Annotated in this window: 123 protein-coding genes (1 of these 123 only partly in view); 101 read left to right on the forward strand and 22 right to left on the reverse strand. The window is 24.1% G+C overall.

All coding sequences use genetic code 11. The features are described 5' to 3' along the window. From ACTG46_RS19765 to ACTG46_RS19795, 7 genes are all read right to left on the reverse strand, one after another. Positions 1-93: the beginning of a hypothetical protein gene (locus tag ACTG46_RS19765; RefSeq protein WP_479924146.1), read on the reverse strand. 630 nt of this gene lie to the left of the window's left edge; only the first 93 of its 723 coding nucleotides appear in the window; it begins with the start codon at positions 91-93; its stop codon lies beyond the left edge, outside the window. Positions 94-402: 309 nt separating this feature from the next. Then, positions 403-1,356, reverse strand: a complete 954-nt coding sequence (locus tag ACTG46_RS19770) for a DUF5677 domain-containing protein (RefSeq protein ID WP_479924147.1) — start codon at positions 1,354-1,356, stop codon at positions 403-405. A 174-nt stretch (positions 1,357-1,530) separates the two neighbouring features. Beyond that, entirely contained in the window at positions 1,531-1,764 is a 234-nt protein-coding gene (locus tag ACTG46_RS19775; protein ID WP_479924148.1) for a hypothetical protein, read from the reverse strand. Positions 1,765-1,850: 86 nt separating this feature from the next. Next, positions 1,851-2,417: a hypothetical protein gene (locus ACTG46_RS19780; RefSeq protein WP_479924149.1), complete on the reverse strand. Its 567-nt coding sequence runs from the start codon at positions 2,415-2,417 to the stop codon at positions 1,851-1,853. Further along, complete coding sequence (locus tag ACTG46_RS19785) at positions 2,410-3,201, reverse strand: HipA domain-containing protein (RefSeq protein WP_479924150.1); 792 nt, start codon at positions 3,199-3,201, stop codon at positions 2,410-2,412. The genes ACTG46_RS19780 and ACTG46_RS19785 overlap by 8 nt, the downstream gene beginning before the upstream one ends. Before the next feature lie 131 nt (positions 3,202-3,332). After that, positions 3,333-3,644 carry a hypothetical protein gene (locus ACTG46_RS19790; RefSeq protein WP_479924151.1) on the reverse strand — a complete coding sequence of 104 codons (312 nt, stop codon included), beginning with the start codon at positions 3,642-3,644 and terminating at the stop codon, positions 3,333-3,335. Between the two features lie 25 nt (positions 3,645-3,669). Next, a complete protein-coding gene (locus ACTG46_RS19795; protein ID WP_479924152.1) occupies positions 3,670-4,911 on the reverse strand; it encodes a hypothetical protein in 1,242 nt (413 codons plus the stop codon). A 223-nt stretch (positions 4,912-5,134) separates the two neighbouring features. Between ACTG46_RS19795 and ACTG46_RS19800 the strand changes: the two genes are divergently transcribed. Both ACTG46_RS19800 and ACTG46_RS19805 read left to right on the forward strand, forming a co-directional pair. Beyond that, positions 5,135-5,743 carry an integrase gene (locus ACTG46_RS19800; protein ID WP_479924153.1) on the forward strand — a complete coding sequence of 203 codons (609 nt, stop codon included), beginning with the start codon at positions 5,135-5,137 and terminating at the stop codon, positions 5,741-5,743. A 272-nt stretch (positions 5,744-6,015) separates the two neighbouring features. After that, positions 6,016-6,408, forward strand: coding sequence for a hypothetical protein (locus ACTG46_RS19805; RefSeq protein WP_479924154.1), 393 nt, complete (start codon positions 6,016-6,018; stop codon positions 6,406-6,408). Between the two features lie 286 nt (positions 6,409-6,694). Here the strand turns inward: ACTG46_RS19805 and ACTG46_RS19810 are convergent, their stop codons facing one another. Both ACTG46_RS19810 and ACTG46_RS19815 read right to left on the reverse strand, forming a co-directional pair. Continuing rightward, positions 6,695-6,997 carry a hypothetical protein gene (locus tag ACTG46_RS19810; protein ID WP_479924155.1) on the reverse strand — a complete coding sequence of 101 codons (303 nt, stop codon included), beginning with the start codon at positions 6,995-6,997 and terminating at the stop codon, positions 6,695-6,697. Between the two features lie 63 nt (positions 6,998-7,060). Beyond that, complete coding sequence (locus ACTG46_RS19815; protein WP_479924156.1) at positions 7,061-7,642, reverse strand: hypothetical protein; 582 nt, start codon at positions 7,640-7,642, stop codon at positions 7,061-7,063. A 588-nt stretch (positions 7,643-8,230) separates the two neighbouring features. On the opposite strand from ACTG46_RS19815, the gene ACTG46_RS19820 reads away from it, so the two are divergent. Beyond that, on the forward strand, positions 8,231-8,998 hold the full coding sequence (locus ACTG46_RS19820) for a bZIP transcription factor (RefSeq protein ID WP_479924157.1): 768 nt from the start codon (positions 8,231-8,233) through the stop codon (positions 8,996-8,998). A gap of 148 nt (positions 8,999-9,146) precedes the next feature. Here the strand turns inward: ACTG46_RS19820 and tnpA are convergent, their stop codons facing one another. Beyond that, positions 9,147-9,548 (reverse strand): IS200/IS605 family transposase, encoded by a 402-nt coding sequence (tnpA, locus tag ACTG46_RS19825; RefSeq protein ID WP_479924158.1) that lies wholly within the window; start codon positions 9,546-9,548, stop codon positions 9,147-9,149. Next, entirely contained in the window at positions 9,535-10,740 is a 1,206-nt protein-coding gene (gene iscB, locus ACTG46_RS19830; RefSeq protein ID WP_479924282.1) for an RNA-guided endonuclease IscB, read from the reverse strand. Before iscB ends, tnpA begins: the two co-directional genes overlap by 14 nt. Before the next feature lie 599 nt (positions 10,741-11,339). Here iscB and ACTG46_RS19835 point away from each other — a divergent pair. The 8 genes from ACTG46_RS19835 to ACTG46_RS19870 all read left to right on the forward strand — a co-directional run bounded on the left by ACTG46_RS19835 (position 11,340) and on the right by ACTG46_RS19870 (position 16,144). After that, a complete protein-coding gene (locus ACTG46_RS19835) occupies positions 11,340-11,885 on the forward strand; it encodes an RNA polymerase sigma factor (RefSeq protein ID WP_479924159.1) in 546 nt (181 codons plus the stop codon). Next, positions 11,878-12,576 (forward strand): DUF4367 domain-containing protein, encoded by a 699-nt coding sequence (locus ACTG46_RS19840; RefSeq protein WP_479924160.1) that lies wholly within the window; start codon positions 11,878-11,880, stop codon positions 12,574-12,576. Before ACTG46_RS19835 ends, ACTG46_RS19840 begins: the two co-directional genes overlap by 8 nt. Before the next feature lie 66 nt (positions 12,577-12,642). Further along, entirely contained in the window at positions 12,643-13,080 is a 438-nt protein-coding gene (locus tag ACTG46_RS19845) for a hypothetical protein (protein ID WP_021386741.1), read from the forward strand. 98 nt (positions 13,081-13,178) lie between these two features. Then, positions 13,179-13,736 (forward strand): hypothetical protein, encoded by a 558-nt coding sequence (locus ACTG46_RS19850; RefSeq protein ID WP_407813377.1) that lies wholly within the window; start codon positions 13,179-13,181, stop codon positions 13,734-13,736. 24 nt (positions 13,737-13,760) lie between these two features. After that, positions 13,761-13,949, forward strand: a complete 189-nt coding sequence (locus ACTG46_RS19855; protein WP_021386739.1) for a hypothetical protein — start codon at positions 13,761-13,763, stop codon at positions 13,947-13,949. Between the two features lie 274 nt (positions 13,950-14,223). Next, positions 14,224-14,418, forward strand: a complete 195-nt coding sequence (locus tag ACTG46_RS19860; protein WP_479924161.1) for a helix-turn-helix domain-containing protein — start codon at positions 14,224-14,226, stop codon at positions 14,416-14,418. 157 nt (positions 14,419-14,575) lie between these two features. Continuing rightward, complete coding sequence (locus ACTG46_RS19865; protein ID WP_479924162.1) at positions 14,576-15,217, forward strand: LPD29 domain-containing protein; 642 nt, start codon at positions 14,576-14,578, stop codon at positions 15,215-15,217. Between the two features lie 723 nt (positions 15,218-15,940). Further along, on the forward strand, positions 15,941-16,144 hold the full coding sequence (locus tag ACTG46_RS19870) for a hypothetical protein (protein ID WP_479924163.1): 204 nt from the start codon (positions 15,941-15,943) through the stop codon (positions 16,142-16,144). 170 nt (positions 16,145-16,314) lie between these two features. On the opposite strand, the gene ACTG46_RS19875 is transcribed toward ACTG46_RS19870, so the two are convergent. The 3 genes from ACTG46_RS19875 to ACTG46_RS19885 all read right to left on the reverse strand — a co-directional run bounded on the left by ACTG46_RS19875 (position 16,315) and on the right by ACTG46_RS19885 (position 17,772). Continuing rightward, positions 16,315-16,845, reverse strand: coding sequence for a hypothetical protein (locus ACTG46_RS19875; protein ID WP_479924164.1), 531 nt, complete (start codon positions 16,843-16,845; stop codon positions 16,315-16,317). 270 nt (positions 16,846-17,115) lie between these two features. Then, the gene (locus ACTG46_RS19880) at positions 17,116-17,469 is read right to left on the reverse strand and encodes a single-stranded DNA-binding protein (protein WP_479924165.1); all 354 of its coding nucleotides are present in this window, start codon (positions 17,467-17,469) and stop codon (positions 17,116-17,118) included. 51 nt (positions 17,470-17,520) lie between these two features. Beyond that, positions 17,521-17,772: a hypothetical protein gene (locus tag ACTG46_RS19885; protein ID WP_479924166.1), complete on the reverse strand. Its 252-nt coding sequence runs from the start codon at positions 17,770-17,772 to the stop codon at positions 17,521-17,523. Positions 17,773-17,898: 126 nt separating this feature from the next. Between ACTG46_RS19885 and ACTG46_RS19890 the strand changes: the two genes are divergently transcribed. Next, the gene (locus ACTG46_RS19890; RefSeq protein WP_479924167.1) at positions 17,899-18,435 is read left to right on the forward strand and encodes a hypothetical protein; all 537 of its coding nucleotides are present in this window, start codon (positions 17,899-17,901) and stop codon (positions 18,433-18,435) included. A 119-nt stretch (positions 18,436-18,554) separates the two neighbouring features. Here ACTG46_RS19890 and ACTG46_RS19895 read toward each other — a convergent pair whose 3' ends face one another. After that, entirely contained in the window at positions 18,555-18,851 is a 297-nt protein-coding gene (locus ACTG46_RS19895) for a hypothetical protein (RefSeq protein ID WP_479924168.1), read from the reverse strand. 233 nt (positions 18,852-19,084) lie between these two features. Here ACTG46_RS19895 and ACTG46_RS19900 point away from each other — a divergent pair, with 233 nt between their 5' ends. Both ACTG46_RS19900 and ACTG46_RS19905 read left to right on the forward strand, forming a co-directional pair. Continuing rightward, positions 19,085-19,903, forward strand: a complete 819-nt coding sequence (locus ACTG46_RS19900; RefSeq protein ID WP_479924169.1) for a nucleotidyl transferase AbiEii/AbiGii toxin family protein — start codon at positions 19,085-19,087, stop codon at positions 19,901-19,903. Continuing rightward, a complete protein-coding gene (locus ACTG46_RS19905) occupies positions 19,885-20,316 on the forward strand; it encodes a hypothetical protein (RefSeq protein WP_479924170.1) in 432 nt (143 codons plus the stop codon). The genes ACTG46_RS19900 and ACTG46_RS19905 overlap by 19 nt, the downstream gene beginning before the upstream one ends. A gap of 331 nt (positions 20,317-20,647) precedes the next feature. On the opposite strand, the gene ACTG46_RS19910 is transcribed toward ACTG46_RS19905, so the two are convergent. Then, on the reverse strand, positions 20,648-21,055 hold the full coding sequence (locus tag ACTG46_RS19910; protein WP_479924171.1) for an ASCH domain-containing protein: 408 nt from the start codon (positions 21,053-21,055) through the stop codon (positions 20,648-20,650). A gap of 121 nt (positions 21,056-21,176) precedes the next feature. On the opposite strand from ACTG46_RS19910, the gene ACTG46_RS19915 reads away from it, so the two are divergent. Together ACTG46_RS19915 and ACTG46_RS19920 are read left to right on the forward strand one after the other, a co-directional pair. Continuing rightward, complete coding sequence (locus ACTG46_RS19915; protein ID WP_479924172.1) at positions 21,177-21,821, forward strand: phiTE_072 family protein; 645 nt, start codon at positions 21,177-21,179, stop codon at positions 21,819-21,821. A 588-nt stretch (positions 21,822-22,409) separates the two neighbouring features. Beyond that, on the forward strand, positions 22,410-22,883 hold the full coding sequence (locus ACTG46_RS19920; protein WP_479924173.1) for a hypothetical protein: 474 nt from the start codon (positions 22,410-22,412) through the stop codon (positions 22,881-22,883). Positions 22,884-23,017: 134 nt separating this feature from the next. Here the strand turns inward: ACTG46_RS19920 and ACTG46_RS19925 are convergent, their stop codons facing one another. Continuing rightward, positions 23,018-25,687 carry a transglycosylase domain-containing protein gene (locus tag ACTG46_RS19925; protein ID WP_479924174.1) on the reverse strand — a complete coding sequence of 890 codons (2,670 nt, stop codon included), beginning with the start codon at positions 25,685-25,687 and terminating at the stop codon, positions 23,018-23,020. Between the two features lie 240 nt (positions 25,688-25,927). Beyond that, positions 25,928-26,323: a hypothetical protein gene (locus ACTG46_RS19930; protein WP_479924175.1), complete on the reverse strand. Its 396-nt coding sequence runs from the start codon at positions 26,321-26,323 to the stop codon at positions 25,928-25,930. Positions 26,324-26,687: 364 nt separating this feature from the next. On the opposite strand from ACTG46_RS19930, the gene ACTG46_RS19935 reads away from it, so the two are divergent. The 5 genes from ACTG46_RS19935 to ACTG46_RS19955 all read left to right on the forward strand — a co-directional run bounded on the left by ACTG46_RS19935 (position 26,688) and on the right by ACTG46_RS19955 (position 29,563). Continuing rightward, complete coding sequence (locus tag ACTG46_RS19935) at positions 26,688-26,888, forward strand: helix-turn-helix domain-containing protein (RefSeq protein ID WP_479924176.1); 201 nt, start codon at positions 26,688-26,690, stop codon at positions 26,886-26,888. A gap of 135 nt (positions 26,889-27,023) precedes the next feature. Beyond that, positions 27,024-27,569 carry an antirestriction protein ArdA gene (locus tag ACTG46_RS19940; protein ID WP_479924177.1) on the forward strand — a complete coding sequence of 182 codons (546 nt, stop codon included), beginning with the start codon at positions 27,024-27,026 and terminating at the stop codon, positions 27,567-27,569. 102 nt (positions 27,570-27,671) lie between these two features. After that, complete coding sequence (locus ACTG46_RS19945; protein WP_479924178.1) at positions 27,672-27,848, forward strand: hypothetical protein; 177 nt, start codon at positions 27,672-27,674, stop codon at positions 27,846-27,848. Positions 27,849-28,018: 170 nt separating this feature from the next. Then, positions 28,019-28,702: an LPD29 domain-containing protein gene (locus tag ACTG46_RS19950; protein WP_479924179.1), complete on the forward strand. Its 684-nt coding sequence runs from the start codon at positions 28,019-28,021 to the stop codon at positions 28,700-28,702. A gap of 18 nt (positions 28,703-28,720) precedes the next feature. After that, positions 28,721-29,563 (forward strand): exodeoxyribonuclease X C-terminal domain-containing protein, encoded by an 843-nt coding sequence (locus ACTG46_RS19955; protein WP_479924180.1) that lies wholly within the window; start codon positions 28,721-28,723, stop codon positions 29,561-29,563. 142 nt (positions 29,564-29,705) lie between these two features. Here ACTG46_RS19955 and ACTG46_RS19960 read toward each other — a convergent pair whose 3' ends face one another. Continuing rightward, complete coding sequence (locus tag ACTG46_RS19960) at positions 29,706-29,909, reverse strand: hypothetical protein (protein WP_479924181.1); 204 nt, start codon at positions 29,907-29,909, stop codon at positions 29,706-29,708. A gap of 178 nt (positions 29,910-30,087) precedes the next feature. Between ACTG46_RS19960 and ACTG46_RS19965 the strand changes: the two genes are divergently transcribed. The 6 genes from ACTG46_RS19965 to ACTG46_RS19990 all read left to right on the forward strand — a co-directional run bounded on the left by ACTG46_RS19965 (position 30,088) and on the right by ACTG46_RS19990 (position 33,405). Beyond that, positions 30,088-30,729: a hypothetical protein gene (locus ACTG46_RS19965; protein ID WP_479924182.1), complete on the forward strand. Its 642-nt coding sequence runs from the start codon at positions 30,088-30,090 to the stop codon at positions 30,727-30,729. 252 nt (positions 30,730-30,981) lie between these two features. Continuing rightward, positions 30,982-31,263, forward strand: coding sequence for a hypothetical protein (locus ACTG46_RS19970; RefSeq protein WP_479924183.1), 282 nt, complete (start codon positions 30,982-30,984; stop codon positions 31,261-31,263). A gap of 22 nt (positions 31,264-31,285) precedes the next feature. Further along, positions 31,286-32,191, forward strand: coding sequence for a hypothetical protein (locus tag ACTG46_RS19975; protein WP_479924184.1), 906 nt, complete (start codon positions 31,286-31,288; stop codon positions 32,189-32,191). Positions 32,192-32,217: 26 nt separating this feature from the next. After that, positions 32,218-32,616, forward strand: a complete 399-nt coding sequence (locus tag ACTG46_RS19980; RefSeq protein WP_479924185.1) for a hypothetical protein — start codon at positions 32,218-32,220, stop codon at positions 32,614-32,616. A gap of 30 nt (positions 32,617-32,646) precedes the next feature. Beyond that, positions 32,647-33,105: a hypothetical protein gene (locus ACTG46_RS19985; RefSeq protein ID WP_479924186.1), complete on the forward strand. Its 459-nt coding sequence runs from the start codon at positions 32,647-32,649 to the stop codon at positions 33,103-33,105. Positions 33,106-33,174: 69 nt separating this feature from the next. Continuing rightward, a complete protein-coding gene (locus ACTG46_RS19990; protein WP_479924187.1) occupies positions 33,175-33,405 on the forward strand; it encodes a hypothetical protein in 231 nt (76 codons plus the stop codon). A gap of 72 nt (positions 33,406-33,477) precedes the next feature. On the opposite strand, the gene ACTG46_RS19995 is transcribed toward ACTG46_RS19990, so the two are convergent. Then, positions 33,478-34,146 carry a hypothetical protein gene (locus tag ACTG46_RS19995; RefSeq protein WP_479924188.1) on the reverse strand — a complete coding sequence of 223 codons (669 nt, stop codon included), beginning with the start codon at positions 34,144-34,146 and terminating at the stop codon, positions 33,478-33,480. 179 nt (positions 34,147-34,325) lie between these two features. Here ACTG46_RS19995 and ACTG46_RS20000 point away from each other — a divergent pair, with 179 nt between their 5' ends. The 5 genes from ACTG46_RS20000 to ACTG46_RS20020 are packed head-to-tail and all read left to right on the forward strand — an operon-like array spanning position 34,326 to position 38,567. Next, on the forward strand, positions 34,326-35,588 hold the full coding sequence (locus tag ACTG46_RS20000) for a DUF3440 domain-containing protein (protein ID WP_479924189.1): 1,263 nt from the start codon (positions 34,326-34,328) through the stop codon (positions 35,586-35,588). 4 nt (positions 35,589-35,592) lie between these two features. Then, positions 35,593-36,003, forward strand: coding sequence for a hypothetical protein (locus ACTG46_RS20005; protein WP_479924190.1), 411 nt, complete (start codon positions 35,593-35,595; stop codon positions 36,001-36,003). After that, positions 35,993-36,646 (forward strand): IbrB-like domain-containing protein, encoded by a 654-nt coding sequence (locus ACTG46_RS20010; RefSeq protein ID WP_479924191.1) that lies wholly within the window; start codon positions 35,993-35,995, stop codon positions 36,644-36,646. Before ACTG46_RS20005 ends, ACTG46_RS20010 begins: the two co-directional genes overlap by 11 nt. Then, a complete protein-coding gene (locus ACTG46_RS20015; RefSeq protein WP_479924192.1) occupies positions 36,647-37,153 on the forward strand; it encodes a hypothetical protein in 507 nt (168 codons plus the stop codon). It begins immediately after the preceding gene. Next, complete coding sequence (locus ACTG46_RS20020) at positions 37,137-38,567, forward strand: DEAD/DEAH box helicase (RefSeq protein ID WP_479924193.1); 1,431 nt, start codon at positions 37,137-37,139, stop codon at positions 38,565-38,567. The genes ACTG46_RS20015 and ACTG46_RS20020 overlap by 17 nt, the downstream gene beginning before the upstream one ends. Positions 38,568-38,630: 63 nt before the next feature. On the opposite strand, the gene ACTG46_RS20025 is transcribed toward ACTG46_RS20020, so the two are convergent. Further along, positions 38,631-39,200, reverse strand: a complete 570-nt coding sequence (locus ACTG46_RS20025) for a hypothetical protein (RefSeq protein ID WP_479924194.1) — start codon at positions 39,198-39,200, stop codon at positions 38,631-38,633. Between the two features lie 230 nt (positions 39,201-39,430). Here ACTG46_RS20025 and ACTG46_RS20030 point away from each other — a divergent pair, with 230 nt between their 5' ends. From ACTG46_RS20030 to ACTG46_RS20305, 56 genes are all read left to right on the forward strand, one after another. Next, on the forward strand, positions 39,431-39,733 hold the full coding sequence (locus ACTG46_RS20030) for a hypothetical protein (RefSeq protein WP_479924195.1): 303 nt from the start codon (positions 39,431-39,433) through the stop codon (positions 39,731-39,733). Positions 39,734-39,773: 40 nt separating this feature from the next. Next, on the forward strand, positions 39,774-41,078 hold the full coding sequence (locus ACTG46_RS20035; RefSeq protein WP_479924196.1) for a hypothetical protein: 1,305 nt from the start codon (positions 39,774-39,776) through the stop codon (positions 41,076-41,078). Between the two features lie 10 nt (positions 41,079-41,088). Then, a complete protein-coding gene (locus tag ACTG46_RS20040; protein WP_479924197.1) occupies positions 41,089-41,490 on the forward strand; it encodes a hypothetical protein in 402 nt (133 codons plus the stop codon). A 477-nt stretch (positions 41,491-41,967) separates the two neighbouring features. Further along, entirely contained in the window at positions 41,968-42,171 is a 204-nt protein-coding gene (locus ACTG46_RS20045) for a hypothetical protein (protein ID WP_479924198.1), read from the forward strand. A gap of 67 nt (positions 42,172-42,238) precedes the next feature. Then, positions 42,239-43,462: a hypothetical protein gene (locus ACTG46_RS20050; RefSeq protein ID WP_479924199.1), complete on the forward strand. Its 1,224-nt coding sequence runs from the start codon at positions 42,239-42,241 to the stop codon at positions 43,460-43,462. A 1-nt stretch (position 43,463) separates the two neighbouring features. After that, positions 43,464-43,988, forward strand: coding sequence for a hypothetical protein (locus ACTG46_RS20055; RefSeq protein ID WP_479924200.1), 525 nt, complete (start codon positions 43,464-43,466; stop codon positions 43,986-43,988). 11 nt (positions 43,989-43,999) lie between these two features. Further along, on the forward strand, positions 44,000-44,545 hold the full coding sequence (locus ACTG46_RS20060) for a hypothetical protein (protein ID WP_479924201.1): 546 nt from the start codon (positions 44,000-44,002) through the stop codon (positions 44,543-44,545). A 233-nt stretch (positions 44,546-44,778) separates the two neighbouring features. Then, positions 44,779-45,519, forward strand: coding sequence for a hypothetical protein (locus tag ACTG46_RS20065; RefSeq protein WP_479924202.1), 741 nt, complete (start codon positions 44,779-44,781; stop codon positions 45,517-45,519). A 304-nt stretch (positions 45,520-45,823) separates the two neighbouring features. Beyond that, positions 45,824-46,255 carry a hypothetical protein gene (locus ACTG46_RS20070; protein WP_479924203.1) on the forward strand — a complete coding sequence of 144 codons (432 nt, stop codon included), beginning with the start codon at positions 45,824-45,826 and terminating at the stop codon, positions 46,253-46,255. Positions 46,256-46,318: 63 nt separating this feature from the next. Then, complete coding sequence (locus ACTG46_RS20075) at positions 46,319-47,365, forward strand: LCP family protein (RefSeq protein ID WP_479924204.1); 1,047 nt, start codon at positions 46,319-46,321, stop codon at positions 47,363-47,365. 239 nt (positions 47,366-47,604) lie between these two features. Beyond that, the gene (locus tag ACTG46_RS20080; protein ID WP_479924205.1) at positions 47,605-48,399 is read left to right on the forward strand and encodes a hypothetical protein; all 795 of its coding nucleotides are present in this window, start codon (positions 47,605-47,607) and stop codon (positions 48,397-48,399) included. A gap of 17 nt (positions 48,400-48,416) precedes the next feature. Beyond that, a complete protein-coding gene (locus ACTG46_RS20085) occupies positions 48,417-48,686 on the forward strand; it encodes a hypothetical protein (RefSeq protein WP_479924206.1) in 270 nt (89 codons plus the stop codon). Between the two features lie 20 nt (positions 48,687-48,706). Continuing rightward, positions 48,707-48,958 (forward strand): hypothetical protein, encoded by a 252-nt coding sequence (locus tag ACTG46_RS20090; protein ID WP_479924207.1) that lies wholly within the window; start codon positions 48,707-48,709, stop codon positions 48,956-48,958. Between the two features lie 164 nt (positions 48,959-49,122). Further along, positions 49,123-49,707, forward strand: a complete 585-nt coding sequence (locus tag ACTG46_RS20095) for a metal-dependent hydrolase (protein ID WP_479924208.1) — start codon at positions 49,123-49,125, stop codon at positions 49,705-49,707. 118 nt (positions 49,708-49,825) lie between these two features. Continuing rightward, positions 49,826-50,731, forward strand: coding sequence for a hypothetical protein (locus ACTG46_RS20100; protein WP_479924209.1), 906 nt, complete (start codon positions 49,826-49,828; stop codon positions 50,729-50,731). Between the two features lie 76 nt (positions 50,732-50,807). Beyond that, on the forward strand, positions 50,808-54,857 hold the full coding sequence (locus ACTG46_RS20105; RefSeq protein ID WP_479924210.1) for a C40 family peptidase: 4,050 nt from the start codon (positions 50,808-50,810) through the stop codon (positions 54,855-54,857). Between the two features lies 1 nt (position 54,858). Next, on the forward strand, positions 54,859-59,901 hold the full coding sequence (locus tag ACTG46_RS20110; RefSeq protein ID WP_479924211.1) for a hypothetical protein: 5,043 nt from the start codon (positions 54,859-54,861) through the stop codon (positions 59,899-59,901). Between the two features lie 125 nt (positions 59,902-60,026). Continuing rightward, on the forward strand, positions 60,027-62,114 hold the full coding sequence (locus ACTG46_RS20115) for a hypothetical protein (RefSeq protein ID WP_479924212.1): 2,088 nt from the start codon (positions 60,027-60,029) through the stop codon (positions 62,112-62,114). Between the two features lie 27 nt (positions 62,115-62,141). After that, the gene (locus ACTG46_RS20120; RefSeq protein ID WP_479924213.1) at positions 62,142-62,870 is read left to right on the forward strand and encodes a hypothetical protein; all 729 of its coding nucleotides are present in this window, start codon (positions 62,142-62,144) and stop codon (positions 62,868-62,870) included. Beyond that, positions 62,870-63,415: a hypothetical protein gene (locus ACTG46_RS20125; RefSeq protein ID WP_479924214.1), complete on the forward strand. Its 546-nt coding sequence runs from the start codon at positions 62,870-62,872 to the stop codon at positions 63,413-63,415. Before ACTG46_RS20120 ends, ACTG46_RS20125 begins: the two co-directional genes overlap by 1 nt. Next, positions 63,384-63,857, forward strand: a complete 474-nt coding sequence (locus tag ACTG46_RS20130; RefSeq protein WP_479924215.1) for a hypothetical protein — start codon at positions 63,384-63,386, stop codon at positions 63,855-63,857. Before ACTG46_RS20125 ends, ACTG46_RS20130 begins: the two co-directional genes overlap by 32 nt. 154 nt (positions 63,858-64,011) lie before the next feature. Next, positions 64,012-64,596, forward strand: coding sequence for a hypothetical protein (locus tag ACTG46_RS20135; RefSeq protein WP_479924216.1), 585 nt, complete (start codon positions 64,012-64,014; stop codon positions 64,594-64,596). Between the two features lie 59 nt (positions 64,597-64,655). Then, positions 64,656-65,099, forward strand: a complete 444-nt coding sequence (locus ACTG46_RS20140; RefSeq protein ID WP_479924217.1) for a hypothetical protein — start codon at positions 64,656-64,658, stop codon at positions 65,097-65,099. 95 nt (positions 65,100-65,194) lie between these two features. Beyond that, complete coding sequence (locus ACTG46_RS20145; protein WP_479924218.1) at positions 65,195-65,683, forward strand: hypothetical protein; 489 nt, start codon at positions 65,195-65,197, stop codon at positions 65,681-65,683. 14 nt (positions 65,684-65,697) lie between these two features. Beyond that, positions 65,698-66,855, forward strand: a complete 1,158-nt coding sequence (locus ACTG46_RS20150) for a hypothetical protein (RefSeq protein ID WP_479924219.1) — start codon at positions 65,698-65,700, stop codon at positions 66,853-66,855. 68 nt (positions 66,856-66,923) lie between these two features. Then, complete coding sequence (locus tag ACTG46_RS20155; protein ID WP_479924220.1) at positions 66,924-69,008, forward strand: hypothetical protein; 2,085 nt, start codon at positions 66,924-66,926, stop codon at positions 69,006-69,008. A gap of 35 nt (positions 69,009-69,043) precedes the next feature. Continuing rightward, entirely contained in the window at positions 69,044-70,249 is a 1,206-nt protein-coding gene (locus tag ACTG46_RS20160) for a hypothetical protein (RefSeq protein ID WP_479924221.1), read from the forward strand. Positions 70,250-70,271: 22 nt separating this feature from the next. Then, positions 70,272-72,338: a hypothetical protein gene (locus ACTG46_RS20165; protein WP_479924222.1), complete on the forward strand. Its 2,067-nt coding sequence runs from the start codon at positions 70,272-70,274 to the stop codon at positions 72,336-72,338. Between the two features lie 165 nt (positions 72,339-72,503). After that, entirely contained in the window at positions 72,504-74,534 is a 2,031-nt protein-coding gene (locus ACTG46_RS20170) for an FtsK/SpoIIIE domain-containing protein (protein ID WP_479924223.1), read from the forward strand. A gap of 40 nt (positions 74,535-74,574) precedes the next feature. Further along, positions 74,575-76,278 (forward strand): hypothetical protein, encoded by a 1,704-nt coding sequence (locus ACTG46_RS20175; RefSeq protein WP_479924224.1) that lies wholly within the window; start codon positions 74,575-74,577, stop codon positions 76,276-76,278. A gap of 335 nt (positions 76,279-76,613) precedes the next feature. Continuing rightward, a complete protein-coding gene (locus ACTG46_RS20180; RefSeq protein WP_479924225.1) occupies positions 76,614-77,024 on the forward strand; it encodes a hypothetical protein in 411 nt (136 codons plus the stop codon). Positions 77,025-77,446: 422 nt separating this feature from the next. Then, entirely contained in the window at positions 77,447-78,325 is an 879-nt protein-coding gene (locus ACTG46_RS20185; protein WP_479924226.1) for a hypothetical protein, read from the forward strand. Positions 78,326-78,348: 23 nt separating this feature from the next. Further along, positions 78,349-79,110 carry a hypothetical protein gene (locus tag ACTG46_RS20190; RefSeq protein ID WP_479924227.1) on the forward strand — a complete coding sequence of 254 codons (762 nt, stop codon included), beginning with the start codon at positions 78,349-78,351 and terminating at the stop codon, positions 79,108-79,110. Between the two features lie 254 nt (positions 79,111-79,364). After that, positions 79,365-80,357 carry a ComEC/Rec2 family competence protein gene (locus tag ACTG46_RS20195; protein ID WP_479924228.1) on the forward strand — a complete coding sequence of 331 codons (993 nt, stop codon included), beginning with the start codon at positions 79,365-79,367 and terminating at the stop codon, positions 80,355-80,357. A 19-nt stretch (positions 80,358-80,376) separates the two neighbouring features. Then, positions 80,377-81,066 (forward strand): hypothetical protein, encoded by a 690-nt coding sequence (locus tag ACTG46_RS20200; RefSeq protein WP_479924229.1) that lies wholly within the window; start codon positions 80,377-80,379, stop codon positions 81,064-81,066. A gap of 46 nt (positions 81,067-81,112) precedes the next feature. Further along, complete coding sequence (locus tag ACTG46_RS20205; protein ID WP_479924230.1) at positions 81,113-81,520, forward strand: hypothetical protein; 408 nt, start codon at positions 81,113-81,115, stop codon at positions 81,518-81,520. Positions 81,521-81,626: 106 nt separating this feature from the next. Continuing rightward, positions 81,627-82,694 carry a hypothetical protein gene (locus ACTG46_RS20210; protein WP_479924231.1) on the forward strand — a complete coding sequence of 356 codons (1,068 nt, stop codon included), beginning with the start codon at positions 81,627-81,629 and terminating at the stop codon, positions 82,692-82,694. Positions 82,695-82,789: 95 nt separating this feature from the next. After that, positions 82,790-83,599 (forward strand): hypothetical protein, encoded by an 810-nt coding sequence (locus ACTG46_RS20215; RefSeq protein WP_479924232.1) that lies wholly within the window; start codon positions 82,790-82,792, stop codon positions 83,597-83,599. 345 nt (positions 83,600-83,944) lie between these two features. Further along, positions 83,945-84,847 (forward strand): hypothetical protein, encoded by a 903-nt coding sequence (locus ACTG46_RS20220; protein WP_479924233.1) that lies wholly within the window; start codon positions 83,945-83,947, stop codon positions 84,845-84,847. A 26-nt stretch (positions 84,848-84,873) separates the two neighbouring features. Then, positions 84,874-85,707 carry a hypothetical protein gene (locus tag ACTG46_RS20225; RefSeq protein WP_479924234.1) on the forward strand — a complete coding sequence of 278 codons (834 nt, stop codon included), beginning with the start codon at positions 84,874-84,876 and terminating at the stop codon, positions 85,705-85,707. 92 nt (positions 85,708-85,799) lie between these two features. Continuing rightward, positions 85,800-86,795, forward strand: coding sequence for a hypothetical protein (locus ACTG46_RS20230; protein ID WP_479924235.1), 996 nt, complete (start codon positions 85,800-85,802; stop codon positions 86,793-86,795). 13 nt (positions 86,796-86,808) lie between these two features. Further along, complete coding sequence (locus tag ACTG46_RS20235; protein WP_479924236.1) at positions 86,809-87,294, forward strand: hypothetical protein; 486 nt, start codon at positions 86,809-86,811, stop codon at positions 87,292-87,294. A gap of 545 nt (positions 87,295-87,839) precedes the next feature. Beyond that, on the forward strand, positions 87,840-88,460 hold the full coding sequence (locus ACTG46_RS20240) for a hypothetical protein (RefSeq protein WP_479924237.1): 621 nt from the start codon (positions 87,840-87,842) through the stop codon (positions 88,458-88,460). 561 nt (positions 88,461-89,021) lie between these two features. Continuing rightward, positions 89,022-89,720 carry a class B sortase gene (locus ACTG46_RS20245; RefSeq protein WP_479924238.1) on the forward strand — a complete coding sequence of 233 codons (699 nt, stop codon included), beginning with the start codon at positions 89,022-89,024 and terminating at the stop codon, positions 89,718-89,720. Between the two features lie 156 nt (positions 89,721-89,876). Continuing rightward, complete coding sequence (locus tag ACTG46_RS20250; RefSeq protein WP_479924239.1) at positions 89,877-90,851, forward strand: zincin-like metallopeptidase domain-containing protein; 975 nt, start codon at positions 89,877-89,879, stop codon at positions 90,849-90,851. 229 nt (positions 90,852-91,080) lie between these two features. Further along, complete coding sequence (locus ACTG46_RS20255; RefSeq protein ID WP_479924240.1) at positions 91,081-91,647, forward strand: hypothetical protein; 567 nt, start codon at positions 91,081-91,083, stop codon at positions 91,645-91,647. Positions 91,648-91,949: 302 nt separating this feature from the next. Continuing rightward, entirely contained in the window at positions 91,950-92,387 is a 438-nt protein-coding gene (locus tag ACTG46_RS20260) for a hypothetical protein (protein WP_479924241.1), read from the forward strand. A 38-nt stretch (positions 92,388-92,425) separates the two neighbouring features. Beyond that, the gene (locus ACTG46_RS20265) at positions 92,426-92,779 is read left to right on the forward strand and encodes a hypothetical protein (RefSeq protein WP_479924242.1); all 354 of its coding nucleotides are present in this window, start codon (positions 92,426-92,428) and stop codon (positions 92,777-92,779) included. Between the two features lie 108 nt (positions 92,780-92,887). Beyond that, positions 92,888-93,856, forward strand: a complete 969-nt coding sequence (locus ACTG46_RS20270) for a peptidylprolyl isomerase (RefSeq protein WP_479924243.1) — start codon at positions 92,888-92,890, stop codon at positions 93,854-93,856. Positions 93,857-94,011: 155 nt separating this feature from the next. Further along, entirely contained in the window at positions 94,012-95,373 is a 1,362-nt protein-coding gene (locus tag ACTG46_RS20275; RefSeq protein ID WP_479924244.1) for a hypothetical protein, read from the forward strand. 13 nt (positions 95,374-95,386) lie between these two features. Then, positions 95,387-98,680: a hypothetical protein gene (locus ACTG46_RS20280; protein ID WP_479924245.1), complete on the forward strand. Its 3,294-nt coding sequence runs from the start codon at positions 95,387-95,389 to the stop codon at positions 98,678-98,680. A 55-nt stretch (positions 98,681-98,735) separates the two neighbouring features. After that, positions 98,736-99,782, forward strand: a complete 1,047-nt coding sequence (locus ACTG46_RS20285; protein ID WP_479924246.1) for a C40 family peptidase — start codon at positions 98,736-98,738, stop codon at positions 99,780-99,782. A 693-nt stretch (positions 99,783-100,475) separates the two neighbouring features. Beyond that, positions 100,476-101,201, forward strand: coding sequence for a hypothetical protein (locus ACTG46_RS20290; RefSeq protein WP_479924247.1), 726 nt, complete (start codon positions 100,476-100,478; stop codon positions 101,199-101,201). 1 nt (position 101,202) lies between these two features. Beyond that, complete coding sequence (locus ACTG46_RS20295; protein WP_479924248.1) at positions 101,203-102,426, forward strand: hypothetical protein; 1,224 nt, start codon at positions 101,203-101,205, stop codon at positions 102,424-102,426. A 195-nt stretch (positions 102,427-102,621) separates the two neighbouring features. Beyond that, the gene (locus tag ACTG46_RS20300; RefSeq protein ID WP_479924249.1) at positions 102,622-103,677 is read left to right on the forward strand and encodes an SPFH domain-containing protein; all 1,056 of its coding nucleotides are present in this window, start codon (positions 102,622-102,624) and stop codon (positions 103,675-103,677) included. Between the two features lie 31 nt (positions 103,678-103,708). Next, positions 103,709-104,407 (forward strand): hypothetical protein, encoded by a 699-nt coding sequence (locus ACTG46_RS20305; protein WP_479924250.1) that lies wholly within the window; start codon positions 103,709-103,711, stop codon positions 104,405-104,407. Between the two features lie 95 nt (positions 104,408-104,502). Here ACTG46_RS20305 and ACTG46_RS20310 read toward each other — a convergent pair whose 3' ends face one another. Continuing rightward, entirely contained in the window at positions 104,503-104,712 is a 210-nt protein-coding gene (locus tag ACTG46_RS20310) for a hypothetical protein (protein ID WP_479924251.1), read from the reverse strand. A 463-nt stretch (positions 104,713-105,175) separates the two neighbouring features. Between ACTG46_RS20310 and ACTG46_RS20315 the strand changes: the two genes are divergently transcribed. The 13 genes from ACTG46_RS20315 (at position 105,176) to ACTG46_RS20375 (ending at position 113,923) form a co-directional block, all read left to right on the forward strand. Then, positions 105,176-105,718: a hypothetical protein gene (locus tag ACTG46_RS20315; RefSeq protein WP_479924252.1), complete on the forward strand. Its 543-nt coding sequence runs from the start codon at positions 105,176-105,178 to the stop codon at positions 105,716-105,718. Between the two features lie 62 nt (positions 105,719-105,780). Then, positions 105,781-106,041 (forward strand): hypothetical protein, encoded by a 261-nt coding sequence (locus ACTG46_RS20320; protein WP_479924253.1) that lies wholly within the window; start codon positions 105,781-105,783, stop codon positions 106,039-106,041. A gap of 19 nt (positions 106,042-106,060) precedes the next feature. Beyond that, entirely contained in the window at positions 106,061-107,068 is a 1,008-nt protein-coding gene (locus ACTG46_RS20325) for a DUF1002 domain-containing protein (RefSeq protein WP_479924254.1), read from the forward strand. 118 nt (positions 107,069-107,186) lie between these two features. Continuing rightward, positions 107,187-107,423 (forward strand): S26 family signal peptidase, encoded by a 237-nt coding sequence (locus tag ACTG46_RS20330; protein WP_479924255.1) that lies wholly within the window; start codon positions 107,187-107,189, stop codon positions 107,421-107,423. After that, positions 107,396-107,701, forward strand: coding sequence for a signal peptidase I (lepB, locus tag ACTG46_RS20335; RefSeq protein WP_479924283.1), 306 nt, complete (start codon positions 107,396-107,398; stop codon positions 107,699-107,701). The genes ACTG46_RS20330 and lepB (ACTG46_RS20335) overlap by 28 nt, the downstream gene beginning before the upstream one ends. A gap of 163 nt (positions 107,702-107,864) precedes the next feature. Further along, positions 107,865-108,509 (forward strand): 3D domain-containing protein, encoded by a 645-nt coding sequence (locus ACTG46_RS20340; RefSeq protein ID WP_479924256.1) that lies wholly within the window; start codon positions 107,865-107,867, stop codon positions 108,507-108,509. A gap of 11 nt (positions 108,510-108,520) precedes the next feature. After that, positions 108,521-109,051, forward strand: coding sequence for a 3D domain-containing protein (locus tag ACTG46_RS20345; RefSeq protein WP_479924257.1), 531 nt, complete (start codon positions 108,521-108,523; stop codon positions 109,049-109,051). A 17-nt stretch (positions 109,052-109,068) separates the two neighbouring features. Continuing rightward, entirely contained in the window at positions 109,069-110,247 is a 1,179-nt protein-coding gene (locus ACTG46_RS20350; protein WP_479924258.1) for an ATP-dependent metallopeptidase FtsH/Yme1/Tma family protein, read from the forward strand. A gap of 18 nt (positions 110,248-110,265) precedes the next feature. After that, positions 110,266-111,048, forward strand: coding sequence for a hypothetical protein (locus tag ACTG46_RS20355; RefSeq protein ID WP_479924259.1), 783 nt, complete (start codon positions 110,266-110,268; stop codon positions 111,046-111,048). Positions 111,049-111,113: 65 nt separating this feature from the next. Continuing rightward, positions 111,114-111,872, forward strand: a complete 759-nt coding sequence (locus tag ACTG46_RS20360; protein WP_479924260.1) for a hypothetical protein — start codon at positions 111,114-111,116, stop codon at positions 111,870-111,872. A 17-nt stretch (positions 111,873-111,889) separates the two neighbouring features. Further along, positions 111,890-112,636 (forward strand): hypothetical protein, encoded by a 747-nt coding sequence (locus ACTG46_RS20365; RefSeq protein ID WP_479924261.1) that lies wholly within the window; start codon positions 111,890-111,892, stop codon positions 112,634-112,636. Positions 112,637-112,642: 6 nt separating this feature from the next. Further along, a complete protein-coding gene (gene lepB, locus ACTG46_RS20370) occupies positions 112,643-113,176 on the forward strand; it encodes a signal peptidase I (RefSeq protein ID WP_479924262.1) in 534 nt (177 codons plus the stop codon). 105 nt (positions 113,177-113,281) lie between these two features. After that, the gene (locus ACTG46_RS20375) at positions 113,282-113,923 is read left to right on the forward strand and encodes a hypothetical protein (RefSeq protein ID WP_479924263.1); all 642 of its coding nucleotides are present in this window, start codon (positions 113,282-113,284) and stop codon (positions 113,921-113,923) included. Positions 113,924-115,343: the final 1,420 nt, after the last annotated feature.

The raw sequence follows: 115,343 nt of genomic DNA on the forward strand, positions 1-115,343 counted from the left end.
ATCTGAATGATATGTGTCCAACTTTTTAATTGTAGATAGATGTAACTGTGTTCCTAATAAAACTATATGGATACTTATACAGTCTTCCTTCATGTAACCACTTGTCCTTTCTTAAAAATATAATAATAATTATCTTCTTACATGTATACAATATAGTAGATTTTGGGATTTGTAAATATGATACTTTTATCATACTTTATTCATCAGATATAATAGGCTGAATTTTTTCAGGACCTTTATATATTGTTGAAAAAAAGAATATGAGCTACTTGTATGAGGATGTATCTTAATTGAATAAACAAAACAAATTAATTTAAAAAATCAATTAAACAACTATTTGGGAAATAGTAATACTTTTATCATACCCTGTTCACCATATATAAACATAAGGATTTCAGCTTTTTATTTCAATATAATAATCTTACTCCACTTCTTGGATATATCAGACTCTTTTTCTTTTATTCCTCTGTACCATATAGCAAGATTTTCAAAGTCTTCATCAGTTAAAAAATATTTACATATATTTATATAACAACTGGTCATTAAGCTCCGTATAAGCTCAATCTTCATTATAACATCTTGGGGATTTTTAGGAACTTTAGGATTTTGTACAAATGGTTTATTATTAACAGATTTAAGAGCTTCCATAGATGCTAATCCATGTAATTTTTTTGACCATTCACTGTACAAAATTAAATAATATTTTTCCATATTTAATAACTTGCTTAATCCTCTTAAATTGGAAGCAGTACTATGTATTTGATACCATTTAGGCTCTAAATCACGAAGATGTCGTTTACGTCTTTTTAAGTTAATTGCATCTTTTTTTCTAGTTCTATCTTCATCAACAGATTTATACTCAGGATATTTTTCAAATACACTTCTTAGATTTTCAGCAAGTGAGTTCAATTTCTCAGGAGTAAAAATATTATATATATCTTCTCCTATTATTTCTCTGAAATTTTCATATTCTGCATTATCTGTATTAAATTTTTCATATAGAGTAATTTTTTCATGTATATTAGTGACTTCATAAGATAAAGCTCTTTTTTCTAATAACTCTTCATCTAAGAATATATAATCTAGACTTAAGGAAAGCTCAAACATATTTCTGAATAACATATCAGATATATTTATAGATGAACCTTTAAATAGTGACTGAATACCATCTACTGTTTCTAATAAATCTCTAAATAAAAATAGTATTACAGCATCAGATTTTTTATTATCCTTATCTGTATTCATTAGATTGAATAAGTATTGTCCATACACGCAAATTTCATTTATATGTGATACAGTTATTTCAATTAGATTCTTGTATCTTGGGTCTTCTATCTCTTTCATAAATAAGTCCATTTTAATATCCTCCAAATAAGTTAGCATTTAAGTATAATTATATACTAATTTATATAGACAAACGTAATATTAGTGATATTAGAAATAATACCAATGATAAAAGAAGTAGAGGTATATCAATTGATATACCTCTACTTCTTTTATCATTGGTATTAAATTATATTTTAAATATTCTTAACGTGTTAAATCGGTTTTAGCATAAAATACAGTTTTCATAGAGCCTTTGCCTAATTTTATATATTCTGTATCTTTGTGTAAATAAATATTAGCTCTTTTAACTTCACCATTTTTTTCATATGTCACAGTCTTATTAGTTCTTCTTATAATCTTTATTATCTGTGGGATATTAATATCAGCAACTAAAATTGTGGCATAAATTCTTTCAGCTTCAAATTTAAATATATCCATTTCATCATATCTCCTCACATTGAATTTTAAAAAAGTTGTACAACTTAATTATACATATATATAAACATAATGTGAGGTTGCTGCTTTTAATAAAAGTTTATATATTTTCTTTTTTCAAGATAATTAGGATATTTTTCTATAGGAAAAGGAGCTTTATATTTAGGTTCTTTTCCATTTAATGCACAATATCTTATATTAAAGTCTTTATAATCAAGACTATTATCTTTTGTAATCCAAAAATAATCCTCTATACTCATTGCTAGGTTTTTTCTACAGATATCCCATTCATTATAATGATTGAGTTTCAATTCTTTCAAAATAGAATTAACTTCAGGTCTACATTCTTGGATAGTTCTCTCACTTATCCAAATCCTTATAAATTCATCCCACATATCATCAGTTATATCTTCAATATTTTTTAATCTTGTTATAGGGAAAGGCTCTATCCCTTTATAATTTTTGTTGGGCTTAAATATAAATTTATCTTTTATAAAATTATAGATAATAGTCCCTGTAGTTTCATTTTTATATTTTAAAAAATAAGAATCACAAGGAGAAGAAGGTCTTATAATTTTACGTGGAGAAGCTTTTTTATATCTTATTTTTTTATTATCATTATTATTAGGTTCTATCATCATATCTAAATTATTCATATAAAACACCTCTTTCTATTAAATATTCTATCCTCAGTTTCAATAAATATTTAATACAATTGATTCTATGTGGTTTTAATAAATCCCTATAGCTGTCAACAATTTTCAATAGTTCAGATAAATTAACTTTTAAATGAATGTCAGATACTAATTTTATTTGCTCATAATGTGAATTTTTAAAAGGTTTACAGTCATCAACTAGCTCTAAGTCTTCAGGTGAATCTAATTGTAGTTCTTCATCACTTTTATCACCATAAAGTGAAAACCCGTGGTCAAACAGTGGAGCGAAAGTTAAATTTTTAGACTCATCTTCCAACATCCCAAAATTTCTAAGGTGTCTATCTATATTATTTATTATAAAATCTACTATTATCATAGTATCTAGTTCTCTTTTATTTACATTAAGCTCTTTAATTAAATAAGTGTATAAGTCAAGGTCGCTATTGCCAACAAATTCTCTCATAGTAATATACCTGGAGTCTTTTGCGAAATCATAAGAATAACATACATCAAAAATTTTATCATCTTTTTCTAATTTAGTGTAGTAATACTCTACATGGTTTATATCTAAAGTATCTAGTATATCTGATACTAAAGCTTCTGTAATTGGTTGTATATTACTATATGTATTTCTATATCTAACACCAGTTTTTATATAAATTAATTGATTATTAAGTGTTGCAGTCCATTTGTATAACATACCTTTTGAAGATAAGTTTGCTCCAAATGTTCCATAGATATTAAATTTTTTATTCTCAAGATTTAACAGTGTATATTTTTCCATTAAAATAACCCTTTCTGGTACTACAATTATTTATCTTATTTTAACATAGAATTGAGTATGATTGTTTTCTAAAATTAATAAAAGAGCCAACCTTAATTTAAAATCTTAGAATGACTCCTTTATTCTATTCTTTAATCTTCATTATGAATTTCTTTATAGAGAATACTAAAATTTTTATCACAATCAGAATTTGGACATATTAAATATTCAATAATAGTATCTCCTTCAGTCTCTAGGTCAAGTTCTAATTCTTCACCACAGTAAGGGCATTCACTTGGATATTTTTCTTCTGCATAATCATCATCTTCAAAAGAGCTATTTAGGCATATTGTAACATGTTCTTGATAGCAGCTTGGACATAATTCTTTTGAACAGTTTGTATTAGGGCAACTATCAATTTCATCAGCGTGGAAATATCTCCCACATAAATCGCATTTTATCATTTTAACATCTTCCTCTCTTAGTTTTTTATTTAATATTTTTATATATAAGTTTTGCTTCTTTTAATAATCCTTCCATATCCTCATAGTCTAAGATTTTAAATTCATTATCAAATTTTTTAAACTTTTCTATGCTATCTTTCATATTTGGAGTTAATTTTTTTGAATTATTTTCTATAATAAATATCTTTTCTACTGTGGAAAATAATTCATTAAGGAGATTAATCTTCTTAAAAATATGCTCATAAATTTCAACATTATTATTTGCTGATTCTACAGTCTCATATTCATCTAAATTATAATATTCTGGGAATGATTCTTCTATCTCCTTTGTATATTTTTGTATTTCTTCTTTTTTATATCCATTGATAAGATAAAGTGAATATGGTATTAAAATCTTATATATAATGTCTAAATCAATTAATTCTTCAAGTAATGTATTCTTATCTTCATCTGTTAATTTGAAAAATATTTCAATATATTTTTTTCTATTTTTTATATCTGGAATTTTCATTAGAAATCGGTATAATTTAAAAACATAATTTCTATTATCATTTAAATAATCATAGCTATCTTTTTCTATTTGATTAACTATCTCTTTGATTAATTCGAATGAAGTTCTTCTCTCAAGTTGATAAAGTTTGATATTTTTTAATTTATCATTTGAATTAAATGTGTAATTTCTTGCAGATTTTACATACTTTGTAAGTTTATCAAAGTTTAATTTATTAGGTGTTTTTATACGAAATGACTTTAAAAAATCAGTATCATAATTTTTTAATAAAAATTCAAATTCATTGATTTGATATTGTGATATATCATGACATTTTTTCTTATTCTTATATTTTTTAAAATCATGTTCTTCATTATAAATATGGTTATTTATATTTAGCTCATTCCAACGTCTTTGCAAAGTTTTGTATTCTGGAATTCCAAGTTCACTTTTTCTATCCTCACTAAGATTTTTATAATATTCATTTAATGTAATACATTTCTCATCTTTTTCTAAACATAAATATCCTAACAGATGAAACTTTGTGAACTCTTTTATACCTTCTTGTTTTATATAAACTCTATCGATTATAAAATAGCCATCAAAGCTAGGATTAATAAATTTATATTTATTTTCAAAAAGATTTGCAACTTCCATATATGCAAAGTTAATTATTTTGTCTATATCTAAGTCAGATTCATCACTAATTTCAGTCCTATTCCTTAGACCACAAACTTCTACCATTTTACTAGTTCTTGAATCATTATACATAAACATACTCTTCAATCTCCCTCATCAATTTATTTAGCTACCTGAACTAATCATATAATTTTTAGAGAATAAATTAAAGGACATTTTAATTGGTTAAAAATTTCGCAAAGTGATGATATTACTATAATTTATAATTGGATAAAGGTAATATCATAAAATAGATAGAACTTATATCTTATGTGGTGAATAAAGTATGACAGTAAAATTTATAAAGTAGAGGAGGAAATTTATGCTTTGGGATGATTTGAAAAGCAAAGATATAAAATATATTATAGACTATGTTAATAAACTGCTATCTAATGGAGATAGCTTAACGAAAATTTCAGTAGAGCTTAAAACATCTGAAAGTAGTATTAGAAAATTTTTAACTTCAAGGGGATATAAAAGAATCAATGATAAGTTTGTATATACTGGTGAAAAAAGTATGACAAATAAAAAAGATAAATTGAAATATTTTGAAAAAAATAATTTAATTATAGATAGTGACAATGTTCATAATTTAGTATCTAGTAAACAATTTCAAGACAATATGATGGGATTAATAAAAGATTATGGAAAAATACAAAAAGTTTTACAATGGTTCTCTCAGGACTATGAAAAAATACAAAGTATGTTAAATTGGTTTTCTGAAAAAAATATTGATGAAATTATAGAAGTAGAAGAGAAGTGCACTATAAAGATAGATTTACCTTCCAAAAAAACTGTTAGAAAAACATTTAGGTTGAATGAAGAAGCTAGAGATGCTTTTGATACATTTTGTGAACAGAATCATGAATATCAAAAGACTGATTTGTTAAGTATGGCATTATTTGAATATATAGAAAAATATAGAAAATAAGGTGGAAAATATGAGCCATTTAAATAAGCTCTAATAAGGCTAGAGATAATTAATAATATATTTAATCATTCAAGAAGATAAAAAGCATTAGAAGTCTATATAAAGCTTTATTATAATTTAATCATATATTTATAGATTTTTAGTATAATATAGCTATTTATCGACTTTTCAAATGCAAAAAATATATATATTTATTTATTATAAAATATAAAAATATACTTTAAAAGTATATTTTTTTATTTTATAATAAATATATACAAGGAGTTGATAAAATGAGTTTGATTATAGATTTAAAAGGTATTATTGCAAAAAGAGGAATCTCATTTAAAGCATTAAATAAAAAATTAAATGGAGAAGAGAGTAAATATGTTAGTTTTTATCAAAAAATAAAATTAGGATACATTAAATTTACTGATGTTATAGATATAGCTAAATTTTTAGACTTTACTATCATATGTAAGACAAAATCTGATGAGATTGACATATCTTCTATAAAGATAGTTGACAGTATGTTGACATATGAAGAATTATTAGATGCATTAGACCTTGTTTTTGGAAGTGATTATCAAATCATTTGGCAAGATAATAGAGTTACAGGTAAGAATGTAGAAGAGTTGAAAGAAATAACTAAAGCTGAGATAAGAGAAAAAAATATTTTATATTAACTAATTTACGTTATCTATAGAAAGTAGTATACTAATAATAAAATAATTTTAAAATAAAATTCAAAATAGAGAGAAGAGAAATATTATAAAAAAGGTACCAAAATTGTACGCTCTATTTATTTAAAAGGCTCAGGTGTCATTGACAAAGAGCCTTTTAAGCTTTATATAAATATTAAAAAGACAAATGAGTTAATATAGAAAGTTACTTATTTGTCTTTTTTTATATTATTAATATTTATTATCATTATAATAAATATAATAAGCTTCATTATGTAGATTAATATATTTATTCATATTTTATGTTATAAACTTCATTCCAGTTAAATGTCCTTAAAAAGCTATTTTCAGTATGAGATAATGTAACTATATGAGTTGCATTTTTATAGCTATAGTATAAAATTGTAGTCCCATCAATTTGATTCTTTTTATATCCTTCATATTTTGATTCATAAGGAACTTCATTTTCAACAAGATTTAAAGCACATTTAGTTGTTATAATTTTATTCTCAGTAGATTTATCTAATGAGGAGAAACCTAGTATTGGAAAAATAACTATACATATAATAATGCAAAATTTTAATAGTTTCATAATTATCCCATTATCACAAATCTATAAACAAACTTATTTGTATTGTTTTTTCATAGATTTACTTTAACAGTTTTCACCTCCTGTATTTTTATTTATGTTAACATTAGTTATCTCTATTAATGAATTTAAAACATTTTCAACATCTTCTTGTATAATTAAAAATTTAATAGTTATAATAAGATTTCTTTCCTTTGACTTATAAATTCTTTTTCCCTCCAAATGTATATTTAAGCTATCAACAAAAATATCTAAATTACCTTTGAAATATTTATTGTATAGCTCTGGAACATAATTGTTAAAATTTGAAGTTAGTAGTTTTTCTCCACACAATTTTCTAATATCCCTTTTAAAATCTTCTAGATTAGAATTATATTCTTCAATTATATAATTAGCTGTAGTAAAACAAAAATCAGAGATACTTTCTAAATCAAATCTTTCCATTTTCATTTTATTTATAACATTTTCTATACATACTTCACTATCATAGTTTTTACTTTCTTCATTGTATTCTTCTTTAGATAGTATACAAAGTTTCAATTCTCCACTTTCTATGCAAATAACACATTTTATGTCCTTATAGTCTTTTACAGTTGTCAATATATCCTCTGCATACTTTCTTGCTATAACTTTAGTTATATTTTCCATAAAAAATCCCCCAATCCTTTTTTCTTTTTTAAATTAATTATATTATAAAATATAAAAATATATAAGTAAAGTATAAAAGTATATTTTTTAATATATTTTTATATTATAAAATATACTTTTATATTAAAAAACATAAAATGATATACTTAGACTATAATAATTCAAGAGAACTTAAAATATATTTTTACTTGGTGAACAAGTTCTATTTCTGATAGTGTTTTAAATGATTTAAAGTCAAAGGGATTAGTTGTAGATAGAATTTCGATATAACTGATAGATATAAAGGTCTAGTAGATGCTAGTAGTATCTCTGCTCCTGCTACTTAAAGCATGTGTGGTTATGCTGGTACTATCAGATACTTATAAATATCTCTTAAGCTATTTATATTGGGTGCTTGTGTTTGAATATTTTAATTAGTAAATATCTTTTTTAATTTTTAGATTTAAACTCTTATAAATAAAAGTTCTTGAAGTTTTTAACTTTTTTTGTTGTAAAGAGAAGCTTGTACAACTTATAATTAATTTAGGGCGAACTATCCGTGTAGTATGTAGAATATACAAATTAAAATTTGAAAGGATACAATAAAATATGGTAGCTTTTTATACATGGTTTTTAAATAAAGATGAACATGAACTACAACTTAAAATTGCGTATATAAAATCATTCTTTTATATGATGATAATTATATTGTCAGTTTGCAATTTTTTCTGGAGTAATACATTTTCAATGGTAAAAGTCATTTTAGGCGATACAATTCTTAGATATATCTCATTATTTTTGTCAGTTGGATTACGTTTTTTCACAGTGCTTAGTGCAATAGCATTTATTTTATTTGTAATTTCAGCGCTTTTATATGAAATTCCTTATAATTATATGAAACCTGGTACATATTCTTATTTCAGAATATTAATACATGGTTCGTTTAGCAGGCTTAAAGATAGTCTTGAAAGCATAACAATATTTTTAATAGCTGCATATATATTCTCCTATGATGTTTTTATACAATATAAAAGTATATATAGTGAATCGCTTTGGCAAATGTTCTTGTTGGTAATGTCGGCCGTCTTTATTATGTTTTCCATGCCAGAAATGACTAATCGTTTTTTTACATTAAGGTCCTGGATAAATTCTTTAAATAAGGAAGAAAAGCTTCTTCCACCAAAACATGGGGACACAAATGATGAGTTTCCTCCATTAAGAAATGGGAATACAAACTTAAATAGTGAGCTTCTTTTACTAAAAACTATGAATCAAAAACTAGAGAAAGAAATTCTTTTTCTAGAAGCTGAGAATAATAGATTAAGAGAAAAAGATTTGAGCTTAAAAGAGCAGGGGGCTACTGAAAAATATATATAAAATAGTTAACAAATATCGTACAACAAATAAGTTAAAGACCCCTTAGCATATAAATTATACTAAGAGGTCTTTAACTTATTTATTTTTGTCACTTTTTTTATAAGTCAAGGCGTAAAACCACTATACCTTTAGGTTGGTGGATGTAAGCCTACCCCTGATTATGTATATATCTTTCAATAGTTTCCTTAGAAATATTCCCTATACTACAAGCAAAATATCCATCTGACCAAAAAGTCTTTTCCTTCCAGAAATATTTGTTAAGGTATAATTGATTATTGTTAATTCTCCAAATTCTATAAGTTGAAATTTGCTTGAACCATCTTACTATCTCCAATATAGAAACTATTGGTCTATATTTAACTAATAAATGCACATGATTTTTATCAACTTCCATTTCAACTATGATTAAATCTTTTTCTTTTGCTATGTTACTAAGAATATGTTTAATTTCATCACCAAATTTAATTAACAAGTTTTTTCTGTATTTACATACAAATATCAAATGTATTAATAACAAATACTTAGAATGATTTCTACTAACATAATCCATAGCTCCAATTTAATCCCTTCTTAAAGATATATGGTTTAATTAATTTTACGCTTGGTACTTTTTTGATTTCTTTTAAAGCTATGTATTTACCCTCATTCTGACTACCTTTAACTGTATAAACTTTCCCATCATATTTAATTATGTCATTAGGTTGATATAATGATTTCTGTTTTCTTATTCTTCTTTGTCCATTAGATACTTTTTGACCTCTGAACACCCTAAGATTTTTAGAATTTAAATTCTTGTTTCTAGTTCTTCTTCCACAATTAAGTTCACTTGCAGAAACTTTTTCACCAGTTCTACTGTCTATATATTTCGCATCATAGAATTTTTCAAGACTTCTATTATTTAATCTTGATTGTTCAACTTTAAATATTTCTGAATTTCTAACTTGATTAACACCTTTAGCTATAGCAAAAGCATCATTAAAATGACTTTTCTCTATACCATGTTCAATTCTATGATTTTTAGTCAAATAACCATAAGTTGCCCTAATGTTAGTATATTTTTCTTTCAACTGCTCCAATAAATACCATCTTATCATTGACATAAATGTAGCATCTTTAAAACCTCTAACTTTTTTACCGTTTTCACACCAATCATATAGAAATTTCCCTTTTTTATGATTGGGAGATGTATGACACTTATTGCATAAAGTTATTAAATTGCTAGGAGCATCAGAACCTCCTTCACTCTTGTACTTAATATGATGTATTTCTAATATCTGTTCTTTACTCTTATTTTTACAATTAGGATTTTGACATTTATGTCTGTCTCTATGAAGTACATATTCTCTAACATTCCAGAAACCCATTTGTTCTCCCTGCTGATATTCTACACCAGATATATCAGGGTTCTTGATTTTTTGTATATCAAAGTTAGCAACCTCTAATACTATATTTCTGATAGGCAATATAGTATTAAGATAATCTATAAATTTAACATGAGTATTCAATTTATGTTGTAAACTTGGTGCTAACCATCCTTGTTTTATTTTTCTATTATTCCATCTAGGTTTTCTATATCTTAACCTTTGTCTCCTAATTCTTCTATACTGATTTTTTTCTAATAATCTATCTTTCATACCTTGAAGCAATTTTATTTCTCCAACTATTAATTCTTTACTATCTGCTATAGCTGAAAATCCTATATTTAAATATCCACTATCTATCCCTAATGTTATAGAATCTATTTATTCTAATAATTTTTTTTAAAAAATATATATGTCTAAAAAATGGAGTTTCATTTGTTATATAGTTAAATAGAATAATATTTCAGCATTAATTACAGGCGTTGGAGGAGCTGTAATCGGAGTTATAGCAGGTTCTATAGTTTTAGGCTATGGTATCAGACCCAAAAGGTGTAATGACATATAAAATAAGAACTATAAAGGTAACTATAGGAGTTGCAGGAGAAATTGAAGAATATTATTGCCAATCAGCAGTTTATCAATAGAAATAAACAGAAATGAGTTGATATCTATGAATATTGGAATATTGTTATCAAGCATAGTTCTAGCCTTTTCAGTAGTTTTTATAGCAAAAACGATAAAGAAGAGATGGTTAAAAGTTATAATAATTATTTCGCTAATAGCTATAGCCACTTTGATAACATATTTTACTAATGGATACCTATAAGATTATAAGAAAAAAAGAACTAGATAATCTAGTTCTTTTTTTCTTATAATTCTATAGGATAATAGTTTAAATTTAAGTTTAATACACATATTCCTTTGAAAATCTTGTATAATTATTCTATTAAAGTAAAATCATTTACAGGAGGCTGCTAATTATGTTAATGTATTTGGCTATTATAGATTCAGAAAAAGATAAAAGTAAATTTGAAGAAATCTATATTAGATATAAGAAGTTGATGTTTTATGTGGCAAATCAAATTTTGAAAGATGAGTCTTTATCTGAAGATGCTGTACATAATTCATTTCTAAAAATAATAGATAATTTAAGTAAAATAGATGATGTTAAGAGTATAAAAACAAAAGGATTTGTTGTTATTATAGTAAAGAGAACTTCTATAAATATCTATAATAGAAGAAAAAGAGAAGAAATACGTGATATTAATGATGAAAATTATAAATTCAATTCCTTAGATTTATCAATTGAAAATCTAGGAGAGTATATCAATTTAGTAGAAGCTTTAAAGAAGCTTCCTCAGATAGATTTACAAATAATGTTATTAAAATATAGTCATGGTTTTTCTAATAAAGAAATTTCAAAGATACTGAATATAAAAGAAGTTAATTTATACAAAAGAAATAAAAGAGCTTTAGAAAAATTAAAAAAACTTTTAGATGAAATGGAGGTGTCAGTAAATGAATAAGAATAAATTAGATATAGAAGAACTATTGTATTCTAAACTTCCTGAAATAGAAGAAAAAATATTGAATGAGCTACCTGGAGATGAAGATATTAATCATATATTTTCGCCTGAGTTTGAAACTAAAATGAATAAACTTATTAAAAAAAATAAAAAAAGGAATGAAAATACATATTATAAACACTTTAAAAAAATTGTGATTATCCTTTTAATAGTTTTAACAGGAATAATTACTATAACAACTGTAAATACTGAAGCTTTCCCAGAAAATCTAATGAGAATAATAAAAAAAATCTATAAAGAGTTTACTGATTATAATTTTATTAATCCTAATGTGGAGAAAACGTATTCCCATAAAGAGCCTAAGTACATTCCTTTTGGATATAAAGAAGTTGAGAGAGTTAAGGAAGAAGATTATCTTGTCATAACATATAAAGATAATTTAGATGATTACATAATTTATCAAACAATGCCGATGGATAGAGACATTGTATCATTAAATACTGAAGGAGCTACAATAGAAAATATTGAAATTAATAATTATTATGCTCAATATGTTGAAAAGGGTAATACACAACAATTATTATGGGATGATAAAAATAATATATACATATTATCTAAGGGACTCCAAACAAAAAAAATAACAAAAAAAGATAAGATGGAATTTATTAAAATTGCAGAAAATATTAAATAAAATTTTGCCAAACATACAGGTTATTATTTGCTATATACATGTCCAAACATTTAAGGAGGTTAATTGATGAAAGTAAAAAAAATAATTTCAATATTTTTGTATATTTCGATAATTATAATACCATTGAATCTTATTAGCTTTGCAGAAGAACTTAATTTAGTAGATATTATCTACATTGAAGAATGTCAGAAAAGTATAATACCAATCTCAGTGTATATATTAAATTGTAGTTGTAGAATCTCAGCTTCTAATGGCCCTGTAAAAATAAATGCATCTGTAGTGGGTAAATCGAGTGTAAATAAAACATCTATTATAACAAAATTACAAGAATTAAAATCTGGGTGTTGGGTAGATTTAAAAACATCTTCAAAGAAAACAGGAGGAAAAACTTGTTCTGTTACAAATTCTTACTCTGTAACAAAAGGACATACATATAGAGGTGTTGCAATCATTACAGCTGGGAATGAATCTAAAATATTAATAAGTACATCTCAGAAATACTAGTATTTAAATTAATTCTAGAAAAATTTATAAATAAATGTCTAAAAATCAAATCCTTATTTGTTATATAGTTAAATAGAATAAAAAGGATGGTGTTTTATATGAAAACAAAAAAAATGAATAAGGTGTTAGCTACTACAATGATAACAACAATGTGTATTACTCCTTTTGCAAGTATTGCAAATGCGATGGGACCTGTAAATCAAGAACCTACATATATTAACACTCAAAATGAAAAAGACAATATAGCAATAGGAACTGAATATACTGTAACAAATAAAGACATGGCTGATTATTTAAAGGCTGGTGGAGTGTCAGAGAATTTATTGAAAGAAGCTGGATTTTATAGTTTAGCAAGATATAAAGAAGGAGTAAATAAAGTAGTAAAAGTAAAAGGTGGATGGGATATTTATCTTTCTCGTGAGACTCTAGATGCTATGAGATTAGGAGGTTCAGGTGTTTCTGGAAGTGTAATAACTAGATTACTTCGTGGTTTAGCATCTAAAAATGAAATTGGGATTATAGCATCAGTTATATTAAGTGCTTTGGTAGGTTCTCCAAAAGGAGGAATGATTTTCAAAATGAGACTAAAAAAAGTTACAATAGGGGTTGCTGGAGAAATAGAAGAGTACTATTGTGCATCAAAAGTATATCAATAAAATAAATAGAAATGAGTGAATTAAATGAATCATACATTTTTGAAAGAAACTTTAGTAATTTCAATTTCTTTAATAATACTTTCTGAATATGTTATTTTTGACAAATTGAAAATATCTAAAACATGGATAAAAGTAATATTAAGCATTATAATGGCAGCAATATGGATTAAAATATCACTTATTACAAATGAGTATGAATTTTTATTTAAATAAATTAAAAATAATTAAGGATAGAACTATTTTTTACAGGAATTGAGACTATTAAGAATAAATATTCTTAGTGTTATGATTTTGGCTTGATTAGATGTTATATAAGGTAAAGAGGATACTTAAAATCTTTATTTTGAGATATCCTCTTTCTTATAATTCCATTTGATGATACTTTAAATTTGAGTAAATATAACAAAAAAATATACTTGAATATCTTTTATATAAAGATTAAATATGATATCATATATTTTATACTAGTATTATTAGGAGGTGGAATATGGATTTAACTGGACTTAAAGGATTAAGGCTTGAACATGGATATACGCAACAACAATTAGCTACTCACATGGGTATGAGTCAGACCACTTATAGCGATAAAGAGAAAGGTAAAACTCCTTTTACAGTACCAGAGCTTGAAAAATTATGTAAGTTTTTAGGTAACGAAGTATTAGAACTATTGGACTTGCAATAAATTCTAAAAAGACTGATACTTTACCGAAATATTGGTTGCAAAATATCGGTAAAACATGTTATTATAAATATATCAAGTAGCAACAAACAAAATATTTTACCGAAATATTGGGCGTTAAATATCGTTTAAAATAAAAATACATTAGGGAGGCAATAACATGAAATATTTAAATAATATAAAGTCATTGAAGGACTTAAAAAATAAATTTAAGGAATTGGCCAAAATACATCATCCAGATAGAGGTGGAGATGGAGAAATAATGAAGCAAATTAACAATGAATATGATTATTTATTTCCACAATGGAAAAAGATATCAAAAGTTACAACAACAGAGACTGCAAATAGTACAAGACGTGAGTTTTATACTGCATATGGTTGGAAGGGAGAAAACTATAGTGATTCTCTATCAGTTAAAGATATAGCAAAAATTATTCGACAATATGTAAAAAAAATATATCCAACATGTAAATTTAGTATTACAGCTACTTCAACTGGTACATGTTCAACTATAAATGTAAGTTTGATGGAAGCTCCTTGTAATATATTTAATAGAGGTTTTGAACAAGGTTATACTCAAGTTAATAATTACAATATATCATTTGATGAAAGTCTAAATTCTGTTGGTAAAAGCATTTTTAATGATTTGTATAATCTATTAAAAAGTTACAACTATGATGATAGTGATGGAATGATAGATTATTTTCGTACTAAATTTTTCATGGAGATTAATATTGGTAAATGGAACAAACCTTTTAAGATAGTTAAAAAGACAAGTAAAATAAAAAAGAGTATTAAATAAGAAATTTGAATCATCACCCAAACTACAACTTGGGTGATTTTTAATTGTTTATAATGACTTTTAAATACATTGTTCCAAACATATCTATTTTAGAGACTACAAAGCAATATTAAAAATAGTTGACTAGTATAAGAGTAAAAGATATAATAATAGTTATAAAAGATGTTATCATTCTTACGATATAAAGAAATCACTAAGTGTACTAGCTTAGTGATTTTTTTTTAATAAATAGAAAAGTAAAAGCTTTTTTAAGTAGAATGTGAGTTAGAATATGTACCATTACTTATTGGTTTTATAGGATATGAAATTGTAATAAATAGACTTTTATTATATGAACTATAGTTATTAATTTCCAAAGCTTTATTATATAATTATAGAAGCAAGAAGATTAAAACTATATTTTTAAGAGTGGAGTTCATACTAAAGATAAAAACCAACTTCCTAAAAGGAAGGAGGTGAAAGTATGAATGAGTTTTTACTTAGTGTTTTGGCAAGTTTAATTGCTAGTGTAATAATTTACTTAATTAGTAGATTAAACAAAAAAGTACTAATGATTGACATTAGTACTTTATAACTACTTTTACATATATTAATAACAATTTTTGAGTATCACTAACACCATTATTATTGTTGTAATATCCTAAAGGTGAGTAGCTTGTAGGATATTACAAGTTAGTTAAATTGCTTAAATTATACTTATAAATATACAGAAGGAGACTAAAAATGAGTAATTCAAAAGAGAAAGAGCTTATAGAACTAGAACTAGAATTAGCAGAAGAGCTTAATAGTTTGTCAGAATCAGAAAAAAGAGAAGCGTTAGAATTAATTTTGAAAATTAATAAGCTAGACAAAGACTCTATTAAGGAAATTCTTCCTATAGTAGAAAATAAATTTTTGAAATTGACAAAGAAGGAAGAGCTTTATTAGATATATTGTGAACATTATTACTATAGATTTATTACATATAGTAATACCTAAAAAAACGTATTTCAGTATTCAAAAAAGAAAAAAGGCACTCTAGAGGGGGAAAATGAGTGTCTTTTTTCGTTATATATATTAACTTTTTAGATGATTGCAGTTTAAACACATTTTATAACCTAAAGATAGGATTCATATAGCACATAATCTTTATCTACATAGAATTTATTATTACTAAGTTTATTTTCTACATATACATCTAAGAATAACCTACTTAAGTAATCTTCGCTTATTTTTGTCATTTCATTAAATTCTTTTATAACCATCTGTTTTAATTTATTAGTCATTATATTTATCTTATGTCTTATTTTTTTATAACCCATATTATTGTTATCTAGATAAGTCAATCTATTGTATAAAGTTATTATGTTATTAAGTATTTTAAGCCCTTCATTATCTAGAAACCTATATTTAGAATTAGCGGATTTCAATCCAAAAATAAATTTTCTTTTGTTTTTAATTTTTATATAATTATTACCATCAAAATCTATAGAATAACTACATAATGAATCTCTTATATAGTCTAATGTAAAATTTATTATGTATGTTTGGCTCTCCTGATATGATTGTCTAACTTCAAGTTGTAATTTAGTATTTTTCTTATATACTTTCAATAACTCATCATCATTTAAATAAATAATACTATTCATAATTATAGCTCCTCACTTGATATGTTTATCTATTTTATTCATTAGGAAATATCTAAAGTATCATTACTTTTCTTTATCTTACTTATTAATTTTTCTAGTATATTTGTCTTAAAAATCTCCTAATTATCAATATATTATAAAAAATATTTATAATTATATTATAAAATATAATTATTTATATGTAAAGTATATTTTTATATTTTTTAGTATATTTTTATATTTTTTGATATATTTATATATCATAAAATATAAAAATATACATTTGGGTATTTAAAAATTAGGTTGATTTTGACTTTCTTGATGTAAGTTATTAGAAGTAAGTAGTTGTATATTCTTTATAAAAACTTTAGTATAAATCTTTTTTTGATTATGTTCATCTAAAAATTTATCTATTCTAAGTGAACCAAATACACATATCAATCTGCCTTTTTTTAAATATGGTGCTATAGCTAATGATTTTTCAATCTTCTCACAATGTATAAAATCAGTTTCTTTTTCTCCATTGCTATTTTTATAATCTCTATCAACTGCAAGTGTAAAAGACAATTTATTAACTTCTGTATTTGATAAACATGTAACTTTTACATCTTTTGTGAGTCTACCAACTAGAACTACTGAATTCATAATATATTTAGTTACTATAAATTATCTAGTAACATTCCTCCTTATATCAAATTAAATTATATCTTTTGCATAAATAATACTTTCAATATCTGCCCCAAATTTAGTTAATTTTATATACTCACCATATATCTGGTCATTTTTAATTTTTACTCTCTTTATATTTAAACTAAGATTATTATCAGACAAGTTACTGATTATTTCAAAATATAAATACATTGGAGTTCTTCTTATTACTTTTAAGATAAGATTAGAATAGCATTTTTTGCTAATTATTCGATATTTTTTTTCACTTTCAAAAAACATTATTTTAGCTCCTTCCATATTGTTGTATAATAATTCCAATAAGCATTTATATATTATCATAAATTCTACATATATGAAGGGTGGTCGGATAGCTATACTTATTATAAAATAATATATTTAACTAGGATGGGAGACTTTAAAGAAAATGTTATAAATGATTTGGGGATAAAAGATTCTAATATAAATATCTGCCTTGAAAAAATTAAATTTGATTCTAAGAGATACCAAAAAATCAATACTCATGCAGCAACTTTTCACAAAGACAAGACGATTGTATTTTATACATATGCAATAGAATGTTATATGAAAAACAAATTTAGAGTATATGAAAACACAAGAACTAAAGAATTATATAAAAAAGTGTTATTTATATTTATAAAAAGGATTTTAGCACATAAACTTGTACATGTTCACCAAATTGAGAGTGGCAAATTAACAGATGAAATAATCACTGAAAATGAATATATGCAAGACGACTATTCAGGATATAAAAAACTTTGGTACGAAATAGAAGCAAATGAAAAAGCTATGGATATTATGTTAGAAGAAGAAGATAAATTTGTAAAAGAAATTATAAGCCATTTAGATACTAAAAATCAATCACCAATGCAAATACCTGAATTTTATAAGTTGGTAGAACAATGTATAAAAAAAGATAGTTAATGTTAGAATAACTATAATGACTTATCTTATTCATATAAAAGGCTCTATTTTACATATAAAAAATAGAGCTTTTTATAAAATTTTAAGTATTTATATAAAAAGCTCTATTTTTATATGTATTATCTTTTAACAGAACTTAAACCTTCAATAAATAATCCGACATTTAGTGTTAATTCTCTTTCATCAGTCTGCATAATACCTTCAACAAATCCACTTGGAATTGATATTCTACGCAATGCTAAAAAATCCATAATAGTTATAAAAAGTTTAACTCTCATTTTTTCATCTTTTGCTGCATACATCAAATAATTTGATACTTCTCTACTTAATTTATTAAGTTCTTGTATACTAACTATTTTTTTAGATAATTTTTTTCCGACATTGTAATAAATTTTATTATTTAGTGCAGTTTCCATATGTTATTCAACTCCTCTAAGTATATTATAATAATTATACTACAAGATAGTATTCTTGGTTTAATCTATTTAAAATAGAGTTTAATGTGTTTATATGTTATAATTTCAGAAAGAGAAGAAATAAAAGTATATTAATGAATATAAACAATAGAATATCATGTAATCTATTTGGGAAATAATAATATTTTAAAACATTTATATTAGATGTTTTACTAAAGAAAGGAATGATACTATTGGTTAATAATAAATGGAGCAATAATAACCAACATAAAGAACACAGTACCTTAGAGTATATTGAAGATTTTATATATTGCATGAGCCATAGCAGTAGCTTTAATGATGTGATATTTAAAGGTGGTATAACTTTATTATGTGCATTTAAAAAATACAATTATTCAAATCGAAGGTTGACAAAGGATATAGACATACATGGAACAGACTATAATAAGTGGATGAATTTTAAAAGAGATATTATTAGTTGCTCTAACTATAGTTTGTTTAATGTTAGATATAAAATAATAAAAGAAATAATAACAAATGAAATTACTAAAAATGAAAGTGTATCTATAGGTGTTTATAATAGTAGTGGATTAATTACTAAATTCAGTATAGATGTAAATTTTAAATGGTCTACTTTAGATGCTGAAAGCTATTCTTTAGGTGGATTAGTTACCATAAAAGGATATACAACAGAGCTAATTTTGGTTGATAAAATACATGCTTGTGAAAGTAGACAAATAAATAGACGTTTAAAAGATTTATTTGATGTATATTCTCTAAGCTTTCTTAAAGAATATAATAGCATTGATTTAGTAAAACTATATATAGATAAGTATAAAAGTATCTCAGCTAAAATGTATATGTTTCAATTAGAAAATTTAAGAGAGTTAGAACATGGATATGCAAAGTTAAAAGGAATTGAAGCCAAGCCAGAGTTTACAATAATGTATAAAAGGGTATGTAACTTTTTAATCCCACTTCATTACTTTATATTAAATAAAAGTGATATTAATTATGTTTGGAGGAATAGTCAGTGGATTTTACAGGAGTGATAATAAATTCATTTAGTAACGTTTTATTATTTGGAGAATATGCAGGAAGTCTTTTAGGAATAACAAATTTTCCTGACAATTATGTGATAGTGCAATCTGAATATGTGGATAAAGAAATAGAAACAGATTATTTTACTGTTTATCCTGTTAAAAAATTAGATTTAAATTATACAGAAAAATTAAGAGATGATGTATGGATAACAAATGAAGCAAGAACAATCTGTGATATGATAAAAGATGATAGAGAGTTTGGATTTATTCAAGAAGCTATAGACGAATATATTATAAATAATGAAAAAGGGAAAGAAAACTATGAAAAAGTTTTAGCTGTAGCTAGACATTATAATATAGAGACAAAAGTTATTGCCACAATAAATTATGCAAAATCACATGAATATTATGAAGAAAACTAATTTATAGTAGTTACATTAATTTTATTCATAGGAATCGTCTTATTTTTTAAGGCGATTTTTTTTGAATTAAATAAAAAGATATATACTGGATATCTTAGAAAATACGATAGTAATTTATATTGAACACAGTTAAATAGCCATCAAAAATATAGAATTGTTAGAGGTGTGTTCTGAGAGCTATTTGCATTAGATAATAAAAAAGCATAATAAAAGAATTAGAGGTGAAAAATTTATAATTCTTTCACCTCTAATTCTTTTGATATTAAACATAATAGATTTCTAAGTTTTATATAAATAATTCTAACATAAAAGCTTAATATTGGCTATTACTTTATTTATTTATGTCATAGTCAAAAACATTTTTATTTATATATTTATATGATTGTGGGGCTATGAAGTTATCTATATACTCTTTTGGATTTATAGCTTCATCAAATTTAATAAATTCTCTTATTTCAATTGCATATGCTATATCTCTATTATTAAAGTATTTATCATATTCATCTTTGCTTATTCCTGAAAACTCTTTTGTCTTATCCCAAATATGTTTAGGATTATCTTTTAAATACTTTGTATACTTAAAATAACCAACTATTTTTTTATGTGGTGATGTAGAATAAACATAGATTTTTTCAACATCTTCTTTAAAAATAGTTTTTCTATATTCAAACTTCTTCTTATTATTTAAAATTTCTTCTACATATTTATGTTTAATGGATATTATAAGATTTAAACTCATATATAATTATCTCCTTTTATATTTATAATAAATATAATTATTTATTATCTAGTATATATATAAATATATAAATATATTAGATATATATATTTAATATTATAAAAATAGGAGATGAATTGGTATGATATTCAATGAAGTTAAACATAAAAATAATATGAAAATTAATTGTAGCAAAAATTTATATGAGAAATATACATTAGAATTCAATAATGGTTGGGATTATGCAATTTTTTTAATAGATGGTAGTGGAAGTTTTAGTTGTCAAAGCTCCTTTGGAGATTACTATTATCAGTGGAATTTATTTGGTAAAAATTTTAAAAAGTTCTTATGTAATCTAGATAGTGAATATTTGTTTAAAAAACTATGTAATAAAACATATTTTGATACTAAAGAATATATAAAAAAGTGCAAAAAGATTATTCTTAAATTAAGGAGAAATCAAGTCTTAATAAAAAGGGATGCTATGCTGGTTTGGGATTTTTTTGATAAGGAACTTGATGGTTGCGATAATTCAATAGAAGTTGTTTGCAATGAACTGTCAAAAAGCAAAATTATAAAAAACATATGTTTTGAGGATGTACTTTATAGTGAATTTTGTCCCCAATATGAATTCTCCCCAAATGAAAAAGCTTTTATAACTTATGTGTATCCTAAGTTCATAGAAGTTCTAAAAGAAGAAATTGAAGTAGAAAATTCAAAGTATAATTATCTGTTTTATAATGATTCATCACAAAAACTACTCTCTTCAATGTGTGATGAATATTAAAAAACTACTCTACTTCTGATAAAAAAATTTATTTAATTTATTATATTAAAGAAAATATGTATAGAATATTTGCAACTGGTTAATAATGTAGTTATACATAAGAAATAACTATTAACAGGACCATTGCAAAGAATAAAAATGGTTTTAAGTTGTGATGCTTATTTTTAATAATATATAAAAATAATTGTTATCTTGAAAAAATGTAATCATATTATAGTTATGGTAGATAAATTCAATTATTAATATAACTACTAAAGTATTTTGATATAAGTAAATAAAACTTATTTATGTAATAAATTATATGATATAATAAAAACATAAGAGTGTACATTCTAATGCATTTTTATTAAGTTAACCATTACTAAAAAGCATTCTCCATTTGGTGAATGCTTTTTATTTTTTACAAAGCAGAGGAATTTATAAATAAACTCTATTATTATTTAATTTTTATCTTATAATAAATATAGTAGTGAATGTACATTTAGTTCTTAGTTCAAAAGACATGCAAAGATAAAATTAATTTATATTCATAGAGGTTATCCCTATTTTTTATAATCATACTTTTTATTTGGAATGGAGGAAACTAAAATGAATGTACAAATAGATAAAAAGGTCCAGGCTCAAAATATATTTATAGCCAAGGATAAAAGATGTTTTATGGTGATAGAACAAAAAGTCTTTATTGGAACAAATAAATTTGTTTTTAGTAAAGCTATAGCTTCAAGAGGTTACATAAGTGCATATAAAAGAGCCAAATTGGAATCTACAAAAATTGAAAATGAAAGATTCAATAAATATCTATCTTATTTCAATTATGAAAGTAGTGACAAAAATTGTAATTATATTATAAATCAACTTGATAATAGAATATTTTTTAGATATATAAAACATGCTGGTGAAGGTTTGGGGTGTGTGATTTTAGACTATAAAAGATATAGCTATTTTAAAAAATTGGGATGTGAATTTAGATTTAGTGAAAATGATGAGTTTGCTGGATTATTTTTGAATCTAAAAAAAGATTCTGGTCCTGAGTTTGTAGGTCTAATGACAGTACTTAGATAGTAATATAATATTTATACAATTAAACATATTATTTACTTAATAATATAAAACCTCTAAATTAGTTTATAACTACTAATTTAGAGGTTTTTACTTCTTAGATAGTCAAAATATTATTATGATGTATATATTTAATCTTATTGGTCTATATTTCCATCTATAACATTATCTTGTTGTTGTGGAATTTCTATATCTAAATCTGTTGTATTTAATCTTTCCTTTTCTTTCATTAATTTTTCGTTAAGCTCATTATACTCGTCATATCCATAAATCCTTGATAATGCATCTTCTGCTTGAGTTATATAATAATATTTTTTAATACTAGTTGTATTTAATACTCTCAATCCATCTATAATATTTCTAACATCTGTTAATAGTTTTTGTTTAGCTTTTTCTTTTCCTTTATGTTTAGCTTCTTCTAACTCTTGAGCTTCCATTTCTTTTTTATTTAATAATTGAGATTTTTGTTTTTCATATAGTTTAATCCATGCTTCTTTTTCTTTATCTAATATTGCTTTTTTAACTTCTAATCTTTCTAATAAATTATTTTTAACTTTATCATCTATAACTATATTTATAGATGCTTCAGTTTCATTGTGTTTCATATCAAATGTATCTAAATCATTAATAGAAGAATATGATAATTTTTCATACTCTGAAACAAGTTTATTTGCTACTTGTTGTCTATCTTTATCTTGTATCCTCCATTCTTTTTCTATTAATATTAATCTCTTTTTCTCTTTTTCAGCTTCCTGAGCATCTAACTTATCCATTGCAACTTTTGAATATAATATCTCATTATTTTTTTCGTCTATAATGATAGTACTTGGTTTTTTAAAATCAATTTTAGGTAATCCATTTTGTACTTTCTCTATTGTCTTTTTCCAAATAAGACCTGAATAAGAAGCTCCATTTTTAGCTCTAGGGACTTCTTGTGGAGTATCATACCCTGTCCATGTGGCTAAAGTATATTGTGATGTCCCTCCTACGAAATAGCTATCTCTATTATCATTTGTAGTTCCTGTTTTTCCAAATGCTATTATATTGTTATCTGGTTTTACTTTCTTACCAGTTCCATAATCTTTATTGAAAACATCTTTTAATATATCAATAAGCATATATGCTGTGTCTTCAGTAAATACTCGATTTTTTTTAATTTCTCCATTGTATAATTCTCCTTCATTTGAAAATTCTATTTTATTAAGACAAGATGCATCATTATAAACACCTTGATTAACTATTGTACTATAACCTTTTGCCATATCAACAACTCTTACTCCACGTGTTATTCCTCCCAATGCTAAAGAACCAACTGAATCGCTAGGTTCAAGTGTAGAAAAATTCATTTTGCTTAAATAATCTAATCCTGTAGTTGGTTTCATAGTTAAAAGTAGTCTGTAAGCTATAGTGTTACTTGAACAAGCAAGAGCTTCCCTTAATGTTATGTTACCTTTGTAACCTGAATATGCATTTTTGGGTTTTCCATCTTTAAAAGGTCTATCTTCCATTATAAAGCTTGGATAATACTTACCTGAATCAAAAGCAGGGGCATAATCTACAAGAGGTTTTATTGTGGAACCAGGTTGTCTCACAGCTAAGAAACCTCTATTAAAATTATCTTCTGTTCCTCTACCACCAACAATTGCTTCTACTAATCCAGTTTCATTATTAACTAATACACTAGCTCCTTGTAGCTTATATTTTTTTGTTATAGAATCTTTTTCAGAAAAATCTTTTAATGTTGTATCTATAGCTTCTTGTAATATATTTTGTTTATCTTTATCTAAAGATGTGTGTATTACATATCCACCTGAACGTACTAAGTTACTTTTTTCAGTATATTCTTCAGTATAGCTTTTTTTATACTTTGCATATTCTTCTTCATTTGTTATTCCATACTTAAATTTAAATCCATCTAATTCCATTAATTTTAATACAGTACTATATAATGCATAACTTGCTAAATAATCTTCTTTTCCTTCAGATAACTTTTTATCTAAAACTAGATTAATATCCTCATTAACAGCTTTTGTATATTCTTTTTTTGTTATTATTTCTTCTTCTAAAAGTTTTCCCAATAATCTGTTACGTTTTTTTAGAGATTCATCTTTATGTTCGACAGGATTAAATTTAGATGGATTATTTGATAATCCTGCTAATATTGCTGCTTCAGATAAAGTTAAATTTTTAGGTTCTTTTCCAAAATAATATTTAGATGCACTATATACACCATAACAACCACTTCCATAATAATTTGTGTTAACATAAAACTCCATGATGTCAGCTTTACTATATTTTTTTTCTAATTCTGGGGCCAAGAAAAATTCAATAAGCTTTCTTTTAAATGAACGTTCTTGTGTTAGCAACATGTTTTTTATAACCTGTTGAGTTATTGTTGACCCTCCTTGAGTAATCTCTCCTTTATTCTTGATTAAAGATACTCCTGCTCTAGCTAGAGCTATGTAATCTATTCCATGATGAGATAAAAAATTTCTATCTTCAACTCCTATATATACATTTTGAAGATTTTTAGAAACATTATCAATTTTACAATATTTATAGTTATTAGCTTTTATTTCTTTAAGTAAATTGTTATCTTTATCATATATTTTTGTATTTTCTAATAATGTAAATGTATTATTATTTATTGAAGCTAACTTATCATATGCTATTTTTTTAGACTCAGTTAATAAAGGTCTTATTTGTATAAATATAATTAATGAAGCTAAAAATGATATAACTAAAAATGATATACTTCCATATTTCAATATTCTTTTTAATTTATATTTTAATATATCTTTATCCATAACTTTTCTCCTTTACTAAGCTTTGTAACTGCAAAACTTCCAAGGTTAAAACAATTTTTGTTTATACTCATTCTTATTCCTCCCACGAATATTTTATATAATTTGTTAATTTCATAAGTAGTTGTTTTTCAGGTCCTATCCTTATTGATATCTTCAAAGAAGCTAAAATTGATATAACTAAAAGTAATAAACAGATATATTTTAAATATTTTTTTAATTTATTCTTATTCATGTTTTCACCTATAAATTTTTAATATCAGTAATTTCACTTAAGTCAAAAATAGTAAAAAATAGATTATCATAATGATTATTTATGTAATCTTCTATTTTTTTAAAGTCATCAAATTTATTTTCTTTTGTATTTCTGTTATTATCTTTTTTTATATTTATTTGTATGTAATCATTTTTATTGAAAAAAACAATATATTTATTGATATTTGTATCAGAATTAGATTTTTCATTATTTATTATTGATATAATTTTACTTTCTCTAATATAATAAACTCTATGAGTATTCTTACCAATTTGTAATGCAATGCCATATCGTAGAGGAAATTTTTTGATTTTAACTATCCTTCCTTTTTCAATATATTTAGTTTTGCTTATAAATTCAACATAATCATTTATCTTATACATTTTATCCTCCTATATCTATTACTTATAATAATTTATATCTAATATATTTAAATACAAGTATTACAAATATATATTATTTAATATTTATATATTTAATTAATATAAACATTAAAATAATACATGTTTCATATATCATTCAATTTTCTAATATCATGTTAATATATTCTAAATATATATGTTAATTTATATTTAATCTAAGTGGGAAGTAGTTAATATTATAGATAATAGTATTAAAACTTTATCAATTATAACCTTTTTTTAATATAGAAATATAAAACAATGATTTCCTTTACAAATGATGTGTCTTTTATATAGTTCTTAAATATGATAATATTATTTTATAATAATAATTGGAGGGTATAAAATGAAACTACAGAGGTTAAAAGAGCTGAGGGCTGAAAAAAAAATTACACAGCAACAATTAAGTACAACAATAGGAATGACTTTTAAAACTTATTCAAAAAAGGAAAATGGACATAGAGAATTTACAGTTAGTGAACTTGAAAAAATTTGTTTTGTATTAGATATAGAAGCATCAGAGTTATTAGAAATCAAAAGCTTTTAAAAGAATTATTCGCCAAAAAAATATTGTATTTTTGGCGAATATATAGTATAATGAAATTAGGAAAAAGAAATGATACTAAAATAAAATTCGCCGTTTTCGCCATGTAAAATAAGCGAAGTAAGGAGTCATACAAAAATGAGTAAACGAATAAAAATATGTTTAACTAACTTAGGAAAATATCATGAAGGTGAATGTATAGATGAATGGATTGAATTGCCAATAAGAGAAGAAAGCTTGAAAAAAGTATTAAAAAATATAGGTATAAATGAGAAATATAAGGAGTATGTTATATCAGATTTTAAAACAGATGTAAAAGGCCTAAAAATAAATGAAGATAACAATATAAAACAGCTAAATCAGTTAGCTGAGAAAATTGAAGAACTAGAAGTAAATGAGATTAAACAATTAGAAGTTTTACTTGAAGGAAATTATATAAAGATTAATACAATACTTGAAAATAATATTTCTAATTTATTAAAAGAACATGATTTTATATTACTTGAGGATGAGGATAGCACTAGTAATGAAGTTAAATTAGCAAATAGTTTTATTAAACATCTAGGTGGAGTCAATATGTTAGACCTAAAAACACTTGAAGAATATTTTGACTATGAAAGATATGGGAATAGTTTGATTGCAAAGGAAGCTTATATAGCATCAAACAATTATGTGAAGATATAACTATAAGAAATTAATAAGTAAATAGAATAAATAGTAAGGTAAGTTTATAAATGAAATTCAAGCTTTATAGACCTACCTTAACTTATATAAGGAGTGTCAATTATGAAAGAATATAAAGTAAAGATACCATTTACAGGGGATATATTTGTTGATGTAAAAGCTAAAAATAAAGACGATGCTATTAAATTAGCTATTAAAGAAGCATCACTAGAGTGTGCTGGAGAATGGTTTACAGATGATGAAAACATAAAAGTAGAAGAAATAAATTATAAACTTTAAGTGTGTGAGATTATGATACATGAATTGCATATAGCTTCTAGTGTTTTTAAAGATGTAATATTAAGTTTAATAAAATAGTTGTAATTAATTAAAAAGTTTTAAGATATTCTTTAAAAATATCACTTCAAATAAAAAATTGAAATGGAATAAAATTATAGGAAGGTAACAATATGGATTATTTTAAAGATGTAAAATCATTAGAAGATTTAAAAAATACATTTAAAAAGTTAGCAAAAATACATCATCCAGATATGGGTGGAAATGATGAAGTAATGAAAAAAATTAATAATGAATATGATTGCCTATTTCCAACATGGAAAAAGAAATCAAAAACTATAACTACTGAAACTGCAAATAGCACAAGAAGTGAGTTTTATACTGAATATGGCTGGAAAGGGGAAGATTATAGTGATTATTTGTCAATTAAAGACATTGCAAAAATCATTCGTCAATATGTAAAAGAAATATATCCAACGTATAAATTTAGTATTACAACCTCAGATGGTATGTGTTCAATAATAAATGTAAGCTTGATGGAAGCACCTCAAAACATATTTAATGAAGGCTGTGAAAAAGATTATTTACAAATTAACCATTATAATATAGATAGGAATGAAAAATTAAACGAAATAGGCAAAAATATTTTAATTGATGTCTATAATCTCTTGAAGGAATATAATTATGATGATAGTGATGCTATGATAGATTATTTTGATACTAATTTCTACATGTATTTTAATATTGGGAAATGGGATAAACCTTTTAAAATAGTTAAGAAAATTAGCAGAATAAAAAATAGTATCCAATCAGAAAAATTAGATATGAAATCAACATTAAATTCAAAATGCCTATAATTAAAGGAGTTGAAATAAGTGAAACTTGATTTTAAACCAACAAAAATACCTGAATATGAAATATTGGATTCAGCAGGTATAAGCTATCCAAATAGAATAGGTACAAGAAATAGCAACATTCATTATAAAGTTACTAAAAATAAAGTTACTTTTAGAATAAAAAAAGAAAATATAAATTATAAGTATTTAAATAATGGAAGTATTGAGATTAATGAAGATTATTATCTATACATTGAGTATCTAAAAGAAATTATTCTTAAAGAAAAAGTAGAATCTTTTGAAGCTGGTTTTGAGAAAGCAAATATTTGGGCTGATAAATATTTAGAAGATTATGAATATTTAAATAAGCTAATGTGTGATATTAGAGATGAAAGACATTATAAGATACTAGAGGAAGAAAATGTTGATACACTAGAGAAAGCTGAAACTATAAAATTTCCTGCTTTTTCAAAATATGCAGGTAAGTATATATCTGATGTAATGAAAACTGATTTAGAACATTGTATTGCGTATTATGTAGGAAATTTAGACAGTAGAAAATTTGACTTTTCAAGCGTTGGTGTTAGCCAATTAAATTACAAGTCATCATCAGAAAGAACTAAAAGCTATAATTGTATAAAATATTTATTAGATAAGTTCTATCCTCATATAGCGAAGAATTTATTAGCTTATTTTAAAGATATAAATATTAATGATGCAAAAAAAATTATTTTTACAAGTGGAAAATATAAAGGTAGAACAGTATATGATGTTTATAAAGAAAATCAAGATTACATAGAATGGTATTTGAAAAATACAAAAAAAAATATATATAGTATTAGGATGATAACAGCTATTACTTTAATTAAGGAACAGGTATAAAAATGAGTTTGCTAAATTTATCATATTTTTAAGTTATTGATAAAGTAATAAACGAACAAGATATGATTATTATTAACCTAGTTTTGGTAAACACGCTTCTAAATAATTTTAACAAGTGTGTTTACCTTTTTTAATTATGTACTTATCTTCCTTCTATTATAAGTAATATTTTGCTTATTATTAATATTAATATAAACATTATAATCCAGGCTATAAAGCTTTCTTCCTCAGAATCAAATGAATGTAATATATCTAATAAACCATTAAATGTATTTCTAGTAACTATTACTATATAGCATATCATTAAAGATAGTACTGCTATTTTTAATATTTCTTCTAATGACATATATCTCTCCTTAGTATTTGTTTTATTTTTCATTATAATATAATTTCATAAAGTTATAAGGTAGTTTCTATTTCCCATTTCTGTATACTAATATATTATAAATATATAAAGTAAAACTAATTTATTTTAGCAAATGAATATTTAATAAGTCATAGATAATGTCAATAGGAGGATAGCTATGAAATATATTAATATTGATAATATAGTGAAAACTAATGATATAAGAAAGCTTACTAGTGAAATTCATAAATTTATAAAGGATATAAAACTTGAATCAGGAGAAGAGTGTACATATATAGAAATAGAATCTATAGTCTGTTCTGAATATAAGAAATTATCAATTGAAGATAGTTTTGATAAATTTTCAAAAAGAATAGAGAAGATTAGCTCTATGAATCCTATTTTAGTGTTATATTTAGAAAAAAGTGAACAATATTTTTTGTTGGATGGACTAATAAGAATATATATATCTTTAAAACTACATAAGAAGCTAATACCTTCTACAGTAATTAAACTCAATAATATTGATACAATGAGAATTATAGAGATTGCTAATATGATATCTACTATAATTAATCTTGAAAGAGTATATACACTAAAAGAATCCTGGAATCAAATAAAGTTACTAGAAGAAGATTATGTAATTAGTAATAAATTAATTGAATCTATATATAAGATGAATTCAGGAGATTTAATAAAGCTTAAAGATATCATGTATTCAGATAAAATATATCAAGATATAAGAGATAATGTTATAAATGGAAACTTGACTATAAATAAAGCATATGAAAAATTAACAATTAGAAGGAAGAATAAATAATAATAAACATTAAATGGATATTTAACTGTGTTTGAATAAAAATATAAGCACAGTTAAATATCCATTTTTTAAAATATTGATAAAAAAATTTATTATTTGATTATTGATTAAGATTAACAATATATATTTGGTTGATGATTAATAAAAAACGTATATTTTGGTTGATGATTAATAAAAAACTTGATTTAAACATAATCGTATGGTATTCTATACTTATAGATAATTAATTATAGGACAAAGGAGGATATATAAATGAAAACAGATGTATATGAACTGGGTTTTAAATTAGGAAAAGCAGGTGTATTTAGTTCAGGTCAGATAATGCAGATGCAGAATTTATTTTCTCAAGAGTGTAATACAGATAAGTTAGTACACATGATTTCAGAAGGATGTAGGTCACAAAAATTAACTGTATGTGAATCATTAATAGACAACCTATATGATTTAGAGATAAAAGTTAACTTTCAGATGGGATTACTTAATGGTCATGTAGCCCAAAAAAATCATAAGAGATTATTACATAATTATAAATAATAGAATAAAGGAGAGGTTATAAATGGGAGAAGTGTATGAATTTGGAATTAAATTAGGTAAGTCAGGTATATTTAATAAAAATCAAATAAATATGATAGTTAATTTATTTTATAATAATATTTATAAAAATAGATTATTAGAAATTATATTAAAAGCTTGTAATGAAATAAATATAACAGCATGTGATTCATTAATAAATAACTTATATGATTCAGAAATAAAATCTAAATTTCAGATGGGATTACTTAATGGTGCTTTTCGTGAAAAAAAAACACTCAATAATATTATATCATTAAAAGAAGCTGCTGAACTGCTTGATATGCCTGTCACTACATTCAGAAATTCGGTGCAAAAAGGAGATTATAATGATGTAGGCAAAAAAATAAGTTCAATATGGGTTTTTGATAAAGATTTATTACTTCAAAAGTATGATTATAAAAATATAGATTATAAAAAGAGAATAGATGAGTTTTTTAAAGATTATACTGAAAATAGCAAAAAAATAATATATGACTTTATGGAGAAATATCATATAGATAGTAAAATTAATCAAGTAGAACTTAATAATAGAGTATTTAATTTTAAATGGGAAGAAGATAAAATTAATGTCATTACATTAAATACAGAATTAATAAATTATAAATATCTTTCTAAAGCAAGTGCTATATATAAAAATACAAATATATTTAAGGATAAAAATTTTTATATAGAAACTTTTAACGATTTACATTTCTTATTAAAGACTTGTGATATTGAATTATATATAGATAATTCTTCTGTAGAAAATAACTTTAAAGTATTAGCAACATTTTTGTTACCAATTGAAGAAATTTTAAAAGATGAATTTATTAATAAATTTTTAGATGATATATCTAAATACGAAGACAAGTTTATAAGAGAGATAGAATATCTATCTGAACGTTTTTAAACAAACATATAAAAGGAGCTTTTATAGTGAAAGAAAATAGGATGTTTAAAATTATAGATGCAGATAGCCTTTATTATATGCTTGAATTCCAACTTATAGATATACAAGATGATGATATAATTTTAGATGTTTTTGGAGAAAAAGAAAGATTCAAAGAAAGTATGCTTAAGGAAATTACTAAAAAGAAATTTTATTTTTCAGTAAATAAAACAAATAAAATAGTTGATGAAATTGAAGCATTCAATAGAGAAGAAGCTATAGTCATATATAAAGAGAAACATAATACAAAAACAATTAATGGTATAAAAGTCACTAGAGAAAAAAGTAAAATATATATCAAGTGTAAAAATAGAGAAAATGAAGAAATAAAACAGAAAATAAAACAGATTAAAAGGTCATTAGCAGAAGCAAAAAGAAATTTATAAATTACTTTTCATTTTAAAGGAGATTTGGATATGTATAAAAGTTTAGATAGTGAAAATGTTAAAGAAATAATGGAAAAGGTAGCTCATATAAAAGCTTGTGAGGAAAATCTAAAAGAATATTCATTAGAAGGCTTATCAGAAGTTTATGATGATTTTTGTGAATCTGAAGATAAAGATATAGATAAATTTATTAAAGCTTATAATGATTTTATATATATTAAAGAAGAAACTCAAGATAATTACTTAGTTATGTTAGGATTTGCACAAACCTTATCTGAAGCTTGTGATATTTCTAACCACTTCGCTTCAAGAAATAAAAAAAGTAAGTTAGAAGGAAGATGGCTTTCTGTCAAAGAAATAGCTGAATATCTAGAAAAAGATTATTATGTTCATATAGTAAAATATAAAAATAAAAAAATAGAGAAAAGAATAGAGAAAACAATAGAGTCTATTGATGAACTAAGAGAGGCCTGCAATTCAATTATTTAATTATGCTGATAAAATAATTATTAAAATGCTATAATATACATGATAAACTATAATGAAAGGGTGAATGTAATGAACAACAAAGAATTTAGTATTGATATTAAATGCTCAATATCTTTATCCTTTTTTGAAATTATTTGTTATTTAGTCATTGTATCTATAGTATTATTAGGTTTGTCTATTTTATTTAATCATAGAATAGAATCAATTCCTGAAGGTGTATTAGGTATGACGATTGGATTTGTAATATTTAATTTTACTAAAAGTTTTGTTGAGAATAAAAGAAGTAATAAAAATAAATAATTTAAAGACCTCTTGATATAATTTAATTTATTTATTAAGGGGTCTTTAAATTTTATATATAATATAGATTTTTTATTTTCTAATAAGATTTTTTCTTCTCAATATATTTAAACAAGCTTTACAAGTCACTTTTTGATTATATTTTTCCCCATTAGTACTAAAAGCTTCAGCTAGAGTTCTATATCCTTTTAATTTACTCTTTGAATCTTTATCGCTATTACAAAGTAAATCCTTACTATTTCTTTTTAATCTACCATCCACAAAGGGTTCTAATAACTCAATATGAACAACAGATTTACTATATGTTCCATCTCCAACTGAAGAGGCATTAAGACCTGAATCAACCATGCAATGAACTGGTCGCCAAAGTACATTTAAAAGGATTTTTTTATTAAATTCAATAGCTTCTTTTCTATTTAATATGCTTTTTTCTAATGCTACTTTTTTCTTATATTGTTCCTCTTTTAATTGTTCTAACATTTTAGTTTTTTTTAATTTTTCGATTCTCTCATATTCTGCAATGCTCATTCCATAGAAAAAACCATTTTTTTCAATAATAGCTATAGTATCATTTTCATTAAGATAACTAATATCATTAGAATTTATTATACCTAGGTCTGAAAAAGATGTTATTATTTTGTATCCTTTAAGTTTCCCAACTACATAGCCATTTTTATGGATTTCAGATATGATAGAATCTAAAAAATTAAAATCAAAATAATTGCTACTTAGTTTAAACATAAATACCTCCGAATTTACCATATAATTTTGATATAATTATGTATAATATTTATTATATCATTTAAATTAATTTATCTTATAAAAGATATATTTTTAAATATTATATATAGTGTTTAAAAATGTGATTCTATATAGATAAAAATAATAGAGTTATAGATTAATTATTAAGGAGTAATGTCATGAAGATTTACAATGAAAAAAATGTACTAGAAGCTTCTATAGAACGTCTAAGATATATATTTAATAACTTTGATAATATATATTTTAGTGTAAGTGGAGGTAAAGATAGTTCTGTTATGGTGCAACTAGCAAATATGATAGCAAAAGAAATGAATAAGAAATTTGATGTATTACACGTAGATTTAGAAGCTTGGTATAAGGCAACTGATGAACACTTAAAAGAATTAAAAAAATTATCTCAGATAGATAATTTTTATCATGTTTGCTTAGAATTTACAGAAGACAATGCAGTTAGTCAATTTGAACCTACATGGATAACATGGGATGAAAATTGTAAAAGTAAATGGATTAGGAAAATGCCAAAAGGCAAAAACATAATAAATATTAAAAATAATATATTTGATTTTTATGAACGAGGTATGATATTCGAAGATTTTATAGTTGACTTTGCTAAATGGTATAGAGATAAAAATGATGGACCTGTGGCTTGTGGAGTTGCTATTAGAAGCCAAGAAAGTTTAAATCGTTATAGAACTATTGCGAGTACAAATAAAAGCACTTATAAGGGCTTACAATGGACAACAAAAATAGATTTAGATATATATAATTTTTATCCAATTTACGATTACTGTACTGAAGATATTTGGGGAGTGGTTGCTAAATATGATTTAAAATTTAATCAGATATATGAAATGATGTATAAAAATGGTGTTGGAATTCATCAGCAAAGACTTTGTCAGCCTTTTGGATTTGACCAAAGGGTAGGTCTTGACCAATTTAAGTCAATTGAGCCAGATACTTGGGAAAAATTATTAAATAGAGTAAGTGGAGTAAATATGGGCTGTATATATTGTAGGACAGAGCTATTAGGCCATATAAAAACATCTAAACCTAGCCATATGAGTTGGGAAGAATACACTATATTTTTATTAGAAAGTATAGGTATATATGCTCCTGAAGTAATGGAGCACTATATTGAAAAGATTAAAAGAGTAATATGGTGGCATAAAGAAAAATGTAAAACAGAGTTAACTGATGATATGGAGCATGGTAATGATAATAATTGGTGTTCTTGGAAAGAAATTGCAAGAGCTATAGAAAAAAATGATTTTTGGATGAAACGACTATCTTTTGGAGAGACAAAATCAGGATATGAAAAGTTAAAAAAGATTAGAGATAAATATATTAATTATTTTGGTGTTAATGAAATAAATAAAAGCTTAGAAAAATATGAAAATAAATTTATATCAAAGGATGATTAGAATTATGATATATAAAGTATTTAAAAATAATTATAATAGAAAAGAATTTTACTCATTAGTTGGTAAGTATTTTGCTGAAAAAAAATATAAATCAAAACTTGAATATCTGTCAAATGAAGATAATTATATTTGGATAATAGCAATTGAAAACAATGAGGCTGTTGGATTTACTGTATTTGAAGAAAAAAAGAATCTTATTATATTTGACTACACATATTCAGAAATAGCAGCAATAGAAAAAGAACTCTTAAAGAGACGTTTTTATTTAATAAAAGATATTAACAAAGCTATTAAAGTAGATTTACTAAAAAAAGATTGTGATATTAAATATTGGTTAGAGAAAGGTTTTATAGTAACTAGAGAAAGTAAAAATTATATTTATTTAAGAAGAGAGGCTAGAAAAAGTGATAGATAAGTTGATAGAAGAGTTGAAGAAAGAAATAGCAAAGTTACCTTTTGATGAAAAGGTGGATGCCCTTAATAAAGTTAAACTATCTTTACATGATATATCTCCATTTAAAGAACAGCCTGTTGATTCTGTTCTTTGGTTTAAAAGTGAAAATATAGAAGCAAATAGTTATAATCCTAATCGAGTAGCTACTCCTGAAATGAAGCTTTTGCATGAATCAATAAAGGAAGATGGATATACTCAACCAATTGTTGGATATGAATATAATAAAAATAGGATTGAAATTGTAGATGGTTATCATCGAAATAGAGTTGGTAAAGAATATAAAGATATAAATGAAAAAGTTCATAATTATTTGCCTGTAGCAATAATAGATAAACCTATTGAAGAAAGAATGACAAGTACAATAAGACATAATAGAGCACGAGGTCAACATACTATTTTGGGATTAAGTGATATGGTGTTAGAACTTACAAAATCTGGATGGAGTGATGAAAGGATTTGTAAAGCTTTTGGAATGGAACTTGAAGAGGTTATAAAGTTAAAACAATTTACAGGTTTAAAGGATTCCTTTATCAATCATGAATTTAGTCCCTCATGGGAAGCATTACTTGCTAAAATTAAACATTTGGAAGAAGATGGTGAATAATTGGAGCTTGAAAAATTATCAAATGAGGAATTAATTTCTTTGGTAGAAGAGATAAAAAAAATAATTTATAAGAGAAGAAAAGAAATAGAAAGAATAGAAAACACTATTGAAGAAATACAAGGTAAGTATGAGTTTGAGTTTAATGCTAAAAGAAAAGATAAAAGACCATATGTAGCAAAACTTAGATATAAATATAAAACTGCTACATTAGATTGGAAATTTGAATATTTGCCTTTTTCAAAGATAGATGGTTTTTTTGTAGTTAGAGGTATATATTATGCTAAGGAAAATGATATATTAGATATATTAAACTCAGATAAAAGAAGAATTTGCATTATAAAAGATGGAGATTTGCTTGAATTATTTGACCCAGATAAATCAAATGGTTCAAATAATCTTTTAACAGTTAAACAAGCTTTAAAAGGCGATTTTGATTATAATAATTTGATTGAATATGTTACAGGGGAAATAGATGAAGAGAGTGTTTTAGATGAACTTAAAGACTGAATTATATGAACATCAACAAATAGCTTTTAATAAATTAAAAGATATAAAAGCTTGTGCATTATTTATGGATACAGGAACTGGTAAAACAAGAACTGCACTTGAATTTGCTAATTACAGATTAGAAAAAAATAAAATAGATACAGTGTTTTGGATATGTCCTGTATCAACTAAAGAAAATCTTATTAAAGATATTATAAAACATTCTAATTATAGTGTAGAAGATATTGAACATTATAAAAATCAATTTATTTGTATTATTGGAATAGAAACAATATCTTTGTCTAAAAAATATTATTCAAAGTTACTTAGTTTAATTCATAAATCAAGTATGATAATTCTTGATGAAAGTCACTTTATAAAAAATTATAAAGCAAAAAGGAGTGAGAGGATATTAAGTTTACAAAATAATATTGAATATAGAATTATAATGACAGGAACTCCAATTACACAAGGAATATGGGATTTGTATACACAAATGTATTTTCTTCATCCTAAAATTTTAGGATATAATTCTTTTCATTCATTCGCAAGAAATCATCTTGAATATAGTAAGCATTACCCAGGATTAATTTTAAGAGCTCATAATATAGACTATATTACAAAAAAAATAAATCCTTATCTCTATCAAGTTAAAAAGGATGAATGTCTAGATTTACCAGAAAAAAATTATCAAGTAAGATATTTGCATATGAGTAAGGAACATCAAATTTTTTATAATTATGTAAGAGATACTATGTTTAACCAAATAGATTTTGAAAATTTACAAAGTGTTGATATTTTTAGAATGATTTGTTATTTACATAGAGTAGCAAGTGGATATATTAATACAGATTTTTTTACTAATGATTATGATTTTAATAAAAAAAATAATAAAAAAGTGAACTTTTCATATAAGAATTATGATAGAGTTAAGGTTTTACATGAAATAATAGAAAGTATAGATTTAAATAAAAACAAATGTATTATTTGGCATAAATATAATAGTGATTTAGAATTTATTGAAGAGGAATTAAAGAATTTAAAATACAGTAAATTAAATGGCCATTTAAGTTATAAGGAGAGGACAACTCAATTGAACAAATTTATTTATGAAGATAATAATGTCCTTATAGCGAACATAAGTACTGGCTCTACGGGTTTAAATCTACAAGTAGCTAATTATATGATTTATTATAACAATACATTTGATTATGCTAAGAGATACCAAAGTGAAGATAGGATATATAGGCTTGGACAGAGTAAGAATTGTCATATAATAGATATTATAGCTAATAATACAATTGATATAAGAATAAAAGAAAGTATAGATAGAAAAGAAAGCCTGGCTACTTCGATTAGAAGGGCTATAGATAAAGTAAAGGATAATAAGGAAGAAATTCAAAAATTTAAAGAAAATTTTTTGAATATTATTTAACTATTAATATTAGATATAAAAAGTTTATGTTATTATATAGCATAAGCTTTTTATATCTTTGATTTAATTCTCTTCTTGCGCTAAGATTCTAAAAAATTCTTTTGTTTGCTCAATGTGCAACTCATTTTCTAGAGGTGTAAAAGGCATTTTAGGTTCTAATCCAAAATGTAAATTACTTAGGCCTGAAGCTTTTATCTCTTTTGAAAGCTTTAAACATTCGTTTAATAATTCAGTATCATCTTTTAGATATTTTTCTATGTTATTTATAAGAATATCTATTCCTTGTCCATATGTACGATACATTCTTTCTCCAGTTAGAATTTTATCTAAATCTCTATATGTTCTAAAAATCTTTGTATTTTTCTTTTCTGCGCCATATTTAAAACGTAACTGTAAATTAACTAATCTTTTTACTAAATTTACAAAACTTTTATATTCTCTAAAAGTTTTATTTTGCCCATATTTCATTTCAAGAACATCTTCATCAAAAATCCAAGTATTTCCTTTTTTTATACAATCTTCATTTATTATAAAATATCCATTCCTAATTAACATTCTGAAATTAGCTTCTGTCTTATTATATTTTTTAGCTGCTTCTGATATAGATAAAAGTTTTTCAAATCTTTTATTCATTTTTTATCCTCCTATTTATTTATATATTTATAGAATAACATAAATTTACTAAAACGTAAATAAAAACACAGATAAATATATTAAAAAATATATTTTTAATATAAAAATCATAATAAATATATTTTAAAATATAAAAATATATTAAAAAATATAAAAAATGATTGACTTAGTAACTAGAAAATAATATTATTTAAGTATAAAGAACTTTGATTATCAAGGAGGATGTAGATATGATTTTCAATTTTAATATAAAAAGTGGAAATAAATGTACAGTACATTTAAAAATAAATAAACAAAAATTAGAGATTGCAAAATTAGAAATTGATGATAAGGTCATAAAGGATACAAATGAAAAAGATGTGTATTTTAAATATTTATACAATGATATTAATAAAGAAGAAAACCTATATATAGTAACAGAGAGACTTGTTGCTAGAAACATTTCCAGGCTTTTAAAAATTCAACCGAGCTATAGTGTAAATATACTTGTACCTAAAGAGCTAGAGAAGGAATATTTAAGACATACAGTTTAGCCTTCACAAAAACTAAAGAATTTAGGAGAATTATACTATTATGAATGAAAATGTATATATAACAATTGGTAAAGAATTAAAGCAAGAACTCAGTGAAAAAAATGCATTTAGATTTTGCAATGACATTATAGTATGCCTTTCTAAAAAAGATATAAAAGAAGCTCATTATATTATAAGTAACTGTTTGGAAAGTAATAATATAACACTTAGAAAAGATGTTTTTAAAAATATTTTAGATTCAGGTAGTGAAAATTATAATATTGGTTTAATATTGCAAGAGTTAATACAAAGTGATGAGTATGATTCAAAGGATAGTAATTTAAAGCTTGGCGAAAATCTTAAGAATAAATTATCTAAAGAAAATCGTTTTTATGTATCTAATGAATTGATAACATATCTTTTATGTGAAGATAAAGAACTGATTTTTTATACTATGATAAAGTTGCTTTCTAATTATAATATTACTATTCCAAATCAATTTATAAAAAAGATATTAAAAAATTCTATATACAACTTAAATAAGCAAATTGGTGATATTATTCAAGGGCTTATGCAAGATAATAATTATGATGCTGAAAATGTATATAAGGATATTGGCCAAAAGCTAAAAATGAAGTTATCTGAATTAGATGAAAGAGAATGTTTTAGAATCTCAAAAACAATTATAAATGCTCTTTCATTTGGGCATATAGATTTTATTTTTTATACATTAATGAATTATTTATCAGCTTGTGAGATTTTCATTCCAGCTGATTTTGTAAAAAAGCTTTTGAATGCTCGAAGAAGCGATTTAAATAACAAGATTAGTTATATAATACAAGAGCTACTTCAAAATGATAATTCTATCGAAAATGATAGATATGAGACTTTTTTAAATAATTTAAAAGACAAGCTTAGTGAAGAAGATTGTTTTAAATTCTCAAATGATACTATAAAATTTCTTTCAAATAATGATAAAGAAGGTCTTTTTTATACTATAGTAAATTATTTAGCAATTTATGAGATTAAAGCTCCTAAAGGTTTTATAGAGAGCCTATTAAAAAGCTCAATATCTGATTTAAATGCTTCTTTAGGAATTATAATACAAAAACTAATACAAGATAGTAAGTATAATAATGTATCAACTATTGGAGAGAAATTAAAAAAGCAATTGAACATAAAAGAACGTAAAAACCTAGTAAACAAAATAGAATACTATATTTCAAGAAATAGTAGAGAAAATGTTTTTTATACTATGATAAATTATTTATCAATTTACAGAATACACATATCAAATAATCTAATAAAAAACATTTTATCTGGTTCAATGTCTGAAATAGAGTCTATTATAACTACTATTGAATAGGACTTTTAATATGAATAATAAGATAGCTAAAAAGCTTTTAAAATTAATAAATGCTGATGTTTACTCTGAAGAGTGTAATTGGAATTTTTTAGAATCTATTTCAATTAATGAATTCAAGGAATTTATAATTATGCTTGAAGAGCTAAATGTAAATAATATAGCTAAATATAATAATAATAAAATTGATTTAACTATATTATTAAATATTATATATAATTATGATAATTTTATAAAATGGTGTAATTCAAATAAAGATAATAATACATGGGATAAATATTGTATGTTTGATAAAAAAAGTTATGAATTTGTAGTAAAGAAACACATTAATGAGGTAGTATCTAGTTCTAAAGAATACTTTGAATTTTGTAGAGTAGATATTATAAAAAAGCTTGAAGAAATATTAATGTACTAGGACCAGATTTGAAAACTTAAAATAAAGAATATAAAAAATAATAGGGGCTGATGGTATGCAAGGTAAAGTTATCAATTATAAAAAAGTAAATAAGATACATAGTAGAAATTATATTCTACTCAAAGCTCTTCGAAAAATATGTAATGAAACAGTTAATCTTATATTAATAGGTAGTTGTTTTTTAATATGTTTATTTGTAAGTATTGTTATTTGTACTATATTTAAAATGATTAATATAATGATTTAATGAAAAAGGTCTAGTTTAGATAACTAGACCTTTTTTTATTGTATATATTAATAGATATATATACAAATATATATTTATATATATGTCAATTAAAATTGAATAACAAATACAAATATATATTTATATATATCAATTAAGATTGAATAACAAATATAAATATATATTATTAAATATAATTATTAGAATAATAAATATTATTACATATAAAATAAACAAAGGAGATTACAATTATGGCAAAGAAAAAGAAAAAGAAATCTAATATAAATAAAAATGTAGTAAAAAAAGATAACTTAAAAAATAAAAAAGAATGTCATAAGAATAAAAATGAAGAAGATTTATTGAAATTATATGTAAACTTTTCTATAGTAATAATATTTGTTTACAGCTTCTGTAAGAGCTTTGAATGCTTATATAATACTATTATGACAAAATAAGCTTTGAACTCATTACAGGCTATTTATATTTTAATGATAAAAATAATTGGTAGGTGATAATACATATATGTTAAATGATTTTGATAAAGAAAATAAGATAAGGTATATATACTATAGTAATTTTACAATGAAAGATATTTTGAACTTATACAGATTTATTAATATGAATATATATAATAAAAAGCATTTATTTGAAATAAATAAAAATATTTTATATATTTATTTCTCTAAGACACACAACTATAGAAATATCATATCAAATGAATATTTATATAGTTTAACTGAAAAGCAACTCTTTAATAGTATACATAACATTATGTCAGATATAAATTTAAATATTGTATATTTGAATAGCTTAAATAAACATGATTACTTAGATGAACCAGATACTCTGTATAATATAGACTTTACAGAGGCTGATTATTTATCTCTAGGTTGTAATTTAAATAATAATATAAATAAAAGTAGGTCTAAGTTAAAAGCTATTTATATATTCTCTATGTTTATTATAATAACATTTATAGGTATTAATCTGAATAGCATTAAATCTACACTTGATGAATTTATATCTGTTAAAGACATTAAAGTCTCTGATAATGATAAAAATACTCTTGGTAATAATTATAAAAAAGAAGAATTGTCTTTAAGGAAAGCTATTAATTCTTTGCCTAAAGACAATAAGCTACTTGATAATAAAGAGTATAAGGAATATACAAATAAGTATTTAAGTCTAAAGGTTAAGTATCCAGCTACTTGGGAAGTAAAAGAAAACATAGCTACTATACAAAACTTAGTAAGAGAATCTAAAAATAACCATGTATTTGATTTAGCTTATGATAAAGCTGAATTAGCAGGTATATTAATTGAGTTTATAGCTAATGACCCTTTTGAGACTAGAATAAGTTTAGGTGTATCACCACTCGAATCAAATGTGCCAATACAAAGTTTAGCATCTATTTTAGATGAGAATATTGTAAAACAGATAGATAAGCAAATAAGAATAAACATAGAAGCTGATGGAAATAAAATAATATCTAATAAAGGAACTCATATAAAAAAAATAGATAAAAATGAAGTAATTGTAAGCGAATATATATTTGAAAATACTAAAAAGGGAAATACAGCTACATCAGTAATACAAGTAATTTGCCCCAATGGGTTGAATAATATAATTCTAACAGCAGTATCTAAACAAGGTGAGAATTCTATAGATAAATATAGTATTTTAACACAAATGTTAAAAACTTTGGGTGCATATGATATAAATAAAGAATTGATTGAGGTTGGATAAAATGAATGGAATGAAAACATATATAGAGTACATTAAAAATATATTAAGAGAAGTTAATGGATATGAACATATAGGTGTAACTGATTCAATTGATATGACTTCACTCTATTTAATTGTTAAAGATATTGACATGTTAATGCAAATATCAAGTTATATAACAACAAAAGAGTATAGATTTATAAAGAGCGAAGATTATCTAAGCAAAAATATATTATCAAATTTAGAAACAGTCTTGATGTGTGATGTAGATAAAAATAAAGTAGGAGATATAAAAAAACATTGTGGTATTTTATTAGATGAAAGCTATAAAATTAACTCTGATTCTTTTAAAATTGATTTTTTATCTGAAGAGAAGAATGATTATATTTATATAAGTTATTTATCAAAATCTTTAATAGATGATGAGTTAGATATATGTGATAATGATTTTAAAGAAAGGAAACAGATATACAATATTGATGAAAAAATGGCTTCTACTATAAAAACAATAACAAATAAACTTAATCTAATAAATAATAAGAAATAGAGGTATATATAATGAAGAAATCACAAGGTATAATTATAAGTATTGTGTTACTGCTTATTACTATAGGGATATATTTTTTATCAAATAATATAAATAAGAAAGTAATTACTAATGAAAATAAAGATAAAATAGAAGCAAAAAAAACACAACATCAGGATAACACTGATATTAAAATAAATAAAGAGGATAAAATATCAAATAAAAATGAAGTAGATAGTAATAATATAGAAGAATCTTTAGTTCAAACATCATCAATAAAAGAAATATCAAGCGATATATTACAATATTTTAATGCACCGAAGACAGAAATAATGATTGTTTCAAAGAAAAAAGTAATGTTAGCAGATTTAGATAAAAGTAGTAAAAGTGGTAAACAAATATTATTTGCATTGGAACTTTTAAATTCAGATAATGAAACAATATCATTATATGTTAATCAAAATATATATAATACTATAGATATAGGTAATAAATTAAATGTTTTATATAGTATATATATAAATGATAATGGTATAAAAATACCTTTTCTAAATGAAGTAACAAAAATTGTTGAATAATCATATATAATTAGATATATATATTGAATATTTAGATGATATATATCTAATTATATATTTTATTTTTAATTGACTATTATCTTCTCTACGTTTAAAATATATATTGTAAACAAATATAAAATATAAAAACTAAAATTTATATTATTTAATGATATTATTAAATAATAATAGATAAAATAACAGATAATGTATTCATACTATTAAATATATTTTAAAACAGGGAGGAAATAAATATGGCTTTAGAATTTCAAAAAGACCCCAACGAAAGTAATGCTACAATAGATTTAGTTGAGTATGGGAAAAATAATCTTTCAAATAAATCTGAAGATGAAAGGGAGAGCTTGGGTAAATATTCATCAACTTTAACTTTGATGAATTTTTTATCTTTAGGAAGTGATAAAAGAGCTCGAAGAAAACGTAATATTTCTCCAACAGGAGAAACAAATGTTTCACAAGAGCTTGCTCCAAAAAGAGTAGGAGCATTTTTTAAAACAGAAAGAGACATTGAGATTCCTCGAATAAGAACAGGTCTTGATGTTGAAACAGAACCTGTTGATATAGAAAAGGATGTTACGTATGAAGTAATTAAAGCTGGTGAAGAATTTGAAATGACTATACATGAAGCAGCATTAGTACTTATAAGAGATGACTTCTGTGGATATTGCAATTTTGATGGTGACCCTAAAGGTGCTAGAATAACTTTTAATACTAGGTCATATAAGAAAAATGAAGATAAAAGATGTTGGCCTACTCCTTGGATTTATGTTAAGGATGCGTCTGAGATAGTAATTGATGAGTTAGACCCTATAACGAGAGTTTGGAAAATTAAACCTGAATTTGAGAAACGTTATGGACATCTTATAGGAAAGAAAAAGAATATTAAAAAAACTAATGTTCTTAATCGTTCAGAGTTGGTTGCTCTTGGTATACAAAAAATACTTGGTGTTGATGGTAATGGAAAGCCAATAAAATAAAAATATAAACAATAAAAAAAGAGACTTTTAGTCTCTTTTTTTGTTTGTATTTTTATATAAATATATAAGATAAATATTAAAAGAATGTATAAGATATATTTAAGATATAAATATAATAATATAAAAAACATATTAATATGAAAATATTTATATGTTTTTTTACATTTATCAATATATTTGTAAATATATTATTAAATATATATAAGATAATATATTAGCTTCTGAAAATATATATATATATTAATTTATATTATAAAAAATAACGATTATATATGTATAATATAAAATTTTAGGAGGCTTTTAAATGAAAAATAATAAAATTGCTTTAAAGTACTTAATCTACAAAAATAAAATAATAGGATATAGAGTTAAATTTGAAAGTGATATTTACGATATATCAAAAGTATTGTGGGATAAATATAAAACAAAAACATATATGGATAGAAATGAATCAAATTCGATAGAATTATCTTTAATTAATGGATTACTAATATCTGATAAAGAAATTAAAAACAATAAAAAATGCAAGGAACTAAAAGATGAAAATAAAATAAAGAAGCTAGTTAAATTATATGATTCTAATATAAATCGATGGTCTAAAGAAGATGAAGTTAGATTAAGACTTTATGCCGAGAAATTTACTTTAGATAAAATTATGAATATAATAACAAATTATTCAGAGGATTCAATAAAAGAGAAATTAAAAGAATTTGGATTAAATCCAAAACAAGATTAATAACTTTATCATTCAAAATATAGATTTATATATCTAATTAAGTGTATAAAAAAGGAGAAAAATATGAAGTTAAAAAAAATAGTATGTTTTCTAGTTTTATTAGTAATTGTAATTATTTCTATTAATACATTATTTAGTTCTTCATCATCTGAGTCAGAAATAGAAACAATTGGATTTAATAATGATATATCAAATAAAAGCATAAATACAAATAAAGTTTATACTTATGAAAATGAAAAGGAAGTTCTTAGACAGCAAAATAGTGGAGATTTCAAAACTGTTGATGGAATAACTAATATTTTATTATTAGGAACTGATAAGCGTGGTAAAAAAGATGGGGTTCGTACAGATACTATGTTAATAGCTACTATAGATACAGTTCATAATAAAGTTAAATTAACAACTCTATATAGAGATGTGTTAGTTGAAATACCTGGTCATGGTAAAGGAAAATTGAACTGGGCTTTTAATTTTGGAGGAATAGATTTACTCAAGGAAACTATAGAAGAAAATTATTTTTTAAAACTAGATGATTATATCTTATTAGATTTTAATAGTTTTATAAAAGTTATTGATACATTGGGTGGTGTTGATGTAAATATAGAAAAAAATGTATTGAAAGAATTTAATCAGCATTTAAATGATATTGAAGGTAATAAAGCAGAAAAAGTAAATTCTCCTGGCCCTCATAAATTAAATGGAGCTCAGGCTTTATCATATGCTAGAGTTCGATATCATTCTGGAGGAGAGCAAGGACGAACTAAAAGACAAAGAGAAATTATTAGTTCTATAACCAACAAAATGAAAACAGTTAGTATTTTAAAATATCCAAGCATTTTGAAATCTATAATTGATAATGTTGACACAAGTTTAAGTATTAAAGAAATATTAAATCTAGCTTATACAGTTACTAAAATTAATTACAATGAAATAGAAATGCTATCTGTTCCATTTGAAGATATCTGCAAAGAGGGAAAATACAAAAAATATGGGTGGGTATTTAGAACAGACTTATATGTTACAGCACAATTGTTAAATATGTATATTTATCAAGATAAAACTGTAGATTTAAGTGAAATAAATAAAGATTCTTTGATTTATTTGGATTAAATCTATTTAAATCTATTTTAAGCTTTTTAATATGTAAAGGCATAGTTTTATATTAGAAACATATTCAAGCCATCTTAAAACTAAGATAAAAGCTTTGTTTTTCCTTGAGAAAATTTCTACAGTTTCAAATTTAAGATAGTATTTTATATATTAAAAAAACTAGCTATTTAAGTGTGTTAGAAAATTTAAATTTATTCTTGTGTTGAGATATACACGAGATATGTGAAGGAGTTGATTAAATGAAATATAAAGCAATAAGTTTTTTAATTATTTCATTATTTATTTTATCATTTAGTTTTTGTGTAAGTGCTGATGGTTTAAGTGATTTAAATGGAATTGGAGAGAGTGAACAAAATAGTGTAGAGAATAATTCTAATAATAATATTACAGATTCTAATTTAGATAATAATGATTCTATTACATCTAATAATATAAAAAATTATTATGATAATTATTATAATAACAATAATTCTTCTGATGTACCAGAGTATACTGATAATGAAAGCAAAAGTAGTATAAATGCAATTAGTAGATTATTTTCAGGAATATCGCAAGAAGATATAAACAATGCAAATATTATATTAGGACCAGTTCTAAAAATAGCAAGAAAAGTTATAGCAATACTTTCATGTATAGCTGTAATAGCAACAGGTCTTACAACTGGAGTTGATTTATTATTTATATCAGCACCTTTTACACGTGATTTTCTTTATAAAAAAGCTCCTTCAGGTGGTAATGGCATGTATGGTATGGGAACACAAGATTCAACATCTAAAAGATGGATTTCAGATGTAGCTCTTTCTTGTGTTGTTGAGTTTGAGAATTCGCAAAATAATAATCAAAATTATCCAGGTATGCAACAACAGCCTAGAAAAAAAGATATGATATTTTCTTATATTAAAAGAAGAAGTGTTCATATAGTTTTATTTACAATGTCTTTAATGTTATTTAGTACTACAGTATTAAATGATTTTGGTTTTAGAATTCTAGAATTTATACTTAAGTATTCTTATTCATTCATAAATTCTATTTAAAATAAGGAGAAATAGCTATGAAATCATTAGAATTTTTAAGGAAGCAGAAAATATTAAAAGAAACAAAAAGTGAATTTGCTTCAAAAGAAAAAGAAAAAAAATTAATAATAGAGCTCACTGATAAAATAAGTACTTATTTAGATAATAATGATTCAATTATGATTGAAGTAGATGTAAAGCTTGTTGTAGAATTTATAAACATATTGAATAATTTCACCTCTATGTATGATTTTATGCAAGTGGATAAAAATAAATTTATTTTTTATAATAAAGAATTAAAAATATAAGAAAGGTTTAAATTATAAAAATGGAATATAAAGCTAAAAGAAATTTAAATAAAGCTATAAAAGAAATATCAAAAGAATTAAATATCTCAGATTCAGTAGTTCAAGAAGTCTTGTTAGCTTATATAAGATATATACATACTTCTATAGAAGATGGCAAAAACATTATATTAGACACTGTATTTTCAATTAAACAATATAAAACAGAAGAAGGAAATATTATTTTAAGAGGAAGAGTATCTGAATATATAAAAGATAAAGTAAAATATAAATAAATAATAAATATAAATATATATATATTAAAGATAAGTATATATATATTTATAAGATATATAAAGTATTATTTTATATAATATAAAGTATAAAGATATATATATTTATAAAAAGTAATTGGTTTTTAACCAATTACTTTTTTATTTTTAGGAGTAAATCAGAAAGTGTGGTGAGGACAATATTATATAAAACTCATAAAGCAGGTGGTGCATTAGCTATGTTAATAGTGTTTTCTTATATGAAACAAAAAGGATTATTGGTTGAAAATATAAATCCATTTATCCAATTATCTATTATGTATCCAGCTTCATCATTTGGAAGCACTGTAAGCGATTTAGACTTAGGATGGAGTAATGTTAAAGAGAAAACACCTATTAACTATTTTTGTCACAGTCTTATAGCTTTAACTAAGCCTTCTCACAGAAGTTGGCAAACTCATAGCATCATATTTGTTGGTGGTATTTGTTCACTTTTGTATTCAGCAATGCATCTTATGTCACAGATATGTGGAGAATCCATGTCTATTATACTACTAAGAATGATGTTGATTGGATTTATATGTGGAATAACAAGTCATTTATTTCTAGACTCGTTTACAATGATGGGGATACATATATTGCCAGGCCAAATGTTTAGCTTTGTTCCTCATATTGAAATGTTTGGAACAGGAAGTAAATGGGAAGACATTGTGTTTAAATCATTATCTATAGGCATAGTTCTAGTTTTACTTTTTATTTTAAAAAACATATGAGTGAGTTCTTGATAGATAAAGCAGTTTGATAGATAAAGAGGAGGAAGATAAAAATCATAGTGTAATTTGAATATTTTTTAAATTTATAATTCACTATGGAAATTTAGAGGTAATTGTAATGAACATTAAACGACATTTAATAATGTTAATAACTACTATACTTACTATTTTATCTTTAGGAGTAGTATCTTTTGCAGACCCAATTGATACAGATGGAAATGCAAATAACGGGGTCGGTGGGGTTGTTCCAACCACTGCTAATGCTGGAGGAACATATTCAGCTCCTTCAAATAATCAAGATGGTGTAGTCGAAATAAAAATACCTCAAGGCGACCAAAAAGCATTAGGTGAGATTGCAGAAAAAATAAATAGTGCAGATAAAGGTGGACAAGAACCTTTACAAGCAAAAGACCCAGACGTGAATTTAACAGGAACTGCATTTCAAGTTAGTGAAGGTGCTGTAAAATTTAATACAAAAGAATTTTCTCAAGCAGATAATAAAAGTGCAAAGCAGAATTTAAGAGCTTTTGTTGATGAATTAAAGAAATCTCAAGTGTCAGATGAAACTCAACAATACATATTTGACCTTATATCACAAAATAATGCTGATGCTTCTGTAATGTTAATTCCTATAATTATTGATAGTACACGTGCAGATATGTTTACAGGTATGAAAATAATTGGCCCTTTTTTAGAGCTATTTAGGGTGGCAGCAGGAGTTGCAAGTATCCTTATAATTGTATTGTTAATAGCTTCTTCAATTGTAGACCTTGTATATATTGGTGTACCTATTGGAGATAGAGATAAAAAACCAATGTTTGTCTCTCCTGAAGCACTTTCAGCTGTAAGAGAATCTGTATCCTCAATTAGTTCAGGTGGACAATTTAAAAATGCCTATGTTGTATATTTAAAAAGAAAAGTATTTTCTTATATAGTTTTATCTATCTGCCTATTATATTTAATTGCTGGAGAACTAGGTGGAGTTATAGCGTGGTTTTTAAATCTAGCAAGTGGATTAGTTTAAGATTAATTAAAAATTGTAGAGGAGAAGAAAGTCTTGTACATTTCTTCTCTTTTTATACATAAGGAGGATAAAGAGATTGGATATAAAGAAGTTTATAAAAAGAAGCTTATCTCTTTTATTAATATTTTTAATTACTATATCTTATAGTAGTACTTTGTTATTAGTATCTCCTAGAAAAGTTTTTGCAGAAGAAAATCTGACTGATAAATTTGTTCAGTTAGCATTAGCACAAAGAGGTAAACCATATCACTGGGGAGCTAAAGGTCCTGACTCATTTGACTGTTCAGGTTTAATATATTACTGTCTAAAAACTATTGGTTTTAAAGATAGTTATGTAACATCATCAGCTGTGTATAGTGGAAGTGTTAGTTGGATGACTCAAATAGATTTGTCAGAAGCAAGAGCTGGTGATATTTTAGCAAATAGTGGACATGTAATGATTTATCTAGGTGATTATAAATATGTACATTCACCACAAACTGGAGATGTTGTAAAAGTATCAAAGTTAAATTCTAACGGAATAAGAGGTAAACAAAAGGTAAAAGTTTATAGAATTAATGGACTTGGCAATCCATCGAATGCTTCAGTTGACACAGGCGAAAATAAAAATACTGTAACAGGTAAAGTTGAATTCTTAAATTGGTTTGAGGATTCATCAGAAGTGAATAAAGCATTCCCTAGAGATGAGTATGCAAAGAATACGAAAGATAATAGTTTTATAGTTGCTGATGTGAAAACAGGTAAAACCTTTAAAGCTATAAGAACAGGTGGAACAAATCATTCAGATACAGAAACTGTTACTCAAAAAGATACAGATATCTTAAGAAGTATATGGGGAAGCCTGGATAGTTGGGAGCGTAGACCAGTTATAATTTATAGCAAAGGTAAAATGTATGGAGCTTCAATGGCTGGTGCATTTCATGCTGGACTGGAAAGTGAAGCTGCTAGGGTTCATACAAATAAAAATAGGTCTAACGGATTTGGACCTGGAATAAATTATGATTCAGTGAAAAACAATGGGGCAGATGGTCATTTTGATATACACCTTATAGGTTCTAGAACTCATACAACTAATTCATTAAATGCAGCCCATCAAGACACAGTTAAAAAGTTAAAGGAACAATATAACGGAAAAACATATACTATAAATTTAGATAATGGCTCAGGAAGCTCTTCAAATAATAGTAATTTTCAAGGTGATACAACTTTGGCAGATGCATTAGTAGAAGTTAATTATCCTGATACATCTAAGATGGATGGTGGCATAGCTCATATGAAGCCTGAAGGATGTGAGCCACCTGAAGGTTCATATTACTTTGATGAAGATGGTTGTATGGTATTAAAAACAAAGTGGAACAGAAAACCTGGCTTATTTGAAAAAATATTAAGGGGTAAACAGAATGCTGTTATCTCTGAATTTGAACAGCTAGAAAATGATAAGTTCGGAGATTGTGAAGTAAATGGAGACTTATCCAAAACAATCAATTTATGGGACTATGATTTAGATAAACTTTATACAAATGACCAATCAATTGCTTTTTATATGAATGATGGCTCTACACAATTTAGAATGTATATCCCAAGAGGTGTAGATGACAATGGTAATAATATAAATAAGGAAATAATTGACATGACAATACTAGCTATTCAAGCTTATAAAATGATTGTATTACAAGGTATAACAGGTGGAGCTATAAAAACTGGATATAATTTATTCACTTTCTACTCAAATAAACAAGTCCCACTAAAAGATATTATAGATGTAAAACATTTAAAAAACGGTGTAAGACCATTGAGGTCAAATGGATTGCTTAGATATTCTTTGGATTATTTCTATCATCCACTTTTAGGTAAAATTGATGCCAAAGATGTTCCTCGAACAGATGATGAATGGAGAGAAAAGGAAAAAGAAATTGATTTAATTTATAGTGAAAATGGTAAGTTGAAATTTGATTTACATCCAGATTTCAAGAGTTTTATGGATAAAACATCTGCTGAAGGCAAAACTTCAATGGATATACAAGGAGTTCCAGTGCAAGATACAGATGGTGTAGAAACTTATAAATTACCCTATTCAAAAGCTAAAATTAAGCCACTTAATAGAGTAACAACATTAATGAGAGTTATAATGCCTTATAAATTTGAAAAAAGAGAGACATCTGATAAATATACCTTAAAACCAACATTAGGATATGTTTTAAAAGATGAAGTTCAACTTTTTATAACTCATGCTCAAGTATTCTTAAAAGATTCTGATGGAGGATATCAAAATAAAGCTAGTTTTAAAACATATGGAATAGATGATGATGGCTTAGCGTTTTATAAATATGAACTGGATGGAAAAACTGTAGGAGCGATAGTCCCAACTGTATATAATGAGGTTGTTTATAATACAGAAGAAAATAAACCTTATTACACAGGTCGACAAATAAAATTTGATAATAACTATATTGAAGGGCTAGAGTTCAAAAACAATAATTTAGAAATGTTGTCAGCTGACCATATAGGTGCAGGTAAAACTTCTTTAAGATTGGATGAGATAGCATTTGAGGAAGGTTCTAGTTATTTATTAGGTGAGAATCATGTAAATGTTGGATTAAGTTCAGATAGTTTTTATTTACAAACAGATTTTGATACTCGAACAGAAGGAAAACCTTCTGAAACACCTACAGGAGATGTTCAAGTAGCTGAAGAAGATAAAAAAAATAAAGAAGATGAGAAACAATCAGATTCATCAAATGAAAAAGAAACATCTTCTCAAGAAGGAGATAATGAAGATGGCTCTGATGATAATGCTGGTCCTGATGAGGAAAATATAAATCTAAGTAAAGCTTCTGTTGGAAGAGAATTAGAAATGATATTTGATAACAAAAAAGAATCAAATAACATTATTTTTAACCTTACACCAAAAGTATATGCTGAAGGAGAAAATACTAATGTATCTACATTATCAAAAGTTAAAAATTTCTTTACAAGAAGTAAATCCAATGAAGTTGATATTGGAAATGCAAATAAAGATTGGGGACATAAAATAACTGAATCTCAATTAGCTAAAGAAACAAGAAAAGAAATTAAAGGATATGAAAAACAGATAATTCAATTATCTAACATATACAAGGTTAATCCTGCTTTGATGTTATCTATTATGATACAAGAATGTGGTGGTTCTCCTAGCTCTGGACATAAAAACAATCCGTTTTCTAATGGAAATAGAACATTTACTACAATGCTAGAAGGTATTAACAGAGGAATATTTAATGTCTCATACAATCACATAGCAAAATACAATCCAAAATCTATTGATGAATTAGCAAAAAAATATTGTACAGTTGGAACTTCTGGTTGGATAAAAGGAGTTAAAAGTGTATTTAAAAAGATAACTGGTAGAGATTTTAAAGCTTCAGATATGGGAACTGGTGTAAATGCTAAATCAGATGAATATATTGATGAAAAAAAATTACCTTCATATAATGAATCTATTAATAGTAGTGGAAATTCAGATAATGATATTCCAATTGGAGATGAAGGTCTTACAAATAGTAATGAACAGTTATACAGTGGATTTTCAATATATAGAAACAATTCAACAAATAATAACTCGAATTTATTAAGTTGGTTACGTTCTCCAACTGCACGTGCTTTAACAAATGCTGAAGCTGAAGAGGCAAATAATTATATAACTGGAGAATTTGAAGTTAAAAATGATATGCCTTCATTTAAAGATTGGCAACGAATAAAAGAAATATCTTCTGAATTAAATTCTAATAAAAGTTCAAGAACATATATAACATTTGTAATAAAGATAATAACAATGTTTTTTGGAATAGCTTTGATTCTTTATTCAATTGTATTAGTCTTAGCATATTTTATAGATATACATAACTTTGGTATAGATTTCTCTCTTGTAAGTATTATGACACGAGGAAAACTATACTCTATATCCTGGAGTATAAGAGACGAATATTTGAGTACAAGTTCAAATGTAAAATATGTAACTCATGTAGATATTTTAAAAATTTCATTTGTTATATTATTAATTGGTTCAGTTTTTGTACTGAGTACACCAATTTTAGAAGTATTAGCTTATTTATATATAAATATAAGAGAATTGATTGGAGGGTTTTAGGGTGAAAAAAAAGAAACATCAAATATTTTATAAGAAATTTATGAGTATCTTTATAATATTAATTATGTTAATTTCTGTTTTTTCACCTTTAGTATCAGCTGAACCTGCTCAAAATGCAGGTTCAACTGCTGGTGAAAATACAAATTCTGAAGATAAAAATGGTAGTAGTGCAGCAGCAATGGGAACAAGTATGATTTCCTTTTTTAGAAATGAAAGAAATGGATTAAATACAGGAGGAATTGCAAAAGAAGAATACTTGGTATATGGAGCATATTTATCAAATTATTTTTTACCTGGCAGTACAATAGTTAGTGATTTTAAAAGAAATGATTTGGCAGATAAATTGAGTAAGCGTCATTTTGATGGTAGTGATAAAACATCTGTATTCTTAGAGTTAAATACAAAGCTATATGATGCAGTTACATCAAAAGATAATGGCCTTGGTGGTTCAAAAAGTTCATTAAAATTTAATAATAATGATGTAGATGGTGTAACTTTTCTAACAGCAATGGCTACAGAAAAAAAACTTACTTGTAATGGTAAGACTGTAATAGATTTTAGCCAAAAAGGATATAAAGGTATGATGCAAATTCTTACAGGTATAGTCCCAGAAGTTGTTTTAGGAGAAAAAGGTATAAGAAAATGTAAAAAGCTATATATAGATGGAATAGGAAATGTCTGGGGAAGCTATGGAGATGTTAGTATGGATAAATACATGTTGATAATACCTGCCTGTATTAATCCTTCAGCTTTTGCTAATGGTGGTGGTAAAATTCCTTTAAATAATGTTTTTGCAATGGGATGTTTAATAAACGTAGATGATGATAACATTTTAAATGGAAGTGATAGTAAGTTTTTACCATACTATAATCTAAAAAGTAGATTAAAGGGTGATGATTCTAAAAATATGTTAAGTATCTATGGAATGTTATCTCCAACAGATTTTTTAGGGTCTACAGATAGAATAATCAAAGGAGGAAAATCTTTAGATAATTCTTCAGTAATAAATAATATAAAAAAAATAATAAGTGCTAAAGAAATTAATGGTTCCTATAGCTCTGGAAAATTCAAAATTATATTATCATTAGATTTTTCTAAATATAGCTCATTAAGTAAGGATATTGGTAATATATTTCCTAAAAATAAAGAAAATAGAAGTAAATTAACACATTATCTAGGTGATGCTATTGTAGCTGGTAAGGGAGAAGTAACTGACAATATGTATTATTTTGCAGATTCGATGTCTAAAAATAATAGTTCAAACTTTTTAGGTAATCAAAATGCTGGAAACTTCAAATCAAATGGAGAGGATACAAATGAATTATTACAAAATTTGGTTTCAAGAGATGGATTATTTACAGCAGAGGAAAAAGGTAAACAAGAATTTTATACAAATGGAACAATAAATAGCAAATTTTTAAACTTTCTTAAAGAGTTTTATGGAGATAAAAATTCACAGAAAACTAAAGCTAAAGATTATATAGCTGGAAAAGCTTCTAATGATTCTCTAAATAGGCTAGTTTCTTTTTTCAACACTGGTACCTTTAATCATGCTAGTCAAAATCAAGTTAATGATACACTATCTTCAACTTCAAATAATGGGTTAATATTTCACATGTTGTTACCTGGGAATAAAATGAATTTAGTTGATAAAGGATTATTTCAAGGTGATGTTCCTGCTGTAAGTGGTATGACATATATGGATACAATCTTAAGAGACATGACATACCTATCGAATGGTAAATGGACAGTTGAAAGTCTTGTTGGAACAGATAATAAATCTTATAAACCATTTGTTCTTAGAAGTAAAGGCTTTCTTATGCAAGGAAAAGATTTTGGTGGATTAGATGGAGTGAAAACTGCTGATATAAATAAAATTGCTACTTTATTTTTTACTGCCTTGTCTTATAAAGTTGTATCAATTTCAAAAGATGTTAGAAGATGGATAACTTATGATACTAAAGTTGGTTCAAATGTGGAAATGGCTACTGGTGGCAAAACAAAGATATCTTCTAATATAGCAAATGGAAATAATTTTTGGGCTGGGATATATTGGGGATATATGGTTAATATCTTAGGTATACAAATCAAAGATGGTAAATTAGTCCCTACCTCAAATGGTAGTGGGTTACTTCCTGAATTAGATGTCGCTACAACAGGCACATTAGATTTAAATGGTGTTGGAGAAGGTGGTGTAGATAAATCACAAGAAAAAAGCTTAGAAGATATGCAAAAAGATATTATAAGCAAAATTTATGGATTACTTCAGCCAGAATCTAATGAATATAGAAATTCATGGATAAAATCAACATTAGATGGTTGGGTACTAACAACACATAAAAATATTACAGGTTCATGGCTAGGTAATTCTTTTACAGTTGGTAAAAATATCGCTAGTAGCTACAGTTCTTCTGTAGGATATATTAACTTACCTTCTTTATTAGATATACCATTAACCTCTTGGTTTATAAAAGACTATGGTATGTTATATTTATTTTTCTTGTTACTAATATTAATTATGATTATTTGTTCAGTTATAGTTAATATCAGAACAATAAGAGAAGCTATACTTATGTTTTTATTAATGTCAGTAGTCCTCATGCTACCTCAAAGTTTAATAGTGAACATGGTAGACATAACTAATACAATGAGTGATAAAATTTTTTCAGAAAAATTTAATTATTGGGCTATAACTCAAAATGAACAAATTATACAAACAAATAAGTCTGATTCGGCAACAATAGAAGATACAAGAATCGAAAAAATTAATGAAGCTGGTCAAGGAAGTAATAATATAAATAGTTCAGCAGAGGAAGCTTCAGTTACTTTAAAATGGATGTCGCCCAAAAAGGAAGATGTATTTAAACAAATTTTTACTGGAGATATAGTATCAAGTGGATTAGAGAAAAATATGAGTATCTTTAGATTTTTATTTAGTAATTTCTTCAATCAAGAAGAATATGTAAATACCAATGATTTTGTGAATTACTTATATAGACCATATAGCTCCATTATAAAAGATGCGAAAGATTCATATAATAGTTTAACTGATAATAGTTCCGAAAAAGATAAAGTAAGTGGAGACATCGGGAATTATTCTTCAGGAATATCAAATTTACCATCTTATAGATTTAAAGCTATAAGAGGAAATTTAGATTTTCTTAAAGATTATTCTGATACAACAGGTATATATAAATATGATAGTAATTCTCCATCAGGTTATAATACAAGTGAAAATACTTCTAATACAGATGATACTGATAAAAACAATTCATCTAGTAAAACTAGTGAAAGTAATGATAATTATCGTTATTGGGGATTGGCCAATAATAGTATAACTAGTTCTATCTTTAGAGAAGAGTATGATTTAGATTCTGCTGGTCTAACTGGATATTCACAAGATGATTATTCTAATGCTTTCTTATTATTAACTGAGAGTCCATTTTATTATTTTTATAATGTATTACGAAGTCGTTATGAGATAATGGATGGAGGATTTAAATCTGCATTATTGACTAAAGATGTATTTAAAACTCTAAATACAGGAACAACAGCAGATAAAGAATTAAGAGATTTCCTTGATTTAGAAGGGTTATTCACTTATATAATACCTTATTTAAAACAATCAAATGAATATGTTTATAATTGGACAAATATATATGGAAAAAAAATAAATAGATATAATTTTGAAACTGGAACTTCTGGTGAAGAGTATGAAGAAGAATATGAAGAAGCAAAAATTCAAAAATCAGCTATGGAAAATGTTTGGAAAATGTACACTCCTTGGGTAGACCAATTGTATACTTTAAATACAAAAGACTATAAAGTTGGGAGAGGTCTTGGGCTAAAAAAAGGTGACTTAGTAGAGGATACACTAAATCCTGCTGCATATAATACTCAAACTCGTCCTATGGTATTTTCTCCTGCTGCTATGAATATAAATAGTCTCAATAAAGCTAATTTAACTGATATAGAATATAGAACACAAAAAGTACTAGAAGATACTTATGAAGATTTTATGTATCTAATAAATTATTATGATTTCTCTGATGAAACATTAATTAACATAGGTGCTATGATGGCAACATTCAACTTTAATAGATGTTTTTCAAGTAATAAAATTTTAGGAACAGGTAGTAGACTATATCCTCAAAATTTTGAACTAAAAAATTTCAATTATGATGCATTTCAGAGATTAATGTTGGCTAACGCTACAGGAGAACCGATTAAAAACGAAAATGATTTATATGAAAGAATACTAAGCAAAACATCTATTTTTACAGGATTTCTTATATTATTAAAAGATGTATTTGGTGTATTTTTAGTTCCTTCTATTAAGATGCTAATTTTACTTGTACTATTCTTTTTAATGATAGTTATAAGTCTATCAGTAGCTACAGCGCCTGTTAAGAAAGTATTTGAGAAAGTATTTAATCAAATAGGAAAACCAGTTTTAATTTTTACATCTAGCTCTGTTGCTTTTTCTTGGATAATTTCAATACTAATGGGGGAAGGTTTTACATCTTATGTTGGTAGTAAAACTTTATCAGCTGGAATTACAGACCCAACAATTTTATTGATAATAGCGTTAATAATAGATTGTATTTACATGTTCTTCTTATTTAAATTATTAACTTCACTGTATAACACTTTAAAGAAATGTACTATATCTGCATTATTAAGTATTGTTGCATTAGGTGGTTCTATTGCAAGTTCAGTTGCTAATGGAATTACTGATTTTGGTAAAGAAATTACAGGAGATGGATTTTCAAGTGGAGGATTTAATAGTGGAGAAGTTAAAAATAGTGTTACAAAAGAAGAACATACAACCAATAATACTTATATAAATACAAACAATATATCTTCTAAAAAGGATAATTTATCAAATAAAAAAGATACTTACTATGAAAATGCAAAATCTTTTAAAACTGAACAACAAAATAAAAAAGAAAAAGATTTTATAAATAAATTAAATACATTAAGTAATACCAGAGGTAATGGTGATAAAAATGAAATATCTTCTGAAAACCCTTCAGATAAATAATAAATAATATATATAAGATATAAATAAGATATATATCTTATATATAAATTTTATTTATATATATTAAGAGAAAAAGACTACTATTAATAAAAATATGTAGTCTTTTTTATTTGGAGGAGAGATATATGTTTACATTTATTTATAAGTTATACAATTTATTATCTAAAAAAATAAAAAACAAAGATATATGTAGTGATGATAGCATAAACGAAAAAGATATAAATAATGATTATACAAATACAAATTATAAAACAAAAAAAATATTTAGTAAGATATTTTCTTTTTTCTTTATGTTTATAGATAGTATATCTTCATTGATATTATTTATTGTTCCAATAATATCTATGATATCTATATTTCTACTGTTAGGTGCATTCATAACACTTATGTCTTTTATATCTATATTTAATAGTGAAAATATAGTTATAGATGAAAAAGACAAAATTATATCAGAAAATAATAACTCTAATAACTCAACAAGTTCTTTAGAGTGGACTGAGGAAGAATTAGCTCAGTATGGAGTTAATTTAAATGACTATGAAAAAAATATATATCGTTTAGGTATTTATTATAATAATGCTTTAAAAGGATATAATAGTAGTCCTATATACTCTGGAGATGAACAACATATGGTTCAATTATTTAATTTGGGTGTTTTAAGTACCGAAAATGGAATGCAATTTTATAGAAGCAATAAACAATATGATATATCAAAAATTCCTTCAGATATACCATACAATTCAGCAGGATATGGATATCTTGGATTATCTAGAAAAGAATCATTGACACCTATGGGAAACAGAATCCCAGAAGCTAGTAAGAGTGCCATTCGTAATAAATATAAGCCAACAAAATCATATAGTGCAGAAAGTCAATATTCTCCTTATGGAGCATTAGCTCTTAGTACAATATGGAAAGAAAAACAAAAGGCATATGCAGATAAAACAGTAGATAAAGTTACAAAAGTTGTTGAAAGTTGGGGGATAAATACCAACAAAGAATATATAGTCAATTTTATAAAAAATTGTTTGATTAATGCTCAATTTCATGGTGCATATTTAAAAGACCATACTGCATATGCAAACTTTATATGTGCTATGTATTGTGCCACTTCAGATATTGATGCTGAAAGAAGCTTTGACAAATGGACTATTAGTGGTGGATATGATGAAAGTAGTTTAAGAAAATCCATTTTAGGCACAAGTAAACATGGTAGTGTAAGAAACTTAGCTACTCCAAAACAATTTTCAAAAACGTTAGGAAGCTCAAAATTAAGTTTGAATGGAACTCAGTTAACAGAGCCTTTATGGACTTTTCTGTGGAACAAATTTGAAAGTAAACAAGGAATGAAAGATGCTTGGAATGGATGTAAAAATTTGAAGGTAGCAGACCAAGTATTGAATTTTCATTATGGTCTTAATTCTTATTTACAAGCAGTTAGAATGCAAAATAATCTTGCAGATAAGATGGGAATACCTAAAAATGATTCATCAAATAATGTTCCTGATATTAGCATCGGCAACTTCAAAACAACAAAAGGGAAAGGACAAGCTATTGTTGATGGTAAGTCTACAGAGTCATTATTAAGTTCATATAATGGAAATGCCAAAAGCTACATAATGAATATTTTAAAACCTCATTGGGGTACATCTTCATATTTAGAAGGTAAAGGAAGTGCTTTTAGTTCAAATTATAAAGATGTAAAATATGGAGTTCCTTTTTTTGGACAGGGAAGTAAGTTCTCTGAAACATATGGAACTTTACCTTGGTATCCAAATGGAGCTACCTATAACCGTTCTGGATGTATGATATACTCTTGTGCATATACAGCTAGTGCACTCTCAGGAAGATTAATAAACCCTCCTGAAATGGGAGCAATAATGATAATGAAAGGAGGACTAGTTAGTGCTGGTATATCTATGGGGAATATGCCAAATGTATTTAGTAGTATTGGTTTGAAAAGCAAATATTATGAGGATAACAACTGGATAAGTCATATAAATGAAGCTGTCGATAAGGGAGGAATAGCAATAATAAGATTAGCTCCCCCATATGCTTCTGGTTCAGAACATTTTGTGGCCATAACAGGTAGACAAGGTGATAAATACAATATGTATTCATCTACACATATTGACCACAGTATGCAGTTACAGTCAAAGGATTCTCTATTAAAGGCGAAGAAATCAAATCGAATGTTGTGTGTTTGGAAATAAAATTATAGTTTATATTTGGGGGTTAACATGAAAAAAATTTCCTTTTTTATAACAATATTAAGAATTTTTATTATAGTTTTTTGTGTATTTTTAATAAGAGATAATTATAAATACAAAGATAACTTATTAGAAAATTCATTGAAGATAGGCACTATAGTAAGTGATTTTTACAAATCTGAAGATAACTTAAATGACTTAATTAATTACAATACAATAACTGAAAAAGTAATTTTTCAGTTAAATAATTATAATAAGAAATTAAAACAATTAAATAAAGCAGAATTTAACTTGACATCATATTTTAACACAACTTATATGGATAAGAATGTTGAATATTCTGAAGGTACTCCCATAGCAGATGACTATGATGAAAATAATATAGAAACAGATTTATCTAATGAAAAAATAGAAGATGATAAAAATATTTATAATAAAAATGGAATGAATTTTATAAAGGTTAGTGATATAAAAATTATAGATAATTCTTATGGTACATTGGCATATAAAAATAAGTGGATAGTAATTCCTTTAGAGGAGATACCTCTTACTTATGATAGATTAATTAAAGATATAAACTATAAATATAAGTTAAATTCTTACAAAAACAATAAAGGGAAACATAGTTATATAGAATTATCATATATTTCTAAACAAGATATCTCTAAGAAATTATTAATAAAAGTATATTACTTTAAGAAAAAGATAGTCAATGTAGAGATTATAGATAACTTACTGGTAGTTAGGAGGAACAACTAATGAATAAATTATCACATGAAATTGTTAGACTAATTATATCGATAATTTTGCTTATTATAATAATAAGTATCTATATGTTTAATGACAAATATAGTTATTCACTGACTAATTCAAAAATGATAAAGACAATTAATGCAGATGATACTCTTGATAATTACTATTTATCATATGAAAGAAGTAAAAAAATCGAAAATATGATGCTAAAGCATATATCAGATGAAATTGAATTTGCAGATGTTAAAGAAGTTGGAAATTTTTCTAATGATTTTTCAAATAAATTAGGTCTAGAATTGATGCAATTTAAAGAAGATATTGAACATTATATAGAAGATACAACTTATGAAGAAGAGAATAGAGGTAAAAAAAGTAAATTAGAAATGCTAAAAAAATACACTGAAATACATTACTTCTTAGATAGTAATACTGGAGAATTAATACAAACATTTATATTTTATTTCCCAAATGGTGACATTTCAAGAATAGAATTAAATTGGATGGAAGGAGGATGTGTAAATGATACCATCTTTTCTAACAAAACTTATTAATATTATTATGATTATAATTCTCATAATAGCTTTATTTGTAACTTTTGATAAAGATATTCCTACTTCTGACAATCTAAAATTATTGAATAATTTTAATAATGCTAAGGTCCTGGCAATAAATTGTGTTGATTTATATAAATTAGGAAATAAAAACGAATTTGAAAATGTAAAATCTAAGCTTTATGATACTTTTAGTACAAGTTTACAAAATGAATATTTTGATGTTGATTTAAGTAGTGAAAATACACCTGTGACAAATATAAAGTTATTAAATATAGTTGGAGAGAATCTTGATGAAAAAGGAATATCAAATAAAAAAGATACTGTTCTAAGTTATTTATTTAAAATTGATGTAGAACTAGTTAGAAATAATGAAACGATAAATAAATGTATGTTAGTTACTGTTAAAAATAATAAGATAACTAAAATAGAATCAATATAATAAACATATAATTTTATAAAACATAACAAATAATCAATATATTATTTGTTATGTTTTTTTATTTATATATATATAGAAATTATATAAATAAATGTAAATATAAATATATTTTATATACATATATATTATTTAAAAAAGAAGGAGTATAAAAATTATGAATAAAAAACAAAATTGCAAATTAATAATTCTAGAAGGTGAAAACTCAGGTTTCAAAGAAAAACAGATATATATATTGAAGGATATATTATTATTAGAAGGATATGATGTTAAGGTATTGGAATTTCCTGAATATAATTTCAATTTTTTACTTGATATATATAATGATATCAATATAGAAAATTTAAAGAATATATTACCATATATATTCAAAATAGATAACTATCATGAATATATAAAAATCTGTAGTGATTATTATAAAAACAAAACAATTATAATAACAAATAAAAGTATATCAACAGATATATATTTTAATTATTTAAACAGATTAGATAATCTTAATAAAGATAATTTTATGGATTGGATAAAAAAAATAGAAACTAATTTATTTAAGCTTCCAAAAGCAGATAAAATTATATTCTTAGATGAACATTATAAGCAATTACCAAGAGAATATGAAATTTACAAAAAATTTATTTCAAATGGAACTAAATGCAGTTATCTAAATTGTAATTTATCCACAAAAGATAAATATATTTCTATAAGTAAAGAGATTTACAAAAAAATAAAGAAAATACTTTAAATAATTCATATCCAAAAATATTAGCTTTTATTAGAAATTTTTAAGAGAGGAAGTAAAATGTGTGTAGATTTAATTTATTGAAAATAATTTTAATTTTTTGTATAGGAGTCAGTATAACTGGTTGCCAAAATGATATTTCATATGATGTAGCACATAACAAGGTTGAAAATTATAACAAATTAGTATCAAGTACACTTAAATCATATAAAGAAGCTTTTACATATGCACAAAGTAAGAAAAATATTATAAAAGATATTTATAAAGATACAGGTACTGCTTTAGATAAAAAATACAAATTAAAAAGAATGACTGAAGAGGAGAAAAAAGCTTTTGAAATAAGAAATAGCGTTGCACTAGACAAGTATTTCATGTCTCTTGGTATGAATGGTATTAAAGAAATTATTATACTAAATGGAAGTGATAACTATATTATGACAATTGTATTATATTTTGGTGTTAATGACTTACTTGCTATTGAAAGAAATATTTATATTAATAATTAAACTGAGGTGACTTATTTTGTATTTTAAATATATAAAACTTAAAGTAAGTATGAAATTATTAACATACTGCTTAATAATGGTTTAGGAAGTGAAAAATGAAACTTAAAAAAAATAAAATTAGTATATCGAAAAAGCTTTTTTTAAAACGTCTTTTTACTATAGTAATTATTTGTACTTCTTTATTAGTAACATTAAATATCATTTATACAAATAAAAGAATTGATGATATATACAGTAAAAGAACAACTTCTTTAGACAGGAAAGAACGAACTAAACTTTGGGTTATAGAGGATATACGCTCATTTCTTTCAGTTAAAGATACAGACAACTATCTAAAATCAAAGTTAAATAGCCATTTCACAGACGATTTAAAGTATAAGATATATGGAACAGAATATGATGCTTCTAAATTCTTTGGAGCTGATAAAGTTAGTATTCAAGAAGCTGAATATACAATAGACTCTACAGAACATGATGAGATATATTGTGTAAAAGCTATTTCTAAAAGAGATAATAAAAATTATATACATAAATATTTAGTATTTGTATCAGATAACTATATATATGATATAAAAGCTATTTAAAGGATGTGGTTAAAATGAAACCAGAAAAAGATAATGATGTAATTCAAATTCCAATTAGTTTTGATATATCCTCAAAAGGACTTATTGAAGCGAATGGAAGATTCTTTTGGGTGATATTGATAATTATATTTTGGATAATAAGTTCCATCTTTGTAATAATAGCTTCACCTGTATTTTTTAAACTATGTTACCCTATATTATCTTTTATTATTTTATTGTTTATAACTAGATTTTTAGTACTTAGAGAAATGTATTTTAAAAATAAAAGAAAAGAATTATTAGAAAATAATTATTTATTTAAACACACTATATTTTGGAACATCTGTGATGTTACTGATAGATATCCATATGTTGCACAATATGAAAACAATAAAAAAGCCATATTTGTTGCTTTAAATAATGGTGTTACAACAAATAGTAATCATGCTGCTATATACAATCATCATGATTATATTGCAGAAGCTTATCAACAATTAGCCAAGAAAAATATTCGATATATGCATATAGATTATATGTCTACAGTTGATAAGGATGAGAGAATGAAATATTTATTCGATTGGGCAGAAGCTACTAATAATTCAGATTTAGGAGAACTTCTAACAATTTTCTTTGACCATATGCAATCAATAATGAGACAAACGTACACATCATATGATGTATATGTTTTTTTCTTTAATGAAAAAGATGATTTATTTTGGAGTGAATTAAAGCCAATATTAGCAACTATGTTAAAAGCAAAATATAAAGGCTATAAGGTTCTTAATAAAAGTGAAATAGGAAATTTAGCTAAAGAACTTATGAATATAAATGAATTCTGTCCAGAGGCTACTAGTGAAGAGATTTTTAAAGATATAAAAGATAATAACTTTATAAAAGTCATCTGGGTAGAATCAGATGGGGTTAGAACTAGAATAAATAAAACTAAAGAAGAATTAGAAGAAACTAAGCGTACAGCAATGGCAGAATATAAAGCTCAAAAACTTTTTAAAAAAGGACAAAAGAAAAAAAAGAAATTAACAAAAAAGAAATCTATAACTACAGTTATAAGAAAACTATTAAAGAAAGAATTACCTATTGAAAATACTATTGAGGATGAAGAAAGAATTATTTTATTAAAAAAAGACAATGAAACAATAGAAGAATCAGATATAGATAATGAAAATAAAAAATAGGTATGTAAATATCTATTTTTTTGAAACAAATCAATTTAAAACTAACAATAAAAGGGAGGAAAATAAAATTGAAAATAGTTATATTAGGTACAGCCTCTACAACTGATATAAAAAATATTATTGTAGAAAGACAAGTTAATTCTGAGGTAAATATCTATTCTAGTATAAGTGACTTTATAAAAGATTCTAGTTTACATGTAAGCAGCGCAACTAAAATTGATAGATTTATAGTTTTACAAAGTGCATTTGATAATATTCAAAAGGATGAATTGTCAATGACCCTTAATAGTTTTAATGACTATTTAAGTGCATACTACCCATCTTCTAAACTTGTTACCATATTACAAGATGATGATATATTACAAATAGCTTCTAATTCCCTAATTTCCGAGAATATGTTAAATCTTAAGCTTTATCCATTTTTAGTATCTCATGTAGTTAAGGTATCTAGCTTAGGTCTAGATGAGCTTAGAAAGATTTATTCAGTTCCTGTAAAAATAACTTTAAATAATACACAAGTAGTGGGAGATGTAATAAATAGCTCTAATAAAATCCAAGATGCAGATATTCCAAAAGAAGAAAATGAGAATAAATCAAAAAAAAGAGGCTTATTTCATAAATTAAAGCAGAGAAAAAAGAAATCAGTTGGTATAGAGAAAAAAGAAATATTAATGAATCCAATAGGTCAACTAGCAAATGAAACTATAGGTATTGACAAAGTGATACAAGATTCTAATGATATAAATCAACTCAATAATGAGAATAAACAAAATAATAATAACATTATATATAATGATATAGATAGTTACATCGAAGATAGTAACATTAATTATAATAATATAGATAGTTTTAATGAAGATAATAACATTAATTATGATAATATAGACAGTTTTAATGAGAATAATAACATTAATTATGATAATATAAACAGTTTTAATGAAGATAATGACATTAATTATGATAATATAGACAGTTTTAATGAGAATAACAACACTAATCATGATAATATAAACAGTTTTAACGAAGATAATAATATTAATAATAATGATATAAATAGTTTTAATGAAGATAGCTACATTAATTATGATGCTATTGGTCAATTAGAAAATGATATAAAAATCTCCAATAATAATGTTAAAGAAGATTGTTCTGATAGTAAAAAGCTTCTTAATAACATTAGACAACAAAGTTTATCAGATTCAGAAATCATAAAGAATACTTTAGAAAATCTTGATAAATTTACAGATGATATAAAAAAAGATAATGACATTGTAGAAATAAATATATCTGAAAATAATGATGATAACTTTTATACAGATGATATAGAAAAGGTAGAAGTTGAAAATAACAATAATGATTTAGGTGATATAAGTGATATATTAGAAAAATTTAATGAAGTAAATAAACCCAAAGTGATAGAAAAAATAATAAATATAAGCGATAAAAAATTATATCGAAATGGAGTTAGAACAATAATTGTCACAGGAGACAGAAGAAGTGGGATAACTACAACTTCACTGAACTTAGCCAAGCACTATAGTAAAGGAAGTAGAACTTTATATGTTGATTTTGATATAAAAAATAGAGGTTTTTTATCATGTATAAATTTAGCTGATTTACTTAGAGAAGAAGAAATTATTTATGATGGTCTTAAATATCTCAATAGAACTAGAAATTTAACTAACTTATCTTACAAAACTAAATTAGGATTTGAAAGCTTAGTCTCCTTATATGGAACAGAAATAGATATTGAGCAAATAAAAACAATTCAATCAATTTTATCTATACAAAATTATTATGAAACAGTTATAGTAGATTGCCCTATTGACTATATTAGTTGTCTAGAAGAATTATCTCTTAATGCTGAGATAGTTATATGTTGTGACAATACAATGACTGGAAGAATTAATATAGTTTTAGCTTTGAGTGATATAAAATCTAATATTGTATCTTCATCAATGTCACGAGGTAAATATATTATAACAAAAGGCTCAGAAAGTGAGTTTATCAGTCATATGAACTATATTAAAGAAATATTCAATCTAGGCGATGAAAATATATCAGAAGATGGATTTGAAAGAAGTTATGACTGGTCCTCTCTAGGCATTATAAATATAAGTAATGGTATAGATATATTAACATCTTTATTATAAAGTTTATCACTTAATCTGAAAAATGGAGGTATTAAATGAGAATAGCTTTGATAACTACAAAAAAATTTGAAATAAATATTGTCGACAAATATGAAGATATAAAAGATATAAGTTCATATGAAAATATAGAATGCCTTATATTTCATAGTTCTAGGGGTTCTCAATTAGATATATTAAATACTTTAATTAAAATAGAAAAATTTATTAATAAAATCATATATATCTCAACTGATATAGATAATATTTCTCTACTTGAATGTATCTTTAGATGTATCGATGCAGATATCTATGATTCTGAAGAATATATTAGTGATAATAATATAATTCAATATATAGTTGATAATTATCATAAAACAGACATGACTGTTTCTAGACATGATAAAGATATACTACTTTTAGAAAACTATATAAAAGAAACAATATCAAGCAAAAATAGCCTTTTGGCTGAAGTTACTGAAGATGCATTAATTAATATAGTCTCTAAGCTCAATCAATATGATAAAATTAGCAAAAATGTTATTGATATAATAACCGAAATGAATAAATTGATTGTTGATTTTGAAAATGATAAGAAAAATACACAGAAGAAAATAGAAAGTTTAAATGAATCTATTAAAAAATTCGAAAATACAGACAGACCCAATGTTGCATTTATGTATAGTACTTATAAAATCACAAATTTCTCTGTATCTAAAGTATTCTATGTAAAAAGTTGGGCTTATTGTAATTATCTTCATACATTTATAGCAAATTATCAAAGATATTTGAAAATAAAGAAAGGATATAATGCAAAAATACTACTTGTTTTACCAAAGTTAGGCTTATACATGAAAAGATATAGTTATAAAAAAATTCCAATTTTAACTCCAGATAACATAAATTTAATAAAGCTAACAGAAGATGCTTATATAACTTTTGAACCTAAAAAACTAGTTTTGGAAACATTTTTAAATGAGAAACTAGACATGCATATTATTATTGATGATTTATTTGGTGACAAATTAATTGAAGGATATAATGTTGAAGAATTTAACGCTATTTGTAATGAAAATGATATAAAAACTTTTAACCTTAATAGAGACAGAATAATTTGCTCGATAAGTGGTGATGAAGATTATATATTAATACCTCACATATCTTATTACATAAAGGAAAGCGAATATACAAAAAGAAATTTATATTTTCATCATTGTTCTGAAGTATATAAAAAATTAGATAATATACTTTTGAATGATGATTAACTAATGAAAGGAGAAAAATTATATGTTTTTTAAATCAATAATAAAGTTTTTTAAATCAATAATAAAAAAATTAATAAATTCTTCAATGGAATTTATTAGTTTATTTGATGAACTTTATTATTACCATTTAGTAAGAAATATAAGTACCAATAATAAGAAATTTAAGTCTTTCTTAGATAAAATAGGGATTGATTTTTTAGGTAGTTATGATGGCGATAATATATCTTATTATTATTTAGTAGAAGATTTACCACATAGCCTTTCTATATTTTTTAAAGATAAGATACGGTCTGAATGCGATATTGGGATTAAAGTTAACTTTATAAATAAACTTGAAAGTCATTTTATTGATTGGGATTCATCATCTATGAAATCTAGATTAAATATACTTAAAGAAGTTGGAGAAGAAAAAAATAATGCTGATATAAATCCTTATAATTTATATGAAAATATAGAATCTATGAATAGAAAAAAATGGATTGAGGAGTCATTAAAATATCTAGCTGTAGCTGATAGGGAAAGAGGACGTGGTATTTTAAAAAGCTCTATGTTAATTACAATCTCTGGTATTAAAGGAGATGTATTTGACACTAATGTAAAAAAGATAGAAAAAAGTATCAAGCAACTTGGTATAAAATCTAAAAGAGTACTTTATGAAATCCCTGATTTATTAAGATACTTTAGTCCATTTAGTTGCTCCTACATAAAATCTATTCATGATTATATTCCAGTTCAAATTCTAACAGATGAGATTGTTTCTAGATATTCAACCTTCAGTCAAGGAAAATTAGGCATAAATGGGATTTGTTTTGGTATGGATATAATATCTAAGTTCCCAGTTATAAAAATGCCTAAGCAAAAAACTGATGCAGCAGAGAACTGGCTTATAACCTCGGAAACTGGTGGAGGAAAATCCCTTATTTTCAAAGTTTTGCTTCTTCAATTACTTGGGCTAACTGAGCGTAAATTTAGAGCAACTATTATGGATATAGAAGGTTTTGAATATATACCTCTTGCCAATTTTTTAAGCCATAAGAGTAAAGTTATTATTATAAACATGGCTGAAGGTAGTGGTAAATACTTTGACTCTATGGAAATACCTCCAAAGCTAGGAATTGAAGATATTGATGCTGGTGCAAAAAACTTATCATTTAATTTCACACTTTCTAAATTCAAAGTTTTATTAGGAGAGGAATTTAAAAAAGATATGTGGTTAGATGTTATGTTAAATGATGCAATAGCTTCAGTTTATGAAGAAGCAGGAGTAATAGATGAGGATGATAGCACATGGCATCAAAATTCAAAAGGTTTATCAATTTTTGATGTATATAATAAAATCAAAAGTATGCAAAAAGAAATAAAGAATGACGATTATAAAAACGCAATTGACAAAGCACTTGCTATAACAGGCAGGTATTTTGAAAAAACAGGAAGTAGAGCTGGTCTTTTCAAGGAAAGGATACTTATAGAAGATATAATAGATGCAGATTTAGTAATTTGTTCCTTTGGAATGGCAGGTAAATCTCCTGAAATGATAGATGATATTCAATTAAATTTAATGCTATTAGGTGCTGCACAATTAAGCCATCAACGTTCTATCTATAGCAAAGCCCAAGGTTATTTCAATGTTAAAGGTTGGGAAGAGAGTCAACGTTGGGGTAATGTCCCTGGGGCAAAAGATACTATTGGAGTAGCTATAACAGGTGGTAGGAAAATCGGAGATATAAACGTCATACTGACAAATGTTCCTGGAGATTTATTGGATAATGATACATTTGGTTTAATGGGAAATATAACATCTTTTTTAGTTGGAGCTCTAAAAGATTCAAAAGTAATAGAAGATTTGTGTGAGAGATTACAAGTACCAGAATTAGCAAACGATTTGGCTAAAATTTCTATGGCTAAAAGAGATAGTGATTCTAGACTAGGTGAGGATTCTGATGAAAATGAGGATTCTAATGATGATTTATATAAGAATGCATTTTTATGTGGTTTAGATTCAAGTAAATTTACAGTTGTAAAAATGATGTTACCAGAATCTTTAATTGAATCAAATATATTTAAAACTGGTGTAGATTTAAATAGCTAAAGGGGGTATTATGTGATATTTATTTGTTCTTTATTTATAATCTTATTAGCATATATAATTAATAGTTCTATGAATCATGAGTCAAAAGTAATTTTTTATATAGTATCAGTTGTTTTTTCAATTTATATCTTCATAAATATTTTTTTAATTTAAGGTGGTGTTGTGATGAACATTAAAGATAAAGTAAGTTCTGACGATATAGAAAGAGCTAAGTTAGGCAGAGAAGATATTTTTAATACAGAAAAAACAGATGATGATTTTGAAATAGATATGTTTAGTAATTTAGATGATTCTTCTTTAGACTCTTTTAATTCTTTAGATTTTGGACAAGGGTTAGGGGAATTTCAGCAGTCTCCACAACAAACTAGTAATGAAGAAAAAATATTTGATGCAGCAGTTATGTTTCTTAAAGGCTTATTTGGGTTTCTAAAAGAATTTGTAACTTCTTTTAGTAACTTTAAGACTATAAGTAGACTTGAGACGGGTAGAACTATTGTTATAATCAGTATCATTGTATTCATAGTTGCTATAGTCGCTATTATGTTTGGAAAAACAAAAGGTATTAATCTGATAATAAGTTCATTACTTTCATCTAGTATTGGTATCCCTATTTTTTACTCAGCATACATTGATTTAAAAGAAAAAAATAATGATGAAAACAATAATAATCCTGAAGAAGAATCTTTTCAAGCTGAGGATTTTTTAGATGAGGATGAAGATGAATTTATTGAAGAAGAACTTTCTGAAGATGAATATTATGACTATTTTCAAGATGACTTTTTTGAGGATGAAACAATTAGTGATGATAAAATAGAAAATAATAGAGAATTAGCAGTAGATAATATAAATACTAATCTTAATGGTATGTTTACAAGAAGTTATTTATATGAAAATATTAGTAATTGCCTTGCTAGTATAAATCCATCATTTAATAAGGTTAAGACATTTGATGAAGGAGATATTAACTTTCAAGCATGGGATGCAATAATTCAAAACTCAGCTCAAGTCTTAGGTGGAAAAAATAAGGACACAGAGCCAATGTATTTGCTTTCTTTACAAGAAAAGCTATTTTATATATACCTATCAGTTAAAAGACCAAACTGGCTTAAAAATGTTGACTCTTTAGTAAAAGAAATCATAAATATTTATGCATTTGATAAAGAAACAGGGATATTAAATGAAAATATATATGGTGATGGAGTGTCTGTAGGTGACACAATAAATATTAAAATCATGAAGGATGTTTCAACAATGGTATCTTTAAGAGATACATATAGCTTAGTTGAGAAAGAAATACTAGATACCAAAAACTATATACCTGTAGTTCTTGGAATAGATACAGAAGGTTGTGTTGTTTTTAAAGACTTGAAAAATGTAGAATCATTATTAATTGCAGGTCCACCAAGAAGTGGTAAAACTTGGATTGCACTCAGTATCATATGTCAAATAAGTACATATCTTTCTCCAAGTGAAGCTCAATTCTATATTTTTGACCCAAAGGGAAAATTATCAGATTATAGAGCCCTTGAAATTCCACATGTTAAAAAGTTTATAACAGGAACTGATGATATGTTAAATATTTTAAGAGAAGTTGTAAATGTTGAAGGTGCATATAGACAAGATTTAATTGGAGATGCAGGAGAGGTTAATATATGGGATTATAAGAAAAAGAATCCAGGTGTTAAGCTTCCTTTACTATATATTGTTATTGATGAGGTAATAACTGTAGCTGAAAGTATGCCAAAAGAAGTAAAAACAGAATTTCAAAGTCTATTAATTAAACTAGTAACTAGATTACCTGCTGCTGGAATAAGAATAATTATGCTACCACATGTAATTAAACACGAAATACTATCTAAAACACTTACAGACAATATTCCTTGTCGTATATCAGTAATGGGAAATGCTGAACATATAGAAAAAAGTACTGGAGATAAAAAGTTTAATCATAAATTAAGAAATAAAGGTGATTCAGCAGTTAAATTCTTTAATGATAATGCACAATTTGTACATGCTTCAGTTTTGACAAAATCAAATAATGACAATGCCAAGTTTTTTGATTTCTTAAGTAAGTTTTGGTTGAAATTAGAACCAGATAGCTATGAAGATTCAATAAAGAAATCAAATGAAGAAATAGAAATAAAAAAAGATTCTTTAGACCAAGAATTTAATAAAGATGAATTTAGTATATGGTAGAGATTTTATATATTTATATAATAAAGGATGGTGCATACACATGAAGATTAAAATTATAGGATTATCTATGATTATATTATTATCATTAAGTACAACAGCTTGCAAATCTAATATAGAAAAAACTGCTTCTTTATCATTAGAAGAAGTAGCTGGCAGAAGATTAGCTCAAAAAAGTGAAGATGAAAAAGATAGTATAATTTATAATCTTGTAAGAGATAGAATAACAGTAGATAAATCTAACTTATTAAAAATCACATCAAAAGATATGTTGGCTATAAGAAGTTGTTTAGAAAACGTTGATAGAAATTTAAAAGGAGCTGATAATGATTCTCTAAGCTTTGACTATAGTAATTATTTATTAACAGAGTTTGCAAAAACTCCTTTTGAATGGGAACAGTACAAAATAAATGAAGTAGGTTATGACCCTGCTACACGATTATACTTTGTAGATGTTAAATACAGAACGACTAATTCTTTAAAGAGTGTTATTCCATCTAGTGCAATTCCAAATGGAAGTGCTAGTGAGGAAGCTAAAAAGAAACAAAGAGCTGAAGATTATCAAAATGTACTTGATTTAAAAAGTTCAGGAAGTGCAGAAGCTGATAAAAAATTACAAGAATTTATTGTTACTTGGGGAGAACCTGATAAAATTCAGGCTGAGCAACAAGGTGTTTCATTAATGGAAAGAACAAGAAAATTAAGCAGCTCTACAGGAGGCATAGGGCGTTTAACATATAGTGGTTTATTAGCTGATACAAATTTAAATGTTGGAGCTACACTAACTATAAGATATGTATTTAATTATCGTCATAATTTGGGAGAAGAGACAGATATGACTGTAAAGGCTCTATATTTAAAAGATTATGAATTAAGTAGCTCAGATGCTATACTTTCTCAATATTCAAATAAAGATAATACTGGTGTTGAGATATTAAAACCTTTTGTAGATAAATTAATACTTTCTTATAATAAAGCAATTGAGGAGACTAATCATGTAGGTTTATTTAAGCTATTTGAAGATTATGCTGGTATTGACAAGTATTGTGATGATTTAGCTAATTATACCTATACAAATTTTGGTGGATATACATACAAGATATTAGAAAAAAAAGGAGATACTCTAGTTGTAAAAGTTGACAGAATAGCTAAGTCAAGAGCTAAAGGAACTAAAATGTCTTTCCCAACTTATCAAGAAACTCTTATTTTTAATTTAGCTTTATCTAATGATGATTCCTTGAAAATAAAAAGTGTATATCCAATCAAATCTAAAATGATTGGAGAACCTCTTTCTGTAATCGAAGATGTATCTGGAGTATCAAACATGATAAATTATTCTAGAAATTCATTTACAGAAGAAAATGAGAAAGCTGTAAAAGATACATTAAAAAAATTTAGTAAGGCTGTCTTTAAAGCTGATGTAAGTAGTGAAGATTTTACGCAAATTGTAGATATGGGAATATCTCAAAATGTATTACAAAAAATAGCACAAACAGTTACATCCATCAATGCTGACAAAAAGACAACTTATTTAATCTCTTGGGACACTAAAACAAATGGATTTGTTACTGTCAGAGTAAGAGAAATCTTTGAAACTAAAGATAATAACTATGATACAGAAGCAACTGTAGATATAGCTTCAACTGACTCAGGTTGGAAAGTGGTAGATTACAATAGGACTTTAAATGTTAAAACAGATAAAGCAGATTTCTCTAAAAAGAATGCTTTATGCATTGATAAAAAATAATATAATTTTAAAATATCAGATACAATATTGTATCTGATATTTTATTTTTAACATTTTTAATTATATATGTAAATCTGGAAAATATTTACATTTATAAGCAATCTGATAAAATATAGGCTTTTAAAGCATATATAATAAATATTTTGCAATAGTCTAAAAATTAAAACATTGTCTAAATAATATAAAAAATGATAAAATATAACAAAGATAAATAGTACTGAACAATATATAATTAAAAAGTATACAGAATTTAGAAAAATAATTTAAAATTCGTAAATTTTACGATAATTTCAGTTTTATAAAACAATAAATATATCAAGGAGGGGAATAAAATAATGGGAAATCTAAAGCTTGATTCTAAAGATATTGATTTAGAACAAGATGTCAAAAAGCTTACAAGAAATTTAATTCAAAGTTATGTAAGATTTTTAAGTACAAAGTATCATAGCGATGAAGTAAATTGCATCATAACGAAGATAAATAGTAGCAAATTAGAATATATTATTTTATTTGATGAGGTTTTAATGCACTGGCTAAATATCTCTGATGATAAGCTAAAAATTAAAGATACTGTAGATTATGATAGCGTATTCTACAACCATAAATTATTATTATTTAAAGAAATATCATCTATGTGGGATTCTTTATCTGAAGGTTTTGATAAAGAATATCTAAAAAGGGAGAATGAGAATATATACTATTTTATTAAAAATATTTTCAATAAAACGCTGAAAATTAGCTCTTAAAATCTATATCTTCATTGATTATAGACTATATATATTGACTATATTAAAAAATAAAATTGTTTAATCTTAATTATTAAGTTTGTTAACATATAAAAATTGTTCAGTAGGATATTAAATAATTAAACAATATATATTTATAAAAGAATTGGTATTATATATTAACTGTAGATATAAACTAATATTATAAATATATATTTTATAGCTATAGTTTATGTTAAATTATAATTAATGCATAATATATTTTAGATATCCTAAAATATACTATTTATATTTAAATGAATATGCAATTTTATATTATATATATTAAATAATAAATATAATTTTTATTAAAAGTAATTTTAAATAATTTAATAAAAAAGGTATAACTTATATAAGTTATACCTTTTTTATTTATATTAAATATTTTGAATGGAGGTTTGTATATGAAAATAGTAAACACATATATACTTGATTGGATTGAACAAAAAAAATTAGAAGTAAACAGAGATATTTGTATTGATTTAGGTCACAAATTTATAAGTTGTTTAACAAATTCAATTGTATTTGATATTGAGAATACAAAAAATATAACAAATGATTTTGCTTTGGGTGGAATAGTATCTCCTATATTAATTCCAACGAAAGAAAGCACTTCTAATGTACTTTCAGCTAAGACTGCGATTAATTATATTAATAGTTCTATATTATTTACAGGACATCTTACACAAGACTATAAACTCATTAAAAAAACTTTATTAACAGGTACATTAGAAGATTTAAAAGAAATTAAAATCCTAGCAGGAGGAGTTAAGCAGCTATTCTATTTGGATGAGGTATATCCTAATCTAGTACTTAAAATTAAAGGTACTTGCAAAATGATTTCTAATGATGAAAATATTATTTATCAAATAAACAACCAAAATAAAGACAATATAACAATTGATTTATTTAAATTAATATCTCTATCTAATAACATATATACTTCAAGAATGTTAGTTTCTAATAAATTATATAGACATTATCCTTCGAGAAAATGGTACAAGTTCAATAGAGTTGTTGCTATATCAAATAAAGTGTATGTACAATGCCAAGAATTATTTGCTGAAAAAGAAATACATCTAATTCCATTTGAGAATTTTCTAGCTGAAGTTGAAAAAAAAGATATGATTATTACATATGATAATCATACTATTCAAGATTATTATTATATGACAATAGAACAAATAGAAAATCAGCTTGGGCATAAATCACAGGAATATATCATGTTACTTACTGATTATTATGAGGTTGTAAATAACAATACAGAGCTTATAAATAACTAAAATATAAAGGAGATGAACATGTTATGAAACTTAGTTTTAAGTATATTAATAATATTGATGAAAAAACATTTTATATAAATTCAAAAGATAAAAGACCTATAGAAATACATTTTAATAATAAAAATCAAGAAAAATCAGCTATGATTTATTCAAATGCTATAGAATCTACATTTAAAGGGACTGTGAACCTATTTGAAGGGGATATTAATTGTGTAAAATTTGATTTTGGTAAATTGGGAAAGATTGAAAAAAATAGATGTGATGTAAAGTGGGATATAAAATATTCAAATCTAAATACAGTAATATATGTATTAAATAAAAATGAATTAAGAAAAGAATATTTTTATACAAGAGGGATGTCTACTAACAATAGTAAAATGAATTCGCCTAGGAATATTTCTCTAGACATGAATAATAAGACCTTTAAAGAAAATCTAGCTATTGCAATCACTTGTTTACAAAAATCAGATATAAATTATAAATATAGTTTTGAAAATGGTTTTTTACAAATTTTTAATGTTAAATCTAATTCTTATTTGACCTCGATTGATGAAATAGAAAATGATGATATATATCTATTATTAAAACTTCTAAATATATTAATATATCAAGATAGACATTTGGGAGTATTTTTAATAGATTGTACAGATATCTCAAAAGATGTTTTGACTTGTTTACAGATAGTATATAAAGAATTTCAAAGATATATAAATGTAAATTTATTATTTTTCTTTAATTTAAATAAAGAGTATAAAATAGATACACAAAAGATAATAATCAGGTAAATATATAATAAATATACAAAGACATTCATTATATTAATAATGGATGTCTTTATTTTATAATAATTTAAAAATATGAGGTGATTATTTCATGGTATTTATAGATAAATATATAATTATAATATTTATATTAATTATAGAAATAGTATATATATATAATATTTATAAAACAAATAAATAATATATATATCAGATATAAATATTATAACAATATATAATACATATATTTATATTGCTAAAAAGAAAGGAGATTTAAATTGAATAAAAAAATAAAAACTTTATTCATATTATGTTCAACAATATTGTTTATATCTGGATGTAATAAAGACTCAACAACTGAAAATGATGATAATTTAAAAAAACAAAATCAGAACTATCATAATAAAGATAAACCAAAAAAAGAGACTAAATTTGAGGAAATACATGAAGGTGTCTCTATAGATAAAATGCAATCAGCAGATGAAACATTAACAACTAAAAAAAATGGAGTAGATACTGATATTTGGTTTTTAAATACTGGTATGAGTGACAGTATTCTAATAAAAGACCATGAAGAATTTATGTTGATAGATACAGGAGATAATAATGACTCTGAAGTTCTAAAAAAGGCATTTAAAGAAAAAGGTGTTAAAAACCTAAAATATTTGATTTTAACAAGTTGGGATTATGATGCCATTGGTAGCGTCAAAGAGGTATTTAACAATTGTACTGTCAATCAAATAATTGCTCCAAATATAACATCTAATGCTTCAAATTATGGAAAAGAAGCTTTTTCATTTATTGAATCTATAAATAAAAATATAGAAGTTCCTAAGATAGAAGGAGAGAGTCACATTTTAGATATATCAGAATTTAAGATTCATAATGTTAATTCAAATAGTGATGAAGAAAATGGACAATCTTTAGTTATAGAATTGAATTCTAGCGATACTAAAGCTTTATTTACTTCTGATATATTAGCTCCTCAAGAAAAAAAGGTTCTATCCTCTATAAGTAAATTAAATTTGCTAAAAGTAGCTAGACATGGAGCTTCTGACACAACAACAGATGAATTCTTGGCAATAACTATGCCTGAATATAGTGTGATTTTAACTGGCGCAACAGATTTAGCCAATTCTGAAAAAATAGATAGTTCTGAAGTAGAATCTAGATTAAATAAAATTAATTCAAAAATTTTTAAAACTAATAAAAATGGAGAAATTCATTTCAAAATTGATAATAGTGGATTATACCACACAAAAAATATTTAAAAACAAGAGGTGCTCACTAATGAATAATTTAAATTTTGAAGATAAAACAGGTCCTATATTTGAAAAAATAGAAAGTTTAAATGAAAAGGAGAAAATAGGAATAATACTTTGTTCAAGTGCTTATTACAAAGGTGGTAACTGGGGTTATATAACTGAAGATGAAGAAGCCTATCAAGATGTAATTGATTTAGTAGGAAAAGGCGATAGTCATATAAAGCTATACAAAGCTAAAAATGGAGTAATTATATTATGTGATAGAAATTTCATTAAAGATGCTGTAAACTACATTATTCCTGGTTCTATTAATAACAAGTATATAGAAAGAGTAGACATGATACAAAAAAAAGAAAAGGAGAAATTTGATAAATTTTTAGATAAAGTTCTTACAGGAAAATCACAATATCTTAAGCAAAGAGATGGTTACCAATCACTTATATTAGGAGCTTTTGGAATAAATGAAGTTAATTTAATGGTTGTAAACGAAGTTTCTTACCCCTCTTATAAGCTTTCATTAAGCTATATTTTGCATTCTATTATTAAAAAGAATGAGAGGTATAAAAGAAAAATTGGAATTAAAATAAAAGGTGATGATGGTGTAAAGATAATTCCATTGAATATGGTTAATTTAAAATTTATTAATAAGATATATAATGAATTAGAAATAGCAGAAACAAAAAATGGAGTTTTTTTAACACTAACAATAATATAATCTTACTATTTGAATTAGAAAATTATATTAAAATATAGGTGATTATATGTTAAAAGAATATACTGATAATACAGGAAATGTAAGAATTGTAAATGAATCTACAAGTGAATATGTAGATTTGATATTAGATAATAACAGTAGTTTATACACTGTATATACACCAAAGTATATACTAGATACACAAGTAAATAAAGCTTTAGGAAATAAAATAGCTAGAAATTATTTGATAAGAAGCCTTCCATCAAAAAATAATTTTGAATTATACTTTAGAAGAGTATTTAATGCATCAAAGGTAGAAAGATTATCAAATAAGCCTAAAAATTGGAGACATTGTTGTAATAAAATAGGTATTACTATTTTTAACCCAACTTATATAAATATAAATGGAGCTAACATAATATACATATACTGTTTTCATTGTAAATCAGTATTATACTATGTAGATGAATTTTAAAAGAAAGGAAATGTCAAAACTAAAAATTAAAAATATGAAATTGACATTACAATTTATACTTTATTTTGAATCATAATTAACATTTATAGTTTTGACTATAAAATAAATGTTTTTATTAGATGATTTTGATTTTATTAATTTGACAGAAGCAACACTATATAAATATTTAAAAGAAAAAGTAGATAGACACACATATGCTTACTATAAGCTAAAAATTAAGAATCTTGATGATAAGTATTATGACATGTACAAGTCTTATTTGAGTATGCTATCTTTACATAAAGGTAGTACAAATAAAAATTTAAATATATTAACTCATTTAGACAATAAAATTTCAAGCCATATGATAAATTTACCACCTGGAGAAATATTCGATATTAATTATACTCTAAAAGTCCAAGGGTTCTTTGTTAATTTAATCTATGAAAATGGGATATACATAACTTGTAATACTTTAATGGGATTTATAGATAAAAATACATTAACTGAATGTATAACTATGATAGTTCCTAGATATATAAAAGAATTGACAAAATATAAAGCTAGAATTTTAGGTTATTTTACTATTTCAAAAATTAGCTTTGAATATTTAAAGATGATTAATTCTAATATAAAAGATGTCTCAGATGCTATTTTATTTATTTTTAAAAATTATTCAAATAGTAATCTCCATAATTTTTTAGAATTTATTGTCTATGATATTTATCCAAAAAATTTGAGTCTAGACAATATTAATAAGGATTTTAATGTAATGGCCACTTATTCAAGAAAAGTTACTAAAGATATTTTTTTAAATGAAATCAAAGAAATATCGAAAGAACTTGAAGAAAAATACTCCTTTTGGGAATATTTTTCTGATGGTATATTGATAACTTCAAATAAATTGCATAATCTAAAGTTATTATTTAAAATAGATTCTTGGAAAGCAAAAACATATTCAAGTGTTATAAAAGATATTATTTGGTGTTATAGCTCTAATGGTATTATACCTTGTGCTGAAATAGAACCTTTGCTATTTAATAATACTGTTATTAAATATATAAACCTGTATTCTCCAAATAATGTTCTTATTCTTGATGCATATGTAAAAGAAAACTTAAACTTTTTATATATACATGATAATATTATAGTACCTGTAACAAAAGATGGCCAATTATTATTTAACAACCTATGAAGCCATTTGAATTTTTTTTAGCAATTCATTAAATAAAATCGCCTTGCAAACAAGGCGATTTCTTACTTTTATTAAAATTTAAAGGAGTGATTTTTGTGAATAATAAATTCTTTGAAAAAGAAAATGATTTATTTTATATATTTAATAATGAAAATGATGAATATCATTCATATGTTATTATAAAAACTGATTTTGTCTTTCTTTCAAAAATTATTGTACATAGTAAAGAGCTATTTTTTAGTGTTAACCTTTTTTCATTACTTGTTAAATTTGACTTGAATAATAAACTATCAAATCTATCAATAGCATTAATAAGGGATTTTATTCTTGAAAATGAAAGTGAAATTATTCAATGGATAAAAGATATTTATAAATATAGAAAAGAATCTTTTTATAGTGCTTTATTAGAAAATAATATAATTAAAGCACTTAGTTTACATGATAAATCAGATTTATTTGAACAATATTTGTTAGTGGTAAATAATTTTTTAGAAGATAGCTCAAAGTCTTTTACTAATTACTCATTATATAAATGTGGGATGTATGTATATAGTCAAATAGAAGACAGTAGTTGTTATGTAAAACTAATTGATTTAATTGAAAAGGTTTTGTTAAGTATTAAGGATAATATAATGAATAGGTTAAATAATCAATTAATAAATAAACTCAATAATAAAAATGAACTTTTAGTCTATCGAGGAAGTGGTACTGAAAACTTAAATGGCTTTAGTTATACATTATCATATAAAACTGCTCTTAAGTTTGCTAACAGATTTGATAGGGAACAGGCTATTATTTCTAAGTACAAAGTTAATATTAAAGATGTATTAATGTATATTACTGATAGAAAAGAAGAAGAAATCGTTACAAGACATGCTATATTATTAGATAGTAAATTAATTTAAATGAAATTATATAAAATATATTTTTTAAAAATTAATGTTTATTTATAAAATAAACATTATTTTTTTCAATAAAATATTTTTTTATACCAATTTAACATTTTAAAATTTGTAAAAACATTTTATAACTAAATTTATATTGTTATTAGAATCATCAAAATTGTAAAATATACCGATATATGCTATAATTTCATTAAAAGTTCGCTTTATTAATATCGAAACAGTTTTATTAATATAAAAAATGTTTTTTTATAAGATTAGCATTATTAACATTAAAAATAATTTTATGAACCATAGAAAGGAAAGGAGGATATTAAACAATTACTTCTGTTTAATAAAATATAATTTATGAGTGAAACTAGGGAAAAAGATAATGAAATAACAATAAGTATAACAAGTACTTATCAAAAAGATTCTGAAATTTGGACAAAATTAATAGAACCTCTGAAAAAAAAGAGAGAATTAGCACCTTTTACAAAATCTCTTTTATCCTTATATGCTGAAGATGAGGAATTTAGAAATTTAGCTGATAAGAAAATAAAAGAAAAGTCACTTCCTGAAAGAGTAAATAATAGAATAAACAAAATTAGTGAAAACCATCATAAGGCAATGCTTCAGGCCCAGTTTATTTCGGATGTTATAGTCTCTCAATCTATTAATATTAATAATTCTACTGTTACTCTATCTGAAGATAATCCATTTGATACAGATGGTTTATTAGAATCTTTATCAAAATTATTACCTTCTGAGGTAAGAAAGAAAATAGAGGATACAATAGAAGAAACCTACAGTTCTAGACTTAGTCGTTTAGAAGCATTGTACACTAATACTATTAATTCTCAACATATTGAAGATGATATTTTAATAGAAGAAAGTGTAAGTAATGATACAATAAAAGAGCAAGAATATAACGACAATTCTTTAATTAATAATGATGATATAATACAAAAGCAAGAACATAATAATAGTTCAATAAATAGCAATATGGATATATCTCAAGAGCAAGAACATAACAATAGTTTTGTAGATGATAGTGTTAAACAAGAACATAATATAATACGAGAATATACTACTAGTTCTGTAAATAATAATGAAGAAATAAGTATAGAAGAAGATAGTGAAGAAGAAAAAATTGAAATCCTTGATGATAGTGAGGAAGATGAGAATGACAATAAAGAGGAGACTAATCCTGAACCAGCTCCAAGCTTACTAAAATTAATTAACTCTGCTAAAAAACAAAGTGATGATTAAATAAAATTTAGTTGGGAGTGGTTATAATGGCCACAAATTCAGATTTGTTATTTTTCGGAGAATTTAAAGCCTTAATAAATGCTAGGAGAAAGAGTCATTTAAATATATCATTAAATTCAATGACAATACCCTCTTTCCCTAATTTAATAAAAGATATACCATCAAGTCCAGCGATATTTATTATGGGTATTGAAAAGAAATTTTTCTCTTTATTGAATAATTCAAAAGCTGAATTATTAGACTTAAGCAACAAAAAAAATATAGTCACCAATGAATGTCTTGAAAAAAATATTGTCAATTATAACTATAAAAAGATGAATAAACATTGTGTTTTAATTATAAGTAAAATTTTTATAGGAATAGTTAATGACACAAAGTCAAAGAATCCTAAATCCAGTAAATATAACTATGTAGGTTGTATTGAGAAGGAGAATAAAGAAAAATCTTATATATATATAATTCCTAAGAGGCATGTATATAAAATAAATATTTGTGCTTTAATACTAACATCAAAAAAAATAGACAAATTTTATAATGGATTTAAATTAATAAAACAAGATGGAGAATCCATATATCTTTATGTTATACCTTATCAATACAAAAAATCTGATTACAATATATTAGGTTTAAAATATAGTTCTAATTTTAATAAAGAAATAAAACTTATTTTAAATCATTGGATAAGCAAGAACTATATATTTGATTTTAAATTAACTTATTTAGAAACTTATATAGATAGAACTTATAATCTAGCTATAAACTACTATAGCTCCACTATAAATGAAAATTATACATACTTGAGTAAACCACTTGAAAACAAAATTTTAAATGAAGAATTAATTAAATACTATGTGAAGTAAAATATAAATAGAAAGGATATGTTATTAAAATTATTAAGTATTAATAACATAACGTGGAATATATTACAAACTATTTCACTTGAGGATTAGTTATGGTTAATGCGTATATAGAAAATTTTTTAAAAATAGATAACTACTTAAGAAAAAAAGGATTTTTTCTAGATGAGAATAAAATTAAAGATTTTGATATTTTAAATGAATATAATTCTATAATTGATAAAACAGAAGCTTCATTAAGTAATATAACAGAAGCTAAGTCAGTTTTAAGAAACTTTTTAGGTGAGGAATACTTATTATTCTTAAACAATAATTTAACCTTTGAGCTTGATTATTCAATTGAACGACTTATAATAATTAGAAATATAATAGAAAATAGAAATAATTTATTTGATGACACTTTAATTCCCATGATATATTATATTGCATCCAAAAATATAATAGAAGATTTAGAAGCAATAAAAAATATTAATACATTTAAAAAAACTTCCAGAAAAAATAAATCTAATTACAAGAAATTATCTAATTTATTTAATAAATATATTTTAAGCTTTACTATCCCTGAAGGTTACAAAGGCTATTACTATGAGAAAAAAAATTTAGCTCATATCTCTTATTTATCAAGTATAGAAAAAGGTAATACTACCGAATGTGAATTTATGATTGAAAATCTAAAAGAAGGTTTATTTTTTAAAGATTTAGATATAGATTTGGAAGAATTGTATTTAGACCAAATATTATCAGGAACATTTGATGATAATTTACTTGATGGTAAATTATCTAAAGCATTTAAAATAAGAAATAAAAAATTCAAAAGTAAAATTAAAAATCCTCATAGATTAAATTATTATGAATACTATGTAAAGCCCATAATGATGAATTTTATTGGAATGGTATCTAAGAGTCTTGAGGATGATGCAAGTTATGTTAATAAAAGCAATTCATTTATGTTTTATAACATCAATGAATATAGAATAGGAGTAGCTATTAAAAATGATGTGTCTGTTCAAGATGTTTTTCCAGTTACTCACCCACTACTAAAAGAAGTAACCAAATTAGACTTTAAAGATATTATAAAAGGATGGAGTTGAAAATGGTGATAAAATGTTAACTAATATTTTTTCAGATATAAAATGTGTAATTGTTAATGATAACCCCTATGTAGAAAGTACTTTACACAAATTTAAAAATAAAAATCATATATCAGTAAAATCAATAATTGCTTTAGATGATGAATTCAAATTAGTTTCTCCATATTTAAAATTTGGAAAAAGAATGATATTGTTAAAAGATTATGCTCTTGAAAACAATATGACTATATCTGAAGTTCTAGATTCTGGGGATACATTTTTTTATAAGTATGATAGTTTTACATATCTAGTAAGTTTACGTTACCATGTAGAAAATAAGAAGCTAGTTGAAAAATCAATTAATATAAGTATACCTGTTGACTTTGATGAAGAAAAATCAGCTTTGTTAGTTTATTCTATTGATAATCAGTTTCCTGATATACTAATAAAATCTATAAAGAAATTGTGTAAACAATTAATATTAAAAAGAGGATTTACAGTAAAGAAAAAAAGAATTTAAAAATGAAAGGCAGCTATTTTTTTAAAAGTAGCTGTTTTTTATTTTTAAATTCTTTTATAATACTTTAATTTTTATAATAAAAAATTTTTAATTTAAATTTTAAACATTAAAAATCTATAATAAAAATTAATTATTTATATTAAAACTGTTTGCTTTAATTTTAAACCTGTTTTTAATAAAAAAATACAGTTATGTTTATTTCAAAAAATTTTCATTTGACAAACATAACTGTTTTAATTTCATTTTTTAAATATCATTTTTTAAATTCAAAATTTAAATTGAGAAAGGTATAGTTATTTTTAAACTATACCTTTCTCTGAAAACTTAATTTTAAATAAAGAAATAAGGTTAATGGTAACCTTTTTATCTATTTTAGATGATAACATAGATAACAATATTATACTAGTATTTTAATTAAATTAATAAAATAATAAAAAATCTCTAATATATGATGTATCTAATAAAAGTATATATTAATATATATTTTAAAAGTATATAAATAATATATATTAATATTATTTAATACTAATTAGGAGGTATAAAATATGAAACAAGATAAATTTTATTCTTCATTAAGAATAACTGATTTTAAAAATTACAATATATTTAACTCAAATTTTTATAATCTACTTCCATTGAAGTGTATTTGTGGAGAAGATTTATTAATAACGAAAACTCTTTCAAAAATATATTGTTGTGATGAATTTTGTATTTATAATTTAGCATATCGTTTAAAAGATTTGTTATATGATATTGGAGTAATATCTACATTAAATGAATGTATAAATTTTTTTGAAGTTAATTCAACTAAAAATATTTATTTTATATTTAGTGATTCTAGAACAAACAATTTTTACTTAGAAAATAATCCTATTTTAGAAGATAGCTTTATAAATACACTAAATGAAAATAAAACTCTTCATTTAATTGACTTAATTAAACTTGGACATGTTAGAGAAATAGAAGGTTTAGAAAGTAAATTATTCTGTAACTATAGTAATTTAGAGGATTTTTATGCTGATTTATATAGTGAAAAAATACATTTATTATATAAATTACTAGAGGTTGACATTAACAATGCTTCCTTAATAAACATTTATAGAAGTTTATTGATATATAAAAAAGATTTCTTTGAAAGTTTGCAATATCTAACACTTTTGAAATAGGAGATATATTATGAAAAACATATTTAAAGTATCAAAGCAGGATATCAATGAAAAAGAAATATTACCAAACCAGTTCAGTAAAATATTATTTACAATCTATACAATATTACTTATATCTATAATATTGATAAATTCATCAATAAATGAAATACCTCTATTGCAATTAGATAATAGTAAGCTTAGTTTGTTAATTCTTTTATCTACAATGGTATTTTATAGAAGTCTGTATTATTTAACATTATTATTACTCTTAGGGCTTATAATGACTATACTCAAATTTAATAGCTTAAAAGTTTATAAATATTATACTGTTTTTACAATTATACTTTATATTTATATGATTATTATCTATTTTTTTACCTTAAATTTAAAATAATTTTCAGAAAGGAGAATATTTATTATGATATTACAAATTTTATTAGAATCTTTAGATACAAGCTCTGGTGATATAAAATGAATTCAAATACATATAATAAGTTGAAATCACTTGTAACCAGAAAAAAAAATATAGTTATATTATTTACTTTTCTTTTTATTTTTCTTTTTATAATGATTATTATTGTGTTTAATAGTATAAATGATAGAAAAAAAATAGATATTAATTCAAATAAATATAAAAATAATGTAACAATAAAAATTGATAAAAATGATGAATTACCTTATTTAGACTTAGATATTTCTAAATTAAAAAGTAAAAATAAAGATATAATTGGCTGGCTAAGAGTTCCAGCAGCTAAAATAGATATACCAGTTGCACAAACTGATAATAATGAATTTTATCTTACTCATGATATAAATAAAAATAATAACAAAGCTGGATGGGTATTCTTAGATGCACGTAATAAATTAGGTTATATTAATATGAACACTGTATTTTATGGTCATAACCTTAGAAATAGACAATTTGGGCTTTTAAAGCAACTCTTAGATAAAAATGTGAATAGTAAAAAAGATGCTGATTTAATTCAATTTACAACAGTTGACAAGCAAATGGTGTTTAAGATTTGTTCTGTATATATTACTAAAGATAATAATTGGAGTTATACTGAAATAGATTTTGAAAATGATAATAGAAAAGCTTTATTCATGAAAAATATACAAGAAAAAAACATTGTAAAAAACTTCAATAAAAACAACCTTTCATTTGGAGATAAAATAATAACACTTTCCACTTGTTTTGGTAATTTAGGTACAAATAAAAGATTAGTTGTACATGCTAAATTATTAGGAATAAAAGATATAAATATAGATATAAAATAAATATAAGTATTTTGAGATATAAATATAAATTATATTATATATAATACAAAAATAACAATATATATAAAGATATATTATAATATATATCTTTATATATATTGTTATTTTTGTTGTTAATTTAAATTTTTTAATACTTCAAAGGAAGGTGCATAAACAATGTCTGATACTAAAGAAAAAGTAAGTGTAACAGAAATAATAGTAAATAGAATTATTGAAAAGATTGAAAAAGAAGAAAAATTGCCTTGGCAAAAACCATTTCTATTTCCTAGTTTGAACTGGTACACAAAAACAGAATATAGAGGTATAAATAAATTTCTTTTATATGGTGGAGAATATATTTCTGTAAGTCAATTAAAAAAATATAATTCTGAAAATAAAACTCGTTATTGGTTTGATAAAGGTACTCCCTATGAAATTGTACTTTATTTCTCATATACAGATAGACCTTTAAGTCAAAATGAGGTAAAAGAATATGAACTTAAAGGGCAAAAAGCTTTTAAATTTACAATCATAAACAAAGATGATACTTATTATGAAAGAAAATGGCTAAAAAAATATTCTAGAGTTTATGATATTAAATACATACATGATAAAGATGGTGGTACATTAACTCCTTTATTGGGAGGAAAAGTTATAGATGTACACACAAATCCAGATGAAATAGTCGATAATTACATAAAACAACAAAATATTAAAATTTTAAAACAAGGAAATGAAGCTTTCTATGTAAAGGGAAAAAATATAGTATTTATTCCAGAGCTGAACCATTTTAAATCCAATGAACATTACTGGAGAACATTATTCCATGAATTAATCCATTCAACTGGAGAATCTTATCGTTTGGATAGAAAAAGTCTTGAAGAATATAAAAAAGATATAACTATTAGGTCTAAAGAAGAACTTGTTGCTGAGATGGGAAGCTTATTATTAGCTTCTGAAGCTGGATTTAAGGAAGGCACTACTATTGAAGCTAACTCTGATAATTATCTATTATCTTGGCTAGAATGGATAAATAATAATAAGAAAGATATTATATCTTGTATGACACATGCTGAAAAAGCTAAAAATTTTATATTAGGAAAAGATTTAGATACCTATAGCTCTGATTTGACTTCAAAGAAAATAAAATAATTAAATATAATATTATAACTTATCTAGACAGAAAATATATATCTATATGTCAAAGTTCTTAATTTTAAATACTTTTTTATGGTTTTTTTTCTAAAATACCTTAAAAAATTTCCTATTATTTATTTTTTATGTATTAAAATACATTCAATTTAAAAATCAAATTGTTTTTTTAAAAAAAAAGTTGTAAAATATATTTATAAGAAAAAAAGTGTGAGAAGGGGGAGACTACATGATTACTTTTTCTGCTAATCCAGACCATTATGGAGCTATATTGAATTTGAATTTAAGCTCTTTACCAAAGACTAAATATGGTGAAGAATGGTTCCATGACCTTTGGATTAAATGTTGTAAACATCCTTCAAAGTTTCGAGAAGGGGTAAATCCAGATAATTGGGGATGTAAGTGTGATAGTAATACAAAGATTAGTCTTAGTAAGAGAGAAGTTCCAATAATTAAATCTGATGAGAATTCTGATTCGAATAATAATAGATGTGTCGGTGTAATTGATACAATATTAGGTGAGATAGATAACAATTTAGATAAAGTACTTGAAGAATCATCTTTTCCATCTGAAATATCTAAATTTTTAGAAATTAGAGACAAGTTAATGGTTACTGATGATATAGATTTGTTCTATATAGTAAAAAAAGCATTAACTTTCAATTCTATAGCATTAGATAAGTTAAAATCTATTTCTAATAAGTACAATCTAGAAAATATATTGAAAGAGATTTTAGTTCCAAATTGTTTTAGACTTCTCTGTGAATCTATTGAGAGTACATCCTACTTTGCGTAATTAACTTGTACAAGGATACTTAAATATATACTTCTAAATAAATAATTAATAAAAATATAAAAGGTATTAAAATAAAAATATAATTAATTAGGACTCATTACTATATTAAGAACAAGTTATTTTATAATAATACAAAGTAAGTATTTAATATATAATAATAAAATTTAATATTTATCTATAATATAAAAAGGTTATAACAATATTTATTTGTTATAACCTTTTTTATATTGAGGAAGATGTTAAAATGATGCAATGTGATTTATGTGTAAGTTAGTTATTTAAAATTAATTAGGAGGATAATAATGAATATATATTTAGGCATGATAAAAAGAGAAAAAAAATTTATAGGTATCATAGGTATATTTACAGAATCAGGACAGTTTTACAAAGGATATAAGAAATATATTGATGAAGAAAAAGCTTTATATGAAAAGTATATTTGTATATATATATGGTCACTACATAAATTAAGAATTCTATATAACAATTCAAAGCTAGATATTCATTGTTGCAATATATTTATAGATAAACTATTTATATATAAATATATAAGAAAAGAATATTACCCCAAAACATATAAAGATATTTTTAGAGATTTAATATTAGAAATATCTTTATTGCCTATGGAAACAACTATTATATATAAAAATAATATAAATAATAAATTATCTATAATATATAATTTATTAAACGTAAAAGAATATTATTTAAATATAGAAGATGTTTTAAGCAATAAATAATATTTTGAATATATATTACATATTAAGGAGGAAGAATTTTGGATTTTCTTGAAAAAATGAATATGTTAGATGAAAGTATGAGAGTGCAATATGTAATTGATACAGGCATATTTTATAATTTACAAATAAATTCAGCTACTATCAGTTACAAATTTCCAAATTGTGACTCTATAGATTTAATTTTCAAAGGGATAAGGTTAGATTTATATTTAGAAAAGTTATTTAATTTGCTTAATATCATAATAAAAAAAAAGAATTCAAAATGTATCTTAAGCGAGAATAATAAGCAATTTGAATGCCCACTACTAATATGTTTGTTAGAAAATAAGGAAGGAGAAATGATAAAACATTCAATTTTAAATATTGAAAACTTAACAGAGATTTTGGATTAAAAAATCTAAGATTATAATAATTTAAGAGAAGGGAGATAGGTTTTATAACCTAATACAACTATGACAAAAAAAAGTAGGAAAATAATTTCAATTTTCATATTAGCTCTAATGATACTATCTACATTTACATATTTAGGATACTATCTTGGAAATGAAAATAGCACAAATAAAGTGATTTCTTTAAGAGAATATAAGCAAAATGAGGTTCTAGCTTCAATAAATAATAAAAATATTTTAGGTAAAGACTTACAAAAAATTCTTGATATATATACAATTGGGATGCCAATTAGTGAGAGAAATAAGTTAACTGAAGATGATATAGATATGATAGAAAGTGAGTCTCTAAATAGTATAATTTCAACAAAAGCCCTGCTTGATGTGATATACAAAAACAATTCTGTTAGTATAAAAGATGATGAATTAAAAGAACACTATAATACTATGCTTAAAAGTATGTTAGATGCTACTAATCTTACAGAAGAATCTTTTTTTAGGTACTATAATATCAGTTCTGAAGATTTGAAAAATCTATTTAAAGAGGATTTATTAGTTGCAAAATATTTAAATAAAATATCTACTGTATCTGATAAAGAATTAAAAAATTATTATGAAAAAAATAAAGATAAGTATAAAGAAATTAAAGTATCTAAAATATTAATAAAAGATACAACAGACAAAGGAAAGAAAAAAGCAACAGACATTATTAAAGAATTAAATAATGGTAAAAAATTCGAAGAATTATATGATAAATATGATAATGCAAAAGCAGAAACTAATAGTAATGGTGGCGATTTAGGATATCAAACAAAAGATGATTTACAAGAAGAATTAAGAAATGCATTATTTTCAAAGGATTTAAAAGTTGGAGAAGTTTATTCTAAACCAATAAAGACGGAATTTGGATATTTTATAATAAAGAAAACAGATGAGAGAGATTCTTCTATAGAAGATATTAAAGATACTTTAACTTCTGAAATAAAATATAATAAACAAAACAAAGAAATATCTACTGTATTAAAAAATTCAAATATAGATATAAAAATAAAATTGAATGTACCAATTAAAGAATTAAAATAATTATCTAAACAAAACTTATATTTAATAATATATAAGTTTTGTTTTTTAATATATATATATATATATTAATATAATTAAATTAAATAATAATATATATATTACAGCAGATAATTATAGTTTATATAATTAATTTTTTAATAGGAGTAGGTGCAAAAATGAATAGATATAAAGTATTAGAATCTGAAATAAATAAAGGAATATTAATAGATGAAAAAAATAATGTCATTATAAATAATTGGACTCCCAACAATGTACGTAGAATTATAATAGGCAGCTCAGAAGCTTTAGTACAGTATTATGTAACTGAAGGTAAGTATAAAGAAAGAATTAAGTTAGTTAAATTCGGAAATGGAATAGAATATGATATAACACTATTAAATAAAAATAAATATTCATCAATATTAAAAGTATTAACTTCAAAAAGAGTTTTATCTTCTGTTGAAGAAATTATATTCTGTACAAAAGATTATAATTTAGCATTATTAGATGTAGATATAAATCAATGGATTTTTAAAGAAAAAAAGTCTTTAGCAACAAGATTTGTAAGACTTCACAGCATTTCTATTATTGATTGTAGTGTGTCTGATGTAGCAAGTATGATTAATAGCACATTTGCACCAGAAAAGCTTCTTATATCTGAATTAAATAAAAAATATAAAGTAAATATTGTTGAGAAAATACATGAACATGATTGGTTTCTAAATACAAAATTAAGAGATTACTGCTACTCGATGGATAAAGAAGATGGAAAATTAGCAAGATATTTTACTTCATTAAAACTAAAAAAAGAAAAGGAATATAAGTTAAATAAATTAAAAGATATTGAAACTAAAAAGCTTGAAAAACTATGGACCAGCCATGGTAAAAATATAATTTTTTTAATAAGAGAAATAAATAAACACTTTAATACAATGGAAAATATATTTTATGAGTTATCTTATATTGAAAAACTTGAATGGGGTAAATACATCAACTATCAATTTATAAAAAAGATGTTAATTGATAAATATGGAGATAATTTAGAAAAAGTCAGAGCAGTTGATATATCAAGGTTATTAGAATACATCAATGTAGATGAAAGAGATTCTAAAGATATGTTATTATTTAAAGATATTTTGTATAACAAAATATTAAGAAACAGTGAATATAAAATGGAATATAAAAAAATTGCTCTTGAAGATAGTATTTTAGAATATTTAAATATATTAAACACAATATTATACAAAATTATATTTAATAGCTGTAATCTAGCATTTATATCTTACTTAAGCAGAGAAGGAATAAAATATATTGATTATCAGATTGAAGTACTTAATATAGGGAATGCATTTATTGAGAAATATACAAAAAAAGATTTAGAATTATACAATTCTTATGAAGATGAAAATAAAGTTAAATATGTATATAATAGTTTATCTGCGAAGGTAGTAAAAGATAATGACTGTTCTATACATGAGAGGATAAACACTATAAATAACATATTAAATACATTTGAAGATATATATTCATCTAAATAAAGGAAGTGATAAAATGGACAAAAATATATCTCCTCTTGATTATGTTTCAAATAAAATAAATTTTTTATTAAACAATTCTTCTTTAACTATAGAAGATGTTAGACACATAATTATGAAAACTATGATTTCTGTATTAAATACTTCTGAAAGCAAGGTTACATCTTTATTATTAAATGCTTCAACTAGTGATATAACCTATTCAAATCTATTAGATAAAATGTATCCTAAAGCAAGTAAATCTTTAATCAATGAAAAAGGAAATGATTATGGAGTACTTGTAGATTCTTTTACCAAAGCTACAATACAATTGTATTGGAATGAGATACTAATTAAGAATTTGAGTATTGAAGAATTAAAAGAATATACTAAAGACTGTAATACACTTATCTATCCACTTAAGGATGAAAATGAATTGAAAATTAAAGAATTATTGAGAGGAGACAACTTATTAGAAGGGTTAAATTCAATAACTGAGCTTTATAAATATACAAAAAATATAAAGAATAATGATAAACATTCTGTAGCTACAAAGAGTAAAATAGATTACATTTTAGAACTAAAAAAACAAGGATATAACTTAGTATCAAATGATACTGTAATTGCAGGTAATAACAATTTAAATACTGAGATAATTAAAATATTAAAATCTGTTTATAACCCTTTGACTACTAATAAAGATGGACATACATTTGATAATGCTAATATGTCTAATCAAAGACTATTATCTAAGTTGGGACTTGATTATAAAACAGTTGATTTATGGTCAGCTAATATATATACAAAAGATGAAGATTTAGCTTTTAGAGTCTTTATAAAAGAGGATGATTCTTCTTTTAGAATAAGAGTTAAACTACCCTTACATGTTGAAAATTTCACTTTGGCTGAAAATAAAACTGTTTATTTATCTCAATCAAGTAAAAACATAAGGACTGTGGATGTTTTAGACAAACTAAAACCTATTCCTGCCTTATTTTCTAACTCAGACCCAACATTAGGCGAAGTTTATTCATCTTGTTTCTTTTCAATACCAACAATAACATCTCTTAAAGCATTTGGGATAAATACAATATATAATTGCATCCAGTTTGTTATAGTTAAAGATTTATTTGAATTTAAAAATAAAAACTGGCTCTTGAGAAATTATATAAAACAAGCAAGAGGTAGTGATGTTAATACTGAATTTAAGGATTTTAAAAACCTTCCTCTAGGTAAAAAAGTTGTTCCAGGAGTATTGCCTGGTGATTTACTTGGTTTAGAATTTAGAAATGACCGTCCACAATCAGCTTGTCTGATGTGTGGAGGAGCTGGAAGTGGAAAGACTGCAATGATATATAGTCTAGCGATACAGTTGTTAGCTCTTAATGATACTAACTTAGGTCTAGGTGCACTAGTTTTAATTGATGCAAAAATGGAATTACCTTCACCTTGGATAAGAGCCTTTAAAAAGAAGAATATCCAGCTTTATGGATTCGATGCTGAGATTTTACCTAATTCTGAGTTAAAAAAAGAAATTGTAAATAGAAAAGGAGAAAAACAAGTTGTTCCTATTTCTGAATCTATACCAGGATTTATTGGTGGACTAATTTTCTTAAAATGTGTTTTTTATGCTATACAACATTTAAAAAAGAAAGCAAAAGCAGGAGATGATATTGTTACCTTCAATAAAAATAATATTTCTATAGATGGTATTTCTAAGCTTCCTAGGACAGCAATAATTGTTGATGAATTAAATTTATTAAAAGATGTTTTGGACTCTTTTGACAATGGAAGAGGGAAAAAAATATTTTCTGATTCAATTCCACAGGCAAAGGCTACTCGAACTTCAGGATATGAATGGATATTATGTGGACAGGACTTATCCAAATCAGTTATACCAGCTTCTGAAAGAGGTAATTATCCTTATTCTATTGTAGGGGATTTACAACATGAACGTTATGAATATTATGATATTAATCCAAATATAAATGTTTTGAAATATGAAGATTTAAATTGCCCTGAAGGAAATAGAGAAAGAGCTATAGTAAGCCAGGGAGTATTTTATGCTGGAGGTAAAAATTCTAATGCTTTAGTAAAATGTATGTATTTACCTGAAAATGAACTAGAGGATGCCTTAGATGATTTAGGGATTAACTTTGAAGGAATGAAGCAATTTGATAGTATTGTAAAATATGCTATTAAAAATGGTTTTTTTGAAGATACAAATAATCCATATGGATTAAAAAATAATATAGTTTATAGTGCTCTTAAATCTATTGGAGCTATTACTCAAGAAGAATTTGATATTTATACTGCAAGAATGTTTAATGAAGCTTCAGATAGTAATAATACTGAAGATACTGATACTATCTTAAATGAATTTAATAATATTGATTATCCAGAAGTAGAAAATATTAGTCACATAGATGCTATTAATAAAAACAATTCTTCTGAATCTGACTTAAATAATTTAGTGGATGTATTTGATAATGATTTAGATAAAGAATATAAAAGACAATCTCTTGATATTGAAAGTAATAGTGAAATGCATCCTAATGCATTTCTCGGATGTCCTCTTTACAATGAAAAAATAGATGTATTAAATAATCCTTTTGAATTTAAATTTTCAGATACAACACTAGGAACTGTATATGCATTTAGAACATTTACCAATTTGGTTACAAAAGAATTATGCAAGGCATATGGCTCTATTGATAGAATAGAAACATTAAAATTAAGTAAAACTGGAATTTTTATAAATGGGACAGCTTTTAGACCTGTATTTTCTGAGAATATAATAAAAACATTACCTGTTGATATTAGGCATAAAGTGAGAAATGGAAATATAGTAGATTTTTTTGACTTAGGTAAAATAATCAAATTTAAATCATTAACAAAATTAATTGTTGAAGATATCTATTTAGCTGAAACACGTTTACGAAAAGAACTTTTCCTTGATAGAGATGAACATTGGAGTATACTATATGAACATTGTGAGAATTTAATATATCTAGAAATAGGTGGAGATGAAATAAAGAGATATGTAGATACAGATTATGATGATGAAGATTGTGAAGAATATCAGAAATATAAGTTTCATGAGAAGGTAAAGAATGCATTAGGTATGGATTCATTTAATCGAAAGAGTAATGTATCTCCAATGGGTCGAGTATGGGCATCCAAACCTGTTAAAACGATTTGTGGGGCTGTTGGCTGTACTGTAGGACTTAAATCAACGTTTGTATTGGCAAGTATATTTGGAGGATGGGGCTTGGTATTTGGGGCATTTGCTGGGTATCATGTTTACAAAAACTATTCAAAGAAAAATTAATATTTTTAGTGTATGAAAGAGAGGTGACACCGTTATTATTTAATAACGGATTTGTATGAAAAATAAAAAGTTATTAATATTATCAATATTTTCATTTCTTACCTTGAGCATTCCCTCTTATGCAGATGAAATTAAATATAATATAGCTACTGTTAAAGATGGACTTGTCTTAAATGTTAGAGATGATAAAGAAAATATCATATATAAAGCAAAAGCAGGAGAAGAATTAAAAGTAAAAGCTTCTTATGATGACAAGTTAGAAGTAGAAACAAAAAATAATGATACTGGATATGTTGATTTAAAATATGTTGATGTAACAGAAGGCAAATTGTATGTAAATGTTGATTCTATAAATATGAGAGCTGCTAATAATATCAATTCTAAAGTACAACTTGAATTAAAAAAAGGTGATTCTGTAGTAGCTCTTGATAAAATTGGAGAATGGGTAAAAGTAAGAAAAGGGGATAAAGAAGGTTATATAAAAGAAAAATATTTAAAAGATAAAGATGATTATTTAAGTAATGCACTAAATAATGATGTAAAAGTTATAAGTATTGGAAACGAAAATATATTAGACCAGGATTATATTAAAAACATAGAAAAGCATAATGCAAAGGTGGAGGAGTATGTTAGAAAATTAGAGAGTGAAAATAGCAGATACATAACAGATAATCTACCAAACAAAGATTTTACTGACATACAACAAGTTCCTCATGCTAATAAGCAAGCAGCTCAAAAACTATTAGACCTAGTTTACCAAAAACAAGGATGTCCATATGTTTGGGGAGCTGAAGGAGAAGACACTTTTGACTGTTCAGGACTTACTATGTGGGCATATAAAAATGCTTTGAATATAACTATACCTAGAGTTTCTAGAGACCAGGCAAATATCGGAAATGAAGTTGACAGAAATTCACTTGAAGCTGGAGATTTAGTATTCTTTGCAACTGGAGAATCTAGAACAAGAATCAGCCATGTTGGTATTTATGTTGGACAAGGAAAAATGATACATGCTCCTCACACTGGTAGTTTTGTTAAAGTGCAAGATATAACAACATCTTTTTATAAAGATAGATTTATCAAAGCAGTAAGAATAATATAAATTTACAATTAAAATTATACTTTTACCTCATCGTATTTAACAGTTTGATTATACGATAAATATGTTTTATGCAATAAATACATTTATTTATTGCATAAAATACTTTTTAATAAATATATAAAACAGTTTTATTTTATAATTTACTGTTATAAATATATTAAATAATATTTTTTACGATAAATAACATACTTTAATATTTTTATACATTTTATATTCGCTAAAATAACATGTTTTTTATTATTTTAAAATTAATTGGTAAATTTTACCATTATTTTTTTGAATACAACTGTTAATTTAAGGAAATAAATTTATTTTTACGTTTATGTATGTTATATTATTTATAAATAGATTTTATTGTTTTTGGAAATTAAATACAAAAAATAACATTATTACTTTAAAATACTAGTCTTATATTTTAACATTTAATTTTACTAATTTGAATACAAAAATAGTCTTATTAATTTAAAAGTATAAAAATAGTTTTATTATTTGTTCCAATTTAGTTACATTAGGACAGAAACATTTTTTTGCTAAAAAAACAATTCTATTATTTGTTCTAATTTTGTTCTAATTTATGTATAAATTTTGTTACAATGCAGTGTAAAATAGAAATATTTTAGCTTTTATGACCAAGATAAGCTATATATAAACTTAAGATAAAGATTATATAGTAAAGAATCAAAAAGAAACTTTTTGAAAGGAGAATTTTACTGCAATAAAGTTATTTATTATTTATATGCAGTACTTAAAAAGGCAATGAATATCTTTAAAAAATTAGATTTAGAATTAGCAAATGTTACGAAAGATTTATTAACAAATGAAAATAATGATAGAGAGTATGCAATGCTATTAAGAAGAAAAAATTTATTATTGGAAATAAATAAGATTTTAAATAGTTATACATGGCTACATAGTAAAACATTGGTATCCAAAATAAAGTATTTTATAAATAATAATTATTCTTATGATGCATTAGCAAGTAAATACTCGCTTAAAAATGTTGCTGCTAGAACTTGTATATCGAGAGCTGGTAAGATATTTAAAAATACAATAGGAAAAGAAATTTTAATGGAGGCCTTTGGAGAAACTATTTTACATGCTGATAGAGATTTATCTGATAAATTTAATTTAGGTAGAATGAAGTTCATATTAGAACTTAGAAGTAAATTACCTGATGCTTTGAAAAGTGAAGATATTAAATTATCAGATTGTAAAAGAGAAATAATGTTTTTACATTATTTTACTTTAAAAAGCTTTCAAGATAAATTTAATACTCTATCTTCGGAGAAATTATCATATATAATGTGGATACTTGAAAATGGTCAGACAAAAACTGAATCAATCTTATTAGATAGTTACCTAAAATCAGAAATAGATTTTGATAGTTTTATAAAAAAATTAGAGGAGGGAATTAATTAATATGTCTATACATCTAAAAACATTATTGAACTTAGAAAATGATAACATAACAATCAAATCTTTATCTGAATTATTATTTGTTTATGAAATAGATAGATATGTAAAATCTATACTTAATGATAACCTTTGCTTAGATAATGTAAAAATAGTACCAGAATTACTAAAAAATAAATTTTTTACATATGTAATGCATGAAGGGCTTCCTTTAAACTATGAATACAAAATAGAAAATTGTAGTAAACTTAATAACTTTTCCGTCACAGAAATAATTGATGAAACAAATATTAGTTTTATTAAAGACACTGATGAAGAGATAATATATTGTTGTGATGAAACTAATTTCTCAATAAATTATAGATATAATAAAAGTAATAAAGATATTATATATATATCTATAGTTGCTTATATATTTATCAGAGCTTTTAGTAATAATAAAAATGTTCCTAAAATTATTTTTGGAAAACCTACACATACTTATTTAGAAGAAGAATATAATCACCTCATAATACTAAATACCTATGGAAATAAATTTTTAAAAAGTTTTGAATATCGTGGAATTTGTATCAAAGAAGACTCTAATCAAGAATGGCTCAGTTATCTATCATACAGACGGCAACTAGGATATATGTCTAGACCTTATAATATTATTGAAAAATTCAAATATATATCAGAAAATTATAAGGTTGGTGATGTCTTTTTATATTACAAGAGATATTTTAGAAAAGAAAAAAAGCTAGATGTTATAGATTTAGAAAATATACCTACAATAGTAGGATGTTTCCCTGCCATTATAAGAGATATTAAAAAAACTTCTATAACAATAGATTACTATCCTACAATAGAAACAAAATTAACTAGATATATGAATCTAAGAGAAGTTGAACATAGTAATTTTGCAGACAACTTAACATTTGATGACTACAATCTATTTACAGTGACTCAAGAGACATTTGATTATCTTTCATTTGGAATTGATGATTTAACATTTGATGAAGATATCATGTTTCTTTCTTATATGGATGATTATGATGGTTCTTTTCAATGGTTAAAAGATAAGAACAATAATTTACATAATGTTTGGCTTAACACTATAAATACAATATATGCTGTATTTAAGGATAGAAATGTACAATATAACCAAGAAGATTTTTTAAATAAATATTTTAAAGATAAAAAACCTTTTTATGATATTATAATTGAAAATGGAATTGATGATATAAAATAGAACATAAAAGATAGTATTATTTATATTATGAAATAGAATATAGGAAATGATATTATTTATATTATAAAATAGAATATAAATAAGGAACTAATATATATATTAGTTCTTTTTTTATGTAAATATATAAATAATATATATATCAATTATATATTTACAAAATATTTTAATAGAAAATAAAATGGAGGTCTGAATTTAATGAATGGAATAGCTATTTTACTTTTAAAAATACTTTTTCTATATTTAATGCTTTACATTATTAATTTAGTAATGAACATAACGATAGTCAAAGGCAATGAATTTGCAATAATCGAGAAAAGATTTTCTAGGAAACATCTTTCAAACGATAAATTAATTGCATTAAATGGGGAATCAGGATTTCAAGCTGATATTTTAAAATCAGGGGTATATTTTAAAAATAAATTTATATATAAAATACATAAATTTCCCTTAATACATATAAATCCAGATGAAATTGCATATGTAATTTCACACTCTGGAGAATATATAACTAATAAAAATATTACTAAAAATATATTTAGTAACAATTTTCAAGACACAAAGTTATTTCTAGATAACAAAGGATACATAGGTATACAAAGAGATATTTTAACAGCTGGTACATATTCAATAAATCTAGCTCAATTTAGCATTATAACAAAGTCCAAAATTATATCTTTATACCAAGAAGAATTTCCAATTGTTAATAAAATAAAGAAATGTAAAGGTTTTTCATTAACAGAAATTAAAGAAAATGAAATTGGGATAATGAGCAAAATAGGATATGAAAAAGAAGATGAACAAACTATTTTAACAAAAGGTTTTTATGCTATAAATTGTTTATTTGATAAAGTAGACATATTCCCTCAAAGTGAATTTATTATTAGATGGAGTTCTCATAAAAATGCTAACTATTCTTTAGAACCTTTAAATGTAATTACGAAAGATGGTTTTCTCATTAAAATTGAAATATTTTTATTGCTACAAATTAAAGATATTAAATTAGTTAAGAAGCATTTTTCTAATATGAATGAGCTTCTATATAATTTCTTAAATATATTAATGATGAAATACTTTAATAATATATTACAGGACCAGATATTGTCAGAGTTAATTAGTAATAGAAAAACTATATTTAAAGACATTGAATGTGATTTTTCTAAAGAATTAAATAAATTAAATCTAGACTTGAAAAATTTATTTGTAAATTTTTTAAACATAGATAAAAAATCAAGCTATAATAGCAAACAATAATTAAATTAATTTAAAAGGGGATAAATAAAAAATGAAATGTTGCACAAGAAAATCAGTAAATCAACTAAAAGTGCTTAACTACACTGTTAATAATAAAGAAATGTCATTATCTAAAAATATAGATATATTCTATATAATGTATGGATATCTATTAAAAAATATAAAAACTTATACATTTTTAATAAACAATGAAGAAAAAACATTTACTTTTAAAAATTTTCTTAGAGAAATAAATAGTCCTATTGTTTTATTTACTTTAGAAGTTTTTAAGATACAAAATATCTTAAAAAAAGAAAACATATATATAAATATTCTAGGTAGAGCCATCCCTGAATCTCTTAATACAAATTGCACAAATGGTAACTTTATAAAAAAAGAAAAAATAATTTCTAAGAAATATCGTAGTTATTTTGAAAAAATAGATAGCATAGATTATGTTTATGTTATAAAAAAAGGAATAGTTCTAGATTTTTATAACTATAAAGACTTTAACTCACAATATGATTTAGATTATGCTATATGTGATGCAATTGCTTGTATGTGTTACAATAACTACTTTAAAGATAATATTGATTGTTCAATTTTTAAGTATGCTAAAAGAACTAAAAGTGCTTTCAGAGCTAAAGAAGCAGTTGCAAATTATTTAATGAGCCTTATATACCATAACCTTATTCCAAATGATGGAAATAGAGAAATAGTAAAAGATATTTTAATTAGCTCAACACAATAAATACATTTATAAAAGTATAAGGCTCTCTATTAGAACATGAATAATAAAAAAGTACTAATGATTTACATTAGTACTTTTTTATTACTTTACTTGCTTTATCTATATAAATTTAAGTTCTGTTTAACTTCTGACACTTCATCTTTTAAAAATGCAACAAGCTTTTCAATATAGTCTAGTTCTATTTTCATTTCATCCTGTCCCACTTTCAATTCATTAATATCCTTTTCTAATCTAATAAATCCTTTTTCAAGATTATTAAGTTTACTGCTTATTTCTTGTAATAAAGTTAATATTTCTTTGTCCATCATGCTCACACTCTTGTTTATTATTATAAGCATAAATTTATATATGATATAGTTATTTATTTTGAAAAAGTGGCAACTTAAGTGTGTTTATATGGAAAAATTTGTCATTGGTTTTTTTCTAATAATATGTTATCTTTAATTTAGTATATGTGTATGTATACGTTTTGCTTATAAGAAACATTTTTCTAGTAATTATACTGTCAAGTAATTACTAGTTTTTTTTGTTAAAATACTAAATAAAACAGATATATAAATCACTTCTAATAAACAAATCTTAATATACTACTTGTTTCTAAAAACTATTTCTTAATAAATATATAAATTGCATATATATATTTATATATATTTAAAGAATATATAAATATATACAAAGATATATAAGATATATAAGATATATATTTATATATATCTTATATATCTTAAATTAATATAATAATAAAATAATTAAGGAGTGGTTAAATACATGGTATATATCAGAATAACAAAAGATTTATTAAGAGTATTAATTAATAATAATTATAAGTTATGGTATGGAAGAATCTCAAGTGACATGAAAAAACTCAAGCAAAATAATGATATGCCTTTTGCATTAAGTAAAACAGAAATTGAAGATATTACTACTCAGCTATATTTAAAGTCAATGAATGATGATGACTTTCTAATTTCTTCAATTAGTTTATCTTCTGCATTCTATGAATACATGATTAATAAAAAAATAGAAGATAATGAATCTATATCTGTAATAGAATCTAACTTAGATAAATGTGGTGCAAAAGTTTCTAAAGTAATCTTAAAGGTTTTATTGTTTAATTGCTTTAGTGAATATATTAAATGTAATTCAATAAGACCTGTTAAAGAACCAAATAACATAAGTTTGAAATTAGCTTTAGATGAAATTTTATATAAAAATCAGTTAGAAAAAGATTTTGTATTAAATAAAACTTTAGTAGTAACTATTTTTGAAAAACATATAAACAGTATTAATTTAGAATACAATGAATTTTAACATAAATAAGAAATAAAATTATTTGTATTAGTATCAAATTTCAATAAAGGAGATGTATATATATGTCAAACAAATTTTTTAATGATGACCTAGATAACTCATCTAAAATAAGAAGTATCCTTATAATTGTTGCTGCCATATTATCCCTTATAGCACTTTTATTTTTAACATTTTGGGCTTTTTATTTTTTTGGTTATCTAGAAAATCCCCAGCAAACACTTATTAGTTTACCAATAGCCTTATGTTTAATCTATATCTTGTTTTTCAAAAAAAATAAATTATCATTTAAAGGGATATCTAATTTATTCAATAAAAAAAATTAAAGTTTTTGGAGGGTATGTAATGAAAGTAAAAAAATATATAAAATCTTTAACAACATTATCTTTAATAACTGTTTTTGTACTATCTAATGTGCTATTCTGTTTTGCAGACTCTTCAAAAGTTCTTACCCTTGGAGAAAATCTTAATGATACACAGAAATCAAAAATATTACAATATTTGGGTGTATCTGAAGATAATGTTGATGTTATTTTAGTAAATAATAAAGATGAAAGAAAATATCTAGAGGGAGTAGCTACAGAAGAGCAAATTGGACATAGAACACTATCTTGTGCATATATAGAACCAACTGAAGAAGGTGGGGTTAATGTTAAGATTGCAAATTTAGATTGGGTTACAGCTGATATGATATCATCTACATTAATAACCTCTGGAGTTGAAAATGCTAATGTAATAGCAGTTGCACCTTTTACAGTAAGTGGTACTGGAGCATTGACAGGTTGTTTCAAAGCATTTGAGGTAGCTACAGGAAAACAATTAGATGAAGAAAAAAAAGAAATTGCTACAGAAGAATTAGTTATAACAGGTGATTTAGGAGAGAAAGTTGGACAAGAAAAAGCTACTGGAGTAGTCAATGATGTAAAAAAGGAAGTTATAAAAGAAAAAATTAGTGAATCAGAAAAAATAAATAAAATAATAGATGAAGTATCTGATAAATATGAGGTTTCATTGACACCAGAAGAAAAGACTTCTTTATCAAACATGATGCTTAAAGTTAGTGAACAAAACTATGATTATTCTAAAATAGAGGATTCTTTAAATAAAGTTACAACTAATGTAAATCAAGTTTTAAATAAAGTAAGTACTGAATTTGAAAAATCAGGATTATGGGATAGTATAAAAGCCTTTTTCACAGGACTGTTTGCAAAAAATAATAATGAAAGCAACCTTGGAATTCTGAACTCAACAAATGATAATGCTCTAGGTGATAATGCTAAGATAGATTCAACAGAAAATAATCTAGATAACAATGAAACACTATTAGATAAAATAAAAAATATTTTTAAATAATAATTTATGATTTTATTGATAAATTCCTTGACATTAAAGTGTTGAGGAGTTTATTTTATTTTTTATTTAACCTATATAAGCGTTAAAAGTATAAAAACAAATTTGAAAGGTTTATCTTATGAAAAAATCATCAAAACAATCTTCCCTTGAAATATTTAGATATTCAAAATATCTATTAATTACTTCTTTATCTATTTTTTTATTAACTAGTATCATTACAGTAAAAGGTAATTCTATGTATCCTACCATACAAGAAAATGATTACTTAATAGTGAATAAGCTTTTTAAAAAAAATATAAAAAAAGGAGATATTATTGTCTTTAATACATACATGAAAAACAAAAAAAAAAATTAATTAAACGTGTAATAGCAATTCCTGGAGAAAATTTACTTATAAGACAAGGAAAAGTATTTATAAATGGAAAGCTCCTAGAAGAAAAATATATTAACGAAAATATTTCTACTTATGGTAATGTTAATATTGCTATTCCCCCAAATCATGTTTTTGTGATGGGAGATAATAGAATGAATAGTCGAGATAGTCGAGATAAAAACATAGGTATTATAAATATGAATAATATTGAAGGTAATATAATTATAAAGATATATAAATCAAACAATATATTTTATTAATTAATCAATATAACTATTATAATAAAAATATATATAAGAAGAGATATGTTATTTGAATATAATATATCTCTTTTTATATATATCAGTAATAGATATAAGATATTAATAATAATTAATGTTATATATATTAAATGAAATAAAAAATATGAAGAGGGTGAATATATTGTTTATAAAAAGATTAAGTAAGTACAAGAAAATTTATATAAATATAAGTATATTAACAATAGTAACTCTATTTTCTACTTTTATGCAGTCTCCTTTGAGTTTCGGAGCAGATGATGTCCCTTCTGCAAAGCAAAAAGAAAAAGTATTAAAAGAAAGTATAGAAAATGATTTTACAACACGAAGATATACATTAGGTCAAAGAAAAATTAGAGAGGATATTAAAGATAAATCTACTTTAAATGATGTTAAACTACCACTTATAAAAGTTGAAATTGTAGAAGAAGCAAATTATATATTTAATGAGAGATATATAACGAATATATCTGAAATACCTGCAAATACAGATGGAATTCAAACAAAACTCATTGGCAAATTTAAAGTAAGTGCTTTCTGCAATTGCAGAAAATGTAAAATTAATTCTGAACCAAAAGTTAAATATAGAAATTATGAAGGTGTTAATGTAGCTGTAGACCCTAATATAATTCCATTTGGTGATAAAATTTATATAGAGGGGTTAGGAATAAGACAAGCACAACCAAGTTCACAAAAAATTGTTGGTAAAGAAATAAAAGTCTATGTGAAAACGCATGATGAAGTTGTAAACTTTGGGACTAAAACAATAGATGTACATAAAGTATTTTAAGGAGGGATAATATGAAAATTTATAATTTAATTATGCTAGGTTTTTTGAGTTGTATCGTCGGATTTATTTTACAGAAACCAGATATTTTACAGGCTATAGAAAGTACTAGTGAAACTGATACTCTAGTTGTAAAACATGTGATAAAAAAAGATGTATTAGTTAACCCTAATAATTTTGTTTCAACAAAGAAATTAGAGATATCTGATACAACTCAGCTTGATAATTTAAAACTAAGTGAATTAGGTGATTTTGTAGCTACTGCATATTGTCCCTGCGAAATATGTTGTGAACAATGGTCATCTAGTCCTGAAAGCAAAATCACTTCAATAGGTGTAGCTGCCTATCAAGGTAATACTGTAGCTGTAGACCCTAAAATTATTCCTTATGGAAGTAAATTATATATAGAGGGTCTAGGAGTTCTAATAGCAACAGATTGTGGAGGTGCTATTAAAGGAAATCGACTTGATATATATTATTCAACTCATGCTGAATGTGATGCTTTTGGCAAAAAGACAGTAAAAGTTTTTAAAGTAGAAGAATAAATTTGTTGGAGGTATATATGAATACATTTCTAAGAAGAAAAACTAATATAAAAATAATACTTTTTGGTTTAATTGTTTTATTTGCTTTATTAGGAGTAAGTTTTATTTTAACAAGACCTAGCTTAACTCAGCCCACAATGAATTTTAATGAATTTATGACACTTGTAAATTCTAATAAAGTAGATAGTGTAACAATGGATGCAGATTCCTTTATGATGAACATCAAACTAAAAAATGGAAACAGTGAATTAGTCATAAACCCTAATTATCGAGAATTCATAAGAGAATTATTAGATGCTGGGATAAATGTAAAATTTAATAATACAATTGGATTTGATACATTAATTAATATGTATATGCACTTGTTTATTTCTATATTACTTATATCTATATTAATTTTATCTATTATTTCTCTATATAAATTTATAAAAACTCATCCTTTTAATTTTGATGAAGAAAGTAAGATAATCAAAAGTGATTTTAATCTTAACAATATCATTGGATTAGAAAGTATAACAAAAGATTTATGCTATATCACAACATGCCTAAGAGAACCAGAAATAATAAAATCTGTTGGAATAGAGCCTATCAAAAAGTTACTTATAGAAGGTAATTATGGTACAGGAAAAACTTTAATTTCAAAATCAATAGCTGGAGAAGCAAATGCAAATTTATTAAGTTATGATGGCTCAGATTTTTTGGACAAATTTTCATCTCAGAGACTTAATAATATATTTAAAACTGCAAGATTCCAAAAACCATGTATTATCTTAATTGATAATTTAGATGTATTATTTTTAAATATACAAAATTTATCAGAATTGAAGATATTTTGCTCTAATCTAATAAAAAACTTAAATGAACTAGAAGAAAATACACTTTTTATAGCAACAATAAGAAATAAAACATTACTTTATGATTATTTGTCTATAATCAAGGATTTTGACAAAATAATTAGTATCCCAAACTTAGAAGATATTTCTCAAATAAAAAGCTTCTTAAAAGATGCTTGTTTTGAAAATACTCTAAAAATGGAAGAAATACTAAAAATGTTACCAAATAATTTATCCTTTGGCGAGATTAAATTATTAATAAATAAAAGTATTGAAGAGTCCATAAAACATGGAGACAATGGTTTGATAAGAAAAAGGTATCTAAAGAAATCTATTTCGAATTATTTGGAAATGAAAATATAAAACTGGAGGTAATAAAATATGAGCACTAAAGATTATATAGAGACAAAGAATATTAATAAAAAAAATAGAGGAGTAATAAGTATATATAATTTTGAAAAAAATATTAAAAATTTAGATGCACTTATTGTAGGGATATCATCTGACTTTAAATTTAAACATAAAAGTGATTTATATGATGAATCTGATTTTGAAATTCTACAAATTTTAGAAAATAATAATATAGAAGCTAATTTTGGAGATTGTCTTGTTTGTATACCAAACACTGAATCTAGGTTAGCAAAAAAAGAAATTCGTTATGTCATTGGGATTGTTCTTCCAAATTGGTTGAATGGTTTAAATAGAGCATATTATGATGAAGTTCTTACACTAGGTTTTAGTAATATGAACTATATCTGTAGTGATTATAAAATAGATAAGATAGCTATATCTATTTTGGATGAAGAGTATCCTTATACTGTCATTGATAAAAACTTTATCTACTCCTTAGTTGATATTTCATACTCTTTTAAAGAAGTCTGTCTATTAAAGGAACGATTCTCAGAGACTTTAAAAAACCCTAAAGCTCTTGAAAGTTTGTATTTTATATGTGATGTAATGAATTTATGCAAATACTTAATTGTTCAGAGAGAAAATGGTGATTTTTCTATGGATATAGATAAAATTGTTAGCTGTACAGAAGAAAATAGAAGCACTTGTAATACCTCTATAGATAATTGTTTAAAGAAAATGTTTGATATTTCTGATGATGAATATTGTACAAGTTATCAAAATTATATTCCTGAAAACGTAAATTTAATTTGATATTTAGGATGTATTATATTTTCAAATCATTTTATATGTAAATAAGACAAAGGAGGTATCTTACTATGAAAGTATATAAAACACAGATAAATGAATATATAAAAAGAGATGTCTTAACTTGTAGCTTAGAAGAGCTTAAAGATATCATTAAAGATATGATAAAAGCTTTAAAAGATAATAACTTGGGTTCTTATATAATTTTAAAAGAAAATTTTTATTATACTAGAGATATATTACGAGAAGAATCTAAGCTAAATAAAAATATAAACTTTTTTTTATTTAATGCTTTTCAGTTTACAAATGATTTTAATATATTCGATATAAGAAAGTTACAGAAATTATTTGAATCAGCTAAACCTTTATCAAGTATTTTTATAGAAATTAGTGATATAGATGAATTAAGTCCATTTGCTCAAAAGATGATATTACGAAAAATAAATAAGATAAAAAAAATAAATAATAAAATGGTATTCATAGTTACTCTAAGCAGCCAAAAAAACTTAGAAAAATTTGTGATTGAAAACAACTATTTTAACAATATAATTAAGGTCTATCAAGATGATAAAGAAAATGTTGGCATAATGGAGAATCTTGAAAAATATAAATTTAAATTTTCCAATGATTTTCCAATTTGTTCATTAATTTCAATATTTGAGAACTTAAGAGAAAAGGATTGGTTATATATATTATTTCTTGCTGTTGAGATATCACATAAAAAAAATTGTGATGGTGTAATATTTATAGAACATTTTAAAGATGCTGCAAGAACATATAGTAAACTACATTGCAAAGGTCCTGAAAAATTTGATTTAAATAATATTTAATAAAAGGAGAGATTGAATTGAATAAAATTTGCAAATCGATTATTTTAATTACAACACTAACTTCTAGTTTTTTATTTACTGGATGTGACAGAAAAGTATCTCAATTAAAACAAGAAAATAAAAAGCTAAATCAGAATATTGAAAGTAAAGATAGAGTAATAGAACAGCTAAAAAGAGATATCCAAGGTTTAAAAATAACAGAGGAATCACCTACCACATCATTACGTACTATAGAAGGTTCTTCTGTCCCAGAATTTGTTACAATTGATGGCAAAATTGAATTTCCAACTAGACTAGAAATGCCCAATTCAACTGAAGCTGTAAACAACTCATACATTTTGTTAGGGAATAAGTATAAATTTGTCCCTTCAAATAACTGGTTAATTAAGCTTCAAGGGAATACATTAGAATGCAGTCATCCTTCCAAGGCTTGGGGGAATTTAAAAGCTATAGGAATGAAAGAAGAAATACCAAAGGATATTTTAAAAGAAATGTTAAAATCATTTTTCAATTCTTTTCCTTCGACTAAGATAACTTACAGAGAAACTTTTGTCGACGGAAGAAATGCAGGTCTAATTGCAAATGCACCTATAGCAATTGATAAAAAACAATATGTTGTAAATGTTGGAGTAATACAAAAGGGCGAATATGGAGTTTTAATATTATTTGCATATGAAGATGATAAATCTGGAGTACAACAAGAATTAATAGATTTATTGATTTCATCTGGGATGTATGCTGACTATAAAATAAGCTTGGAGTAAATATAAATGATTAAAAAAATAAATTTAAATTTGTTACAAATACTTTCCATGATTTTTATAGGGATACTCTTATCCGTTGTTATTTCTAATTTTATAATAAGTGCAGGAGTAGTACCTACAAACTCTATGTCTCCTACTATACTGAAAAATGATACTGTTGCTATATATAAACTAGGAAATAAAAAAGAATTTAAACGAGGAGATATTGTTGTATTTACAAAAGAAAAAGCTTCAGATAATGTACTAAAAATATTATTATTTGGCAGAGACGAGAAAATGTATGTAAAAAGAATTATAGGAATTGGTGGTGACACTGTAGAGATAATAAATGGTGTTGTATATATAAACAATAAAAGTATAAAAGAAGATTATATATTATATAATGATTCTTTAAATATTCCTAAAAAAACAATCCCATCTGGACAATATTATGTTCTTGGAGACAATAGGATTAATTCTGAAGACTCTAGATATTGGAAAAATATATATTTAGAATCAAATAAAATAATTGGAAAAGTTATATTTATAATGAAGAAGTAATTGAATAATATTCATGATATTTCTAATGTATATATATATAAGATATAAGATAATAATATGTATAATTATCTTAAGTAATATTGAAAGGAGAAATATATTAATATAATGAAAGAATATGGCACAAATAAAATACAATTACAAGGAATGTTATTAGATAAATTTACATTTAGTCATGAAATACTATTACAAAATGATAATGAATCTATTGTTGATTCAAATTACAAAGAAATGTTTTATGAAAATAGACTAAGTATAAAAACTGAAGATAAAGAAGATGTTATAAATTTATTATTTAATAAAAAACTTATAAGTAATTTAAAAAAAGGACATAGAGTAAAAATTAATGGACAGATAAGAACTAAAAATAAATCAATAAATGGTAAAAAGAAACTCTTAGTATATGTATATGTTTTGGATGTAGAATATACTGAAGAAAAAACATATTTAAATATAGCTGAATTAGAAGGGTATTTATGTTGTGAAAAAAATTACTGGAATACTTCAAGAACTGGGGCAAGTTGTAATACAAAACTAAAAGTATATAGATATTATGAAAGAGCTGACTACATACCAATTGTTTTATGGGGTATTAATGCAACTACATGTAATAAATTTGAAATGGATACAAAAATTAAAGTATCAGGTAAATTTATAAGTCGTCAATACAAAAAAGATTTAGGTAATGGAAATCTAGAAACAAATACAAGTTATGAACTTTTTGTTTTATCTATGCAGAAGCTTTCCTAGAATCATATTTATATAACAAATAAAAAAGTAATAGTTATTTTTAACTATTACTTTTTTATTTGTTTAAATTTACTAGTTCTATTATTTGAATCTCAATTATACATATCTTCATCTAGAGGTATGACTGCATATATTTTAAAACGTAAGAAAAAAGCTTAAATCATGTTTTTCTCTGACTATCCTCTGACCACTTATGTTATATGTTTTTCTATAAAATACTTACAGTAGTTGAATTTACTTGATTTATTGTAAAAATGGCACAGAATACTTAATTCTGTGCCATTTTGTTGTTTTTATGAAAAATCCATTTTAAGGACTTATTTTCATGCATTTGATTAAATATACAATGATTTTTTTCTGACCATCTTAAAATCTATTTAAATAGATGTATTTTTCTTGCACTTAATGAAGACCTTCTTGTTTATATATAATTCTTATTCCTACCTCTTTATCTTTTAATAAAAGTTTATTTTAATAATTTATATTTATATATTTGATTAAATATACAACAAATATTTTATGGCCATCTTAAAATCCATTTAAATAGGCCCGATTTTCTTGCACTTAATGAAAATCTCCTTGTTTATATATAATTCTTATTCCTACCTCTTTATTTTTTATAAAAATCCATTTTAAGGACTCATTTTTATATATTCGATTAAACATATAGCTAAAATTCTATACCCATCTTAAAATCTATTTAAATAGATGCTTTTTCTCACACTTAATGAGAATATTCTTGATTATATATGATTCTTATTCCTACCTCTTTATTTTTTATAAAAATTCATTTTAAATATTTATTTTCATATATTTGATTAAATATTCCATAATCACCTTAAAATCTATATACTTTCATAAAAATTCATTTTAAAATAGATTAACTTTATATGTTTGATAATAATCAGTATAACGTTATAACTTACAGTCTATTCAATTAAATAATTTTTGTTGTTTATATAAATATATATTTTATCTATTGCCACTTATTCTTTTTTAAAAATTCTATATTTTCAATTATAATTTTTTTATATCTAATCAATATTTTTGTTATTTTATTAACCTTTAGCAATTTTTAATAGATATCAGCCTAAAGGAAATTATTAAAAATTTTAATTTTGAAAATTAATAGATGCAATATGTTTGATATAATTCCGTCAATTTTTAATATAAAAACATAACTTTTCTATATTAGGTTTTTGATATAAGAAAATAAGTTGAGTATTTTTAATATGATTTTTTATAAAATTTCATTATTTTAATAGTATATTAAAGTGTTTTAAAATAAGTCCTAACATATTTAAAAATCATCATATTCTAGCTATTTTCTTCAAATAATTAAAATGATATATAAATTGCTTGAAGTTATTTTATATGTCAAAGTATATATAATTTAGCTAAGTACAATCTTTAAATTCAA

The organism is Clostridioides sp. LIBA-7678 (genome assembly GCF_056716065.1).

Excerpts from the sequence above, each read along its gene's own strand:
- ACTG46_RS19940 (WP_479924177.1), top strand. The coding sequence starts at position 27,024 with ATGAGTAAACGAATAAAAATATGTTTAACTAACTTAGGAAAATATCAT.
- ACTG46_RS20285 (WP_479924246.1), top strand. The coding sequence starts at position 98,736 with ATGAAAAATAAAAAGTTATTAATATTATCAATATTTTCATTTCTTACC.
- ACTG46_RS19790 (WP_479924151.1), bottom strand. The coding sequence starts at position 3,644 with ATGATAAAATGCGATTTATGTGGGAGATATTTCCACGCTGATGAAATT.
- ACTG46_RS20255 (WP_479924240.1), top strand. The coding sequence starts at position 91,081 with ATGATTACTTTTTCTGCTAATCCAGACCATTATGGAGCTATATTGAAT.
- ACTG46_RS20190 (WP_479924227.1), top strand. The coding sequence starts at position 78,349 with ATGAAACTTAGTTTTAAGTATATTAATAATATTGATGAAAAAACATTT.
- ACTG46_RS20300 (WP_479924249.1), top strand. The coding sequence starts at position 102,622 with ATGAATGGAATAGCTATTTTACTTTTAAAAATACTTTTTCTATATTTA.
- ACTG46_RS19885 (WP_479924166.1), bottom strand. The coding sequence starts at position 17,772 with ATGTTTTTTGAAAGTGAAAAAAAATATCGAATAATTAGCAAAAAATGC.
- ACTG46_RS20270 (WP_479924243.1), top strand. The coding sequence starts at position 92,888 with ATGATACTATCTACATTTACATATTTAGGATACTATCTTGGAAATGAA.
- ACTG46_RS20330 (WP_479924255.1), top strand. The coding sequence starts at position 107,187 with ATGAAAAAATCATCAAAACAATCTTCCCTTGAAATATTTAGATATTCA.
- ACTG46_RS20185 (WP_479924226.1), top strand. The coding sequence starts at position 77,447 with ATGAAAATAGTAAACACATATATACTTGATTGGATTGAACAAAAAAAA.
- ACTG46_RS19880 (WP_479924165.1), bottom strand. The coding sequence starts at position 17,469 with ATGAATTCAGTAGTTCTAGTTGGTAGACTCACAAAAGATGTAAAAGTT.
- lepB (WP_479924262.1), top strand. The coding sequence starts at position 112,643 with ATGATTAAAAAAATAAATTTAAATTTGTTACAAATACTTTCCATGATT.
- ACTG46_RS19775 (WP_479924148.1), bottom strand. The coding sequence starts at position 1,764 with ATGGATATATTTAAATTTGAAGCTGAAAGAATTTATGCCACAATTTTA.
- ACTG46_RS20240 (WP_479924237.1), top strand. The coding sequence starts at position 87,840 with ATGAAACAAGATAAATTTTATTCTTCATTAAGAATAACTGATTTTAAA.
- ACTG46_RS20220 (WP_479924233.1), top strand. The coding sequence starts at position 83,945 with ATGAGTGAAACTAGGGAAAAAGATAATGAAATAACAATAAGTATAACA.
- ACTG46_RS20170 (WP_479924223.1), top strand. The coding sequence starts at position 72,504 with ATGAACATTAAAGATAAAGTAAGTTCTGACGATATAGAAAGAGCTAAG.
- ACTG46_RS20360 (WP_479924260.1), top strand. The coding sequence starts at position 111,114 with ATGAAAGTATATAAAACACAGATAAATGAATATATAAAAAGAGATGTC.
- ACTG46_RS20225 (WP_479924234.1), top strand. The coding sequence starts at position 84,874 with ATGGCCACAAATTCAGATTTGTTATTTTTCGGAGAATTTAAAGCCTTA.
- ACTG46_RS19865 (WP_479924162.1), top strand. The coding sequence starts at position 14,576 with ATGAAATATTTAAATAATATAAAGTCATTGAAGGACTTAAAAAATAAA.
- ACTG46_RS20060 (WP_479924201.1), top strand. The coding sequence starts at position 44,000 with ATGAAGAAATCACAAGGTATAATTATAAGTATTGTGTTACTGCTTATT.
- ACTG46_RS20055 (WP_479924200.1), top strand. The coding sequence starts at position 43,464 with ATGAATGGAATGAAAACATATATAGAGTACATTAAAAATATATTAAGA.
- ACTG46_RS19960 (WP_479924181.1), bottom strand. The coding sequence starts at position 29,909 with ATGTCATTAGAAGAAATATTAAAAATAGCAGTACTATCTTTAATGATA.
- ACTG46_RS19875 (WP_479924164.1), bottom strand. The coding sequence starts at position 16,845 with ATGAATAGTATTATTTATTTAAATGATGATGAGTTATTGAAAGTATAT.
- ACTG46_RS19920 (WP_479924173.1), top strand. The coding sequence starts at position 22,410 with ATGAATGTACAAATAGATAAAAAGGTCCAGGCTCAAAATATATTTATA.
- ACTG46_RS19910 (WP_479924171.1), bottom strand. The coding sequence starts at position 21,055 with ATGAGTTTAAATCTTATAATATCCATTAAACATAAATATGTAGAAGAA.
- ACTG46_RS20035 (WP_479924196.1), top strand. The coding sequence starts at position 39,774 with ATGAATGAAAATGTATATATAACAATTGGTAAAGAATTAAAGCAAGAA.
- ACTG46_RS20310 (WP_479924251.1), bottom strand. The coding sequence starts at position 104,712 with ATGGACAAAGAAATATTAACTTTATTACAAGAAATAAGCAGTAAACTT.
- ACTG46_RS20080 (WP_479924205.1), top strand. The coding sequence starts at position 47,605 with ATGAAATATAAAGCAATAAGTTTTTTAATTATTTCATTATTTATTTTA.
- ACTG46_RS20325 (WP_479924254.1), top strand. The coding sequence starts at position 106,061 with ATGAAAGTAAAAAAATATATAAAATCTTTAACAACATTATCTTTAATA.
- ACTG46_RS20125 (WP_479924214.1), top strand. The coding sequence starts at position 62,870 with ATGAATAAATTATCACATGAAATTGTTAGACTAATTATATCGATAATT.
- ACTG46_RS19890 (WP_479924167.1), top strand. The coding sequence starts at position 17,899 with ATGGGAGACTTTAAAGAAAATGTTATAAATGATTTGGGGATAAAAGAT.
- ACTG46_RS20045 (WP_479924198.1), top strand. The coding sequence starts at position 41,968 with ATGGCAAAGAAAAAGAAAAAGAAATCTAATATAAATAAAAATGTAGTA.
- ACTG46_RS19870 (WP_479924163.1), top strand. The coding sequence starts at position 15,941 with ATGAGTAATTCAAAAGAGAAAGAGCTTATAGAACTAGAACTAGAATTA.
- ACTG46_RS19780 (WP_479924149.1), bottom strand. The coding sequence starts at position 2,417 with ATGAATAATTTAGATATGATGATAGAACCTAATAATAATGATAATAAA.
- ACTG46_RS20005 (WP_479924190.1), top strand. The coding sequence starts at position 35,593 with ATGATATATAAAGTATTTAAAAATAATTATAATAGAAAAGAATTTTAC.
- ACTG46_RS20025 (WP_479924194.1), bottom strand. The coding sequence starts at position 39,200 with ATGAATAAAAGATTTGAAAAACTTTTATCTATATCAGAAGCAGCTAAA.
- ACTG46_RS20145 (WP_479924218.1), top strand. The coding sequence starts at position 65,195 with ATGAAACTTAAAAAAAATAAAATTAGTATATCGAAAAAGCTTTTTTTA.
- ACTG46_RS20205 (WP_479924230.1), top strand. The coding sequence starts at position 81,113 with ATGTTAAAAGAATATACTGATAATACAGGAAATGTAAGAATTGTAAAT.
- ACTG46_RS20070 (WP_479924203.1), top strand. The coding sequence starts at position 45,824 with ATGAAAAATAATAAAATTGCTTTAAAGTACTTAATCTACAAAAATAAA.
- ACTG46_RS19975 (WP_479924184.1), top strand. The coding sequence starts at position 31,286 with ATGGGAGAAGTGTATGAATTTGGAATTAAATTAGGTAAGTCAGGTATA.
- ACTG46_RS19800 (WP_479924153.1), top strand. The coding sequence starts at position 5,135 with ATGCTTTGGGATGATTTGAAAAGCAAAGATATAAAATATATTATAGAC.
- ACTG46_RS20020 (WP_479924193.1), top strand. The coding sequence starts at position 37,137 with ATGAACTTAAAGACTGAATTATATGAACATCAACAAATAGCTTTTAAT.
- ACTG46_RS20175 (WP_479924224.1), top strand. The coding sequence starts at position 74,575 with ATGAAGATTAAAATTATAGGATTATCTATGATTATATTATTATCATTA.
- ACTG46_RS19930 (WP_479924175.1), bottom strand. The coding sequence starts at position 26,323 with ATGTATAAGATAAATGATTATGTTGAATTTATAAGCAAAACTAAATAT.
- ACTG46_RS19805 (WP_479924154.1), top strand. The coding sequence starts at position 6,016 with ATGAGTTTGATTATAGATTTAAAAGGTATTATTGCAAAAAGAGGAATC.
- ACTG46_RS20075 (WP_479924204.1), top strand. The coding sequence starts at position 46,319 with ATGAAGTTAAAAAAAATAGTATGTTTTCTAGTTTTATTAGTAATTGTA.
- ACTG46_RS19795 (WP_479924152.1), bottom strand. The coding sequence starts at position 4,911 with ATGTTTATGTATAATGATTCAAGAACTAGTAAAATGGTAGAAGTTTGT.
- ACTG46_RS20120 (WP_479924213.1), top strand. The coding sequence starts at position 62,142 with ATGAAAAAAATTTCCTTTTTTATAACAATATTAAGAATTTTTATTATA.
- ACTG46_RS19945 (WP_479924178.1), top strand. The coding sequence starts at position 27,672 with ATGAAAGAATATAAAGTAAAGATACCATTTACAGGGGATATATTTGTT.
- ACTG46_RS19935 (WP_479924176.1), top strand. The coding sequence starts at position 26,688 with ATGAAACTACAGAGGTTAAAAGAGCTGAGGGCTGAAAAAAAAATTACA.
- ACTG46_RS20135 (WP_479924216.1), top strand. The coding sequence starts at position 64,012 with ATGAATAAAAAACAAAATTGCAAATTAATAATTCTAGAAGGTGAAAAC.
- ACTG46_RS20050 (WP_479924199.1), top strand. The coding sequence starts at position 42,239 with ATGTTAAATGATTTTGATAAAGAAAATAAGATAAGGTATATATACTAT.
- ACTG46_RS19965 (WP_479924182.1), top strand. The coding sequence starts at position 30,088 with ATGAAATATATTAATATTGATAATATAGTGAAAACTAATGATATAAGA.
- ACTG46_RS19925 (WP_479924174.1), bottom strand. The coding sequence starts at position 25,687 with ATGGATAAAGATATATTAAAATATAAATTAAAAAGAATATTGAAATAT.
- ACTG46_RS20180 (WP_479924225.1), top strand. The coding sequence starts at position 76,614 with ATGGGAAATCTAAAGCTTGATTCTAAAGATATTGATTTAGAACAAGAT.
- ACTG46_RS20100 (WP_479924209.1), top strand. The coding sequence starts at position 49,826 with ATGAACATTAAACGACATTTAATAATGTTAATAACTACTATACTTACT.
- ACTG46_RS19815 (WP_479924156.1), bottom strand. The coding sequence starts at position 7,642 with ATGGAAAATATAACTAAAGTTATAGCAAGAAAGTATGCAGAGGATATA.
- ACTG46_RS20355 (WP_479924259.1), top strand. The coding sequence starts at position 110,266 with ATGAGCACTAAAGATTATATAGAGACAAAGAATATTAATAAAAAAAAT.
- ACTG46_RS19835 (WP_479924159.1), top strand. The coding sequence starts at position 11,340 with ATGTTAATGTATTTGGCTATTATAGATTCAGAAAAAGATAAAAGTAAA.
- ACTG46_RS19995 (WP_479924188.1), bottom strand. The coding sequence starts at position 34,146 with ATGTTTAAACTAAGTAGCAATTATTTTGATTTTAATTTTTTAGATTCT.
- tnpA (WP_479924158.1), bottom strand. The coding sequence starts at position 9,548 with ATGGATTATGTTAGTAGAAATCATTCTAAGTATTTGTTATTAATACAT.
- ACTG46_RS19785 (WP_479924150.1), bottom strand. The coding sequence starts at position 3,201 with ATGGAAAAATATACACTGTTAAATCTTGAGAATAAAAAATTTAATATC.
- ACTG46_RS20375 (WP_479924263.1), top strand. The coding sequence starts at position 113,282 with ATGAAAGAATATGGCACAAATAAAATACAATTACAAGGAATGTTATTA.
- ACTG46_RS19840 (WP_479924160.1), top strand. The coding sequence starts at position 11,878 with ATGAATAAGAATAAATTAGATATAGAAGAACTATTGTATTCTAAACTT.
- ACTG46_RS20150 (WP_479924219.1), top strand. The coding sequence starts at position 65,698 with ATGAAACCAGAAAAAGATAATGATGTAATTCAAATTCCAATTAGTTTT.
- ACTG46_RS19820 (WP_479924157.1), top strand. The coding sequence starts at position 8,231 with ATGGTAGCTTTTTATACATGGTTTTTAAATAAAGATGAACATGAACTA.
- ACTG46_RS20305 (WP_479924250.1), top strand. The coding sequence starts at position 103,709 with ATGAAATGTTGCACAAGAAAATCAGTAAATCAACTAAAAGTGCTTAAC.
- ACTG46_RS19950 (WP_479924179.1), top strand. The coding sequence starts at position 28,019 with ATGGATTATTTTAAAGATGTAAAATCATTAGAAGATTTAAAAAATACA.
- ACTG46_RS19770 (WP_479924147.1), bottom strand. The coding sequence starts at position 1,356 with ATGGACTTATTTATGAAAGAGATAGAAGACCCAAGATACAAGAATCTA.
- ACTG46_RS20275 (WP_479924244.1), top strand. The coding sequence starts at position 94,012 with ATGAATAGATATAAAGTATTAGAATCTGAAATAAATAAAGGAATATTA.
- ACTG46_RS20315 (WP_479924252.1), top strand. The coding sequence starts at position 105,176 with ATGGTATATATCAGAATAACAAAAGATTTATTAAGAGTATTAATTAAT.
- ACTG46_RS20030 (WP_479924195.1), top strand. The coding sequence starts at position 39,431 with ATGATTTTCAATTTTAATATAAAAAGTGGAAATAAATGTACAGTACAT.
- ACTG46_RS20350 (WP_479924258.1), top strand. The coding sequence starts at position 109,069 with ATGAATACATTTCTAAGAAGAAAAACTAATATAAAAATAATACTTTTT.
- ACTG46_RS20235 (WP_479924236.1), top strand. The coding sequence starts at position 86,809 with ATGTTAACTAATATTTTTTCAGATATAAAATGTGTAATTGTTAATGAT.
- ACTG46_RS20295 (WP_479924248.1), top strand. The coding sequence starts at position 101,203 with ATGTCTATACATCTAAAAACATTATTGAACTTAGAAAATGATAACATA.
- ACTG46_RS20040 (WP_479924197.1), top strand. The coding sequence starts at position 41,089 with ATGAATAATAAGATAGCTAAAAAGCTTTTAAAATTAATAAATGCTGAT.
- ACTG46_RS20250 (WP_479924239.1), top strand. The coding sequence starts at position 89,877 with ATGTCTGATACTAAAGAAAAAGTAAGTGTAACAGAAATAATAGTAAAT.
- ACTG46_RS19850 (WP_407813377.1), top strand. The coding sequence starts at position 13,179 with ATGAAAACAAAAAAAATGAATAAGGTGTTAGCTACTACAATGATAACA.
- ACTG46_RS20165 (WP_479924222.1), top strand. The coding sequence starts at position 70,272 with ATGTTTTTTAAATCAATAATAAAGTTTTTTAAATCAATAATAAAAAAA.
- ACTG46_RS20260 (WP_479924241.1), top strand. The coding sequence starts at position 91,950 with ATGAATATATATTTAGGCATGATAAAAAGAGAAAAAAAATTTATAGGT.
- ACTG46_RS19985 (WP_479924186.1), top strand. The coding sequence starts at position 32,647 with ATGTATAAAAGTTTAGATAGTGAAAATGTTAAAGAAATAATGGAAAAG.
- ACTG46_RS19915 (WP_479924172.1), top strand. The coding sequence starts at position 21,177 with ATGATATTCAATGAAGTTAAACATAAAAATAATATGAAAATTAATTGT.
- ACTG46_RS19810 (WP_479924155.1), bottom strand. The coding sequence starts at position 6,997 with ATGAAACTATTAAAATTTTGCATTATTATATGTATAGTTATTTTTCCA.
- ACTG46_RS20160 (WP_479924221.1), top strand. The coding sequence starts at position 69,044 with ATGAGAATAGCTTTGATAACTACAAAAAAATTTGAAATAAATATTGTC.
- ACTG46_RS20085 (WP_479924206.1), top strand. The coding sequence starts at position 48,417 with ATGAAATCATTAGAATTTTTAAGGAAGCAGAAAATATTAAAAGAAACA.
- ACTG46_RS20280 (WP_479924245.1), top strand. The coding sequence starts at position 95,387 with ATGGACAAAAATATATCTCCTCTTGATTATGTTTCAAATAAAATAAAT.
- ACTG46_RS20130 (WP_479924215.1), top strand. The coding sequence starts at position 63,384 with ATGATACCATCTTTTCTAACAAAACTTATTAATATTATTATGATTATA.
- ACTG46_RS20065 (WP_479924202.1), top strand. The coding sequence starts at position 44,779 with ATGGCTTTAGAATTTCAAAAAGACCCCAACGAAAGTAATGCTACAATA.
- ACTG46_RS19860 (WP_479924161.1), top strand. The coding sequence starts at position 14,224 with ATGGATTTAACTGGACTTAAAGGATTAAGGCTTGAACATGGATATACG.
- ACTG46_RS19970 (WP_479924183.1), top strand. The coding sequence starts at position 30,982 with ATGAAAACAGATGTATATGAACTGGGTTTTAAATTAGGAAAAGCAGGT.
- ACTG46_RS20345 (WP_479924257.1), top strand. The coding sequence starts at position 108,521 with ATGAAAATTTATAATTTAATTATGCTAGGTTTTTTGAGTTGTATCGTC.
- ACTG46_RS20200 (WP_479924229.1), top strand. The coding sequence starts at position 80,377 with ATGAATAATTTAAATTTTGAAGATAAAACAGGTCCTATATTTGAAAAA.
- ACTG46_RS19845 (WP_021386741.1), top strand. The coding sequence starts at position 12,643 with ATGAAAGTAAAAAAAATAATTTCAATATTTTTGTATATTTCGATAATT.
- ACTG46_RS19855 (WP_021386739.1), top strand. The coding sequence starts at position 13,761 with ATGAATCATACATTTTTGAAAGAAACTTTAGTAATTTCAATTTCTTTA.
- ACTG46_RS20210 (WP_479924231.1), top strand. The coding sequence starts at position 81,627 with ATGTTTTTATTAGATGATTTTGATTTTATTAATTTGACAGAAGCAACA.
- ACTG46_RS20320 (WP_479924253.1), top strand. The coding sequence starts at position 105,781 with ATGTCAAACAAATTTTTTAATGATGACCTAGATAACTCATCTAAAATA.
- ACTG46_RS20230 (WP_479924235.1), top strand. The coding sequence starts at position 85,800 with ATGGTTAATGCGTATATAGAAAATTTTTTAAAAATAGATAACTACTTA.
- ACTG46_RS20115 (WP_479924212.1), top strand. The coding sequence starts at position 60,027 with ATGTTTACATTTATTTATAAGTTATACAATTTATTATCTAAAAAAATA.
- ACTG46_RS19990 (WP_479924187.1), top strand. The coding sequence starts at position 33,175 with ATGAACAACAAAGAATTTAGTATTGATATTAAATGCTCAATATCTTTA.
- ACTG46_RS20090 (WP_479924207.1), top strand. The coding sequence starts at position 48,707 with ATGGAATATAAAGCTAAAAGAAATTTAAATAAAGCTATAAAAGAAATA.
- ACTG46_RS20000 (WP_479924189.1), top strand. The coding sequence starts at position 34,326 with ATGAAGATTTACAATGAAAAAAATGTACTAGAAGCTTCTATAGAACGT.
- ACTG46_RS19895 (WP_479924168.1), bottom strand. The coding sequence starts at position 18,851 with ATGGAAACTGCACTAAATAATAAAATTTATTACAATGTCGGAAAAAAA.